This is a genomic window from Streptomyces sp. NPDC048361, from assembly GCF_040651795.1.
Lineage (GTDB): Bacteria > Actinomycetota > Actinomycetes > Streptomycetales > Streptomycetaceae > Streptomyces.
This window is the reverse complement of record NZ_JBEZKW010000009.1, coordinates 57672-158365: the sequence shown is the minus strand read 5'-3', so window position 1 is coordinate 158365 and position 100694 is coordinate 57672. Positions and strand designations below refer to the sequence as shown.

General features: G+C 71.0%; 80 protein-coding genes, 4 tRNA genes and 1 pseudogene (1 of these 85 only partly in view). 22 read left to right on the top strand and 63 right to left on the bottom strand.

Annotated elements, in window-relative coordinates; translation table 11 throughout:
- On the top strand, positions 1 to 342 hold a 342-nt coding region (locus AB0D31_RS07885), incomplete at its 5' end, for a carboxyl transferase domain-containing protein (RefSeq protein WP_362718533.1).
- A 21-nt stretch (positions 343 to 363) separates the two neighbouring features.
- Positions 364 to 549, top strand: coding sequence for an acyl-CoA carboxylase subunit epsilon (locus tag AB0D31_RS07880; protein WP_362718530.1), 186 nt, complete (start codon positions 364 to 366; stop codon positions 547 to 549).
- 904 nt (positions 550 to 1453) lie between these two features.
- On the opposite strand, the gene holA is transcribed toward AB0D31_RS07880, so the two are convergent.
- The gene (gene holA, locus AB0D31_RS07875) at positions 1454 to 2440 is read right to left on the bottom strand and encodes a DNA polymerase III subunit delta (RefSeq protein WP_362718527.1); all 987 of its coding nucleotides are present in this window, start codon (positions 2438 to 2440) and stop codon (positions 1454 to 1456) included.
- A 332-nt stretch (positions 2441 to 2772) separates the two neighbouring features.
- Here holA and AB0D31_RS07870 point away from each other — a divergent pair, with 332 nt between their 5' ends.
- A complete protein-coding gene (locus AB0D31_RS07870; RefSeq protein WP_362718525.1) occupies positions 2773 to 3021 on the top strand; it encodes a hypothetical protein in 249 nt (82 codons plus the stop codon).
- Positions 3022 to 3135: 114 nt separating this feature from the next.
- On the opposite strand, the gene AB0D31_RS07865 is transcribed toward AB0D31_RS07870, so the two are convergent.
- The 6 genes from AB0D31_RS07865 to leuS all read right to left on the bottom strand — a co-directional run bounded on the left by AB0D31_RS07865 (position 3136) and on the right by leuS (position 12924).
- Positions 3136 to 4023, bottom strand: coding sequence for a YceI family protein (locus AB0D31_RS07865; protein ID WP_362718523.1), 888 nt, complete (start codon positions 4021 to 4023; stop codon positions 3136 to 3138).
- A 262-nt stretch (positions 4024 to 4285) separates the two neighbouring features.
- Positions 4286 to 6811: a ComEC/Rec2 family competence protein gene (locus tag AB0D31_RS07860; RefSeq protein ID WP_362718520.1), complete on the bottom strand. Its 2526-nt coding sequence runs from the start codon at positions 6809 to 6811 to the stop codon at positions 4286 to 4288.
- Entirely contained in the window at positions 6808 to 7665 is an 858-nt protein-coding gene (locus tag AB0D31_RS07855; RefSeq protein WP_362718517.1) for a helix-hairpin-helix domain-containing protein, read from the bottom strand. Before AB0D31_RS07855 ends, AB0D31_RS07860 begins: the two co-directional genes overlap by 4 nt.
- A gap of 551 nt (positions 7666 to 8216) precedes the next feature.
- Entirely contained in the window at positions 8217 to 9062 is an 846-nt protein-coding gene (locus tag AB0D31_RS07850; RefSeq protein ID WP_362718514.1) for a DegV family protein, read from the bottom strand.
- Positions 9063 to 9184: 122 nt separating this feature from the next.
- Positions 9185 to 9934, bottom strand: a complete 750-nt coding sequence (locus AB0D31_RS07845) for a hypothetical protein (RefSeq protein ID WP_362718512.1) — start codon at positions 9932 to 9934, stop codon at positions 9185 to 9187.
- A 116-nt stretch (positions 9935 to 10050) separates the two neighbouring features.
- Positions 10051 to 12924: a leucine--tRNA ligase gene (leuS, locus tag AB0D31_RS07840; protein WP_362718509.1), complete on the bottom strand. Its 2874-nt coding sequence runs from the start codon at positions 12922 to 12924 to the stop codon at positions 10051 to 10053.
- A 440-nt stretch (positions 12925 to 13364) separates the two neighbouring features.
- Between leuS and AB0D31_RS07835 the strand changes: the two genes are divergently transcribed.
- Together AB0D31_RS07835 and AB0D31_RS07830 are read left to right on the top strand one after the other, a co-directional pair.
- Positions 13365 to 14522, top strand: coding sequence for a hypothetical protein (locus AB0D31_RS07835; RefSeq protein WP_362718507.1), 1158 nt, complete (start codon positions 13365 to 13367; stop codon positions 14520 to 14522).
- 28 nt (positions 14523 to 14550) lie between these two features.
- The gene (locus AB0D31_RS07830; protein ID WP_362718505.1) at positions 14551 to 16113 is read left to right on the top strand and encodes an NADH-ubiquinone oxidoreductase-F iron-sulfur binding region domain-containing protein; all 1563 of its coding nucleotides are present in this window, start codon (positions 14551 to 14553) and stop codon (positions 16111 to 16113) included.
- Between the two features lie 129 nt (positions 16114 to 16242).
- On the opposite strand, the gene AB0D31_RS07825 is transcribed toward AB0D31_RS07830, so the two are convergent.
- Positions 16243 to 16315, bottom strand: a tRNA-Ala gene (locus AB0D31_RS07825).
- A gap of 122 nt (positions 16316 to 16437) precedes the next feature.
- On the opposite strand from AB0D31_RS07825, the pseudogene AB0D31_RS07820 reads away from it, so the two are divergent.
- Positions 16438 to 17607: pseudogene (locus AB0D31_RS07820) on the top strand (glycosyltransferase 87 family protein); the annotation flags it as partial.
- A 4-nt stretch (positions 17608 to 17611) separates the two neighbouring features.
- Here AB0D31_RS07820 and AB0D31_RS07815 read toward each other — a convergent pair.
- The 9 genes from AB0D31_RS07815 to AB0D31_RS07775 all read right to left on the bottom strand — a co-directional run bounded on the left by AB0D31_RS07815 (position 17612) and on the right by AB0D31_RS07775 (position 22402).
- A complete protein-coding gene (locus tag AB0D31_RS07815) occupies positions 17612 to 17845 on the bottom strand; it encodes a hypothetical protein (protein ID WP_053726163.1) in 234 nt (77 codons plus the stop codon).
- Positions 17846 to 17847: 2 nt separating this feature from the next.
- Positions 17848 to 18018, bottom strand: a complete 171-nt coding sequence (locus AB0D31_RS07810; RefSeq protein WP_362718502.1) for a hypothetical protein — start codon at positions 18016 to 18018, stop codon at positions 17848 to 17850.
- A gap of 200 nt (positions 18019 to 18218) precedes the next feature.
- Positions 18219 to 18291 (bottom strand) — tRNA-Ala (locus AB0D31_RS07805).
- Positions 18292 to 18403: 112 nt separating this feature from the next.
- Positions 18404 to 19060: a histidine phosphatase family protein gene (locus tag AB0D31_RS07800; RefSeq protein WP_362718565.1), complete on the bottom strand. Its 657-nt coding sequence runs from the start codon at positions 19058 to 19060 to the stop codon at positions 18404 to 18406.
- Positions 19057 to 19494: a ribosome silencing factor gene (gene rsfS / locus AB0D31_RS07795; protein WP_362718499.1), complete on the bottom strand. Its 438-nt coding sequence runs from the start codon at positions 19492 to 19494 to the stop codon at positions 19057 to 19059. Before rsfS ends, AB0D31_RS07800 begins: the two co-directional genes overlap by 4 nt.
- A 92-nt stretch (positions 19495 to 19586) precedes the next feature.
- On the bottom strand, positions 19587 to 21275 hold the full coding sequence (locus tag AB0D31_RS07790; protein WP_362718496.1) for an LCP family protein: 1689 nt from the start codon (positions 21273 to 21275) through the stop codon (positions 19587 to 19589).
- Between the two features lie 46 nt (positions 21276 to 21321).
- The gene (gene nadD / locus AB0D31_RS07785; RefSeq protein ID WP_362718493.1) at positions 21322 to 21939 is read right to left on the bottom strand and encodes a nicotinate-nucleotide adenylyltransferase; all 618 of its coding nucleotides are present in this window, start codon (positions 21937 to 21939) and stop codon (positions 21322 to 21324) included.
- Positions 21940 to 21976: 37 nt separating this feature from the next.
- Entirely contained in the window at positions 21977 to 22138 is a 162-nt protein-coding gene (locus AB0D31_RS07780; RefSeq protein WP_328312858.1) for a hypothetical protein, read from the bottom strand.
- Between the two features lie 81 nt (positions 22139 to 22219).
- Complete coding sequence (locus AB0D31_RS07775) at positions 22220 to 22402, bottom strand: hypothetical protein (protein ID WP_362718568.1); 183 nt, start codon at positions 22400 to 22402, stop codon at positions 22220 to 22222.
- A 109-nt stretch (positions 22403 to 22511) separates the two neighbouring features.
- Between AB0D31_RS07775 and AB0D31_RS07770 the strand changes: the two genes are divergently transcribed.
- On the top strand, positions 22512 to 23678 hold the full coding sequence (locus tag AB0D31_RS07770) for a M48 family metallopeptidase (RefSeq protein ID WP_362718490.1): 1167 nt from the start codon (positions 22512 to 22514) through the stop codon (positions 23676 to 23678).
- A gap of 184 nt (positions 23679 to 23862) precedes the next feature.
- Here AB0D31_RS07770 and AB0D31_RS07765 read toward each other — a convergent pair whose 3' ends face one another.
- The 5 genes from AB0D31_RS07765 to proB all read right to left on the bottom strand — a co-directional run bounded on the left by AB0D31_RS07765 (position 23863) and on the right by proB (position 29228).
- On the bottom strand, positions 23863 to 24945 hold the full coding sequence (locus AB0D31_RS07765) for a hypothetical protein (RefSeq protein ID WP_362718487.1): 1083 nt from the start codon (positions 24943 to 24945) through the stop codon (positions 23863 to 23865).
- 89 nt (positions 24946 to 25034) lie between these two features.
- Complete coding sequence (locus AB0D31_RS07760; protein WP_362718484.1) at positions 25035 to 25721, bottom strand: hypothetical protein; 687 nt, start codon at positions 25719 to 25721, stop codon at positions 25035 to 25037.
- Between the two features lie 79 nt (positions 25722 to 25800).
- Positions 25801 to 27102, bottom strand: a complete 1302-nt coding sequence (locus AB0D31_RS07755; protein WP_362718481.1) for a glutamate-5-semialdehyde dehydrogenase — start codon at positions 27100 to 27102, stop codon at positions 25801 to 25803.
- Positions 27103 to 27488: 386 nt separating this feature from the next.
- Positions 27489 to 27947: a hypothetical protein gene (locus AB0D31_RS07750; RefSeq protein WP_362718478.1), complete on the bottom strand. Its 459-nt coding sequence runs from the start codon at positions 27945 to 27947 to the stop codon at positions 27489 to 27491.
- A 153-nt stretch (positions 27948 to 28100) separates the two neighbouring features.
- Positions 28101 to 29228, bottom strand: a complete 1128-nt coding sequence (gene proB / locus AB0D31_RS07745; protein WP_362718475.1) for a glutamate 5-kinase — start codon at positions 29226 to 29228, stop codon at positions 28101 to 28103.
- Between the two features lie 306 nt (positions 29229 to 29534).
- Here proB and AB0D31_RS07740 point away from each other — a divergent pair, with 306 nt between their 5' ends.
- On the top strand, positions 29535 to 31742 hold the full coding sequence (locus AB0D31_RS07740) for a PIG-L family deacetylase (RefSeq protein WP_362718472.1): 2208 nt from the start codon (positions 29535 to 29537) through the stop codon (positions 31740 to 31742).
- Between the two features lie 149 nt (positions 31743 to 31891).
- On the opposite strand, the gene AB0D31_RS07735 is transcribed toward AB0D31_RS07740, so the two are convergent.
- Genes AB0D31_RS07735 through AB0D31_RS07725 form a run of 3 tightly spaced genes read right to left on the bottom strand, consistent with a single transcriptional unit; the run spans position 31892 to position 35897 of the window.
- Positions 31892 to 32320, bottom strand: coding sequence for a GtrA family protein (locus tag AB0D31_RS07735; protein ID WP_362718469.1), 429 nt, complete (start codon positions 32318 to 32320; stop codon positions 31892 to 31894).
- Positions 32320 to 33309, bottom strand: coding sequence for a glycosyltransferase family 2 protein (locus tag AB0D31_RS07730; protein ID WP_362718562.1), 990 nt, complete (start codon positions 33307 to 33309; stop codon positions 32320 to 32322). Before AB0D31_RS07730 ends, AB0D31_RS07735 begins: the two co-directional genes overlap by 1 nt.
- Positions 33310 to 33311: 2 nt before the next feature.
- Positions 33312 to 35897: a YfhO family protein gene (locus AB0D31_RS07725; protein ID WP_362718467.1), complete on the bottom strand. Its 2586-nt coding sequence runs from the start codon at positions 35895 to 35897 to the stop codon at positions 33312 to 33314.
- 313 nt (positions 35898 to 36210) lie between these two features.
- Here AB0D31_RS07725 and AB0D31_RS07720 point away from each other — a divergent pair, with 313 nt between their 5' ends.
- On the top strand, positions 36211 to 39075 hold the full coding sequence (locus tag AB0D31_RS07720; protein WP_362718464.1) for a CDP-glycerol glycerophosphotransferase family protein: 2865 nt from the start codon (positions 36211 to 36213) through the stop codon (positions 39073 to 39075).
- The gene (locus AB0D31_RS07715) at positions 39072 to 40238 is read left to right on the top strand and encodes a glycosyltransferase (RefSeq protein WP_362718461.1); all 1167 of its coding nucleotides are present in this window, start codon (positions 39072 to 39074) and stop codon (positions 40236 to 40238) included. Before AB0D31_RS07720 ends, AB0D31_RS07715 begins: the two co-directional genes overlap by 4 nt.
- A gap of 78 nt (positions 40239 to 40316) precedes the next feature.
- Here the strand turns inward: AB0D31_RS07715 and galE are convergent, their stop codons facing one another.
- The 18 genes from galE to AB0D31_RS07625 all read right to left on the bottom strand — a co-directional run bounded on the left by galE (position 40317) and on the right by AB0D31_RS07625 (position 65556).
- Entirely contained in the window at positions 40317 to 41297 is a 981-nt protein-coding gene (gene galE / locus AB0D31_RS07710) for a UDP-glucose 4-epimerase GalE (RefSeq protein ID WP_362718458.1), read from the bottom strand.
- Positions 41298 to 41313: 16 nt separating this feature from the next.
- Positions 41314 to 42948, bottom strand: a complete 1635-nt coding sequence (locus AB0D31_RS07705) for a glycosyltransferase family 2 protein (RefSeq protein WP_362718455.1) — start codon at positions 42946 to 42948, stop codon at positions 41314 to 41316.
- Positions 42949 to 43212: 264 nt separating this feature from the next.
- The gene (gene obgE, locus AB0D31_RS07700) at positions 43213 to 44652 is read right to left on the bottom strand and encodes a GTPase ObgE (RefSeq protein WP_362718452.1); all 1440 of its coding nucleotides are present in this window, start codon (positions 44650 to 44652) and stop codon (positions 43213 to 43215) included.
- Positions 44653 to 44798: 146 nt separating this feature from the next.
- Positions 44799 to 45053, bottom strand: coding sequence for a 50S ribosomal protein L27 (gene rpmA / locus AB0D31_RS07695; protein ID WP_267053230.1), 255 nt, complete (start codon positions 45051 to 45053; stop codon positions 44799 to 44801).
- Between the two features lie 14 nt (positions 45054 to 45067).
- Entirely contained in the window at positions 45068 to 45388 is a 321-nt protein-coding gene (gene rplU / locus AB0D31_RS07690; RefSeq protein WP_018846647.1) for a 50S ribosomal protein L21, read from the bottom strand.
- A gap of 527 nt (positions 45389 to 45915) precedes the next feature.
- On the bottom strand, positions 45916 to 50082 hold the full coding sequence (locus AB0D31_RS07685) for an Rne/Rng family ribonuclease (protein ID WP_362718449.1): 4167 nt from the start codon (positions 50080 to 50082) through the stop codon (positions 45916 to 45918).
- Between the two features lie 237 nt (positions 50083 to 50319).
- Positions 50320 to 51099, bottom strand: a complete 780-nt coding sequence (locus AB0D31_RS07680) for a TIGR03936 family radical SAM-associated protein (protein ID WP_362718447.1) — start codon at positions 51097 to 51099, stop codon at positions 50320 to 50322.
- Between the two features lie 132 nt (positions 51100 to 51231).
- A complete protein-coding gene (locus AB0D31_RS07675; protein ID WP_362718444.1) occupies positions 51232 to 52308 on the bottom strand; it encodes a hypothetical protein in 1077 nt (358 codons plus the stop codon).
- Between the two features lie 339 nt (positions 52309 to 52647).
- Positions 52648 to 54573: a TIGR03960 family B12-binding radical SAM protein gene (locus AB0D31_RS07670; RefSeq protein WP_362718441.1), complete on the bottom strand. Its 1926-nt coding sequence runs from the start codon at positions 54571 to 54573 to the stop codon at positions 52648 to 52650.
- Positions 54574 to 54742: 169 nt separating this feature from the next.
- On the bottom strand, positions 54743 to 56311 hold the full coding sequence (locus tag AB0D31_RS07665) for a CYTH and CHAD domain-containing protein (RefSeq protein ID WP_362718438.1): 1569 nt from the start codon (positions 56309 to 56311) through the stop codon (positions 54743 to 54745).
- 162 nt (positions 56312 to 56473) lie between these two features.
- Positions 56474 to 57667, bottom strand: coding sequence for a rod shape-determining protein RodA (gene rodA, locus AB0D31_RS07660; protein WP_362718436.1), 1194 nt, complete (start codon positions 57665 to 57667; stop codon positions 56474 to 56476).
- A 4-nt stretch (positions 57668 to 57671) separates the two neighbouring features.
- Positions 57672 to 59924: a penicillin-binding protein 2 gene (gene mrdA, locus AB0D31_RS07655; protein WP_362718433.1), complete on the bottom strand. Its 2253-nt coding sequence runs from the start codon at positions 59922 to 59924 to the stop codon at positions 57672 to 57674.
- Positions 59925 to 59943: 19 nt separating this feature from the next.
- Entirely contained in the window at positions 59944 to 60618 is a 675-nt protein-coding gene (mreD, locus tag AB0D31_RS07650) for a rod shape-determining protein MreD (RefSeq protein WP_362718431.1), read from the bottom strand.
- Positions 60619 to 60630: 12 nt separating this feature from the next.
- Complete coding sequence (mreC, locus tag AB0D31_RS07645; RefSeq protein WP_362718428.1) at positions 60631 to 61740, bottom strand: rod shape-determining protein MreC; 1110 nt, start codon at positions 61738 to 61740, stop codon at positions 60631 to 60633.
- A 122-nt stretch (positions 61741 to 61862) separates the two neighbouring features.
- Positions 61863 to 62882 (bottom strand): rod shape-determining protein, encoded by a 1020-nt coding sequence (locus tag AB0D31_RS07640; RefSeq protein WP_053727412.1) that lies wholly within the window; start codon positions 62880 to 62882, stop codon positions 61863 to 61865.
- A gap of 267 nt (positions 62883 to 63149) precedes the next feature.
- The gene (gene ndk, locus AB0D31_RS07635) at positions 63150 to 63563 is read right to left on the bottom strand and encodes a nucleoside-diphosphate kinase (protein WP_362718425.1); all 414 of its coding nucleotides are present in this window, start codon (positions 63561 to 63563) and stop codon (positions 63150 to 63152) included.
- A 132-nt stretch (positions 63564 to 63695) separates the two neighbouring features.
- Entirely contained in the window at positions 63696 to 64046 is a 351-nt protein-coding gene (locus AB0D31_RS07630) for a DUF4233 domain-containing protein (protein WP_362718422.1), read from the bottom strand.
- A 4-nt stretch (positions 64047 to 64050) separates the two neighbouring features.
- Complete coding sequence (locus AB0D31_RS07625; protein ID WP_362718419.1) at positions 64051 to 65556, bottom strand: Mur ligase family protein; 1506 nt, start codon at positions 65554 to 65556, stop codon at positions 64051 to 64053.
- A gap of 101 nt (positions 65557 to 65657) precedes the next feature.
- Here AB0D31_RS07625 and AB0D31_RS07620 point away from each other — a divergent pair, with 101 nt between their 5' ends.
- Positions 65658 to 66665 carry a rod shape-determining protein gene (locus tag AB0D31_RS07620; protein WP_362718416.1) on the top strand — a complete coding sequence of 336 codons (1008 nt, stop codon included), beginning with the start codon at positions 65658 to 65660 and terminating at the stop codon, positions 66663 to 66665.
- 90 nt (positions 66666 to 66755) lie between these two features.
- Here the strand turns inward: AB0D31_RS07620 and AB0D31_RS07615 are convergent, their stop codons facing one another.
- Entirely contained in the window at positions 66756 to 67916 is a 1161-nt protein-coding gene (locus AB0D31_RS07615) for an ATP-binding protein (RefSeq protein ID WP_362718413.1), read from the bottom strand.
- 130 nt (positions 67917 to 68046) lie between these two features.
- On the opposite strand from AB0D31_RS07615, the gene AB0D31_RS07610 reads away from it, so the two are divergent.
- Positions 68047 to 68616, top strand: coding sequence for a vitamin K epoxide reductase family protein (locus AB0D31_RS07610; protein WP_362718410.1), 570 nt, complete (start codon positions 68047 to 68049; stop codon positions 68614 to 68616).
- Between the two features lie 178 nt (positions 68617 to 68794).
- On the opposite strand, the gene AB0D31_RS07605 is transcribed toward AB0D31_RS07610, so the two are convergent.
- Positions 68795 to 71419 (bottom strand): valine--tRNA ligase, encoded by a 2625-nt coding sequence (locus AB0D31_RS07605; protein WP_362718407.1) that lies wholly within the window; start codon positions 71417 to 71419, stop codon positions 68795 to 68797.
- A gap of 137 nt (positions 71420 to 71556) precedes the next feature.
- Between AB0D31_RS07605 and AB0D31_RS07600 the strand changes: the two genes are divergently transcribed.
- Positions 71557 to 72579 carry a hypothetical protein gene (locus AB0D31_RS07600; RefSeq protein WP_362718404.1) on the top strand — a complete coding sequence of 341 codons (1023 nt, stop codon included), beginning with the start codon at positions 71557 to 71559 and terminating at the stop codon, positions 72577 to 72579.
- A 134-nt stretch (positions 72580 to 72713) separates the two neighbouring features.
- Here AB0D31_RS07600 and clpX read toward each other — a convergent pair whose 3' ends face one another.
- The 5 genes from clpX to AB0D31_RS07575 all read right to left on the bottom strand — a co-directional run bounded on the left by clpX (position 72714) and on the right by AB0D31_RS07575 (position 77470).
- Positions 72714 to 74006 carry an ATP-dependent Clp protease ATP-binding subunit ClpX gene (clpX, locus tag AB0D31_RS07595; RefSeq protein ID WP_362718402.1) on the bottom strand — a complete coding sequence of 431 codons (1293 nt, stop codon included), beginning with the start codon at positions 74004 to 74006 and terminating at the stop codon, positions 72714 to 72716.
- Between the two features lie 177 nt (positions 74007 to 74183).
- Entirely contained in the window at positions 74184 to 74867 is a 684-nt protein-coding gene (locus tag AB0D31_RS07590; RefSeq protein ID WP_362718559.1) for an ATP-dependent Clp protease proteolytic subunit, read from the bottom strand.
- 47 nt (positions 74868 to 74914) lie between these two features.
- The gene (locus AB0D31_RS07585; RefSeq protein WP_362718556.1) at positions 74915 to 75523 is read right to left on the bottom strand and encodes an ATP-dependent Clp protease proteolytic subunit; all 609 of its coding nucleotides are present in this window, start codon (positions 75521 to 75523) and stop codon (positions 74915 to 74917) included.
- Positions 75524 to 75809: 286 nt separating this feature from the next.
- A complete protein-coding gene (tig, locus tag AB0D31_RS07580; protein WP_362718399.1) occupies positions 75810 to 77204 on the bottom strand; it encodes a trigger factor in 1395 nt (464 codons plus the stop codon).
- Positions 77205 to 77393: 189 nt separating this feature from the next.
- Positions 77394 to 77470: transfer RNA gene (locus AB0D31_RS07575), tRNA-Pro, on the bottom strand.
- 217 nt (positions 77471 to 77687) lie between these two features.
- Here AB0D31_RS07575 and AB0D31_RS07570 point away from each other — a divergent pair.
- Positions 77688 to 77761, top strand: a tRNA-Gly gene (locus tag AB0D31_RS07570).
- 121 nt (positions 77762 to 77882) lie between these two features.
- Here AB0D31_RS07570 and AB0D31_RS07565 read toward each other — a convergent pair.
- Both AB0D31_RS07565 and AB0D31_RS07560 read right to left on the bottom strand, forming a co-directional pair.
- Complete coding sequence (locus AB0D31_RS07565) at positions 77883 to 78077, bottom strand: hypothetical protein (protein ID WP_267053209.1); 195 nt, start codon at positions 78075 to 78077, stop codon at positions 77883 to 77885.
- A gap of 249 nt (positions 78078 to 78326) precedes the next feature.
- Positions 78327 to 79472 carry a PP2C family protein-serine/threonine phosphatase gene (locus AB0D31_RS07560; protein ID WP_362718396.1) on the bottom strand — a complete coding sequence of 382 codons (1146 nt, stop codon included), beginning with the start codon at positions 79470 to 79472 and terminating at the stop codon, positions 78327 to 78329.
- A gap of 119 nt (positions 79473 to 79591) precedes the next feature.
- Here AB0D31_RS07560 and AB0D31_RS07555 point away from each other — a divergent pair, with 119 nt between their 5' ends.
- Positions 79592 to 80821, top strand: coding sequence for a GNAT family N-acetyltransferase (locus AB0D31_RS07555; protein ID WP_362718393.1), 1230 nt, complete (start codon positions 79592 to 79594; stop codon positions 80819 to 80821).
- Here AB0D31_RS07555 and AB0D31_RS07550 read toward each other — a convergent pair.
- Together AB0D31_RS07550 and AB0D31_RS07545 are read right to left on the bottom strand one after the other, a co-directional pair.
- Positions 80809 to 81618 (bottom strand): DNA-formamidopyrimidine glycosylase family protein, encoded by an 810-nt coding sequence (locus tag AB0D31_RS07550; RefSeq protein ID WP_362718390.1) that lies wholly within the window; start codon positions 81616 to 81618, stop codon positions 80809 to 80811. The two genes, AB0D31_RS07555 and AB0D31_RS07550, sit on opposite strands and share 13 nt — an antisense overlap.
- A gap of 9 nt (positions 81619 to 81627) precedes the next feature.
- Entirely contained in the window at positions 81628 to 82116 is a 489-nt protein-coding gene (locus AB0D31_RS07545) for a ribose-5-phosphate isomerase (RefSeq protein ID WP_362718387.1), read from the bottom strand.
- Between the two features lie 181 nt (positions 82117 to 82297).
- Here AB0D31_RS07545 and AB0D31_RS07540 point away from each other — a divergent pair, with 181 nt between their 5' ends.
- The gene (locus AB0D31_RS07540; protein WP_362718384.1) at positions 82298 to 83767 is read left to right on the top strand and encodes an amino acid permease; all 1470 of its coding nucleotides are present in this window, start codon (positions 82298 to 82300) and stop codon (positions 83765 to 83767) included.
- Between the two features lie 516 nt (positions 83768 to 84283).
- Here AB0D31_RS07540 and AB0D31_RS07535 read toward each other — a convergent pair.
- The 3 genes from AB0D31_RS07535 to AB0D31_RS07525 form a co-directional block, all read right to left on the bottom strand.
- Positions 84284 to 85243: a threonine/serine dehydratase gene (locus AB0D31_RS07535; protein WP_362718553.1), complete on the bottom strand. Its 960-nt coding sequence runs from the start codon at positions 85241 to 85243 to the stop codon at positions 84284 to 84286.
- 130 nt (positions 85244 to 85373) lie between these two features.
- On the bottom strand, positions 85374 to 85985 hold the full coding sequence (locus AB0D31_RS07530; RefSeq protein ID WP_362718381.1) for a Uma2 family endonuclease: 612 nt from the start codon (positions 85983 to 85985) through the stop codon (positions 85374 to 85376).
- A 207-nt stretch (positions 85986 to 86192) separates the two neighbouring features.
- Positions 86193 to 86780: a biotin transporter BioY gene (locus tag AB0D31_RS07525; RefSeq protein WP_362718378.1), complete on the bottom strand. Its 588-nt coding sequence runs from the start codon at positions 86778 to 86780 to the stop codon at positions 86193 to 86195.
- A gap of 270 nt (positions 86781 to 87050) precedes the next feature.
- On the opposite strand from AB0D31_RS07525, the gene AB0D31_RS07520 reads away from it, so the two are divergent.
- From AB0D31_RS07520 to AB0D31_RS07510, 3 genes are all read left to right on the top strand, one after another.
- A complete protein-coding gene (locus AB0D31_RS07520) occupies positions 87051 to 88418 on the top strand; it encodes an amino acid permease (RefSeq protein WP_362718376.1) in 1368 nt (455 codons plus the stop codon).
- 150 nt (positions 88419 to 88568) lie between these two features.
- The gene (locus tag AB0D31_RS07515; RefSeq protein ID WP_362718373.1) at positions 88569 to 89978 is read left to right on the top strand and encodes an amino acid permease; all 1410 of its coding nucleotides are present in this window, start codon (positions 88569 to 88571) and stop codon (positions 89976 to 89978) included.
- Between the two features lie 205 nt (positions 89979 to 90183).
- Entirely contained in the window at positions 90184 to 90825 is a 642-nt protein-coding gene (locus AB0D31_RS07510) for a superoxide dismutase (RefSeq protein ID WP_267053197.1), read from the top strand.
- A gap of 360 nt (positions 90826 to 91185) precedes the next feature.
- Here the strand turns inward: AB0D31_RS07510 and AB0D31_RS07505 are convergent, their stop codons facing one another.
- Positions 91186 to 91836, bottom strand: a complete 651-nt coding sequence (locus tag AB0D31_RS07505; protein WP_362718370.1) for a DsbA family protein — start codon at positions 91834 to 91836, stop codon at positions 91186 to 91188.
- A 185-nt stretch (positions 91837 to 92021) separates the two neighbouring features.
- On the opposite strand from AB0D31_RS07505, the gene pepN reads away from it, so the two are divergent.
- Positions 92022 to 94601: an aminopeptidase N gene (pepN, locus tag AB0D31_RS07500; RefSeq protein ID WP_362718367.1), complete on the top strand. Its 2580-nt coding sequence runs from the start codon at positions 92022 to 92024 to the stop codon at positions 94599 to 94601.
- Between the two features lie 60 nt (positions 94602 to 94661).
- On the opposite strand, the gene AB0D31_RS07495 is transcribed toward pepN, so the two are convergent.
- The 4 genes from AB0D31_RS07495 to AB0D31_RS07480 form a co-directional block, all read right to left on the bottom strand.
- A complete protein-coding gene (locus tag AB0D31_RS07495; protein WP_362718365.1) occupies positions 94662 to 95780 on the bottom strand; it encodes a transglycosylase family protein in 1119 nt (372 codons plus the stop codon).
- A gap of 134 nt (positions 95781 to 95914) precedes the next feature.
- Complete coding sequence (locus AB0D31_RS07490; RefSeq protein WP_362718362.1) at positions 95915 to 97408, bottom strand: FG-GAP-like repeat-containing protein; 1494 nt, start codon at positions 97406 to 97408, stop codon at positions 95915 to 95917.
- 91 nt (positions 97409 to 97499) lie between these two features.
- Entirely contained in the window at positions 97500 to 97775 is a 276-nt protein-coding gene (locus tag AB0D31_RS07485) for a hypothetical protein (RefSeq protein WP_362718360.1), read from the bottom strand.
- Positions 97776 to 97786: 11 nt separating this feature from the next.
- Complete coding sequence (locus AB0D31_RS07480) at positions 97787 to 97984, bottom strand: hypothetical protein (protein ID WP_362718358.1); 198 nt, start codon at positions 97982 to 97984, stop codon at positions 97787 to 97789.
- A 291-nt stretch (positions 97985 to 98275) separates the two neighbouring features.
- Here AB0D31_RS07480 and AB0D31_RS07475 point away from each other — a divergent pair, with 291 nt between their 5' ends.
- Both AB0D31_RS07475 and AB0D31_RS07470 read left to right on the top strand, forming a co-directional pair.
- Complete coding sequence (locus AB0D31_RS07475) at positions 98276 to 99271, top strand: LuxR C-terminal-related transcriptional regulator (RefSeq protein WP_362718355.1); 996 nt, start codon at positions 98276 to 98278, stop codon at positions 99269 to 99271.
- A gap of 126 nt (positions 99272 to 99397) precedes the next feature.
- Positions 99398 to 100450, top strand: a complete 1053-nt coding sequence (locus AB0D31_RS07470) for a hypothetical protein (RefSeq protein WP_362718352.1) — start codon at positions 99398 to 99400, stop codon at positions 100448 to 100450.
- A 99-nt stretch (positions 100451 to 100549) separates the two neighbouring features.
- On the opposite strand, the gene AB0D31_RS07465 is transcribed toward AB0D31_RS07470, so the two are convergent.
- Positions 100550 to 100694, bottom strand: partial view of an NUDIX hydrolase gene (locus tag AB0D31_RS07465; RefSeq protein WP_362718350.1) — the end only. Its footprint extends 329 nt past the window's final position; 145 of the gene's 474 nt are visible here — the last part of the coding sequence; its start codon lies off the right edge, out of view; the stop codon is at positions 100550 to 100552.

Sequence of the window (100694 nt, the reverse complement as noted above, 5' to 3'; positions counted from 1 at the left end):
TACGGCGGCGCGTACATCGTCATGGACTCGCAGTCCATCGGAGCCGACCTGACATACGCGTGGCCCACCAACGAGATCGCGGTGATGGGTGCGGAGGGCGCCGCCAACGTCATCTTCCGCCGGGAGATAGCCAGTTCGGACAACCCCGAGGCGGTACGCGCGGAGAAGATCGCGGCGTACAAGTCTGAGCTGATGCACCCGTACTACGCCGCCGAGCGCGGCCTCGTGGACGACGTGATCGATCCGGCCGAGACGAGGGCGGTGCTGTCCTCGGCGCTGGCGATGCTCCGCACGAAACACGCCGACCTGCCGTCCCGCAAGCATGGCAACCCCCCGCAGTAGTGAGGAGCGAGAGTGCCGAACGTGTCGTCTGAACCGCTGTTCCGCGTAGTGCGGGGCGCCCCGACCGAGGCGGAACTGGCCGCCCTGGCCGTGGTCCTCCTCTCCTTGACCGGGGAGGCTCCCGCGGCCCTGGCCCCCGTCATCCCCCTGGCGGCCTGGCGCCGCCACCCGTACCAGCCCCCAGTGAGCTGGCGCAAAGCGGCGTAGCCCCGCCGCGGGCCCCCGGGCGTATCGGCTCCACACCGGCTTCCTGGGGCTCCACCCCGGCCCAGTGGGCCCGCCCCGGCTCTTCGGGGTTGGTTGGCCCGAGCTCCCTGGGGCTCCGCCCCAGACCCCGTTCGCGCCCGAAGGGCGATCGTCCTCGAACTCCCCCAAGGCCTCAAGGGCCAGGGAGGACCCCCATGACGGGCTGAAGATGTGCGTGCCGGCCGGCACCAAGTAGTCAGGGGCGCGGGGAACTGCGCGGGAGGGGGGCACGGCCCGCAGCCGAAGACGCACAGGGAGCTGGGCGCAGCCCAGGCCTGAAGGGGCGCGGGGAACTGCGCGGGAGGCGGGCACGGCCCGCACCCGAAGAACAGCAGGTGGGGGGCCGGGGGGCTGGGCGAAGCCCAGGGTTACAGGGGGGCGGGGAACTTCGCGAGAAGCGGGCACGGCCCGCACCCGAAGACACACAGGGAACTGGGCGCAGCCCAGGCCTGAAGGGGCGCGGGGAACTGCGCGACCAGCCACCCATGGCCCGCACCCGAAAACGGCGGACGGCTGGGCGAAGCCCAGGCTCGAAGGGGCGCGGGGCTCGAAGGGGCGCGGGGCTCGAAGGGGCGCGGGGAACTGCGCGACCAGCCACCCATGGCCCGCACCCGAAAACGGCGGACGGCTGGGCGAAGCCCAGGCTCGAACGGGCGCGGGGCTCGAAGGGGCGCGGGGAACTGCGCGAGCGAGCCCCACCGGCTCCCACCCGGAGGGCGGGCCAGGGGGCGAGCCCCCAGGGAAGGGCGGCGGGGCGGAGCCCCGGCGTGGTTGGGGTGGCGGGGCGGGCCCGCCACCACCTCCGGGTGGCGGGGCGGAGCCCCGGCGTGGTCAGCGGAGCCCCGGCGTGGTCAGGGGAGCGGGGCTACCGCCCGGCGCGAGCCGCCCGCGCAATGGCGACAACCGCCTTCTCAAGGGCGTACTCGGGATCATCCCCCCCGCCCTTCACCCCCGCATCCGCCTCAGCCACGGCCCGCAGGGCCAAGGAAACCCCCTCCGGCGTCCACCCACGCATCTGCTGCCGCACCCGGTCGATCTTCCAGGGCGGCATCCCCAACTCCCGCGCCAGATCGGCCGGCCGGCCCCCCCGCGCGGAGGACAACTTCCCGATCGCCCGCACCCCCTGCGCGAGCGCACTGGTGATCAGCACCGGCGCGACCCCCGTCGAAAGCGACCACCGCAGCGCCTCCAGCGCCTCCGCGGCCCGCCCCTCCACCGCCCGGTCGGCGACGTTGAAGCTGGAAGCCTCCGCCCGGCCCGTGTAGTAGCGCCCGACGACCTCCTCGTCGATCGTCCCCTCCACGTCCGCGCACAGCTGCGACACCGCGGAAGCCAGCTCGCGCAGATCGCTGCCGATGGAGTCGACCAGCGCCTGACACGCCTCCGGCGTGGCCGAACGCCCCAGCGCCCGGAACTCCTGCCGTACGAAGGTGAGCCGCTCGGCCGGTTTCGTCGTCTTGGGGCACGCCACTTCCCGCGCCCCCACCTTGCGGGCCGCGTCGAGCAGCCCCTTGCCCTTGGCGCCGCCCGCGTGCAGGAGCACCAAGGTGATCTCTTCTGCGGGCGAGTCGAGGTACGCCTTCACGTCCTTGATCGTGTCCGCTGACAGATCGTGCGCGTTGCGTACGACCACGACCTTGCGCTCGGCGAAAAGCGACGGGCTGGTCAGCTCGGCAAGCGTGCCGGGCTGTACCTGGTCCGAGGTCAGGTCCCGCACATCGGTGTCGGAGTCGGCGGCCCGGGCGGCCACCACCACCTGCTGTACGGCACGGTCGAGCAGCAGGTCCTCCTGGCCCACGGCGAGCGTGACGGGGGCGAGCGGATCGTCGGTGGAATTCTTCCTGGTGGCCATCGCCGTCCAGCATCCCACGCCCCACTGACAGTCACGGGACGCACCGGGGACGGGGCGGTCTGGCGGGCCGGGGGCGGACTGGGGACGGACTGGGGACGGGCCAGCGAAGGGCGAGGGGACGGACCGGCCAATGACGGGGGACGGAGTGGGGGACGGGCCAGCGAAGGGCGAGGGGACCAGGATCGGCCCGGGGACGGTCCGGGGGGCGGGCCGGGGTGAGCCGGGGCAGGCCGAGCACAGGACCGGGGCAGGCCCGTGATGAGCCCGGAGCGGACCGGGGTGAGCCGGGGGCAGGCCCGGGGCGGGCCCGATTCGTACAGCAGAATGGCCAGGTGAACGATGTGACCCGACACGTACTGGTGCTCCCCGACCGCGACGCCGCCGAGGACGTGGCCACCGAGCTGACCGACCTGTTCGGCCTCGCCGAGGAGCCCCAGCTCGTACGCGACGCCCTGGCCGGCGAGGACGACGCCGAGGACGCCCAGTGGCTCGTCGTCGTGGAGGACCCGGACGCCCGCCTGGACCCGAAGGCCCTGGACACCCTGGTCGCGGACCACGACGGCTGGCTGGAATCCCCCTGACCCCAGCCGCCCCTCTCTCGGGCCGGACCGGGCCGGGCCGGGCCAGGTCAGTGGGCTGGTCGGCCCTGGCCCCGGCCCCCGCTCTCGGGCCGGCCGGGTAGGGCAGGCCGGGGGTCAGCCCTCCTTCGGCACGACCTGGATGTCGAGGTCGATCGAGATCGACGACCCGATCGCCGCGATCCCCCGGGCCAGCATGGTCTGCCAGGTGAGCGTGAAGTCCTCGCGATGCAGCTCGGTGGTGGCCCGGCAGGCGCCCCTGGTCTCACCGCCGAGCCCGGTCCCCAGCCCCAGGTACTGCGTGTCGAGCGTCACCGTGCGGCTTACACCGTGCAGCGTCAGCCCGCCGATGATCGCCCAACGGCTGCCGCCCCGGTGCACGAAGCGGTCGCTGTAGAACTCCATCGTCGGATAGCTCCCCACGTCCAGGAAGTCGCCCGACCGCAGGTGGTCGTCGCGCATCTGGACGCCCGTGTCGATGGAAGCGGTGTCGATGATGACGTGCATCGCCGACCCCTCCATGCGCTCCCCGATCCGGATCGCCCCGGCGAACGTGTTGAACCGCCCGTGGATCCTCGCCAGTCCGATGTGGCTCGCGGTGAATCCGATCTGGGAGTGCGTCGGGTCGAGCTCCCACTCGCCGGGCTCCGGCAGCGCCACCGGGGCGGCGACCTGGAGCATGATGTCGCCGAGCGCGGCGAGCCCGCTCGCGGTGACGGTGGCGTTGCCGTGGAAGGGCGTGTATCCGTCGGCCGTGACGGCCAGCCGGTACTCGCCCGCCGGCACCGTGGTGACCACCGTGCCGAACGGGTCCGTCTCCCCGCCGACGACCCGGCGCCCCGAGGCGTCGCTGACCACGAACTCGGCCCGCTGTACGGGCTCGTTGACCGGATCGAGCACCCGGCAGCTGAGCACGCCCGCGGTCGACGGGACGGACAGGCCTGCCAGCGGCCCGGTACGAAGCGGAGAACTGGCCGAGCCCTTGCCGAACCAGCGGCTGAACACTGTGCACGCACCCCCGTGCGAAGAAGTATCTGCCGGGCCGCGCCGGGCCAGGCATCCTCGTCCGCCCTCGCCGCAGCAGGTCCCCGGCCCCTTGACGAAGACGCATTCGATCACTGTTGTGCCGTTCGAGGCAAACGCGACGCCTGGCCACAGTTGAGGCACCTGTCACCAGAGGCCCGAATTGACCATTCCGCTTATCCGGCTCCGACGCCGGTTCCGGCGCCGATGCCGGCGCCGCTGACGCCCTTCCTCCTATCCGGTCTCATGGATCGCGGCCGCGGCGCACCGCTGCACCCTCCGTCGCGTCATGTCCCCGGGGCACGGCCCGCAGTTCGTCGCCCTCCCCGGTGACCGCGATCGCCCCGTCCGTGTCGGTGCGCAGGACCGCCGCGCCCCAAGCCCGCAGCACGGCGATCGTGCCGGGCGCGGGGTGCCCGTACCGGTTGCCGAGTCCGACTGAGATGAGCGCCAGCCTCGGACGCACCACTCGCAGCAGGTCCAGGTCTTGATGTGCCGAACCATGGTGGGCGACCTTCAGGACATCCACACGTCCCAGGGTCGCGTTCTGCCGCAACAGCCCTCGCTGGGAAGGAGGTTCGAGGTCGCCGGGCAGCAGCAGGCTCAGCCCGGTGGCGGTGTGCACGAGCAGGGTGACGCTTGCGTCGTTCGGCCCGTCCGGCACCGGCCCCGGCTCCGGCGGCGGCCACAGCACCTCCCACGAAAGGGCGCCCAGCGCACGCCGTTCCCCGTACGCGGCGGTGGTCACGGCCACCCCGTGCTCCGCCGCCGTACGCCGCACGAACGCCGCTTGGTCGGGCGGCTCCGCGAAGCCCGTCGTCTCGATGGCCGCGACCGACCGCCCCCGCAACACTCCGGCGAGACCCCCCACGTGGTCCGCGTGAAAGTGAGTGAGCAGGAGCAAGGGGATCCGGGTGACGCCGAGTTCGTGCAGGCACCGGTCGATGGGCAGGGCTTCGGGCCCGGTGTCGATCACCACGGCGGACCCGGTCCCGGTCGCCAGCACCGTGGCATCGCCCTGCCCGACGTCACACATCGCGTACGCCCATCCCGGCGGCGGCCAGCCGGTGACGATCCTGGTGAGCGGGGCGGGCCGCACCACCGCGAGCAGCAGTACGAGGGCGAGTGCGGCGGACACCCAGGGGTACCGGGGGAGCCTCCGCGCCACGAGCACGAGCGCCGCGGTGAGGAGCGCCAGCAGCGCACCCCCGAGCCAGCCGTCCGGCCACCCCCACTCGGCCCCCGGTAAGGCCGCTCCGGTCCGGGCCACCGACGCGATCCATCTGGTGGGCCAACTCGCGCTCCAGGCACAGAACTCGGCGACCGGCATCGCGACCGGCGCGGCCGCCAGTGCGGCGAATCCCGCCACCGTCGCCAGCGCCACCGCCGGCTCGGCGAGCAGGTTGCAGGGCACCGCGACCAGGCTGATCCGTGCCGCGAAGACAGCCACCACCGGCGCGCACACGGCCTGCGCCGCCGCTGCCGCGGCCAGCACCTCGGCGAGCCGGGCGGGCACCCCGCGCCGGCGCAACGCCAGGCTCCACCCCGGCGCGATGGTGAGCAGTGCCCCGGTGGCGAGGACCGAGAGCAGGAACCCGTAACTGCGGGCCAGTTCGGGCGCGTACAACGCCAGGAGCAGGACGACGGCGGCAAGCGCCGGGATCAGCGATCGGCGCCGGCCCGTGCCGATGGCCAGCAGGGCGACCAGGCCGCACGCGGCGGCACGCAGCACACTCGGCTCCGGTCGGCACACCACGACGAAGGCGAGCGTGAGAGCCCCGCCCAGCACGGCGGTCATCCGCAGGGAGAGTCCGAACCATGGCGCCAGGCCGCCCCGCTCGGCCAGCAGTGCCCTCCCCGGTGGTCCGATCAACAGGGCAAGGATGATCATCAAGTTGCTGCCCGACACCGCCATGAGATGGGTGAGGTCGGTCGCCCGGAAGGCGGTGCGCAGCTCGGGCGTGACCCCGGACGTGTCGCCGACGACCAGGCCGGGCAGTAGCGCCCGCGCGTCCGGCGCGAGCCCCTTGGCCGCCGCGCGCAGACCCAAGCGCAGCTCACCGGCCAGTCGCTGCACGGCAGTTGGTGCACCCGTGACGTGCGGTGGCCCGTTCGGCGCCTTGAGTACGGCGGCGATCTTGCCGTCGCCGGGCGCGAGCCGCGCGGTCACCCGCACCCGGGTGGAAGGCAACAGCCCCCGCCAGCCGGCGGGTGCCAGAACGAGGACCGGTGTACGGACGCGCCGCACTCCCCCGTCCGCCCCGAAGACGCGCTCGACTTCCGCGTCCACCGCTACCGAGGCATCGCCCCAGCCGACGGCCCGGGTCGGTCTCGGGTCGGTGCTGACCACCAACTCCACGGTGGCCTGCCGGAACTCTCGTGCCAGGCCGGGCAAGGGCCCCCTGCGCGCCTCCTCGGCATGCAGCCCACCAACCATGATCCCAACCGCGGCGCAGGTCAGCACCCCCGCGACCGTCCCCCGATACCTCCAGCCCCTCTCACCCCGCTCGACTTCGTCTACCTCCTCTTCCGCAGTCCGTCGTCGCCGCAGCCGACGTCGAACGGATGGCCCGACCAGTGCCCCTGCTACAGCGAGGCACAGCACGACCCCCCAACCCGCCCCGGTCGCCGAGGCGTTCACGGCGGCGGCCGTACCACCCCAGGCACCGAGGGCCGGGCCCACCAGGCGGAGGTCAGCCGGTCCTTCCCGGTACGGGTTGGCCACACCCAGCCGGTGGCCCGACTCGGCGTGCACCTGGAGGCGGTTCACAGCCGCACCAGGGCTTGCAGATCATTGAACTTCCCCTCGCCGATCCCCTTCACCTCACGCAGTTCGTCGACCGAGCGGAACCCGCCGTGCTGAGCCCGGTAGTCGACGATGTGCCGGGCGAGCACGGGCCCAACTCCGGGCAGGGTGTCCAACTGTTCCACCGAGGCGGAGTTGAGGCTGACCGGACCACTGGCACCTCCCGGACCACTCGCACCTCCCAGTCCGCTCGGTCCGCTCCCCGCGCCGCCGCTCGAATTTCCTCCCCCGCCCGGCACGGCAGGAGCCCCGCCCGCCACACCGGCCAGCACCTGTTCACCGTCCATGAGCAGCCTCGCGCGATTGAGCCCGGTCAGATCCGTCCCGTTGCGCACGCCTCCCGCGGCGGTCAACGCGTCGGCGACCCTCGATCCGGCGGGCAGCCGGTAGACCCCGGGCCGCTGCACCTTTCCACCGACGTCCACCACCAGCACACCGGCCGGCGAGGGCGTCGCATTCGCCACCGGTCGGGGCGCCGCCGCAGTGCCCGTCCTGGTGTCGGCCCCTCCTCCCGCCCCGCGTTCCGAGCCGCTGCCCGCGCTTCTCATCCCGGGCACGGGCGACGGCGGACCGTCGACCCGGTTCGGGGCGCGTACGGACTGGGGGCGCCCGGCCCAGAAGTGCTGCACCGCGAAGCCGGCCGTGACGAAGAGGACCACGCACAGCGCGGCCAGACTGCGCGGCGCGAGGCCGAGCCTGGACTGCGCCCACACCGGCAGCCGCTCACGCACCCCGGCCCAGGCGCGTTCCCACACCCCCGAGGCGGCCACCGGCGGGGGCGGCGTGGACCGCCCCAAGGTGTGGGCGATCGGGACCACCGGGTCATACGGCGGGGCCGCCGCGCCCGAGGGTGAGGGTGATGGGTCATGCGGCAGGACAGCCGCGCCCGCGGGCGATGGGTCGTGCGCCTGGGCCACCATGCCCGGAGGTGGCGGGTCATGCGGCGCCGCCGCCGTGTCCGCGGGCGACGGGTCATGCGACTGAGCCACCACGCCCGGAGGCGGTGGGGCATGCGGTGCGGCCGCCGTGTCTGGAGGTGGCGGGTCGTGCGGCGGCGCCGCCGTGCCCGGAGGTGGTGGCCGGAAGAGCGCGTCCGCGCGCTTGCGTGCGGTCAGTGCCGCGACCGGGGCTGTGGTGGCGCGGCCGCGGCGGCCGTGACTCGGTCGGCTTCGGCCGTCGGAGCCGGGGGCCCGGCCGGGTCCGCTCGTGGCGGTGCGTGGTGATCGGATTGCCATGCCACGAAACGTTAGACACCCCGGCACGAACCCGCTGAGCACGTCCAATTCCGGTGGACAACCCACCAGTTGTGGATAACTCGGTCACTCGCCCGAGGGAGCCGAGGGAAGCCGCAGCCCCACGTCGAACCGGCTCAGCGCGGTGACACGATGGCGCCGAGCAGCCCCGGCCCCGTGTGCGCGCCGATTACCGCTCCGACCTCGCTTGTGTACAGGTCGACGAGGCCGGGCACGCGCGCCCGCAACCGGTCGGCGAGGGCGGCCGCGCGGTCGGGCGCGGCGAGATGGTGCACCGCGATGTCGACCGGACTGCTTCCCGCGCGGTCGGCGACGATCTCCTCCAGCCGTGCGATGGCCTTGGAGGCGGTGCGTACCTTCTCCAGCATCTCGATCCGGCCGTCGTCGAGCTGGAGCAGCGGCTTGACGGCCAGGGCCGAGCCGAGCAGGGCCTGCGCGGCGCCGATGCGGCCGCCGCGCCGCAGATAGTCGAGGGTGTCGACGTAGAAGAACGCGGAGGTCGCGCCGGCCCGCTTCTCGGCCGCGGCCACCGCGTCGTCCAGGGTGCCGCCCGCTTCGACGACCTGGGCCGCGGCCAGCGCACAGAAGCCGAGGGCCATCGCGACCATGCCGGTGTCGACCACGCGTACCGGCACGGGGGCATCCTTGGCGGCGAGCACGGCGGCGTCGTAGGTGCCCGAGAACTCGGCCGAGAGGTGCAGCGAGACGATTCCGGCCGCACCCGCTTCCGCGATCTTGCCGTAGGTGTCGGCGAACATCGCGGGGCTGGGCCGGGATGTGGTGACGGGGCGTCGTTTCTGCAGGGCGAGCGCGAGCGAGCGGGCCGAGATCTCCGTGCCCTCTTCCAGCGCCTGGTCCCCCAGGACGACGGTCAGCGGCACGGCGGTGATGCTGTGCCGCTCCATCGTCTGTGGCGGCAGGTAGGCCGTTGAATCGGTGACGATCGCGACATGGCGGGACATGAGCGGGAGGTTACCCGCCGAGGGCGTCGCGTGGCAGTCCGGCCTGGTGGAATGATCAGTTCGGGTCGGTGGTGACGGCCCAGTTTCCCTGGCCCGGGGCGGCTCGGGCCAGTGGCGCCGGCTCAGCTCGTGGCTTCGGGGCGGGGTGCCTTCTGCCATGGATACGTCACCTGCGGCTGGGCTGCGCCTATCGCGTGCGGTGTAGCGGCCGGGGGTTCCTCACGGGTCCGCGCGCCGTGTCGCGTATCGGCGGGCGCGCTGTCCTGGGCGGGAGCGTGGTTGGCCGAAAGGTCGCCCCAGGACGCGGATCCGTCGGCCGTGGGCGCCTTGACCGACCAGTCCCGCAAGGCCCCCGACTCCATTTCGATCTGTTCGCTGAGCGAGGCGAGCTCGTCGTCGGCGAACTGACGGGCCCGGTCGCGGGCGGCCCAGCGCAGCGAGTCGGCGGAGCGTGTGATGCGCTCGGTGCGCTCGCGGAGCTCCGGCATGCGGTCGGCGATCCTGCGCTTGTCCGGCTCCCGCTCAAGGCGCCTGAGCTCGTCGTCCAGTTCGTGGCCGAGTCCGCTGAGCCGCTCGAACAGGGCGAGGGACTCCTTCAGGGACGCGTCCTCGGCCAGGCCCGCCTGCAAGGCCTCCTGGGTGGAGCGCATCGAGGTGCGCAGCGAGAGCCGCAACTGGGCGAGCTGGCCCGCGACCCCGGGCTGCCCCACGCTCTTGGCGCGCAGGGTGGTGTCCTCGACGGTCCTGCGGGCCTGCGTGACCGTGCGCTCCACGCCTCGCTTGGCGGCGCCGGCCACCTTGACCGTCACGTACACGCCGAGCCCCACGAAGGCGACGAACAGCAGTGCCAGGATCAGGATCGCGGCTTCCATGAACGTCCCCTCGGTCGGTGTCGTCCCCTCCACCGTAAACGGAACGGGCAGGCCGCGGGTTCCCGCGGAACCCCCAACCTGCCCGTAGGGGGAAGCCCCCAGTGCCGTTTCGGACCTTACGCGGGCACGATGTTCACCAGCTTCGGCGCCCGCACGATGACCTTGCGGATGCCCGCTCCGGCCAGCGCCGCGACGACGGCTTCGTCGGCCAGGGCCAGCTTCTCCAGCTCGTCGTCGGAGATGGTCGGCGCCACCTCCAGGCGCGCCTTGACCTTGCCCTTGATCTGCACGACGCAGGTCACGGCCTCGTCCACGACGTAGGCGGGGTCGGCGACGGGGAAGTCGCGGTGCACCACGGAGCCGGTGTGGCCCAGCTTGCGCCACAGCTCCTCGGCGATGTGCGGGGCCAGCGGTGCGATGAGCAGGACCAGCCGTTCGGCGACGGAGCGGGACAGCGGGCCGCCCGTCTTGGTCAGGTGGTTGTTCAGCTCGGTGATCTTGGCGATCGCGGTGTTGAAGCGCAGCCCCGTCAGGTCGCCGCCGGCGCCGTCGATCGCCTTGTGCAGGGCGCGCAGGGTCGCCTCGTCGGGCTCGGTGTCGGTGACGGTGACCTCGCCGGTCGCCTCGTCGACGATGTTGCGCCACAGGCGCTGCAGCAGCCGGTACTGGCCGACCACCGCGCGGGTGTCCCAGGGACGCGAGACGTCCAGGGGGCCCATCGCCATCTCGTACAGGCGCAGGGTGTCGGCGCCGTACTCGGTGCAGATCTCGTCCGGAGTGACGGCATTCTTCAGGGACTTGCCCATCTTGCCGAGCTCGCGCTTGACGGGCTCGCCCTCGAAGAAGAACTTGCCCTCGCGCTCCTCGACCTCGGTGGCCGGCACCGGGAAGCCGCGGCTGTCCCGGTAGACGTACGCCTGGATCATGCCCTGGTTGTACAGCTTGTGGAACGGCTCGGCCGAGGAGATGTGACCCAGATCGAACAGGACCTTGGACCAGAAGCGGGCGTACAGCAGGTGCAGTACGGCGTGCTCGGCGCCGCCGACGTACAGGTCGACGCCGCCGGTCGGCATCCCCTCGCGGGGGCCCATCCAGTACTGCTCGATGGCCGGGTCGACCAGCTTGTCGCTGTTGTGCGGGTCCAGGTAGCGCAGCTCGTACCAGCAGGAACCGGCCCAGTTTGGCATGGTGTTGGTCTCGCGGCGGTACTTCTTGACGCCGTCGCCCAGGTCGAGTTCGACGTTGACCCAGTCCTCGTTGCGGGACAGCGGGGTCTCCGGCGAGGTGTCGGCGTCGTCGGGCTCGAAGGTGCGCGGCGAGTAGTCGTCGACCTCCGGCAGTTCCAGCGGCAGCATCGACTCGGGCAGCGCGTGGGCGACGCCGTCCTCGTCGTAGACGATCGGGAAGGGCTCCCCCCAGTAGCGCTGGCGGCTGAACAGCCAGTCGCGCAGCCGGAAGTTGACGGTGCCCTCGCCGATGCCGCGCTCGGTCAGCCAGTCGGTCATCCTCGCCTTGGCCTCGACGACGCCCAGGCCGTCCACCGAGATCTCGTCGTTGGCGGAGTTGACCAGCTTGGCCTCATAGGAGGCGAACGCCTCGTCCCACGTCGAGGCGTCGGTGCCGCGGTCGTCGTCGGGCTGCACGACGCAGCGCATGGGCAGCTCGAAGGCGCGCGCGAAGGCGAAGTCACGGGTGTCGTGCGCCGGTACGGCCATGATCGCGCCGGTGCCGTAGCCCATCAGTACGTAGTCGGCGATGAAGACGGGAACCTTTTCGCCGCTGACGGGGTTGGTGGCGAACGCGCCGGTGAAGACGCCGGTCTTCTCCTTGGCGTCGGCCTGGCGCTCGACGTCCGACTTGGCGGCGGCGAACGCGCGGTACTTGGCGACGGCCTCGGCCGGGGTGGCGTGCCCGCCGGTCCACACGTCGTGGGTGGACTCGGGCCAGGCGGCCGGGACGATGGTGTCGACCAGCTCGTGCTCGGGCGCCAGCACCATGTAGGTGGCGCCGAACAGGGTGTCCTGGCGGGTGGTGAAGACGGTGATGGCTTCGGTGTCGGTGACCTTGAAGTCGACGCGGGCGCCTTCGGAGCGGCCGATCCAGTTGCGCTGCTGCAGCTTGATCGCATCGGGCCAGTCCAGGCCGTCCAGGTCGTCCAGGAGGCGGTCGGCGTAGGCGGTGATGCGCATGTTCCACTGGCGCAGCTTGGCCTTGAAGACGGGGAAGTTGCCGCGCTCGGAGCGCCCGTCGGCAGTGACCTCCTCGTTGGCCAGGACGGTGCCGAGGCCCGGACACCAGTTGACGGGGGCGTCGGAGGCGTACGCCAGGCGGTACTGGCCCAGGATCTCGGCGCGCTCGACGGCGCTCAGCGCCGCCCACGCACGGCCGCCGGGCACCTCACGGCTGCCGTCCTCGAACGCGGCGACCAGCTCGGCGATCGGGCGGGCCTTCTTCGCGTCGGTGTCGTACCAGGAGTTGAAGATCTGCAGGAAGATCCACTGGGTCCACTTGTAGTACTCGGGGTCGATCGTCGCGAAGGAGCGGCGCTTGTCGTGCCCCAGGCCCAGCCGGCGCAGCTGCGCCTTCATGTTCTCCATGTTGGACTCGGTGGAGATCCGCGGGTGCGTGCCGGTCTGCACGGCGTACTGCTCGGCGGGCAGGCCGAAGGCGTCGAAGCCCAGCGTGTGCAGCACGTTGTGGCCGGTCATGCGCTGGTGGCGGGCGTAGACGTCGGTGGCGATGTAGCCCAGCGGGTGGCCGACGTGCAGGCCCGCGCCCGAGGGGTAGGGGAACATGTCCATGATGAACTTCTTGGGACGAGCGGCGACCTCGGGGTCACCGGCGAGGTCGCCCGTCGGGTTCGGCGCCGCGTAGGTGCCGTCGGCGTCCCAGAAGTCCTGCCAGCGTGCCTCGATGTCGGCGGCCATGGCCGCCGTGTAGCGGTGCGGCGCGGCCGTCTCTGCGGCGGCAGCGGTGTTCGTCTCGCTCATGTCCTCAAAGCTCCATCGATCGTCTCTGCCGGCGGTTACGAGCGTTCGCTCATCGATCCGTCATCGAATCGCCAAACGAAAAAACCCCTCGCACAGGAGGGGGCGCCGCGCCGAGTCCGACCGAATCTGTTCATCGGTCGGGAGTGTTCAGCGCGGCTCGCTAAGCAGAAGGCGTACGGCACGCATGGCGTCAGGGTACCGCAGCGCTCACAGGCGTCGCACGGAGTACCCGTGGGGGGTGTGGGGGGCGGCGCCCTGGGGGGCGCGTGAGGCGTACCCGCGGGGGGTGTCGGGGGCGCGTCCACAAGGGGCCGAGGCGAGGTTACTCCGCGTACCCCCCTCTTCTGGGGCAACCGCCCAAACCCCGTACCGGCCGGTATGGGGCGACCTAGCATGCCGCCACGGGACCGCTTTGCCGAACCATTCGGAGTCGCCCCACCATGAAACCTCGCCATCCGCTCACCCCGCACCGTCTTCGTCAGAACCCCGCACGGGACCGTCCGGCCCGCAAGGGCGGGCTCTCGGCAGCCGCACTCGGCGTCGTCGCCCTGCTCATACCGCCTCTGGCGCTTCTCTCGTCCGACGGCCTGCGGGCCGCTCTGGACTTCACCGCCGGTGTCCTCTCGCTGGTCTCGCTGACCGCCTCCGTAGCCTGGGGCCTACTCGCCACCGACCGATTGCTCCTCACCCCGCGTGACCGCCTCATGGCGCAGGCCGTCCACCGCGCCACCGCGATCGCCTCGATCGGCTTTCTCCTTCTGCACGTCACCGTCAAGATCGCGCTCGGCCATGTCGGACTCCTGGGCGCCGTGGTCCCGTTCGGGCTCGGCGTCAGCGGTGCGTCCGGGCTGATCGGTTTCGGGTCGCTCGCCGCGGTCCTGATGGTCCTGACCGCCGTCACGGGCGCGATGCGCAGCGCCTTCGCCACACCGAGCCGCACCGCGGGACGCTGGCGCGCGGTCCATATGCTCGCCTATCCCACCTGGTGCTTCGCGTTGGTGCACGGCCTGTACGCGGGGCGCCCTCCGGCCACCTGGGTGGTCACCATGTACGGCCTGAGCCTGGTCGGCGTGGCCGGCGCGCTGGCCGTACGCGCGCTGCCCCGCCCGGTGAAGCGCCGCATCTCCGCCCGGTTCGCCCCGCTGCGCCAGAGCCGGGAGAACGAGCCCGCCGAACCGGCCGCTGGGATCATCCCTCCGCGGCCCGTAACGCCGCCCTCTTATGAGGCGGAGCCCACGCAGTCCTTGCGCGTGGGCCCCCACCCTCACGAAGCCCTCGCCGGGGCGCGGCAGTTCGAGGAGACGTACGCCTTCTACGAGCCCCCGCACGAGGCGCCGCCCCGCTACCGCCCCACCACCCGGCCGCCCCGCCTCGATGCGGGCCCCGGCATCTCGGCCGCCTACCGCGCGGTCTCGCTCGCGTCCCCGCCCGTCCCGTCGGCTCCCCCGGCCGCACCGCCCACCGCGCGCTGGCCCGCGCCCTCGCCGCGCCCTCCCGAGCCGCTGCACGCCCCCGCGCCGGCCACGCCCTACCAGCCGCCGGCCGCCGGCGAGCCCTGGCACTCCCCGCCGGGCTCCGTCGCCGGAGAACGCCCGTGACGGAGCCCGCGACAGCAGGAGTACGACCATGAACAGCCCCCTCCCCGATGTTCCCGAGGTCCGCGTCGTGGGCCTGCCCCATCTGACCGCAGGGTTCGATCTCGTCGAGCGCCTCGCGCTGCCGATGCACCTCAAGGTGCACGGTGCGCTGGAGCCGATCAACGGCGAGCGTCTGGCCCAACTCGCCGACGACGTCGCCCTCAACGGACGCGGCGGCGCGGGCTTCCCCTTCGGCCGCAAACTGCGCGCGGTCGCCTCCGCCGCGATCCGGCGCGGGATACGCCCGGTCGTCGTCGTCAACGCGAGCGAGGGCGAGCCCGCCTGCCGCAAGGACACGGTCCTGGTGTGCCGGGCCCCCCATCTCGTCCTGGACGGTGCCCTGCTGGCCGCCGAGGCGCTCGGCGCCCGCACGCTGGTGGTGGCGGTCACCCGCGACTCCACCGAGGCGTCCGTGCGCGCCGCCCTCGACGAGCGCGGCCTCACCGACAAGCGGAGCTCCCCGCTGCGCGCCCGCGTCGTGCGCACCCCCGAGCGCATGGTGTCCGGCGAGGCGTCCGCGGTGATCCGGGCGGTGGACGGCGGGCCCGCCCTGCCGCCGGGCCGGCGCGAGCGGGCCGCCGAGTCCGGTGTCGGCGGCGCCCCGACGCTGCTCTCCAACGCCGAGACGTTCGCCCAGCTCGCGGTGGCCGCGCGGCTCGGCCCGCGCCGCTTCGGCAACACCGGTGATTCCAATGAGCCCGGCACGGTCCTGCTGACGCTGTCCGGCGCGGTCGCCCGCCCGATGGTGGTCGAGGCCCCCACCGGGGTGCCGCTGCGGTACGTCCTGCAGCTGGCCGGGGCGCCGTCGCTGCCGCAGGGCGTCCTGACCGGCGGCTACCACGGCAGCTGGCTGAACGCGGTGGCCGCCCATGACGCGGCCCTCTCGCGCGCCTCCCTGTCGGCGCTCGGCGGCGCCCTGGGCGCGGGGGCCATCCTGCCGATCGGAGCGGGAACTTGTGCGCTGGGTGAGGCATTGAGGGTCGCCAGATGGCTTGCCGCCGAAACGGCCGGACAGTGCGGGCCGTGCCGGCTCGGGCTGCCCGCCGCCGCGGCCGGGCTCGCCGATGTCATGGGTGGCGGCGGCCCGGCCGCCCTTGAGGCGCTGCGCGAGGTGACGGGGGCGGTGAAGGGCCGCGGGGCCTGCAAGCATCCGGACGGCTCGGCCCGGTTCCTCGCCTCGACCCTGGCGGCGTTCACGGACGATCTCGCGGCCCACGTCCTGGGCGGGGGCTGTGGGCGTCCGACCATGGGCGTGCTACCGCTGCCCGCGCCCGGCTACCAGGACGAGGGCGTGCCGAGCGGCGAGAAGGTCGTCGTGGACTGGACCCTGTGCGAGGGCCACGGGCTCTGCGCGGACATCGTGCCGGAGCTGATCCGGCTGGGCCCCGACGGCTACCCCCTGGTCGCGGACGCCGCCGTGCCGGCCCATCTGCGGGGGAGCGCACAGCGGGCCGTACGCCGTTGTCCCGCGCTCGCGCTACGGATCGAGCGGACGGCTCCGGCCGCGCTCCCCCAGGTCGGCCGCAAGGCCCTGGGCAGCGGCCGGAGTTGACCGTTTGTGATCGTTACGGGGTCCTGGAGGGACGTGTTCGTTCCAGGACCCCTCGGGGCACCCACCACACGGAAACGAGCACAACAAGAAGACGGGCCATCCGATTCGGATGGCCCGTCTTCTTCACTGTGGAGCTAAGGAGAATTGAACTCCTGACCTCCTGCATGCCATGCAGGCGCTCTACCAACTGAGCTATAGCCCCTTGTTCTGGCGTCGCCCGGTTTCCCCCGGCGACATCGAGAACATTACACGGTCACCCCGGTGCTTCACCAAATCGGTTTCCGTTCTGTACGAAGAAGGGCGGTAACGTCCACCTTCGTGACCGTGAAGGTACTCGCGCACACCGCCGCCCGCTTCCCCTCCGCCCGCCGCCTCCCGCTCCTCGCCACCGCTGTCTGCCTACTCTCCTTCGCGGCTTTCTGGGCCGCCCAGCGGACCGCCGGTGTCTCGATGATCGACTTGCTGGTCTACCGGGCCGAGGGCCAGACCGTACGGGCCGGCGGTGACCTGTACGCGATGCGGGCGACCCCCGCGCGGCTGCCCACCACCTACCCGCCGTTCGCGGCGCTGCTGTTCACCCCGCTCACCCTGGCCGGCGTCGCTCAGCTGCGGGCCCTCGCCACCGTCGTCAACCTGGGGCTGCTGCTCGCCCTCGTCCATCTGTCGCTGCGGCTCGCGTCCCCCGCGGGGCCGAGGCGACCGCCCGGAGCCGCCCTGTGGATCGCCGCGCTCGCCGTGTGGTGCGAGCCGGTGTGGACGACGCTGCGCTACGGCCAGATCAACCTGCTGCTCGCCGTGGCGGTGCTCTGGGACCTCACCCGCCCGCCGGGCCACCGCTGGGCGGGCACCGGCATCGGCCTCGCGGCGGCGCTGAAGCTCACGCCCGCCCTGTTCGGCCTGCACCTGCTGCTCACCGCCGTCACCCGAACGAGGAGCGGCGCGGGGAACTTTCCGCTTGCCGTCGCCCTCAGGGCAGCCGCCGTGTTCTGCGCCGCCACGGCGACGGCCGCCGTGGTGCTGCCGCACGACTCGCTGCGTTTCTGGACCTCCATGGTGTTCGAGGCGGGTCGCGTCGGTCACGCCGAGGACACCGCCAACCAGTCGCTGCGCGGGGTGCTCGCCCGGCTGCTGCACACCGGCGACCCGGGGCCGTGGTGGACAGTGTCCGCGGCCGTCACGGTCGCCCTGGGCCTCTCGGTCGCGGTCCGCGCCGAGCTGCGCGGTGAGCGGGCGTGGGCCGCGACGTCCTGCGCCGTCACGGGGCTGCTCGTGAGCCCGGTCTCCTGGTCGCACCACTGGGTGTGGTGCGTCCCGGTGGTGGTGCTGCTGGCCGCCGGGCGATCGCGCTGGGCGCTGGTGGGGGCCGTGTTCTGTTCGTACGCGCTGTGGTGGGTCCCGCACGGCACGAGCCGGCCCGAACTCGCCCAGGGCGGCGGGCAGATGGCGCTCTCGGCGCTCTATCCGCTGGCGGGGGCGGGCTTTCTGGTCCTTGCGGCGCTCAGGCCGTGGCGAAGGAGTAGAAGCGTTTCAATGTGCAGTGCGCCTCAAGGAGCCGGCCATAGATCGGCTCCCCTTCGAGTTCCCGATACGTCTCGATCGGGTCGCCCTTTATGATCAGCGCCCGCGCGCACTCCTCACACCAGTACTGATAGTCGGTGTTGACCGGATCCATGTCCCTGACGATGGGCGTACCGCTGCCGCACCAGTCGCATTTCCGCCTGTGTGCACCCATGTTCAGCTCCAGCTGTGGCCGCAGGCCGTGCACACGTAGGACACTCCGCCGTTGTCGCCGAGCATCTGGGCGACATGGGAGGAGCCGCAGGAGGGGCAGTTCAGGCGGGCGCCGGGCGCCGACGCGGTCGGGCCGCCGGGCGGTTCCGGGAATTCTTCGCGACTCGCGGGCATCGCGCACTCCCTCCCGTTCGGTCCGTCGTCCCCCTCCGGCCGTCCCGATTCTGCCATGTCCTCGCAAGAGGGTCAGTGCTGTCGGGATACGAGACCGGCCAGGCCGCCACGGCCGGTCCGTGCCGGCACGAAGTCCTCACCATCCAGGCACACCGGGACAACAAGAAGATCCCGCCCCACGAGGGGACGGGATCCGATTGTGGAGCTAAGGAGAATTGAACTCCTGACCTCCTGCATGCCATGCAGGCGCTCTACCAACTGAGCTATAGCCCCGCTGTTCGCTTTGTTTCCGCCTCTTCGGCGGTCCCGCGCTGCGAACAAGAAGAACTCTAGCCTGTGATCTGCCGGAAAGTGAAATCCGGCCCTCACCGCCCCTGAGCAGCGGTTAGTCGTCGTCTCCGAGGACCGGCTCGGGCAACGTGCCGGCGTTGTGCTCCAGTAGGCGCCAGCCGCGCGCGCCCTCCCCGAGAACGGACCAGCAGCAGTTGGTGAGCCCGCCAAGGCCCTCCCAGTGGTGCGCCTCAAGACCGAGCAGACGGCCGATGGTGGTGCGGATGGTGCCGCCGTGGCTGACGATGACGAGGGTGCCGCCGTCGGGCAGCTTGTCGGCATGGCGCAGCACGACCGGGGCGGCGCGGTCGGCGACCTCGGTCTCCAGCTCGCCACCGCCCCGGCGCACCGGCTCGCCGCGCTTCCACGCCGCGTACTGCTCGCCGTACCGGGCGACGATCTCCTCGTGTGTGAGGCCCTGCCAGGCGCCCGCGTACGTCTCCCGCAGGGCCGTGTCGTGCTCGACGGGCAGCCCGGTGACGGCCGCGAGCTCGGCGGCGGTGGCGGCGGCCCGCTGCAGGTCGGAGGCGACGATCGCGTCCGGCTTCAGGGCGGCCAGCAGGCGCGCGGCCCGGTGCGCCTGGCCGACCCCGGTCTCGGTCAGCTCGATGTCCGTGGAGCCCTGGAAGCGGCGCTCCAGGTTCCACGCCGTCTGGCCGTGCCGCCACAGGACCAGCTTGCGGCCGCGGCCGTTCGTGGTGGTGCCGTTCAGCTCAGCTCACCGTCCGTTTCGTCGGCGCCGGTCAGCTCGGCGTGCTCGGCCGCCTTGCCCCGGGTCTTCATGGCGTCGTCCGGGAGGGGCAGCTCGGGGCAGTCCTTCCAGAGGCGCTCGAGGGCGTAGAAGACACGCTCCTCGCTGTGCTGGACGTGTACGACGATGTCGACGTAGTCGAGCAGGATCCAGCGGGCGTCGCGGTCGCCCTCGCGGCGCACCGGCTTGGCGCCGAGCTCCTTGTTGAGCCGCTCTTCGATCTCGTCGACGATCGACTTGACCTGGCGGTCGTTGGGCGCGGAGGCGAGCAGGAAGGCGTCGGTGATCGACAGCACATCACTGACGTCGTAGGCGATGATGTCGTGCGCGAGCCGGTCGGCGGCCGCCTGAGCGGCGGCGGTGATGAGCTCGATGGAACGGTCCGTGGCGGTCACAAGCAGGCTTTCGTCGGCGGTCAGATCCGATCAGATCGAAATCCAGGATCTCACGGACCGCCGACAGCCCCGAAAGGATGACCTCCGGATCCTCACTTCGGCACCTTGTAGTCCTTGCCGATGACGACCGACACATCGGCGTTGGCGGCGGCGTCGCCCTGCTTGACCGCGCTGTCCGGCAGGCCCAGCGTCTTGGCGACCTCGACGGCGTTCTCCCTCTTCGCCGCGTCGCCGTACAGGACCTGCGAGGCGGCCTGGGTCCCGGTGTTTCCGGCGTCGACGAAGGCATAGCCCCCGTTGACGAGAGTGATCTGCGCGGATTGGGCCGCCTTGGCGTTGCCACTGGCGTTCTTGACACCGACCCGTACGGCGGAACCCTGGTCGGAGCCCCCTCCGAGCTTGCCGCCGAGGACGTCCTTGACCACGCTGTCGGTGGCCTGCTGACTCAGCGTGCCGTCGGGCTGCACCGGGAGCACCGCCGTCTTGTACGCGCCGACCTTGGCGTGCTCGGCGAGCTTGGCGAGGGAGGCGCCGAGGTCGCTCTCGGGCAGCGAGGGGTCCAGGATCTGGGCGAGCGTCTGGACGGTGACGGTGGCCGCCTTCGGATCGTCGGAGATCTTGCGGAGCACGCCGTACATGACCGCGCCGAACCGCTGGAGCTGCTTGGCCTCCGCCTCGCCGGGACCGCGGTAGGTGGCGTAGGCGACGGCCAAGGGGCCGGTGAGCGTCTGGTCCTCGCCTTTCTTCACCACCGGGTCGCCGCCCTTCTTGGCGGCGGGAACGTCCGTGTCCGTGGTGAGGTCGATGTTGCCGACGAGGTCGACGAGGTTCTCCAGGTACGGGGTGTCCAGGCGCCAGGTACCCGTGATCTTGGCGCCCAGGAGGTTGGAGAGCGACTCGCGGGTGCCCTGCGAGCCGTCCGCGTCGACCGACTTGCCCAGGGTGGTGCGGTTGCCGTCGTCGTCGGTGACGGCGAGCGAGTTGGGCAGCAGCACGGTGGTGCCCTGCTTGGTCGTCGCGTTGTTGACGAGAAGCGCCGTGGAGGTGCCGCCCGCCTTGGTGTTGTGCAGATGGACCACGATCACGTCGCGCTTCTGGGCGCCGGCCGTGGTGGCGCCCGCCTTGGCGTCCGTGGAGGACGACAGGCCCGGCAGCTTGCCGGCGAACCAGAGGTAGCCGACACCGCCGGCCACCACGAGGGCGAGCGCCACGACGAGCGCGACGACGCGGTTGCGGCCGCGGCGTTTGGCCTCCTCCCGGCGCTCACTGCGGCTCTCGGTGAACTTCAGCCAGTCGATGACGTCTTCGGAGTCCTCGTCGGGCTCCTCGATGAAGGAGAACTGCTCGGTGCGGTAGTCGCGTTCGCCCTTCTCGGCGCCTTCGTCCCGTCGCTGCTGGGGCACGACGGGCGCGGGGTGCGGCTCGGGCGCGGGCCCCGATGCGGTCGGCTCCTGCGGGGCGGAGGGCTGGTGCGCGGTGCCGTAGTCCTGGCCGTAGCCGTCGCCGGTCGCGTACCCCTGCTGCGGGAACTGCTGGGCCGCTCCGGGGAACTCCTGTGGCTGCTGCGGCTGTTGCTGCGCGTAGGGGTCGTACGTCGACTGCTGCGGAACGTATGCCTGGTCATAGCCGTACCCCTGTTGCTGCTGGGGCTCCTGGGGTTCGGCGTAGGGGTCGTACGCCTGCTGCTGCGGCTGGACCTGCTGGTACACCGGCCGGCCGTACTCGTCGTACCCGACCAACTGCACCTGGGGCGCCTGCGGGTCGTACTGGCGGTCGTTCACCGGTGGCCTTCTCTCACTCGCCGACGTACAGGCGCTACAGCTGGTCTCACTCGCCGCGGTACAGCTGGCGCTTGTCGATGTAGCGGACCACACCGTCCGGAACCAGATACCAGACCGGTTCGCCCTGCGCGACCCTTCCGCGGCACCCCGTCGAGGAAATCGCCAGGGCCGGTACCTCGATCAGCGAGACCCCGCCCTCGGGCAGCCCGTCGTCCGTCAGCACATGGCCGGGTCGGGTCACGCCGATGAAGTGGGCGAGCGAGAACAGTTCCTCGGCGTCGCGCCACGTGAGGATCTGGGCCAGCGCGTCGGCGCCGGTGATGAAGAACAGGTCCGCGTCGGTGTTGGCCTCGCGCAGGTCCCGCAGGGTGTCGATGGTGTACGTCGCCCCGCCGCGGTCGATGTCGATGCGGCTGACCGAGAACTGCGGATTGGAGGCGGTGGCGATGACCGTCATCAGATAGCGGTCCTCGGCCGGGGACACCAGCTTGTGGCTCTTCTGCCAGGGCTGCCCCGTCGGCACGAAGACGACCTCGTCCAGATGGAACTGCGAGGCCACCTCACTGGCGGCCACGAGGTGTCCGTGGTGGATCGGATCGAACGTTCCGCCCATCACACCGATGCGTCGCTTCACCGGACCGGTAGGCACTTCCTGCTCTCCCATGCGTGCAGAGCCTACTGGCCCGGCTTACGGCCCCGGATCAGCGGTCGCGGTTGAAGCGGGTGGTGATCCAGAGCAGCAGGAGCAGGGCGAACAGCGCACCGCCGCCCGTCAACCAGGGCTGCAGGCTGTTGTGGTTGCCACCGTGCTCGGCGCCTTCGGCGAGCGAGACCAGGTTGGCGGCGGTGCTGTGGAGGCTCATCTTCGGCAGGACCTATCCGGGAGTCGGGGCGGAGACTTCGCCCACATCGTATGCGGGCGGTCCGGGCACGCTCACGCCGACTCAGTCGTTGTTGTCTTTGGTGTCGTCGGAGTCGCCGTCCGAGCGGTATCCGCGCAGCAGGAACCAGGCCAGCAGGGCCGCTCCGACCATGGAGGAGAGCAGCAGGATCCGCAGCAGGGCACCGGGGCCCTGGCCGGACGCGGCGGCGAGAGCGGTGACGACGTCCGGCATGGCGTCGGGCATGACAGGTCTCCTCGAAGTTATCCACAGGCCCCCGGGCCACGGTATCGCCACCGCCTAGTGTGGATGTCGTCAGGGGGGCGAGCAGACACTCGAACGACAGGGGGCACCCATGAGCAAGGACATCAACGACAACGTGCCGAGCAGGCAGCGGCGCAGGTTCCCCGGGATCTCCTCCCGGGCCTATGAGCATCCCGCGGACCGCTCGGCGCTGGTCGCGCTGCGCAAGCTGTCCGGCTTCGACACCGTTTTCAAGGCGCTGAGCGGTCTGCTGCCCGAACGGAGCCTGAGACTGCTGTTCCTCTCGGACTCGGTGCGGGTGAGCGACGCCCAGTTCGCGCACCTCAACTCCATGCTGCGGGACGCCTGTTACATCCTGGACCTGGAGAAGGTCCCCCCGATGTACGTCACGCAGAACCCGCAGCCCAACGCGATGTGTATCGGTCTCGACGAGCCCATCATCGTGGTGACGACGGGCCTGGTGGAGCTGCTCGACGAGGAGGAGATGCGCGCGGTCGTCGGGCACGAGGTCGGCCACGCCCTCTCCGGCCACGCCGTCTACCGCACGGTTCTGCTCTTCCTCACCAGCCTCGCCCTGAAGGTCGCCTGGATCCCGCTGGGCAACGTCGCGATCATGGCGATCGTGACTGCGCTGCGCGAGTGGTTCCGCAAGTCGGAGCTGTCCGCGGACCGGGCCGGCCTGCTGGTGGGCCAGGATCTGCGGGCCTCGATGCGGGGGCTGATGAAGATAGCGGGCGGCAACCACCTGCACGAGATGAACGTGGACGCGTTCCTGGAGCAGGCCGAGGAGTACGAGTCCGAGGGCGATCTGCGCGACTCCGTGCTGAAGATCCTCAATGTGCTGCCCCGCTCCCACCCCTTCACCACGGTGCGCGCCGCCGAGCTCAAGAAGTGGGCGGAGACCCGGGAACACCAGCGGATCATGGACGGCCATTACCCGCGCCGTGACGAGGACAAGGACACCTCGGTGGGCGACTCGTTCCGCGAGTCCGCGGCCTTCTACGCCGACTCGGTCAAGAGCAGCAAGGACCCGCTGATGAAGCTGGTCGGAGACATCGCGGGCGGCACGGCCGACCTGGGCGGCAAGCTGCGCGACAGGTTCACGGGCGGGGGTGCGCGCCCCTCGGACAAGGCGTCCGGCCCGGGCGCGGCTGGCTCGGACACGGCAGGTCCGGACACGGCAGGCCCAGGCGCGGCGGGGCCCGGCACGGCGGGGCCGGACGACAAGCCGGGGCAGAACGGTCCCGGGGAGGGCTGAACACAGGGAGCTGTACGGGCGGTTGGACGGGGGTGAGGGTGACGGGTAGGGCGGGAAGCCGAGCGGGGCGCCGGAGGCAGCCGTCGAGCCGGAGGCAGCCGCCGAAGCGGAGGCAGCCGTCGAGCCGGAGGCAGCCGCCGAAGCGGAGTCAGCCGTCGAGCCGGAGGCAGCCGTCGAGGCGGAGTCAGCCGGCCGGTGATGAGGGCTGGGCTCCGGTGGCCAGGGTGGCGCAGAGGCCCTCGGGGGCGGGGCCGGTCGCGTAGGGGTCGGTGGCCACCGGGCCCTGTGCGCTCGCCCGCTCCCCCGCGAGGAGCGGCCGCAGCTGCCCGGCCACATCGGCCGAGCACGCCTGCGGCCCGGCCTCCACGACGCTGGCCTGCACCTCCGCGCGGTCCAGTCGCAGATCCTCGCTGTCGAGCCGGAAGTGGACCTCGCGGCGGACCATGAACAGGGAGGCGTCCTTCGCGTGCGGCCCGTCGCCGGCCGGGCGCAGGGCGTACACGAAGACGTAGTCGGTGCTGACGTCGAGCGCGTCGGAGCCGACCTCCGAGTACGTCATCGCGCCCTGGACGCGGATGTGGGGGTCGGCCAGGGCCACCTTGGCGGGGTCGAAGCGCACCAGCCAGCCGGTCGCCGCGTGCCTGCCGTCGTCGGCCGGGGCGGCCATGCTCTGGTCGAACTGGCCCATCAGATCGGGGTCGAGCAGTACCCGGATCTGGCGGACCGTGCCGCCGGCCAGGACGGCGGGGTCGAGGGAGGACTTGATCAAGTAGTCCTTGGCGATGGCGAGGGCGTCCATGACCTGCGCCTCGGAGAAGTGGGCGGTCTTGGTGGCCGGGGGAAGGCTGATTCCGGCGCCGCCGGTGGTGTAGGCGGCGGCCGGGCTGTGGGCGAAGAGCTGCTCGGCGTCGCCCCCGGGCACCGGGCCCTGCGGCGCGAGCGGCACCACGGTCAGCCGTGTCGCGTCGGGATGGCTGGTGGCGGGGGGCACGTAGGGGTGGCGTACGCCCATGTAGATGGCGGTGCTGAAGGCGATCAGGAGTAGCAGCACCAGGGCGATGGCGGGTTTGGAGGATGCTCTGAGCGACCAGCCGGGCCGGGAGCGTACGGCCTGCGCGTGATCGCGCATGCGCTCCTGGGCGGAGAGTTCCTGGAGGCGGGCAGCACGGACGAACGATTCGTCGAAGACGACGGACCGATACTCGTCGTCACCTCCGCCGGGGAGGCCCTCAGGTATCCCCTCGGGTGGCACTCCACGCCCTGCCATACCTTCAGGGTAGGTCTGCCGGGGGGAAGGTAAACGCGCTGGTGCGCGACAAGTTCCGACGAGTTCAGGCGCGATGGTTCAGATGCTGCTCAGGGGGCGGGCGGTGCGCCGGAAGCCGCCGGGGCCGGGGCGGCGGCCGAGGCGGGCGCGGCGGCCGCGGGCGGCAGGGGCAGACCGCCGGCGCCGGGGACGGGGGCGCTGCCGGGGAGCGGCGTCGCGGAGGTGCCCGGGGCCACGGCGGTGCCGGGTCCCGCTGCGTTGGTGGGGTTGTCCACGTTGCTGGTGGCCGGCGGCGGGGCCTTGTCCTCATGGTCGGAGGAAGCGCCACGGTAGACGGCGGAGAAGGCGAGGGCGACCATGCCGATCCCCATGATCACGGCCATCAGCCAGGCGATGGGCCGGTGCCAGCGGGCGCTGCCGCGGTACGGGCGCAGGACGCCGCCGAAACGGCCGTAGGGGCCAGCTTCGGCGCCGCCGGAAAGGCCGGGGCCGCCGAGGTCGTCCGCGTCACGGCCGGGGCGGTAGGCGCCGTAGCCGTCGTCGTAGGGATCGTCGTCGGGGGCTCCGCCGCCGGCCCGGGCGCGGGCCGCCTCCGCGTCGGCGCGGGCCTGCGCCGCGGCGAGCAGACGCTCGACGGCCGTGGGTTCGTGGATGGCGGCGGCGCGCACGAAGTCCTCGTCGAACACCACGGAGGCGAACTCATCGTCCGCGCCCCCGCGGTCGTCGTCGGGCTCCCAGCCGTCCGGGAACGGCCCGCCCCCTGCGTCGTCCGGCACCCGTTCAGGGTAGCCCCGCCCGGTCGCTTTGGGCAGACGGTGGCCGAACTCGGCCGTCACAGGGGCGAGTTGCCGTCACCTACCGGACATGGCCGTCGCCCGTCACGATGTACTTCGTCGAGGTCAGCTCGGGCAGCCCCATGGGACCGCGGGCGTGCAGCTTCTGCGTCGAGATGCCGATCTCGGCGCCGAATCCGAACTGGCCGCCGTCGGTGAAGCGGGTCGAGGCGTTGACGGCGACCGTCGTGGAGTCCACCAGCTGGGTGAAGCGCCGGGCCGCGGCCTGCGAGGTGGTGACGATGGCCTCGGTGTGGCCCGAGGTCCACTGCCGGATGTGGGCGACGGCCGCATCGAGGGAGTCGACGACGGCGGCGGCGATGTCGTACGAGAGGTACTCGGTCTCCCAGTCCTCGGCCGTGGCCGCCACGACGGTGGCCTTGGAGCCGTCCGCGTAGGCCTGTACGCGCTCGTCGGCGTGGACGGTGACGCCGGCGTCGGCGAGCGCGTCGAGGGCGCGCGGCAGGAAGGCATCCGCGATGTCCCGGTGGACGAGGAGGGTCTCGGCGGAGTTGCAGACCGAGGGGCGCTGGGCCTTGGAGTTGATCAGGATCTCGACGGCCATGTCGAGGTCGGCCGCCGCGTCGACGTAGACGTGGCAGTTGCCGGTGCCGGTCTCGATGACGGGGACGGTGGACTGCTCGACCACGGTGCGGATCAGGGAGGCGCCGCCGCGCGGGATGAGGACGTCGACCAGGCCCCGGGCGCGCATCAACTCCGTTACGGAGTCGCGGGATTCGCCGGGCACGAGCTGGACCGCGTCGGCGGGCAGGCCCGCGCCGTCGACGGCGTCGCGCACGACGTCGACGAGCGCGGTGTTGGAGGCGTACGCGGAGGACGAGCCGCGCAGCAGGACCGCGTTGCCGGACTTGAGGCAGAGGGCCGCGGCGTCCACGGTCACGTTGGGCCGGGCCTCGTAGATGATGCCGACGACGCCGAGCGGGACCCGGACCTGGCGCAGGTCGATGCCGTTGGGCAGGGTCGAGCCGCGGACGACCTCGCCGATGGGATCGGGCAGGGCCGCCACGTCGCGTACGTCACCGGCGATGGCGGCGATCCGCTCGGGCGTCAGGGTGAGCCGGTCGATGACGGTCTCGCTGGTGCCGGCCTCGCGGGCCTTGGCGACGTCGGCCGCGTTGGCCTCGACGATCTCGGCGGTCCGCGCTTCGAGGGCGTCCGCGATGGCGAGCAGCGCCTCGTCCTTGACCGCGCGCGGAAGTGGCGCGATCTCGGCGGCCGCGGTGCGCGCCCGGCGGGCGGTCCGCGTGACCGGGGACGTGGTGTCGGACGAGGAGGCCGGGGAGGGCGAGGTGTGCGAAGCCATGTCCGCAGGGTAATGCGCGCCGGCCGGGCGTTTCGCCCCGGTTCCACTTCCCGAGACGGGGAGGGGGTGCCGGCGGCGCGGATGCCGGGCGGGGCAGATGCCGGGCAGGGCGGCGGCCAGGCCGGGCGGATGCCAGGCAGGGCGGCGGTCGGCCTAGGCGGGCGGACAGCAGCCGGGCCGGGCCACGAGGGCTGGGCCAAGGGGGCCGGGCGGCGCGCATGCCGGGCGGGGCGGCGGCCGGGCCGGGCCGGGCCGCTAGAGCCGCGCCGGACCCGGGCGGCGCGGCAACCGGGCCCGGCACTGTCCCTGTCCCTGTCCCTGTCCCCGTCCCTGTCCAGAACCAGGGCAATGCGAAGGACCGGGTCACGTGCAGCGTGGAAGCCGGGTCAGAAGGGGTGGACGCCGACCGGGGCGGCCGGTGGGGGGCCGTAGCCCTCGGCAAGCCGCTGGTGGTAGGTGCCGCGGTCGATGACCTCCAGGCCGACGATCTCCCAGGCCGGGAGCCTCGCGGTGGAGCGGTGCTCGCCCCACAGGCGCAGGGCGACGGCGGCCGCGTCGTGCAGGTCGCGGGCCTCTTCCCAGTAGCGGATCTCGGCGTGGTCGCCCGCGTAACGGCTGGTCAGCAGGAACGGGTGGTCGTGCGCGAGCTGTTCGAGGCCGCGGCGGACCTCCGTCAGCGGCGCCTCGGCTCCCGAGACGCTGAGCGTGATGTGCCACAGCCTGGGGGTGTCCCCGGGCTCGTCGGGCACTGTTCCGCGTTCGGCGTCGGCCCCCGTCCCCACGCTGGTCAGGGTCCGCTCAGCCGTCGTCCCTCGGGGCGCCGCCCCCGGGCGCGCTCGTCTCACCGGCGGCCTCCTGTGCTGCTGTGTGCGATGCGGTGCGGTACTGCGCGGATCGCCGGTCCGTGCGTACCGCCGCTTCAAAGTTGACCAGCCCGAGGCCGGGCGCGGGGCGGTTTTCCTGAAGGTGTCTGTCCTGAGGCTGGACTTTCAGCCGTTTCAGGGGTGCAGGACAACCAGATCGTCCCTGTGTACGACTTCGCGCTCGTAGCCGGGGCCGAGCTCGCGCGCGAGGTCGTGGGTGGAACGGCCGAGCAGTTGGGGGATCTCCTTGGCGTCGAAGGTGACGAGGCCACGGGCGACGGCCCGGCCCGTGAGGTCGCGCAGTTCGACGGGGTCGCCGGCGGCGAACTCGCCCTCGACGGCGGCGATTCCGGCGGGGAGCAGCGATTTGTGGCCCTCGACGACGGCCCGTACGGCTCCGTCGTCGAGGACGAGGGCGCCCTGCGGGGTGGAGGCGTGGGCCAGCCACAGGAGCCGGTCGGCCGAGCGGCGTCCGGTGTGGTGGAAGAGGGTGCCGGTGGCGCGCCCGGCCAGCGCGTCGGCTGCCTGGCTCGCGGAGGTGAGGACGACGGGGATGCCCGCGGCGGCGGCGATACGGGCGGCCTCGACCTTGGTGACCATGCCGCCGGTGCCGACACCCGCCTTGCCCGCGCTGCCGATCTGGACGTGGGCGATGTCCTCGGGTCCGTGCACTTCGTCTATGCGCGAGGTGCCGGGCTTCGACGGGTCGCCGTCGTAGAGGCCGTCGACGTCGGAGAGGAGGACGAGCAGGTCGGCGCGGACCAGATGGGCGACGAGGGCGGCGAGGCGGTCGTTGTCGCCGAAGCGGATCTCGTCGGTGGCGACCGTGTCGTTCTCGTTGACGACGGGGAGCGCGCCCATGGCCAGGAGCTGGTCGAGGGTGCGGTAGGCGTTGCGGTAGTGCGCGCGGCGGCTGGTGTCGTCGGTGGTGAGTAGGACCTGCCCGACGCGTACGCCGTAGCGGGCGAAGGAGGCCGTGTAACGGGCGACGAGGAGGCCCTGGCCGACGCTGGCGGCGGCCTGTTGGCGGGCGAGGTCCTTGGGGCGGCGGCGCAGGCCGAGTGGGGCGAGGCCGGCCGCGATGGCGCCGGACGAGACGAGGACGATGTCCTTCTCGCCGCCGCCGCGCGCCTTGGCGAGCACGTCGACGAGGGCGTCGACCCGGTCCGCGTCGAGCCCGCCGGACGCGGTGGTGAGTGAGGACGACCCGATCTTGACTACGATGCGGCGGGCCTGTGCCACCTGCTGCCTTGCCACTGTCACACGGTGAAATCTATGCCAGGACGACGGGGCGGCGCTTGGAAGTCCCAACCGGCGGACAGCCTCAACGGGACCGGACGGAGAGTCATTAAGATCGAAAAAGTGTGAAAAGTGGGGAATCTGTGGACCGGTGGGGTGGCGAAGCCCACACGGCCCTACCGTGCGGCTTTGCGCCGATGAGGCAAATTTCGGGTCGGAAGTGAAACCTCCGGCGCCGCTACCCCCTCCCTTCTGATGACTGATCGAACAACTCCATGGCGGGCTCCCGGGGGATGTCGGGGCGCATGGATGCAACAAGGAGCGTGCCCGATGCCGTCGTCACCACCTCGCCGACGTCTGCTGCAGGTCGCCGGGGGCGGCCTCGTGGCGGCGCCTCTCGCGTACGGCGGATGGCAGTGGCTCGCGCCACGCGGCAGCTCCGGGGACTCGGCCTCCTCCACCGGCACCACGACCGGGAAGCCCGCGTCCGACTCGGCCGATCAGGCGTATCTGCATGTGATCGCCCACGCCGACGACAGCATCTACTTCATGAACCCGGATCTGGAGCAGTCGATACGCAGTGGCTCCCTTTCGGTGACGGTGTGCATGACCAGCGGCGAGTCGGACGGACGCAACGCGCCCGGCAAGTCCCCGCAGTTCAAGACGATGCGCACCGACCGGCCGGGGTTCGCGCGGGCCAGGATAAACGGACTGCGCGCCGCCAACGCCCTGATGGCGACGGGTGACGACAACAGCCCGTGGACGGTGGAGCCGGTGGAGCTGATCCCCGGGTTCCGCTCCGAGCTGCACTACCTCCAGGCCGCGCCGCATGTGCAGCTGATCTACATGGGGCTGTGCGAGGCGCGCTATGTGAGCGTGCCGCGTCCGGTCAGCCTGCGGGGTCTGTGGCTGGGCGCCATCAAGGAGTTGCCCACGCTGCCGGGCACGGGCAGCACGGTGCGGATGCCGCGCGCCTACACACGCGACCAGATCATCGACGCCCTGGCGGCGACGATCGCGCGGGTCAATCCGACGGTGATACGGACCCTGGACCCGACGCCGATGCACGCGCCGCGCGAGACGGTAGCCATGATGAGCGCGCCGACGATACTGCGCGGTTTGAGCTATCTGGACCATCAGGACCACACGTCGTCGGCCCAGTTCATGCAGGCGGCCATGGAGCGTTACTGGGGCGGCGGCAAGGGCCGCGCCGCCTCCGTCTCCAACTACGTCGGCTACCCCACCAACTACACGCCGCCGTCCCTGGACGCGGCGACCACCCGGCGCAACTCCCAGCTCCTCAACGCCTACGGCTGGGCCGACCACCGCGACTGCGGCGACCCGGCGGGCTGCGGCGACCTCAAGGTGGGGCCCAACGGCCTCAAGGGTGGCGGCGCCGGCTGGGCGCGCGGCACCCGCACCCGCGCCCCGGGCACCTCGCGCTGGGTCGCGCCGCTGAAGGACGGCAGGCTCGCGGCGTTCACGGTGCTCAACGGCGCGGTGCGCTGCTGGGTCGAGCAGGCGGCGGGCAAGGGCCCCTGGGTGGGGCCGTTCGACGCGGTGGGCAGCGCGGGCGGGCCGCTCGATCCCCAGGTGGAGGTCGCACGCCATCCGGACGGAACGCTTCAGCTGTTCGCGGTGCGTACGGTGCTGCCCTTCCACGGGCAGAAGCACCACAAGGAGCTGGTCTGCGTCGCGCAGAGCGGTGTCGGCGCCGACGGGGTGCCCACGTTCGGCGCGTGGAGCTCGCTCGGTGCCCCGGACACGGCCGCCGAGAAGACGCTGGAGACGGGCTTCCCGGCGACCGCCGTCGGCCCGGACGGCACGGTGCACGTCGTGGCGCGGAACTGGGCGGGCGATGTCGCGCTGCGCAGCGGCCGCGGCGGCAAGGCGTGGAGCCCGTGGCGGCTCCTGGACCATCCGGAGGGCAAGCCGCCGCTGCACCCGCTGGTGGTGGAGGGGATCGACGCGCTGGTGGACCGTTCGGGCCGCCTCCATGTGGCGGCTCCCATCGCCAAAACGGTGCTGCACTGGATGTCCCCGGCCCCCGGTGATGTGCCCGTGCTGACGGAGCCGACGGGTCTGACGCCGTCGGGCAGCGCGGTGAGTCTGGCCGCGGACGGCAAGGACGGGGTCTGCGCGGTCTACCGCCAGGCCGGCACCGCGCAGGTGGCCGTCGCCTCCCTGGCCGGTCCGGACGGGCCGTGGAAGGTGGGGCGGCGGGCACCGGTGGGCGGCTACGGGCGGGTCGCGGTCACCCGGCTCACCGGGACCGGCACCCCCATGGTCCTGGCGGCCAGGGACGACCAGGGGCGGGTGGTCCCCTCCTCGCACGATTCGGCGAAGCCGGACGGCTGGGAGGCCCCGGGCATGCAGTTCGTGGGGATACCGGGCGTGACGCAGGACGCGGCGGGCCGGGGTGTGCTCGTGGTGCTCGGCACGGACGGCCAGCTGTACGCCGCCCGCCAGAGCAGGCCGGGCGCCGGGTTCGGCGAGTGGAGCGCGGCGGTGCGGGAGAGCGCGGGCAGCCGCGTATAGACCGGGCATCGCGTCAGGGCCCCCACACCGCGTGCAGGGCACCGCGTTACGGGCCACGCACCGCGTACGGGCCACGCACGCGCGGAAAGGGAAAGGGGCGGACACCACCGGTGTCCGCCCCTCCTCGTATGTCTGATGCCGTACGCCCGCTACTTCACCGGGATCTTCGGTTCCGCCGCCGCGGCCTCGTCGCTCTCCGGGTCGCGGGGCACCAGAATCCGACGGGACAGCACATAAGTGAACGGGATCGCGACGACCGCGGCGACCAGCGGGGCGATCGTCTTGTTCATGCCCACCCAGTGCACCAGCGCGAAGAGCCCGGCGCTCTGCACCACGAAGTTGGTGACGTTGGTGAGCGGGAAGAGCAGGAACTTCTTCCAGCTCGGCTTGGTGCGGTAGGTGAAGTACGTGTTCAGGAAGAACGAACCGACCATGCTCAGCAGGAAGGCGATGGTGTACGCGACGAAGTACGGCAGGTGCGCCAGGTGGAGCAGCGGCCAGTAAAAGGCGTAGAAGGTACAGGTGTTGACGCCGCCGACGAAGCCGAAGCGGATCAGCTGACCGAGCTGACTGGGCATCAGACCACCTTGTGCGTCTGCTCGTCGCGCAGCGGGGCGCGGTGCTGGACGCCCTCGGGCTTGCCCGGGAAGCCGTGCGCCTCCTTGACCAGGAAGTGCGGCCGGCGCTTGGTCTCGTAGTAGATGCGGCCGATGTACTCGCCGATCAGGCCCAGCATCATCATCTGCACGCCGCCGAGGCCCACGATGATCGCGACGAGGGTGACGTAACCCGGGGTGCTCACGCCGTAGGCGATGGCGGCGACGGTGATCCACAGGGCGTAGGCCGCGCCGACGCCGGCGAGGAGGACGCCCAGCCAGATCGCGAGGCGCAGCGGCCGGTTGTTGAAGGAGATCAGGCCGTCCATGCCGTAGTTCAGCAGCGAGCCGAACTTCCACTTGGTCTCGCCGGCCTCGCGCTGGGCGTTCTGGTAGTCGAAGGTGACGGTGTCGAAGCCGATCCAGGAGAACAGGCCCTTGGAGAAGCGGTTGTACTCGCCCAGCGAGAGCAGCGCGTCCACGGCGGGACGCGACAGCATGCGGAAGTCACCCACGCCGTCGGTGAGTTCGACGTCGACCCACCTGTTGACCGCGCGGTAGTAGATGCTGCTCAGCGCGGAGCGGACCTTCTTGTCGCCCTCGCGGGTGCGGCGGGCGATGATCTGGTCGTGGCCGAGCTGGTAGAGGTCGATCATCCGCCCGATCAGCTCCGGCGGGTGCTGGAGGTCGGCGTCCATGATGACCACGGCGTCGCCGGTGGCCTCGCGCAGGCCGGCGAGCATGCCGGCCTCCTTGCCGAAGTTGCGGCTGAAGGAGACGTAACGGGTGGCGTCGGGGTGCTTTTCGGCCAGGTCCCGCAGGTGGAGGAGCGTCTTGTCGCGGCTGCCGTCGTCGACGTAGCAGATCTCATACTCCACCCCGAGGGTGTCGAGCACGCTGCGGGTCTTGGCGTCGAACTGGTCAATGACCGCGTCTTCGTTGTAGCAGGGGACAACGACCGACAGCTTCATCATCAGCGCTTTCCGTGGGAAGAAGAGAGCAGGGAGGTACGGGACGACCGGGTGCGGATGACGCCGCCGACCCCCACGGCGAGCAGCACCAGCAGAGCAAGGCCGCTCGCCAGGAGTCCGGGCTTGAGCCCGGGGGTCTGGAACGAACACGAGACGTGGGAGCCGCCGGTGCCGAGATTCACGGCCATCAGCCCGCCCAGCGTACCGGGGGCCCGTGCGGCGCCGCCGTCGACCGAGCACTGCCAACCGGTGACGGCGGGCGTGGCGATGACGGCGGTGCCGGTGGTGCCCTTGCGGAAGGTGGCGGCGATCGAGTGTCCGCCCGCCGTCACCTTCACGGGGGCCGTGGCCTTGAGCTCCTGGACGGCGGCCTTGAGCTTCGCAGGGTTCAGGCACCCGACGGGGAACATCGGGATGTCCTGCGCCTTGTGCGTGCCCAGCGCGAGGGTGAACTTGCCCGAGGCCGGGACGGTGCCGAGCGGGAGCATGGTGTTGCTGGTCATGGTGGCGCGGCCGTGCTGGCCCTGGGTCACGCCGAACGCCTGGACGCTGCCCGCGTACCAGGGCGCGTACCAGTAGGCCTGACTGCCCGGAGTGCAACTGACGTTGAAAGACGTCCACTTGCCGCCCGTGAGGTTACCGGGCAGATGCAGCTCGCCGCCGGGGCGGGCGGTGGCCACCGGGCCGCCGGTGGGAACGAGGGCGGGCACGTCGTAGACGGTGGCCCCGAGCACCCGCTCCTGGCGGGCGAAGACGGAGGTGTCGTGGGCGCCGGCGTCGGTTGCGCCGCCCGGCCGCAGGGTGACCACGGGCGGCGCGGCCACGGAGCGCTGGACGAACCCGTCGGGGTTCTTGGCCCAGTCCAGATAGCTGCCGATGCCCATGATCGCGCGGCCGACGGGGTCGGTGAAGCTCAGCGTGTGCCGGCCCTGGATGTACCAGCCGGCGCCGAGGGACTGCAACGCCTCGGCGGTCTTCGCCGGGACGTAACTGCTGTAGTACGAGCCGCCCTCGCCGCCGAGCAGCATCGGGTCGTTGTTGGCGAACTCGTGCGGGCCGGGGTCGCTGCGCGTGGCGGGCCAGTCGTCGTGGGCCCCGACCGCGGCGCGGGCGGCGAGCGCGTGGGCGTCCAGGGTCCGCTTCGGCGCCCACCAGGCGCTGCTGTCGCGGATCGCGGTGACCGAGAAGACGGTGTAAGCGGTGGACAGGAACACGGTGCAGGCGAGGACGCCGGTCAGGGCGATGCGGGTCCTGCGGTCGCCGCGGTGGCGGTACAGGAGCACGAGCAGCGCCAGGACGAGCACCCCGCCGCCGATGGTGAGCAGCCAGGCCGCGCGCACCATGTAGATGCTGCGGGCGCCGAGCGCCACCACGACCGCGGTGACCAGGGCTCCGTACAGGAGCTCCTTGGGGCGCGGGCGGCGGGCCAGCGCCATCCAGGCGACGATCACGAGCATCGCGGTCAGCGCGATGGAGGCGCGGTAGGGGCTGCCGTTCGGCATGGCGAGGCCGTGCCAGAGCAGGATCGTCGGCGTCCAGATGTAGGAGAGCGCGACCAGGACGAGCAGGACGCACCAGGCGATCCGCTCCTTGCCCGGCACCCTGCGTACGAAGGGAAGGGTGAAGACGAGCAGCAGCGGCAGGATGCCGACGGAGACCTGCGGGGCGGGGGCGTGCAGGCCGCCGGGCAGCAGGTGCGCCAGATAGTCGGCGTATCCGGGCGGCCCCTCATAGGTGGCGTCGGGCGCGGGCTGCGAGAGCTTGCTGGCCTTGAGGCCGACGGTGAGGACGGGGGCGGCGAGGAGGATGCCGGTCGCGGTCATCGCGCCGGCGCGCAGCAGGGCGTACAGACGCTGTCGTGCGGGCGCGTCGTCGAGGAGCAGACGGACGGCGAAGACCAGGCCCATGCCGATGGTGGCCATGGCCGCGATGTAGAAGTTGCCGGCCCAGGAGGCGAAGACGAGGAGGGTGCCGAGGATCCAGTGGCGGCCGCGCAGACACCAGTCGGATGCGATGCCGAGGAGCGGGAAGGCGGCCATCCCCCACATCCACATGGGGTCGGAGAAGCCGTCGGAGATCATCCACGCGCTGACGGCGTAGCCGACCGAGAGCAGTCCGCGCAGCCAGGGCGAGCCCGGGCGCAGGCGGCCCAGCAGGATGGTCATGAGGAACGCGGCGAGGCCGGCGCTGAGCAGGGTGACCAGGAAGACCGGTATCTCGACCTGGTCGCGCGGGAAGAGGGCCACGAGCCAGGAGAAGGGGTTCATCAGATAGGTGAAGAAGTCCCCGAGGAAGGGGACGCCGAAGCCGCTGCTCCAGTTGAAGAACAGGTCTCCGGAGGTGTCCCCGCGCAGGAGGTCCCACAGGTGCGCGTGGAAGGGCACGAACTGGTTGCCCAGGTCGTTGACGGCGCGTGAGCGCGACCCGAAGGGGTAAGTGCCGTGGACGGCCATCGCCAGGCAGTAGGCGCCCATGGAGATCACGGCCGACAGGGTCGCGGCAGCCGTCTGCGCTCCGGGGAGCCTCGGGCGGGGCCGACTGGTCCGTTCGGTCGTCGCGGCCTGGTCCACGGGGGAGGTCTTCAGCACCGTGCCTTCTCGTTCACTCGTTCTGTGTCCGCTTCGCCCGCGATGACCGGCTTGATGGCCATGGACAGGGTCCAGGGAGAAGTATGACGTTCTCGACGGGCGTGCGCTGCTGCCACCACCAGTTCGGGAGATGGCTCATGGACCCCGTTGGTTGCCCGTTCTTCTTTCACGGTTGAGTAACGAAGCGTCGGGGCGACCGATGCGTCCGTCCCGGCCACGGGTCGGGCCCGCCCCGGGCGGGCTGCCGGGAGGGGGGATGGATACCGGGTAGCGTTGAACCGCATGCCATTAGCACAAAAAGGTTGAGGTGCCAATGCCTGACGTCTCCGTGATCGTCATCGTCTACAACGATGCCGATCGACTGCCGACGGCCGTCCAGTCTGCCCTGGACCAGACGTACAAGAGCGTCGAAGTCCTGATCGTCGACGACCGCAGCAAGGACCGCTCCTACGAGGTCGCCCAGGAGCTCCAGGCCGCCAACCCGGGGCGGGTGCGAGCGTTCCAGCTGCCGGAGAACAGCGGCGGCTGCGGCGCGCCCCGCAACTACGGCATCTCCCAGGCTCTTGGCACGTACGTCATATTCCTCGACAGCGACGACGTCCTGGAGGAGAACGCCTGCCGCAACATGGTCGGCGCGGCGGAGCGCACCGGCGCGGACCTCGTCTCGGGCCTGTGCGTGCGGGTCTTCGTGGACAGCCGGCACGGCAAGACCGTCGATTGGTACCCGTGGCTGTACGCGACGAGCCGCACTCTGGAGTCGATCACCGAGCTGCCCGACCTGCTGGTCTTCGACACCCTCTCCACCAACAAGTGCTACCGGCGCGAGTTCCTGCTCGAACAGAACCTGTCGTTCGCTGTGGGCATTCACTACGAGGACCTGCTGTTCTCCGCGCAGGCCTATGTCGCGGCCCGGCGGATCGCCCTGATCCCCAACCGCGTGTACTCGTGGAACGTCGTGGAGAACTCGACGGAGAAGTCGATCAGCAACCGGCGCCACGAGATCGCCAACTTCGTGCACCGCATGGAGATCCACCGGCGTATCGACGAGCTGCTGGAGGAGAAGGGCTACGAGGACCTCAAGTTCCGCAAGGACGTCAAGTTCCTCAAGCACGACCTCGTACTCCATCTGCGCGATCTTCCGCTCCTGGACACCCAGTACCGGCACGAGTTCGCCGAGCTGGCCAACAGCTATCTCGCGACGATCTCCCCGCTCGCGTCGGCGGAGGTCCAGCCCATCCAGGCGATCTGCGCCTACCTCCTGGGCAAGGAGGACTGGAAGAACCTGCTGCCGGCGGCCGACGCCCTCATCACGCCGGGGAAGCTGACCGTGCCCCTGGTGGAGCGGGACGGCCGCGTCTACTGGTGCGCCGAACACCTGGACGACCCGGACGGCGCGCGCATCCTCGACGTCACCGACGCGGGCCACCACATCCGTCCGCTGAACAAGCTCTCCCTCGGCAACCGCCTCTCCTCCTACACCGACGACGGCCGCGACAAGGTGTGGCTCAGCGGCTCGGTGGTCAACCCGCTGGGCCGCATCAAGCCCGGCGCGAGGCTGCGGGGCACCCTGGAGTTCCGGGCCCGCCGCACCAGCCTGCAGTCGTTCCGCTTCCCGGTGACGAAGCTGACCCACGCGGGCAGCACGCTGGAGTGGGAGGCGGAGGCCGACCTCGGCCGCAAGCTGCGCCCGCTCGGCATCATCGACGTCGTGTGGGACGTCCGGATGAACCTGGAGATCGACGGCGAGACGATCTCCACCCGGGTCTCGGCCGGCGGGATCGACGTCAACGCCGGTCACGCGCTGCGCGTCCGGCCCCGGCTGACCCGTCTGGTCTCCGACCGCATCGAGCCGGCGATCTCCAAGAAGGGCAATCTGTCCTACGTCCTGACCGCCTCGGGTGCCGCGACCGTGCGCACCCAGCGCCTGATCGAGGGGGCCGTGCGGAGCAGGGCCGCCGGGGTCGCCAAGAAGAGCCTGCGCACGGCCCGCCGGGTGAAGAAGGACCTCGGCTCGGGCGAGACCAAGGTCCGCGTCTACCACGAGGTGTTCGCCAAGCTGCCGATCCGCAAGGGTCTGGTGGTCTTCGAGAGCCACATGGGCAAGCAGTTCAGCGACAGCCCGAAGGCGATCTACGACGAGATGCGCCGCCAGGGCGTCGACTTCGAGGCCGTGTGGGCCTACGAGGGCGCGAAGCCCGCCGGCTTCCCCAAGGACGCCACCTTGGTCAGACGCTGGAGCTACCCCTATCTGCGGGCGCTGGCCCAGGCCGAGTTCTGGATCGACAACCAGGGTTTCCCCAAGACGCTCACCAAGCGGTCCGGCACGACGTACATCCAGACCTGGCACGGCAGCGCCCTGAAGCGGATGGGCTTCGACCTGCCGCAGATGAAGGTGCTCGCCCGTCCCGACCGTGAGCGCCTTCAGCAGGCCCTGGACCGCTTCGACCACTTCCTGGTCCGCTCCGAGCACGATGTGCGCACCCTGGCCCGGGCCTTCCGGCTGCGAGACGAGCGGCTGCTGCGCGTCGGCTACCCGCGCAACGACGCCCTCGTCAAGGCGCGCGAGCAGGAGCGCGAGAGCGGTGCGCGCGAGCGCGGCCCGCTCGCCGCCGAGTTGAGGATCGACCCGGCCAAAAGGGTCCTTCTGTACGCGCCGACGTTCCGCACCACGCCGAAGGGCGCCGTGCGCCGCTTCGAGCTGCCCTTCGACGTCGAGGCGTTCGCGGAGCGCTTCGGCCACGAGTACACGCTGCTGATCCGCTCGCACTACCTCAACCAGGTCGTGCTGCCGCCGTCGGTGCGCGACCGGGTCATCGACGTCTCCAGCGGGTACGACATCTCACCGCTGCTCGTCCTGTCCGACGCGCTGATCACCGACTACTCGTCGCTGATGTTCGACTACACGCTCCTCGACCGCCCGATGATCTTCTTCACGTACGACTACGAGGAGTACGCGGGCGAAGCCCGGGGCACCTACTTCGACCTGCGCGAAAAGGCGCCGGGGCCGATGGTGGACACCGAGGCCGCGCTGTTCGCGGCCGTGGAGGAGCTCAAGTCGGCGGACACCGACCACACCGGGACACGGGAGCGTTTCGCCGCCGAGTTCGGCGAGTACGACCGGGGCACCGCCGCCGAGACAATCGTCGCCAAGTTCTTCACCTCCGGGAGCGGCAAGTGACCGAGCAGACCGCCAAGGACGGCGGCCGTGACATCTTCTTCGTCTCCAACGCGGTCAACGAGCTCGGTGGCGTGGCGACCTGGTCGCACCAGATGGCCCGGCTGTTCGCGGCCCGCGGCCACCTGGTGCACATGGTCGGCATCACCCCGCCGAGCCACCCCGTCGAGCCGGCCGCGGACCTGCCGTACGGCACGACCACGCTGTACGACGCCCATCCGCCGTCGGTGCCCGGCCCGCGCGGCATCAAGGGCAGGCTGAACCTGGCCGACCGCCGCCGTCGCGCGGCCCGCACCGCCGGCATGCACGAGCAGGCCGCCAAGCTCACCCGGATGTTCCGCACGGCGCGGCCCGGCGCGGTCGTCATCGTCACGCAGGTGTGGGCGATGGAGTGGGTGGCACTCGCCGACACCTCCTCGGTCACCGTCATCGGCATGACGCACGAGTCGTTCGAGACGTGCCGCAGGTCCTCCCGGTTCGGGCGCGTCAAGCGCTTCTACAAGGACGTCGACCGGCTGCTCGCGCTGACCCGCGAGGACGCCGATCTATGGGCCCAACAGCGGCTCGACAACGTCGACTTCATGCCCAACCCGCTGCCGTTCTTCCCCGAGACGCCGTCGCCCCGCACCTCCAAGCACGTGGTGAGCATCGGCCGGCTGCACGAGGAGAAGGGCACCGACCTGCTCCTGGACGCCTGGTCGGGCGTGGCCCCGCTGAACCCGGGCTGGACGCTGCGGATCTACGGTTCGGGCTCCGACGAGGAGGCACTGCGCCGCCAGTGCACCGAGCTGGGTCTGGACGGCTCGGTGGAGTGGATGGGCCGTACCGACGACCCGGAGGGCGCCTTGAAGGACGGCGCGGTCTTCACGCTCGCCTCGCGCGGTGAGGGCTTCCCGCTCTCCCTCCTGGAGGCCATGGCGACCGGCCTGCCCTGTGTGGCCTTCGACGTCGCCCCCGGCATCCGCGAGATCATCCGGGACGGCGAGGACGGACTGCTCGCACCGCCCGGCGACACCCTGCTCTTCGCCCGCCGCCTGGAGTCCCTCCTCGCCGACCAGGAGCTGCGCGACCGGTTCGGCGACGCGGCCCGCGCGAACATCCAGCGCTACCGGACCGACGAGATCGTCCGGCGCTGGGAGGGCCTCTTCGCGTTCCTGGACCGCTGACCCCGAAGCGTCCGGTACGCAGCATGCGAAAGGCCCCGCCGGTCCGGCGGGGCCTTTCGCATACGGAGCGGGCCGGCCTCAGCCGTCGCGGTGGTGGCGCCAGCCGTCCCACGCCGAGGAGATCATCGCGCGCACGTCGTGGTGCGCCTTCCAGCCGAGTTCGGCGGCGATGCGGTCGGCGGACGCGACGACGCGCGCCGGGTCGCCGGCGCGGCGCGGGTGGACCTCGGGGGCGATGCCACGGCCGCTGATCTCGTTGATCAGGTCGACCATCTCGCGCACCGACACACCTTCGCCGCGGCCGATGTTGACGGTCAGGTCGCCGTACGCGCCGCCTTCCGCGGACTCGGCGAGCTTGCGGGCGGCGGCCAGGTGGGCGTCGGCGAGGTCCTCGACGTGGATGTAGTCGCGCACACAGGTGCCGTCGGGGGTCGCGTAGTCGTCACCGAAGATGCGCGGCGGCTGCCCGTCCTCCAGCTTCTCGAACACCATGGGTACGAGGTTGAAGATGCCGGTGTCGGCGAGCTCGGGGGTGGCGGCGCCGGCCACGTTGAAGTAGCGCAGGCAGCCCGTGGAGATGCCGTGCGCCTTTCCCGCGGCGCGCACCAGCCACTCGCCGGCCAGCTTGGTCTCGCCGTACGAGCTCATCGGCAGGCACGGGGTGTCCTCGGTGACGAGGTCGACGTCCGGCATCCCGTACACGGAGGCGGAGGAGGAGAACAGGAAGGTGCGCACGCCCGCGGCGGCGACCGCTTCGAGGAGGACGGTCAGCCCGAACACGTTCTCGCGGTAGTAGTGCAGCGGGATCTCGACGGACTCGGCGACCTGCTTCTTGCCCGCGAGGTGCACCACGCCGGTGATCGCGTGCTCGGCGAAGGTGCGGTCGAGCAGCTCGCGGTCCAGGACGGAGCCGACCACCAGCGGCACGTCCTGCGGCACCCGGGCCTTGTCACCGGTGGAGAGGTCGTCGAGGACGACCACGTTCTCCCCCGCCGACGTCATGGCCCTCACGACATGGGAACCGATGTATCCGGCGCCGCCGGTGATCAGAAAAGTCATACGCGAGTCCACGTCCTCATCGTCGCTTCGATCGAGCCGTACGGGCCAGTCTGCGCAGCTTCCCGCCGACCACCCCGAAGGCCCCCTGCACTCCGGGAGCGAGCCGCACCGCGAGCGATCCGCTCGACGTCCGGTACGGCTGCACCAGCAGAACACCGTACCGGCTGCCGGGGACGGCCGTGCGCCGCAGACCGGACGCCTGGGCCCGCGGGGCGATGCGGCCGCCGGGTCCCGCCGCGCTGTGCAGGCGGATCCGCAGGTCCCAGATCTGGGTGCCGCGTCCGCCCGCCGCGGCGAGCCCGGCCAGCGGCACGGAGACCTGGCCGCTCCAGCCGCCGTCGGTGGGCCGCAGCGGCGCCGTGACGGTCAGGGCGCTCTCTCCGCCGTCCCTCGGCACGAACTCCACGTCGGCGCCGGTGGGCTCCCCTGCGGCGCCGAGCCGGCCGTACAGCTCGTGCACGCGCAGCTTGAGGACGCCGCGCCGGCCGGCGAGCAGCGTCGCGTCGACGGTGACCGGGAGCCGTTCGGCGGGCAGTCCGTCGAGCCCGTCGAGCACCACCTCCGTGAGGTCGTCGGCCCATACGGGGCCGGCGTCCGCGCCGGCGTACGGCGGGACGAGGCGGGCCGGGTCGGCGGCGAGCTGGGAGAGCCGGTCCAGGTCGCGGGGCTCGTCGGCGGCGAGCACCACCCGGGCGAGCCAGCGGGCGGGTGCGGCGGCCGCGGCCAGTTCGGCGGGGTGGAATCCGGCGAGGTGGTCGCGGGTCAGGCGCCACCAGTCGGCCCGGTAGGCGGCGTCGCGCACGCGCAGCTCGCGCAGGTACAGACACAGGTCGTAGTCGACGAACTTGGTGCGGCAGGCCGCCGCGAGCTCTTTGCGGCCGGCGGCCGTGAACGCCTCGACGGCCTCGTTGTGGGCGGCGATACGGGCCCGCCAGTTGGCGACGTCCGTACGGGCCAGCGAGATCGACACCTGAGCGGCGGCGCGGCGCACGTGCCAGACGTAGACGAGTTCGGGGACGACCGCGACGCGGGGGGCCTCGGCATACACCCGGGCCGTGAAGACGAAGTCCTCGTAGGTGAACTTACCGTCCGGGAACCGTAGTTGACGGCCCATCAGGAAGTCGCGGCGGTAGAGCTTGTTGACGCAGAGGGTGTCGTGGAGCAGCTGCGGCTCGTCCTCGGGCGACGCGTACACGGCCGCCTCCCGGTACAGACCGGGCTGCCAGCGCACATCGCGGCCGGCAGGCAGCTCACGGCGCACGGCCCGGCCTACGGTGACCTCGGTGCCGTGCTCCTCGGCGGCGGCCAGCAGCGCGGGGACGGCGCCGTCGGGCAGCACGTCGTCGCTGTCGAGGAACATCACGTACGGGGCGGTGGCGGCGGCGATCCCGTCGTTGCGGGGGGTGCCGCAGCCACCGCTGTTCTCGGTACGGCGCACCACGCGCAGCCGGGGCTCGGTGGTGGCCAGCTGGTCGAGGACGGCGGCCGTGCCGTCGCTGGAGCAGTCGTCGACGGCCACGACCTCGCTGACGGCCGGGCCCTGCGCGAGTGCCGAGCGCACGGCGGCGCCCACCAGCTCGGCGTCGTTGTAGGCGATGACGACGACGCCCACACCCTGCGGGGCGTTCGGGGAGGTAGCGCTCTGACTCACCCCGGAATCCTACGGGACCCCCACTCCACCGGGCCTCCACCCGGCCCCCGGCCAACCTCCGGGGCTCCGCCCCGGACCCGGGCCACCCCTGGGGCTCCGCCCCAGACCCCGGTTCGCGCCTTGAGGACGCTCGTCCTCAAATGCCGGACGGGCTGAGGATGCCGCCACTGGACACCCTGCCAAGGTCAACCCACCTAGGGGCGCGGGGAGCTGCGCGACAACCCGCCCGCACCGCGGCAGGCGGGGTCGCGCGGCCGGCCGGGGCTAGAAGGGGCCGAAGTCCTTGAACTCCTGGTCCGCTTCGTCGCGCTCCGCCTCCCGGTCACGGCGCCGCTGGGCCGCAGGCCGAGGCGCCTCCATGCGGTGGTCCTCGCCACGACGGCCCAGCATCTCCGCACCGGCCATCATCGTCGGCTCCCAGTCGAAGACGACCGCGTTCTCCTCGGGCCCGATGGCCACGCCGTCGCCGGAGCGCGCACCGACCTTCATCAGCGCGTCCTCGACGCCGAGCCGGTTGAGACGGTCCGCGAGGTAACCCACGGCCTCGTCGTTGTTGAAGTCGGTCTGGCGGATCCAGCGCTCCGGCTTCTCGCCGCGCACCCGGTAGACCTCGTTCGCCTCGTCGTAGGTGACGGTGAAGCCCGCGTCGTCGACCGCCTTGGGACGGATGACGACCCGCGTCGCCTCCTCCTTCGGCTTCGCGGCGCGCGACTCCGCGACGATCCCGGCGAGCGCGAAGGACAGCTCCTTCAGACCCGTACGGGCGACGGCGGAGGCCTCGAAGACCTGATAGCCGCGCTCTTCGAGCTCCGGCCGGATCATGGCCGCGAGGTCCTGGCCGTCCGGGATGTCGATCTTGTTGAGGACGACGATGCGCGGCCGGTCTTCGAGCCCGCCGTACTGCTTGAGCTCCTCCTCGATGATGTCGAGGTCGGAGACCGGGTCGCGGTCGGATTCGAGCGTCGCGGTGTCCAGGACGTGCACGAGCACCGAGCAGCGCTCGACGTGCCGCAGGAATTCGAGACCCAGGCCCTTGCCCTGGCTGGCGCCGGGGATGAGACCGGGAACGTCGGCGATGGTGTAGACGGTCGAACCGGCCGTCACCACACCGAGGTTGGGGACGAGCGTCGTGAACGGGTAGTCCGCGATCTTCGGCTTGGCCGCCGAGAGGACGGAGATCAGCGAGGACTTGCCGGCGCTCGGGTAGCCCACGAGCGCCACGTCGGCGACGGTCTTGAGCTCCAGGACAATGTCCGCGGACCCGCCGGGCACACCGAGCAGCGCGAAGCCGGGGGCCTTGCGGCGGGCGGAGGCGAGCGCCGCGTTGCCGAGGCCGCCGCGGCCGCCCTGGCCCGCGACGTACGTGGTGCCCTCGCCGACGAGGTCGGCCAGTACGTTGCCCTGCTTGTCGAGGACGACGGTGCCGTCGGGCACGGGCAGGACCAGGTCCTGGCCGTCCTTGCCGGAGCGGTTGTCACCGGCACCGGGCTGGCCGTTGGTGGCCTTGCGGTGCGGCGAGTGGTGGTATTCGAGGAGCGTCGTCACGGACTGGTCGACGACCAGCGTGACATCGCCGCCACGGCCGCCGTTGCCGCCGTCCGGGCCGCCGAGCGGCTTGAACTTCTCACGGTGGACGGAGGCACAGCCGTGGCCTCCGTTACCCGCGGCGACGTGCAGCTCGACGCGGTCCACGAAGGTGGTCATGGGATGTGCCTCCTGAGGCCCCCGAGCCGGAGGCCTGGGGGAAGATACGGGGATGTCTATTCTGTAACACGCGAAAGGCGGACCCGCTTCCCGAAAGGGAAGTGAGGTCCGCCTCCGCTGAAATCGCTCTACAGATGCCTAAGTGATCAGGCAGCCGGAACGATGTTCACGACCTTGCGGCCACGGTGGGTGCCGAACTGCACCGCACCGGCCTGCAGCGCGAACAGGGTGTCGTCGCCACCGCGACCGACGCCCGCACCCGGGTGGAAGTGGGTGCCGCGCTGGCGGACCAGGATCTCACCGGCGTTGACGGTCTGGCCGCCGAAGCGCTTGACGCCGAGCCGCTGAGCGTTGGAGTCGCGACCGTTCCGAGTGGACGATGCGCCCTTCTTGTGTGCCATGTCTCCTCAGTCCCTTACTTCGCAGCCGTGGGGATGCCGGTGACCTTGATCGCCGTGTACTGCTGGCGGTGGCCCTGGCGACGGCGGTAACCGGTCTTGTTCTTGTACCGAAGGATGTCGATCTTGGCACCCTTGTGGTGGTCCACGACCTCGGCGGTGACCTTGATGCCGTCAAGGACCCACGGGTCGCTCGTCACGGCGTCGCCGTCGACAACGAGCAGGGTCGAGAGCTCGACCGTGTCGCCAACCTTGGCAGTGGAAATCTTGTCAACCTCAACGATGTCGCCGACAGCAACCTTGTGCTGGCGACCACCGCTGCGCACGATGGCGTACACGCGGATCTCTCTCTCGCTCGATACGGAACCCTTGAAGCCAGCCATCCCGCAGAAATGCAGAGGGCCTCCCCCGGCGAACCGGGAGGTGAGGTGCTCAGGGGCGGGCGCGTATATAAACACGCCGAGGGTCAAGGCTACGGGGCCGGGCGTGGTGGGTCAAACCAGCGTCATTACCCGCACTCCTCGGCGACGAAACCACGCAGCCACGAAGGGAACTCCGGGCGGAGATCCGCCCGCTCGCCGGCCGGGCGGACCCGCACGACGTCGTCCTCTCCGGTCGCCGCCACGGCCGCGCAGCCGTACAGGTGGATCGCTCGGGCGCCACCTCCATCAGCGGACTCTCCTTCGTACGACGAAGCCCGCCCCCGGGGTTCCGGGGGCGGGCTCCTGGGCCTGGCATCGGTCAACTACCGCTCGGTGTACGCCCGCTGAGCGGAGGCTGTCCGTCAGCTGTCGGATGCCGTGGGCTCACGGCGTCCGACACCCGTGCGGCGGGCGGCCGCGCCGTCAGTCCTCCGTCGACGCCGTCAGTCCTCCGTGGAGGACGACACCGACGACTGCTGCTGCTCGGCCGCCGCCGTCTTCTTGGTGGCGGCCTTCTTGGCGGTCGTCTTCTTCGCCGCGGTCTTCTTGGCCGCCGTCTTCTTGGTGGCGGCCTTCTTCGCGGTGGCCTTCTTCGCCGTCTTGCGGGCCGCCTTCTTGGCCGGAGCGGACTCCTCGGCGGCTTCCGCGGGCTCGGCCACGGCGGACTCCTCGGCGGCCGGGGTGGCGACCACCACGACGACCGCGGCGTCCTCGGCACCCGACGGCGAACCGGCGGGGGCCGTGGCCTTGCGGGTCGCCCGGCGGCGCGCCTTCGGCGGGGCGGCGACGGGCGCCTCCTCGACGACGGGCTCGGCGACGGACGCGGCGGCCTCGGGCTCCCGCGCCGTCGCCTCCTCGGCCTTGTGCTCGGGCTCCGTGACGACCACGACCGGCTCCGCGGCGGCCGAAGCCGGCGCGCCCGCCGGGGCGGTCGCCTTACGGGTGGCACGGCGACGGGTCCGGCCGCGCGGCGCGTCGTCCTCGATGAACGAGGCGACCGTCACCGCCGCCGGAGCCTGCACGGCCGCCGGCTCCTCGACCGCGGGGGCCTGAGCCGCCGAGGACTCGACGGACGCGGTACGCGGCGCACCGGCCGGAGCCGAGGCCTTGCGGGTGGCGCGCCGGCGGGACCTGCCGCCACGGGCCGCGGACTCCGCCTCGGCGACGCTGCTGTACAGCTCCTCGTCGGGCACGAACTCCGGCTCGGCGAGCGCGACCGGCGCCGCCACCTCGGCGGCGACCTCGGCCTCGGACTCGACGGTCTCGATGTCGTCGATGTCGTCGGCGTCGTCGGCGTCCAGGGTGCGGACGGTGTCCGGCACCTCGTGGGCCTCGTGCTCGTGGATGTGCTGGTCGTGCTCGGCGCCGCCGCGGCCGCGCTTCTTGGCGCGCTTGCCCGCACCGCCACCGGCGGCCGGCTGCTCCATGTGCACGATCACACCGCGCCCGTTGCAGTGGACGCAGGTCTCCGAGAACGACTCCAACAGGCCCTGGCCGACGCGCTTACGGGTCATCTGGACCAGGCCGAGCGAGGTGACCTCGGCCACCTGGTGCTTGGTGCGGTCGCGGCCCAGGCATTCGAGCAGGCGGCGCAGGACCAGGTCGCGGTTGGACTCAAGGACCATGTCGATGAAGTCGATGACGACGATGCCGCCCAGGTCACGCAGGCGCAGCTGGCGCACGATCTCCTCGGCCGCTTCGAGGTTGTTCCTCGTCACGGTCTCTTCGAGGTTGCCGCCCTGGCCGGTGAACTTGCCGGTGTTGACGTCGACGACGATCATCGCCTCGGTCTTGTCGATCACCAGCGAGCCGCCGGAGGGCAGCCAGACCTTGCGGTCGAGCGCCTTGGCGAGCTGCTCGTCGATCCGGTACGTCGCGAAGACATCGACCTCGCTGGTCCAGCGCGACAGGCGCTCGGTGAGGTCGGGGGCGACGTGGGCGACGTAGCCGTGGATGGTCTCCCACGCCTCGTCACCGCTGACGATGACCTTGGTGAAGTCCTCGTTGAAGATGTCGCGGACGACCCGGACGGTCATGTCCGGCTCGCCGTAGAGCAGCGACGGCGACGACGTCGAGATCTGGCCGGCCTTCTTCTGGATGTCGGTCCACTGCGCCTGGAGACGCTCGACGTCACGGCGCAGCTCGTCCTCGCTCGCGCCCTCTGCGGCGGTGCGCACGATGACGCCCGCGTCCTCGGGGACGATCTTCTTGAGGATGGTCTTCAGGCGCGCGCGCTCGGTGTCGGGCAGCTTGCGGCTGATGCCGGTCATCGAGCCCTCGGGCACGTACACCAGGTAGCGGCCGGGCAGCGAGACCTGGCTGGTCAGGCGGGCGCCCTTGTGGCCGATGGGGTCCTTGGTGACCTGGACGAGCACCGACTGGCCGGACTTGAGGGCGGCTTCGATGCGGCGCGGGCCGTTGCCCATGCCGAGCGACTCGAAGTTGACCTCACCGGCGTACAGGACGGCGTTGCGGCCCTTGCCGATGTCGACGAACGCGGCCTCCATGGACGGCAGCACGTTCTGGACCTTGCCCAGGTAGACGTTGCCGACGTACGAGGTGGCCTGCTCCTTGTTGACGTAGTGCTCGACGAGCACGTCGTCTTCCAGGACGCCGATCTGGGTGCGCTCGCCGCTCTGGCGTACGACCATGACGCGCTCGACGGCCTCGCGGCGGGCCAGGAACTCGGCCTCGGTGATGATCGGGACGCGGCGGCGGCCCTGCTCGCGGCCCTCACGGCGGCGCTGCTTCTTCGCCTCCAGACGCGTCGAGCCCTTGATGGACTGGACCTCGTCGGAGGATGTGGAGGTGGACGGGCCGGACGCGGCGCGCTCGCGGGCCGGGCGCGGCTCGCGCACCTTGACCACCGTGCGCTCCGGGTCGTCGGCGCCCTGCTCCGACTCGGGGCCCGCGTCGCCCGTGCGACGACGGCGGCGGCGACGGCGACGGCTGCTGCTGGTGCCGGCGGCGGACGGCGTGCCGTCCGTCTCGTCGTCCTCGTGCTCGTCGTCCGCGTCCTCGGACTCCTCGGACTCGGCGTCCTCGGCCTGCTCGGCGGGCTCGTACGCCTGCTCCTCCGCGGCGTCGTCCGCCTCGGGGGCCTCGCCGCGGCGACGGCGACGGCCGCCCCGGCGACGGCGGCGCGAGGGACGGTCGTCGTCGCCGTCGTCGGAGTCCACGTCGGCCTCGGCCTCGGCCTCGGCGGCCTCCTCCGTCTGCTCCTCGACGGGCTCCTCGACGGCCTTGTCCTGAACCGGCTCGGCGCTCTCGCCACGGCGGCGGCGACGGCGCGAGCGGCCCTGCGGCTCGGCGGCGGGTTCGGCGGCGGCCTCGACGACCGTCTCCTCCTCCTCGGCGGGCTCCTCCACGCGGGAGGCGGCAGCGGCGGCCGCGGCAGTCTCCGGCGTCTGGAACATGGGCTCGGTGAAGACCGGGGCCTGGAACACGGCAACGGAGGGGCGCGTGGCGCGGCGGCGCGAGCGCCCGGTGGGCTCCTCGGCCTTCTGCTCGGCCTTGGCCGGGGCCTTCGGCTCCGGCTCGACCGGAGTGAACTGCGGGGTCGACACGGGCCGCGCGGCCCGGCGGCGGGTACGGCCGCCACGCGGCGCCTCGTCCTCGGCGGCGGGGGTCTGCGCGACGGAGGTCTGCGCGGCGTGAGTCTCGGCGACCGGGGTCTCGGCGACGGCCGGTGCCTCGGTCCTTGCGGGCTCATCGGCGGCGGCCTGCGGCGCGCCGGCGGGGGCGGTCGCCTGGCGGGTGGCGCGGCGGCGGGTACGGCCGCGCGGCGCCTCGTCGGCGGGGGTTTCGACGGCGGGCGGCTCGGCGGTGACCTCGTCGGTCTCCTCCTCGGCGGCCTCGTCGGGCTCTTCCGCTGCGACGATCTCGGCGACGGCCGGGGCCGCGACAGTGGTCTGCGGCGCGGTCGCCTTACGGGTGGCGCGACGACGGGTACGCGGAGCGGGCTCCTCGGCGGGCTCCTCCGCGACGCTCTCGGGCGTGGCGGCGGCGACCGGGGCCTCGACGACCTCGATCTCCTCGGCGGCCTGCGGCGCGCCGGCGGGGGCCGTCGCCTTACGGGTGGCACGGCGGCGAGCGCGCGGCGCGGGCTCCTCGGCGGCGGCCTCGGCAACCTCGGCTGCGACCGGCGCGGGCGCGGCCTCGACGATCTCCTCGGCGGCCTGCGGCGCGCCCACGGGGGCGGTGGCCTTGCGGGTGGCACGGCGGCGAGTGCGCGGCGCGGGCGCCTCGGGGCTCGCGTCGGCGACCGGGGTCTCCGCGGCGGCCGGTGCCGGGGCCTCGGCCTGCTGCTCGGCGGCCTGCGCCGTGGCCGGCGCGGTCGCGGTGCGGGTAGCACGGCGACGGGTGCGCGGCGCCGGAGCGGCGGCCTCGTCGGCGGCCGGTGCGGCCTGCGCGGTGGTCTGCTGTGGGGTCTGCTGGGCGTTCTGCTCCGCGGCGGACGCCGCGGACTCGGTGCCCTGTGCGCCGACCGGGGGGCCGGCGGGCCGCGACGCCGCGCGGCGCCTGCGGCGCGGCGGCAGCGTGTCGCTGGGGCTGTTCTGGTCGTTGGTGTGGTTGTCCCCGGCCGTACCGGGTTCGTTCTGCTCAAGCATGCGGGCGTAGCTCCCGTCACGCTCCCGGGCGCCGCGCCTGTTCCGATCCGGCGGCACGTACCGCGTGATGTGCGCGGGTGCCGCCGTCCGGGGCGCGGGCGCCGCACGGGAGCTGATATGTCTGGCTCGCCGGTTCCCTGCGCGATGTACGCACGGCCTGGCGAAAGTCTTTTAGGTCAGTGCGCGGCCCGACCCAGGTGGCTCCCGAGTGCCAGGGCTGCGCTTCGACGACCGCCCTTACGCGGCGGGACCTTCCGGCGCCGTCGCAGAGACGGTCCCGGCGGCCGTTTGTGGAGCGGCCGGGGCTGCCTCGCGGTCGGGCGCGAGCGGGTCGGTCACCGTGCCGGACTCCTCGTCGAAGAGCCCCTGCGCCAGCCGGGTCACCGCTGCGGGGACTGGCGGCGCCAGGTCGGCCACAGCTCGGAGACCGGACAGGACGTCGTCGGGTCGTACGGCAGGTGTCAGGTGCCGTACTACCAGCCGCAGTATCGCACAGGCCTCGTCGAGAGGCCTATCGGCCTGCGGAGAAAGCGCCTGGAGCTCGGCGACCGCGCCCCGGGTGTCGAAGGTGCGCATGCCGTTCTTGGTCTTGCGCTGCACCTCGACGCTCTCGGCGGCGAGGAACGTCTCGACCGCCTTGGCGGCCGCGTCCACGGTCACGCCGTCGAGCCGAAGCTCCCAGATGGAAGCGGTCAGCCGGTCGGCGAGACCGGAGGTGCGGGCCTCGACCGCGTCGATGATGTCGAGCCCGGTGGGCAGCGACTCGTCGAGCAGGGCGCGCAGTTTCTCGGGGTCGCGCTGCGCGGTGAGCGCGATCTCCAGGTACTCGGCCTCGGATCCGACGCCGGTGGGTGCGGCGTTGGCGTACGACACCTTGGGGTGCGGGGTGAAGCCCGCCGAGTACGCCATGGGCACCTCGGCGCGGCGCAGGGCCCGCTCGAAGGCGCGCTGGAAGTCACGGTGGCTGGTGAACCGGAGGCGGCCGCGCTTGGTGTAGCGCAGGCGGATGCGCTGCACCGCGGGTGCGGGCGGCGGGCCTTCGGGCTGTCGCTTGCCCAGTGGTTCTTCTCCTCGTGCGGGGCGGGCGCGGTGAGCGCCGCCCACCGTCCTGTGGGGGCCCCTCCGGTCACGGCCCGTGCGCCGCCCGGCTCATCCCTCCGCTGTGCTGAGGGAGATCTCGGGGGCGGGCACCGCGCCGGAGGCAGTAGTTGTACTACCCAGAGTACGCGCCCGGTGCTCCGGTAGTTCCCGCGGCGGCCCGCCGGTTACCGCCCGCCAGGCGTCACGCCGGGCGGCGCGCACGGTCGCGCGGGCCGATGCGATCGCCTGGCGCGCGGCCAGGCCCGCCTCGCGCAGCGCCCGCCGGGCCGGCCGCAGCACGGCGCCCCGCACCCAGTGCCCGACGGGCGTGAGCAGGGTTGTGTACACCCAGCGCACGGCGCCCCGCACCCAGTGCCCGACGGGCGTGAGCAGGCTGGCGTACACCCGGCGCAGCGGCCGCCCGACGAGGTTCCGGACGAGCCACGCGATCCCCCGCCCCACGGCCCGTGAGACGAACCCGGCGGCCCGCCAGGCGAACCCGATCCCCGCGGCGAGTTCGCGCAGGACGCCGAGGACCGCCCGCCCGAGCGGCGTCAGGACCGCGCGGTACAGCCACTTGGCGGGCACCACGACCACCAGCACCCCGAACGCGACGACCCCGCGCCCGACGGCAGCGAGCCCGGCCCCGGCCAGCCCCGCGAGCCGGGCGGCCCCGTGCCCTAAGGGAGTGAGCAGGTACCGGTACAGCAACCCCGCCGGCACGACCAGCCCGTACCGCAGCAACGGCGCGAGGCCCCAGCGCCAGAGCGCGGACCAGGGCCACACGAACAGGGCGAACCCCGCCCACCGAAGCCCGGCCCCGACCCCCCTGCCCAACCGGGCGAGCCCGGCCCCGATCCCCCGTGCTGCCCACGTCAACCCGGCCCAGACCCCGCCCAACACCCATCCGACCGCCCCGCCGACCGGCGCCAGAACTGCCCGGTACAACCACCCGAAGGGGATCACGACCAGCGCCCGCCACAGCGGCGCCAGCACCACCCGCCGCACCGCCTTCGCACCGACCACGAGCAGGTCCCATGCCATCCGCACCGGGACGACAAGCACGAAGACGACGATCCTCAGGGGTACGCGGATCGCTACGGCGAGGCAGCCTTCGGGGGGCTGCGGGGACGGGCGGTTCTCCATGTCGTCCAGGACGCGCGCAGCGGTCCGAACGTTGCGCGCCCGGCCTCTTGACCTGCCGTCAGGGGTGGAGCGCGAGCAGAGTCAGGCAGGCGCAGCAGCGCGGCGACGGCGAGCACCGCGGTAAGGACGTACCACCACCCGCGCGGCCGGGCGTACCTGACGCACAGCCATGTCAGCGCGGGCCGTCGCCGCCGAGAGGACCAGGGCAAGACCTGCGGCGAAACCGGAATGGTTCGACGGTCTCACTGTCCCAAGGGCGGTCCCGGCGGGCCGGGCGCGGTGCTGCCGTGTGCCCGCTGCGGGCGGTCGTTCACGGCAGCATCCCGTACGTGCGTGGCGCTACTTGACCACAGTCAACGGCAGCAGCTTCTTGCCCGTCGGCCCGATCTGGATGCTCGTGTCCATCTGCGGGCACACCCCGCAGTCGAAGCACGGCGTCCAACGGCAGTCCTCGACCTCGGTCTCGTCGAGTGAGTCCTGCCAGTCCTCCCAGAGCCAGTCCTTGTCGAGGCCCGAGTCGAGGTGGTCCCAGGGCAGGACCTCCTCGTAGGTGCGCTCGCGGGTGGTGTACCAGTCGACGTCCACGCCGAAGGCGGGCAGCGTCTTGTCGGCGCACGCCATCCAGCGGTCGTAGCTGAAGTGTTCGCGCCAGCCGTCGAAGCGGCCGCCGTCCTCGTAGACGGCGCGGATGACGGCGCCCACGCGGCGGTCGCCGCGCGAGAGCAGACCCTCGACGATGCCGGGCTTGCCGTCGTGGTAGCGGAAGCCGATGGAGCGGCCGTACTTCTTGTCGCCGCGGATCTTGTCGCGCAGCTTGGTCAGGCGGGCGTCGGTTTCCTCGGCGCTCAGCTGCGGGGCCCACTGGAAGGGGGTGTGCGGCTTCGGGACGAATCCGCCGATGGAGACCGTGCAGCGGATGTCGTTCTGGCCGGAGACCTCGCGGCCCTTGGCGATGACGTTGACCGCCATGTCGCCGATCTGCAGGACGTCGTCGTCGGTCTCGGTGGGCAGGCCGCACATGAAGTACAGCTTCACCTGGCGCCAGCCGTTGCCGTAGGCGGTCGCGACGGTGCGGATGAGGTCCTCTTCCGAGACCATCTTGTTGATGACCTTGCGCATGCGCTCGGAGCCGCCCTCGGGGGCGAAGGTGAGGCCCGAGCGGCGGCCGTTGCGGGTCAGCTCGTTGGCGAGGTCGACGTTGAAGGCGTCCACGCGGGTCGAGGGCAGCGACAGGCCGATCTTGTCGTCCGTGTAGCGGTCCGCGAGGCCCTTGGCGATGTCACCGATCTCGGTGTGGTCGGCCGAGGAGAGCGAGAGCAGGCCCACCTCTTCGAAGCCGGTCGCCTTGAGGCCCTTCTCCACCATCTCGCCGATGCCGGTGATGCTTCGCTCCCGCACGGGGCGCGTGATCATGCCGGCCTGGCAGAAGCGGCAGCCTCGGGTGCAGCCGCGGAAGATCTCCACGGACATGCGCTCGTGGACGGTCTCGGCGAGCGGGACCAGGGGCTGCTTGGGGTAGGGCCACTCGTCGAGGTCCATGACGGTGTGCTTGGAGACCCGCCACGGCACGCCCGACCTGTTCGGTACGACACGGGCGATGCGACCGTCCGGCAGGTACTCGACGTCGTAGAAGGCGGGCACGTACACGCTGCCGGTGCGCGACAGGCGGAACAGGACCTCTTCGCGGCCGCCGGGGCAGCCCTCGGCCTTCCAGGCGCGCACGATCTGCGTCATGTCGAGGACGGCCTGCTCGCCGTCGCCGATGATCGCGCAGTCGATGAAGTCCGCGATCGGCTCGGGGTTGAAGGCCGCGTGGCCGCCCGCGAGGACGATCGGGTCGTCGATGGTGCGGTCCTTGGACTCCAGCGGGATGCCCGCGAGGTCCAGGGCCGTGAGCATGTTGGTGTAGCCCAGCTCGGTGGAGAAGCTGAGGCCGAAGACGTCGAACGCCCTCAGCGGGCGGTGCGAGTCCACGGTGAACTGCGGCACGTTGTGCTCGCGCATCAGCTCTTCCATGTCCGGCCACACGCTGTACGTGCGCTCGGCGAGGACTCCCTCGCGCTCGTTCAGTACCTCGTAGAGGATCATGACGCCCTGGTTGGGCAGCCCGACCTCGTACGCGTCCGGGTACATGAGCGCCCAGCGGACGTCACACTCGTCCCAGGTCTTGACGGTGGAGTTGAGCTCACCGCCGACGTACTGGATCGGCTTCTGCACATGCGGGAGCAGCGCTTCGAGCTGTGGGAAGACGGACTCGGCAGACATCTCGACCTTCGTGGGCTGGCAGGGGGCGACTCTCTAGCGTAACGCGACCCGGGTCGCCCCCTCGCACGACGATGTCGACCCCTCGCACGACGATCGCACGACGACGCCGTCCCGTCGCCCGACGATCACCCCGACGATGTCGTCCCCTCGCCGGACGATCCTTCGACGATCAGGAGCCGGTGGCCCGCAGGCGCCTGCGGAGCTTCGCCTTCGCCGCGCGGGCCCACACCTCGGGCAGCTCCCGCTCGCCCCACGCGGCCGCCGCCTCCTCACGCCCGTACAGCAGTCCCCAGGTGAACGCGGACTCCCCGGCGGCGTGGGCCTGGGCGGCCAGGAGCCGCAGGGTCTCGCGGGCGACGACGCTGTCCTGGTGGTCACCGAGCAGGCTCTGGACGGCCTTGACGCGCTTGGCGAACTTCTTGGCCGGTTTGCCGAGCGCGGGGGTCGCGGCCTCGGCGGCGTACCGCGCGCGCTTGGCGGCCTTGCGGGCCCCGTGCAGGGCGAGGTCGCGTTCGTGGCCGGGGGCGAGGGCCAGCGCGGTGTCGGTGCGGCCCGCGAGGCGCCGGTACTCCTTGAGTACGGCCTTGGGCAGAACCTCTGCCGCGGGCCTGGCGGCCGCAGCGCGCAGCGGCGGGTCGGCGAGCAGCGCGTCGAGGGCGGTGAGCAGGGCGAGGTAGCGCCCGCCGTCGAGGACGTCGACGGTCCGGCGCCGGGTGCCGGCGGACCGGGCCGCGCTCCAGACGCGGAGCCGGGCGCGGACCGGGCCGAGCAGCAGGGTGCGGGGCACGGCCTTGAGATGGGAACGAAGGCGTTGGTCGAGGACTTCGCGGTCGCGGTCGACACCCAGTTCGGCCGCCAGCCATTTCAGTTCGTCGCCGACGGGGTCGGTGACGGCCCGGTCGACGACCTTGCCGTACGACTTGAAGGCGCTGCGCAGTCGGCGGGTGGCGACCCGCATCTGGTGGACGGCGTCGGGCAGGTCGCGCCGCACGGCCGGGTCGTGGGCGAGGAGGGCATCGCGCTGGCGGCGCAGGTAGCCAAGGACTTCGGCGCCGGCGGTGCCGGGGGCGGGCTCGGTGGTCCGGGCGGTCTCGCTGTCCTCGCCCGGCCGTGCCGGTGCCGTCTCGCGCAGGGCGCGGGCGACCTTGGAGGCGCTCGTCGCGGGCCTGATGCCCGCCTTGCGCAACTGCCGTTCCACGCCGTCCAGGATGCTCTCGTCGTGGACACCGTCGGCGAGTTCGACCTCGATCTCGGTCCAGGCGGTGCCCGCGGCGCCCTCGAGGAGCCCCTGGGCGCGGACGGTGTCGATGCTGAGCTCGGCGAGGACGGTGTCGTCGTCGGCCAGGAGGTGGCGTACCTCGCGGGAGGAGAGCAGGCGTACGACGGGGACGAGCCGGCTGTCGCGGACCCGGGAGCGCAGCAGGGCGGTCAGTTCCGCCGGCGGCTCGTCGGAGAGCGGGGCGCGCACCTCGTCGCGGACGTCCTTGGCGACGGGGATCTTCAGATGCCAGCCGGCGTCGGCGCCACCTGTTCTGCGGCGCAGGGTGAGGGAGCCGGCGTCCAGGCGCAGATCAGGGGTGTCGTAGTAGACGGCGTCAAGGTCGACTACGCCCTGGTCGGCGACGCCTGCGATGCCGGGGACCGCGGTCAGGTCGGGGAGCCGGGGTTGGTCCCCGTTGGACGCGGGGAGCTCCGGGAACTCGAATTTACGCTCGATCTCGCGCTTCGTGTCCGCCATAAAAAGACCCTAGACGCGTTTCGCGCCGAACGGCAGGGCGCCGGACCCGCCCTCAGCACCCGGCGCCGGCTCCCGAGGGGCGCGACGCGCAACGCAGGGGCGCGGGACCCGTCATGACCGGTCCCGCGCCCCTGCCCCCTACCGTTGCCGGCCGCCCGAGGCCTACGCCGTTATCGGCCGCTGCACCCGGATCGACTGGAGGAGCCCTATGGCCACCCACACCGCGAACATCGAGGACCCTCCGTAGGAGACGAAGGGCAGCGGGATGCCGGCCACCGGCATGATGCCGAGCGTCATCCCGATGTTCTCGAACGACTGGAAGGCGAACCAGGCGATGATGCCGGCCGCGACGATCGTGCCGTACAGCTCGGTCGTCTCGCGGGCGATGCGGCAGGCGCGCCAGAGGATGACGCCGATCAGAACGATGATCAACCCCGCGCCGACGAAGCCGAGTTCCTCGCCGGCGACAGTGAAGACGAAGTCGGTCTGCTGCTCGGGCACGAACTGGCCGGTGGTCTGCGAGCCCTTGAAGAGCCCGGTGCCGGTGAGGCCGCCGGAGCCGATCGCGATCCTCGCCTGGCCGGTGTTGTAACCGACGCCCGCCGGGTCGAGGTTGGGGTTGGCGAACGCGGCGAAGCGGTTGATCTGGTACTTGTCCAGTATTCCGAGCGCGGCGACGGAGATCGCGCCGATCACGCCGGCGCCGAGGAGCCCGAAGATCCACCGGTTGGACGCCCCGGAGGCCAGCAGCACGCCGAGGATGATCACCACGATGACCATGGTGGAGCCGAGGTCGGGCATGAGCATGATGCAGCCGATCGGCACCATCGCGAGCCCGAGCGCCTTGACCACCGTGCGGTGATCGGGGTGCACCTGGTCGCCCGCGTCGACCCGGGCGGCGAGCAGCATCGCCATGCACAGGATGATCGCGATCTTCGCGAACTCGGAGGGCTGGAGGGAGAATCCGCCGCCGAGCACGATCCAGGAGTGCGCGCCGTTGACGGTGGCGCCGAGCGGCGAGAGCACCGCGAGCAGCAGCAGGATGGAGAGGCCGTACAGGATGGGTACGGCGCCGCGCAGGGTGCGGTGGCCGAGCCAGATGGTGCCGACCATCAGGCAGAGCCCGATGCCGGCGTTCACGATGTGCCGGATCAGGAAGAAGTACGGGTCGCCCTGGTTGATGCTGGTGCGGTTGCGGGTCGCGGACCACACCAGGAGCGAGCCGATGAGGCAGAGCGCGACGGCCGACAGGAGCAGGGGCCAGTCGAGCCTGCGCACCACCGAGTCGCGGGCGGTCAGCTTGGCGAGGGCGCCGCGCTCCTTGGGGGCGTAGCGCGGGACGGAGAAGCCTGCCATGGCGCTAGTCCCTTCGCGGGTTGCGGTTGTCGGCGGTGTCCGCCGGGGGGTTGGCGGGCTGCTGCGGCTGGCCGTCGGGCTGCTTGGTGCCGTTGGTCTTGTCGGCCGCGTTGGCCTGATTCGCCTTGTCCTTGGTCTTGCCGGCGTTCGGGTCGTACGCGGCGATGTCCGGCGCGTCGATGGAACCGTCGGGCTGGATCTTGGGCAGGGCCTGCTCGGGCTGCGGGAGCAGGGCGCGCTTGAGGTCCTGGTTGCCCGCGTCGTCGATGCCGTACATCGCCTCGTAGATCTTGCGGACGGCCTCACCGGACGCGCCGGAACCCGTACCGGCCTGGGCGATCGTCATGACGACCGTGTAGTCCTTGGAGTAGGTGGCGAGCCAGGAGGTGGTCTGCTTGCCGTAGACCTCGGCGGTGCCGGTCTTGGCGTGGAGTTCGACCTTGTCCTGCGGCCAGCCCTGGAACTTCCAGGCGGCCGTACCGCTGGTGACGACGCCCGCGAGGGCCTTGTTGAAGCCGTCGATGGTGGCCTGGGTGACGGGGAGCTTGCCGTTGACCCTCGGCTTGATCTCCTGGACCGACTTGCCGTCGGCGCTGATGATCGCCTTGCCGATGGTCGGCGCGTGCATGGTGCCGCCGTTGGCGATCGCCCCGTAGATCATGGCCTCCTGGATCGGCGTGACGAGGGTGTCGCCCTGGCCGATGGAGTAGTTGATCGAGTCGCCCTCGCGCATCTTGTTGCCTTCGAGGCAGTTCTCGTACGCGATCTTCTCGACGTAACTGCCGTCCTTCTTACCGGTCTTGCACCAGCTGTCCTTGTTGGCCGTCCAGTAGCTCTCCTTCCACTGGCGGTCCGGGACGCGGCCGGTTACCTCGTTGGGGAGGTCCACGCCGGTGGGCTTGCCGAGGCCGAACTGGTGGGCGGCCTTGTAGAAGTAGTCCTTGGGCTGGCCCTTCTTGGGGTTGATCCCGCCGTCCTTCTTCCACTCGTTGTCGGCGAGCCCGTAGAAGACGGTGTCGCAGGAGACCTCAAGGGCGCGGCCGAGCGAGATGGGGCCGAAGTTCTCGCCCTCGAAGTTCTTGAAGACCTGCCCGCCCACGGAGTACGAGCTGGTGCAGGGGTAGCCACCGTCCCACTTGTAGCCGGCCTCGACGGCGGCGGCCGTGGAGACCACCTTGAACGTCGAACCGGGCGCGGCCTGACCCTGTATGGCCCGGTTCAGCAGCGGGTAGTCGCCGTCCTTGCCGGTGAGCGTCTGGTAGTCCTTGCCGGAGATCCCGCCGACCCACACGTTCGGGTCGTAGGTGGGCGCCGAGGCCATGGCGACGATGCGGCCGGTCTTGGCCTCCATGACGACGACCGCGCCGGAGTCCGCCTTGTAGTTCTCGTTGGTGATCTTGTCGTACTGCTGGCGGGCCTCGACCATCGCGTTGTTCAGCTCGTACTCGGCGACCGCCTGCACGCGTGCGTCTATCGACGTGACGACGTTCGCGCCGGGCTGCGCCTTGTCGCTCTCGGCCTGGCCGATGACCCGGCCGAGGTTGTCCACCTCGTACCGGGTGACGCCGGCCTTGCCGCGCAACTGCTTGTCGTAGGTGCGCTCAAGGCCCGAGCGGCCGACCTGGTCGGAGCGCAGATAGGGCGAGTCGGTGTCCTTGGCCTTGGTGATCTCGTCGTCGGTGACGGGCGAGAGGTAGCCGAGGACCTGCGCGGTGTTGGACTTGCCGGGCGCGGGGTAGCGGCGCACGGCGGTCGGGTCGGCGGTGATGCCGGGGAAGTCCTCGGAGCGCTCGCGGATCTGGAGGGCCTGCTGGGTGGTGGCCTTGTCGGTGACCGGGATCGGCTGGTACGGGGAGCCGTTCCAGCACGGCTTGGGCGTCTTGGCGTCACAGAGCCGGACCTTGTCCATGACGTCCTGCGGCTTCATGCCGAGCACCCCGGCGAGCCGGGTCAGGACGGCCTTGCCCCGGTCGTGCATCTTGGAGAGGTCGGTGCGCGAGGCGGAGACCACGAGCCGGGTCTCGTTGTCGGCGAGCGGCACACCGCGGGCGTCGAGGATCGAGCCGCGCACGGCGGGCTGGACGACCTGCTGGACGTGGTTGTTCTTCGCCTCGTCCTGATACTCCTGGCCGTTGCGGATCTGGAGGTACCACAGGCGCCCGCCCAGCGTGAGCAGGAGCGAGAAGACCAGGACCTGGATGATGATGAGCCGGATCTGCACCCGGGGGGTGCGGCCCGTCTCGGGGATGTTGCTCATGTGCTGCAGGCCCCCTGGTTCACAGTCGCTTGACGCCCTTGATGCGGCCGGCCCGGGCCGCTCTGTTCCTGGCGGCCTTCAGGCGCAGGCCGCCGCGCTGGTTTCCGATCCGCAGACCGGTGCCGCCGGAGAGCCAGCCGGAGGCGATGTTGTTCTTGGGGCTGCCGTTGGCGGTGGTGTCCGCGAGCGGGTCGTTCTCGGCGCGCCGGGCGATCGCCATGATCAGCGGCACGGTGAACGGCGCGAGCAGCAGGTCGTAGAGCGTCGCCGTGAACAGCAGGCTGGGCAGGCCGACATGGCGGGCCGCGGTGTCCCCCACCAGGGCGCCGACCGTGGCGTAGAGCAGCGTCGAGCCGATGGCCGCGCCGACCACCACCATCATCGGGCCGGCCGCGCTGCGCAGCCGCCCGTGGTCGGGCTTGGTGAGGCCCGCGAGGTAGCCGATCACGCACAGCACGAGGGCGTACCGCCCGGCGGCGTGGTCGGCGGGCGGCGCGAGGTCGGCGAGCAGTCCCGCTCCGAACCCGACGAAGGCGCCGCCGAGGTGACCGTAGACCAGGGCGAGCCCGAGCACGGTCAGCAGCATCAAGTCCGGTACGGCGCCGGGGAGTTGGAGGCGGGCGAGGACGCTCACCTGGAGGACGAGGGCGACGACGATCAGGGCGGAGGAGAGGATGACCCTGTTGACACGCATCTGGATCAGCTCCTACTGCTCGCCGTCGGCGTTTGCTTGGCCGTTCGGGTCGCCGTTGGGATTGGGCGGATTCGGATTGGCGTTGCCGTTCGCTGCGGCCGGCGGGTTGGCGTTGCCCTGCGGGTTGGGCTTCGCGTTGGGGTCGGCGTTGGGGTCGGCGATCGCGTTCTGGTTGGCGATGTCGGTGTTGCCCTGGCCGTTGGGGGTCGGGTTGCCGGACGGGGTGGCCGTGACGGTGACCGTGGGCGTCGGGGTGGGCTTGGGCTTGGCGGGCAGCACCTGGTCGCGCGGGTCGGTGCGCGGGGCCTGGACGACGACGCCGACGATGTCGAGCTTGGTGAAGCCGACATAGGGGCGTACGTAGATGGTGCGCGTGAGGTCGCCGCCCGAGGGGTCGACCTTGACGACCTCGCCGACCGGGACGCCGGGCACGAACGGCTTGTCGGCCTGCGAGCCGAAGGTCACCAGACGGTCGCCGGGGCTGACCTTGGCCTTGCCGTTGAGCAGCTGCACCGAGAGCGGCCGGTCGCCGTGGCCGGTGGCGAAGCCGAGCTCGTCGCTCTTCTCCATCCGGGTGCCTACGGTGAAGTCGGGGTCGTTGGCGAGCAGCACGGTCGAGGTGGAGGGCCCGACGGTGGTGACCCGCCCGACGAGCCCCTCACCGTTGAGCACCGTCATGTCGCGCTGGATGCCGTCGTTGGAGCCGGCATCGATGGTGACCGTCCAGGAGAAGCCCTGGGCCGCTCCTATGGCGACGACCTGCGCGGCCTTGATGCCGTACTGGCCCTCACCTGCGGTCTTCAGCATCGAGTCGAGCTGGTTCAGACGGCTGCGGTTGCGGGCGTCGCTGCCGAGCTTCTGCTTGAGCGCCTCGTTCTCGGCCTGAAGCGCGGAGATCCTGTCGTGGCGCTTGCCGGAGTCGCGTACCGCGCCGATCGCGTTGCCGACCGGGTCGACGGCGCCCGCGACCCCGTTCTCCACCGGTCCGAAGACCGCGGCGGCGGCCTGCCGGGCGCCGTCCACCGGTGAATTCGTCCCGCCTCTGATGTCGACCGTGATCAGCGCGAACGCTACGGCGATCAGCAGCACCAGGAGCAGCCGGCTCTCTCGTGTGTCCCTCACGTGCGGCGGCCGTGCCTTCCTCATAGGAATGTGGGTGATCTACAAGATCTCTTCGATCTGTATATCAACGATCCGCCGTACGGGTTGGCAGTGACCCATACGGCGGACGGCAGAGTCCGGAGCTACCTGCGGGGCTGTGCGTCGAGCACCTGCTGGAGCGCCTCGAACTCCTCCACGCACTTGCCCGAGCCGAGGGCGACGGAGTCCAGCGGGTCCTCGGCGATGTGGATCGGCATGCCCGTCTCGCGGCGCAGCCGCTCGTCGAGGCCGCGCAGCAGGGCGCCGCCACCGGTCAGCACGATGCCGCGGTCCATGATGTCGCCGGAGAGCTCCGGCGGGCACTTGTCGAGGGTCGTCTTGACGGCATCGACGATCGCGTTGACGGGTTCCTCGATCGCCTTGCGCACCTCGGCCGCGGAGATCACCACGGTCTTGGGGAGCCCGGAGACGAGGTCACGGCCGCGGATCTCGGTGTGCTCGTCCTTGTCGAGGTCGTACGCCGAACCGATCGTGATCTTGATCTGTTCCGCGGTGCGCTCGCCGAGAAGGAGGGAGTACTCCTTCTTGATGTGCTGGATGATCGCGTTGTCCAGCTCGTCGCCGGCGACGCGGATCGACTGCGCCGTGACGATTCCGCCGAGCGAGATCACGGCGACCTCGGTGGTTCCGCCGCCGATGTCCACCACCATGTTGCCGGTGGCCTCGTGGACCGGCAGACCCGAACCGATGGCCGCGGCCATGGGCTCCTCGATGATGTGCACCTGGCGGGCACCCGCCTGGGTGGAGGCCTCGATGACGGCGCGGCGCTCGACCCCTGTGATGCCCGAGGGCACACAGACCACGACGCGCGGGCGGGCCAGATACCGGCGCTTGTGGATCTTCAGAATGAAGTAGCGGAGCATCCGCTCGGTGATCTCGAAGTCGGCGATCACGCCGTCCTTCAGTGGCCGCACGGCAACGATGTTGCCCGGCGTACGGCCGATCATCTTCTTGGCTTCCGCGCCGACCGCGAGGATGCCGCCGGTGTTGGTGTTGATGGCGACGACGGACGGCTCGTTCAGGACGATTCCGCGGCCCCTGACGTACACCAGCGTGTTGGCGGTCCCGAGGTCGACAGCCATGTCACGGCCGATGAACGACATTTTGTTGCTCCCCATGAGGATGCGTCCGGCCTTCCCTATTCGAGCGTTGACGGCTTCTCAGGTCGGCGAGGTGGGTGCGTAGAGCGTGAGGCCCCATCGTAGTCCGGCCTGCGCGGACACGGCGCGGTGGTCCACCTCAGTATGGGTGACGTCGTGTCGGGGCGATGCGTTCCCGAAGTCGGCCCGCATATGCCCAAGGGCGACCGAAATTCCATCGGTCGCCCCAGGTCATGAGCGCTATATGGCTGACATCGCGTCAGTATGCGATCAGCTGCGGCCCGGGAAGAAAATCTTCAGCTCCCGCTCCGCGGACTCTTCGGAATCCGAGGCGTGAATGAGGTTTTCCCGGACGATGGTGCCGAAATCACCGCGGATCGAACCGGGGGCCGCCGCGATCGGGTCGGTGGGACCCGCCATTTGGCGTACGCCCTCGATCACGCGCTCACCTTCGACCACCAGAGCGACGACCGGGCCCGAGGCCATGAACGCGACCAGCGGCTCGTAGAACGGCTTGCCCTTGTGCTCGCCGTAGTGCTGCTCCAGGGTGTCCTGGTCCAGCGTGCGCAGCTCCAGGGCGGTGATCTGCCAGCCGGCCTTGCGCTCGATGCGGCCGATGATCTCCCCGACCAGCGAGCGGCGGACGGCGTCCGGCTTGAGGAGGACGAGGGTGCGCTGCGTCATGGTGTACGGCTCCTTGGCAAACGTGTGCGGTCCGCCGAGATTACCGGGTGTAGCCGAGGCCCCGTCACCCGGTCCCGCCACCGTCCCCTCAGGCTCCCGGCACCGTCCCCTCAGGCTCCCGCCGCCGTCCCCTCAGGTTCCCGGCTGTGCCTCGGCCTGGGCCGCGAACCGTGCCTTCGCCTCGTCGATCTTGCGGCCGTAGTGCACCGAGGCCCACCACAGGGCGCCGAACAGGACGCCCATGAAGAACATCAGCGGCACGGCGAACCCGCTCGCGATCAGGGCGATCTGCAGCGCCCAGCCGAGCTCGACGCCGCCGCGCCGGCCGAGCATTCCGCAGAGCAGCACCGAGAGGACCATGCCGATCCCGCACACCGTCCACACGGTGGTGGTGGCCAGGTCGGGGTCCTTCATCGCGACCAGGCCCGCGAAGGCGATCACGAAGAATTCACCGATCAGGGTGGACGCACAGAGCGTACGCATCGGGTCAGCCCCTCTTCAGCATGAGCCGGGCGTCGCCGACCGTGAACACGGAGCCGGTGATGAGGACGCCCGCTCCCGCGTACTCGTCCTCCTCCTCGGCCAGGGTGATGGCCGCCTCGATCGCGTCGTCCAGACGCGGCTCGACCACCACGCGCTCGTCGCCGAACACCTCGACGGCGATCGCCGCGAGCTCGTCCACGTCCATGGTGCGCTGCGAGGTGTTGGCGGTGACGACGATCTCCGCGAAGACCGGCTCGAACGCTTCGAGCAGCCCCTTGACGTCCTTGTCGGCGCTGGCGGCGACCACACCGATCAGGCGCGAGAAGCCGAACGCCTCGGTCAGGCCGTCGGCGGTGGCGCGGGCGCCCGCCGGGTTGTGCGCGGCGTCCAGGACGACGGTGGGCGAGCGGCGTACGACTTCGAGCCGGCCCGGCGACACGACGGAGGCGAACGCCTTGCGCACGGTGTCGATGTCGAGCGGGCCGGGCTGCTGCGAGCCGACCCCGAAGAACGCCTCGACCGCGGCGAGCGCCACCACCGCGTTGTGCGCCTGGTGGGCTCCGTACAGCGGCAGGAAGATCTCCTCGTACTCGCCGCCCAGGCCCCGCAGTGTCAGGAGCTGGCCGCCGACGGCGACTTCCCGCCCGACGATGCCGAACTCCATGCCCTCGCGGGCCACCGTCGCGTCCGCCTCGACGGCCTTCTTCAGCATGACCTGCGCCGCGTCGACGGGCTGCTGCGCCAGGACCACCGTGGCGCCCTGCTTGATGATGCCGGACTTCTCGGTGGCGATCTCGGCGGTGGTGTTGCCGAGGCGGTCGGTGTGGTCGAGGTCGATGGGGGTGACGACGGCGACGCCCGCCTCGATCACGTTCGTCGCGTCCCAGGTGCCGCCCATGCCGACCTCGACGACCGCCACGTCGACCGGCGCGTCCGCGAAGGCCGCGTACGCCATACCGGTGACGACCTCGAAGAAGGAGAGCCGGAACTCCTCGCGCGCGTCGACCATCTCGACGTACGGCTTGATGTCGTCGTACGTCTCGACGAAACGCTCGGCGGAGATCGGCAGGCCGTCCAGGCTGATGCGCTCGGTGATCGACTGGACGTGCGGCGAGGTGTAGCGCCCCGTGCGCAGCTCGAAGGCGCCGAGCAGGGCCTCGATCATCCGGGCGGTGGAGGTCTTGCCGTTGGTGCCGGTGATGTGGATCGTCGGGTAGGCGCGCTGCGGCTCGCCCAGGACGTCCATCAGCGCGGCGATCCGGGTGACCGACGGCTCCAGCTTGGTCTCGCCCCAGCGGCCCGCAAGCTCGGTCTCGACCGCGCGAAGCGCCGCGTCGACCTCGGGGTCGGCCGGGCGGCCGGGGACGGCGTCCCCCTGGGGCGCTCCGCCGTGGGTGCGCAGGGTGCGGCTGCCGGCCTCGATCACCGCCAGGTCGGGGTCTCTGGTGGTCTCGGCCTCGACGATCTCGTCGAAGTCGTCGGCTTCACTGGGGTCGGGCTGCTCGGTCACGGGACCAGTCTACGGAGGGGTACCGACAGGACCTTGGACCCGCCCCTTTCGGGACGTTCGACCCCCGGGTCACACAGGCTCACCGGGCAAACTTGGCGATCATGGACATAGGGATCGACCTCGGCACGGCCAACACGCTTCTCTACGCCCGTGGGCAGGGCATCGTGCTCAACGAACCGTCCGTGGTGGCGATGAAGGAGGGCGGCCGGGCCGCGCTCGCCGTCGGCACGGAGGCCAAGGAGACCATCGGCCGCACGCCAGGATCGATCACCGCCATCAGGCCGCTGCGCGACGGTGTGATCAGCGACTACGAGGCGGCCGAGGAAATGATCCGCCACTTCGTGAAGAAGGCCGTGCCGGGGCGCCGCCCGCGTACGCGCATGGTGGTGTGCGTGCCGGGCGGGGTGACCCCGGTGGAGCGGCGCGCCATCGTGCACGCATCGCGGCGGGCCGGCGCGAAGGCCGTGCACATCATCGAGGAGCCGATGGCGGCGGCGATGGGGGCGGGCCTTCCGGTCGCGGACCCGCGCGGCTCCATGGTGGTCGACATCGGCGGCGGCACCACCGAGGTCGCCGTGATCTCGCTCGGCGGCATCGTGACCTCGCAGTCCCTGCGGGTGGGCGGCGACCGGCTGGACACCGCGATCACCGACTACGTACGCAAGGAGCACTCGCTGCTCATAGGCGAGCGCACCGCCGAGGACGTCAAGTGCGCGATCGGGTCGGCGTGGCCGGTGCCGGGCCAGGACGAGCTGGAGGAGCGGACGTTCACCGTCCGGGGCCGGGAGAAGGTGCGCGGGCTCCCCAAGACGCTCTCGCTCGGCGCGCGCGAGGTGCGGGCCGCACTCGACGAGCCCGTCGAGGCGATCATCGCGGCGGTACGGGTCACCCTGGAGGAATGCCCGCCGGAGCTGGCCGGCGACGTGATGGAGCACGGCATCGTACTGACCGGCGGCGGCGCACTGCTGCCCGGCCTCGACCTGCGCATCGCCTCCGCGACCGGCATCCCGGTGTTCGTGGCGGACGCCCCGCTCGACTGTGTGGTGCTGGGCGCGGGCCGGTGCGTGGAGGACTTCGACCAGCTGCAGAAGCTGCTCGTGGGCACGTAGGGCCCACCCCGGGCCCTGCGCGGTCCGTCGCGGTGTTGCGCGTCCGGCACAGTCCGGCCGACGGTTCTGGCGCGGTCCTGCGCGAACCGTTCAGCCGACCGCCCCGGCCGGAAGCGTCGCCCGCACCTCGTACGTGGTGTCGGTCCGGGTCGTCGCCAGCGAGCCGCCCATGCTCTCCACCCGCTCCCGCATCGAGAACGTGCCCGTCCCCGTGGAGACCGGCGCCTTCACCGGCGCCAGGCGGGGCAGCGGGTTCTGCACGGTGACCACGAGGTCTCCCGCGGCCAGCCGGATCGTCACCGCGACCGGCTCGCCCTGGGCGTGCTTGACCGAGTTGGTCAGGCACTCCTGGACCACCCGGTACACCGCCGCCTGCCGCAGCGGGGAGAGCCGGTGCGCGGCCGGCTCGATGTCGAGACCCACCGGCGTGCCCGCGAGGCGGCTCTCCTCGGCGAGCGCCGGCAGGCCGTCGAGACCCGGCGTGGCGGTCCGCTCGTCGGCGCGCCGCACGATGATCTCGTTCAGCATGAGGTGGGCCCGGCGGGCGCTGTCGGCGAGCTCCTCGAAGTCCTTGTGGTGCGGCTCGTTCCTGGCCCGCACCGCGAGCACCTCGGAGCGCACCGCGAGCATCGTCAGCTCGCGGCCCACCATGTCGTGCACGTCCCTGGCCACCGAGACCCGCTCGGCCTGTACGGCGTGCAGCGCCGCGCTCTCGGCGCGCTGCACCTCCAGCTCGTGGACGAGGTCGTGCCGGTAGGCCGAGATGCCGACGCCGGACGCGAGCACCCCCACCGGCACCACGATCGCCAGGAACGAACTGAGTGTCTCGCCCCGGATGTCGGGCCAGCCCGGCAGGTTGAACAGGACGTACGCCACCGCGATGTACCCGCAGGTCGCGAGGATGCCCGCGCGGCGCCCCCGGAAGCGGCCCAGCGAGTACAGCGCGAACTGCACCAGGTTCAGCTGGTGCAGCCACCCCAGATAGCCGAGCGCCACCAGGTACGGCAGCCACGGCCACCGGCGCCGCAGCAGCAGCGTGGCCGCGCCGAGCGCCAGGACGGGGGGTGCCGTGTAGCTGTTGAGGGAGTTGTCACCCCGGGCCAGACCCGGCACGTCGAGGATCATCAGGCCGAAGCAACTCAGCGCGATCAGCACGTCCATCGCCCGGTCCTCGCCCACCCAGCGCGCGCTCGCGGCACGCGCAGCCGCGGCCGCGCGCCGGGGCGCGGAAGAGGAGGGCGGGGTGAGCATGCCCTCCATCATCCAAGGTCTTTGGGCCCGGGCGCCTAAGCCGAACGGCCTAAATTTAGTGATATGTCGCACGCGCCTCCCGTTCTTTCGGCCCTCCCCCGACGGCCCTGCGGCTCCCTAGCGTGGCCCTATGCCCGCCCCCTCCTCCTCCCGCCGCCCGGCGCGCGGCACCGCCCTGCTCCTGCTGATCGGCGGGCTGCTCGGCACCCTCGCATCGGGCGTCTTGACCGCGGACCGCATCCGCACCCTGGAGAACCCGGCCTTCTCCCCCGGCTGCACCATCAACGCGGTCCTCAGCTGCGGCGACGTGATGAACACCTGGCAGGGCAATCTGCTCGGTTTCCCCACCATGCTGCTCGGCGTCGGCGCGTTCGCCGCCCTCGCGGCGCTGGGGCTCGCCCTGGTCGCGGAAGCCGCGTTCCCGCGATGGCTGTGGCTCGGCATCTGGGCGGGCGTCACGGCGGGCTTCGCCTTCACGGTGTGGCTGATCGGCCAGTGCCTGTACGTCATCGGGGCGCTGTGCCCGTGGTGCCTGCTGGTGTGGGCGGTGATGATCCCGCTGTTCTGGTACGTCACCCGTCAGGTCGCCCGGCCCGGTGCCTGGGTGCGCCGGGTGGTGCCGCACTGGCTGGTGCCGCTCACGATGTACGCGGTGGTGGCGGCGCTGGTGTGGGCGGAACTCGGCGACCGGCTGTTCTGACCGACCCGCGCACTGATTGGTACGCACATCCCCACGCGCACCTGCCGCGTACGCATTTGCCCCGTAGGCACCCGCCGCGCACGCACTTGCCCCGCACGCACTGCCCCGTACGCACTGCCCCGTACGCACGCGAAAGGGCCCCCAGGAGCTCGGTGCTCCGGAGGCCCTTCACCCGACCTCAGGCCTGCGGCAGACCGGCGATCTGGTTGCTGATGCGCGCGATGTCGGCCTCGGCCTTGGCGAGCCGCGTGCGGATCTTGTCGACCACGTTGTCCGGGGCCTTCGCGAGAAACGCCTCGTTGCCGAGCTTCTTGTTGGCGTCCGCCTTCTCCTTCTCGGCCGCCCCGAGGTCCTTGGTCAGGCGCTTGCGCTCGGCCTCGACGTCGATCGTGCCGGACAGGTCGAGCGCGACCGTGGCGCCCGCGACGGGCAGCGAGGCGGTGGCGTGGAAACCCTCGCCGGCCGGCTGGAGCCGCAGCAGCTGACGGATGGCCGCCTCGTGCGGGGCGAGCGCGGTGCCGGTGAGGGTGAGCTCGGCCGGGACCTTCTGACCGGGCTGGAGCCCCTGGTCGGAACGGAAGCGGCGGACCTCGGTGACGACCTGCTGGACCAGCTCGATCTCCCGCTCGGCGGCCTCGTCGCGGAAGCCGCTGTCCTTCGGCCAGTCGGCGATGACGAGGGACTCGCCCCCGGTCAGCGTCGTCCACAGCGTGTCCGTGACGAAGGGGACGACCGGGTGCAGGACCCGCAGCATCACGTCGAGGACCTCACCGAGGACCCGGCCGGAGACCTTCGCCTGCTCGCCGCCCGCGAAGAACGTCGTCTTCGACAGCTCGACGTACCAGTCGAAGACCTCGTCCCACGCGAAGTGGTAGAGCGCCTCGCTGAGCTTCGCGAACTGGTAGTCCTCGTAGTACGCGTCGACCTCGGCCACGGTCTTGTTGAGCCGCGACAGGATCCAGCGGTCGGTCGCCGACAGCTGCTCCACGGGCGGGAGTTCACCCTCGACGGTCGCACCGTTCATCAGCGCGAAGCGCGTCGCGTTCCAGATCTTGTTGGCGAAGTTCCGGGACGCCTGGACCCAGTCCTCGCCGATCGGGACGTCCGCGCCCGGGTTGGCGCCCTTGGCCAGGGTGAAACGGACGGCGTCCGAGCCGTAGTTGTCCATCCAGTCCAGCGGGTCGACCGCGTTCGGGTTGGACTTCGACATCTTCTTGCCGAACTCGTCACGGACCAGACCGGTCAACGCGACCGTTTTGAACGGGACTTCGCCGTCCATGGCGTACAGGCCGAACATCATCATCCGGGCGACCCAGAAGAAGATGATGTCGTGGCCGGTGAGCAGGACGTCGGTCGAGTAGAACTTCTCCAGGTCGGCGGTCTTCTCCGGCCAGCCCAGCGTGGAGAACGGCCACAGGCCGGAGGAGAACCAGGTGTCCAGGACGTCGGGGTCCTGGTGCCAGCCGTCGCCCGTCGGGATCTCGTCGTCGGGTCCGACGCAGACGACCTGGCCCTCGGGGCCGTACCAGATCGGGATGCGGTGGCCCCACCACAGCTGGCGCGAGATGCACCAGTCGTGCATGTTGTCGACCCAGTCGAAGTACCGCTTCGACATGTCCTCGGGGTGGATCTTGACCCGGCCGTCACGGACCGCGTCACCGGCGGCCTGCGCGAGCGGGCCGACCTTGACCCACCACTGCATGGACAGGCGCGGCTCGACCGTGGTCTTGCAGCGCGAGCAGTGGCCCACCGAGTGCATGTAGGGGCGCTTCTCGGCGACGATGCGGCCCTGCTCCTTGAGCGCACCGACGATCGCCGAACGCGCCTCGTAGCGGTCGAGCCCCTGGAACGGGCCCGGGACCGTGATGATGCCGCGCTCGTCCATGACGGTGATCGAGTCGAGGTTGTGCCGCTGCCCGATGGCGAAGTCGTTCGGGTCGTGCGCCGGGGTCACCTTGACGCAGCCGGTGCCGAACTCGGGGTCGACATGCGCGTCCGCGACGACCGGGATGGAGCGGTCGGTCAGCGGCAGCTTGATGAGCGTGCCCACCAAATGCTGGTACCGCTCGTCGTCGGGGTGGACGGCGATCGCGGTGTCGCCCAGCATCGTCTCGGCGCGCGTCGTGGCGACGACCAGGGTGGCGTCCCCCTCGCCGTACTTCAGCGAGACGAGCTCACCCGGGTCCTCCTGGTACTCCACCTCGATGTCCGAGATGGCGGTCAGACAGCGCGGGCACCAGTTGATGATGCGCTCGGCCCGGTAGATCAGCTCGTCGTCGTACAGGTTCTTGAAGATGGTCTGGACGGCCTTGGACAGGCCCTCGTCCATGGTGAACCGCTCACGCGACCAGTCCAGGCCCGCGCCGAGCCGCTTGAGCTGGCCGAGGATGCGGCCGCCGTACTCGCCCTTCCACTGCCAGACCCGCTCGGTGAACGCCTCACGGCCGAGATCCTGGCGGGACTTGCCCTCCTCGGCGAGCTGCTGCTCGACCTTGTTCTGCGTGGCGATGCCCGCGTGGTCCATGCCGGGCAGCCACAGCGTCTCGTACCCCTGCATCCGCTTGCGGCGGGTGAGGGCGTCCATGAGCGTGACCTGGAAGGCATGGCCCAGGTGCAGCGCGCCCGTGACGTTCGGCGGCGGAATGACGATGGTGTACGGGGCCTTGTCGGACCCGGAGTCGGCGGTGAAGTACCCGCGCTCTACCCAGCGCTCGTACAGCTTCCCCTCTACCTCGGCCGGCGCGTACTGGGTCGGCAGTTCGGTGATGGGCGCTGGATTCTGCTGCTGAGTGTTCTCGGTCACCGGGCCAGTTTAGAGGTGTCACGGGCCCGTACTGAAACGGGAAGTTTTCGTAACGGTGGGCCCCCCGATGCGGTGTGTCGGCGCCGCTTCGGTCAGGATGTCCGGATCGGATAAGCATTCCTAGGGGGAACCCAGCAATGAGTCACAACCAGCCGGGCCCGTACGGCGGCCAGCCCCAGCAGCCCGGCCCGTACGGCCAGCAGCCTCCGCAGCAGCCCTACGGGCAGCCCGGCCAGCCGCAGCCCGGCTACGGCTACCCTCAGCAGGCCCCCCAGGGCGTGCCGCCGCAACAGCCGGGCCCCTATGGCCAGCAGCCCCCGCAGCAGCCCTACGGCTACCCGCAGCAGCAGCCCGGCCCGTACGGCCAGCAGCCCCAGCAGGGTCCGTACGGCCAGCCCCAGCAGCCCCCGTACGGTCAGCAGCCTCCGTACGGCGGCCCGATGCAGCCCGTGCCGCCGGCGCCGAAGAAGAAGACCGGCCTGATCATTACGGCGGCCGTCGTGGCGGTCGCGGTCATCGGTGGCGGCGTGTGGTTCCTCACGAAGGACGGCGGCGCGAGCAACAGCGACGTGTCGGCGAGCACGAAGGGCTACAAGATCGTTCCGCCGGCGGCGGTCGATGAGTACAAGAAGTCCGCCAAGGGCGACACGACGACGCCCATGACCGCGGACCAGAAGTCGAAGGCCGAGGCTCTCGGCGTCAAGAACCCGCAGCAGACCGGCGCGCAGTACCAGTCGGGCGACGGCTCGAACCCGCTGGCCGCCAAGGTGCTCAGCTTCCAGGGTGTCTGGGGCGACATCACCGACCCCGCCAAGGTGATCGACGCGTCGTTCGTGAACGCCAAGGACAACACCAATAAGCAGCCGGACGTCAAGGTCGAGCTCGTAGGCGAGGCCAAGGCCGTGAAGCCGGCCGGGTTCTCGGGCGCGCTGATGAAGTGCCAGAACATGAAGATGACCAACTCGGGCGACGACGGGTCGGCCGCGAAGGGGCCGAAGGAACTCCTGATCCCGATCTGCGTCTGGGCCGACTACAGCACGTACGGCGTCGTGGACGAGGTGGACCTGGCCAAGGCCGCCACGGGGGGCGGCCCCAGCCAGGACGATGTCGCCAAGCTGACGGCCTCGCTCTACAACTCGGCCCGCCAGAAGGCCCAGTAAGAGCCCAGTCGCTCGCGGAACACGCCAAAGGGGCGCCCGGTCAAGGAAGTTGACCGGGCGCCCCTTTGCCGTGCCTGCCGTGCCTGCGCTGCTCTGCTCGCCGTACCTGCTTTACCGCTGAGCCCGGCGCAGCGCTACGCGCTCTTCTCGTGCCGTCCGTCGTTCTTCACGATGCGCGGCTCGCGCGGGACCAGCGTCGGGTTGACGTTGTTGCGGACCACGTCGGCGGTGATGACGACACGGGCGACGTCCTTGCGGGACGGGACCTCGTACATCACCGACTGGAGGACCTCCTCCATGATGGCGCGCAGGCCGCGCGCGCCGGTGCCGCGCAGGATGGCCTGGTCGGCGATGGCCTCCAGGGCCGGGCGGTCGAAGTCCAGCTCCACGCCGTCGAGTTCGAACAGGCGCTGGTACTGCTTGACCAGCGCGTTGCGCGGCTCGACCAGGATCTGCAGGAGGGCCTCGCGGTCGAGGTTGTGGACCGAGGTCAGGACGGGGAGCCGGCCGATGAACTCGGGGATCATCCCGAACTTCACCAGGTCCTCCGGCATGACCTCCTGGAACTGGTCGCTCGCCTCGATCTCCCGCTTGGAGCGGATCGTGGCGCCGAAGCCGATGCCCTTGGCGCCGGCCCGCGACTCGATGATCTTCTCAAGTCCCGCGAAGGCGCCGCCCACGATGAACAGCACGTTCGTCGTGTCGATCTGGATGAACTCCTGGTGCGGGTGCTTGCGTCCGCCCTGCGGCGGTACGGAGGCGGTGGTGCCCTCCAGGATCTTCAGCAGGGCCTGCTGGACGCCCTCGCCGCTGACGTCGCGCGTGATCGACGGGTTCTCGCTCTTGCGGGCGACCTTGTCGATCTCGTCGATGTAGATGATCCCGGTCTCGGCCTTCTTGACGTCGTAGTCGGCGGCCTGGATCAGCTTGAGCAGGATGTTCTCGACGTCCTCGCCGACGTAGCCCGCCTCGGTGAGCGCGGTGGCGTCGGCGATGGCGAACGGCACGTTGAGCATGCGCGCCAGGGTCTGCGCGAGCAGCGTCTTGCCGGAGCCGGTGGGGCCGAGGAGCAGGATGTTGGACTTGGCGAGCTCGATCGCGTCGTCGCGGCTCGTGCCGCCGCCGTTCTCGCCGGCCTGGACCCGCTTGTAGTGGTTGTAGACCGCCACCGAGAGGGCCTTCTTCGCGGGCTCCTGCCCGACGACGTACCCCTCAAGGAACTCGTAGATCTCGCGCGGCTTGGGGAGTTCCTCCCACCGCACCTCGGAGGACTCGGCGAGTTCCTCCTCGATGATCTCGTTGCAGAGGTCGATGCACTCGTCGCAGATGTACACACCGGGGCCTGCGATGAGCTTCTTCACCTGCTTCTGGCTCTTTCCGCAGAACGAGCACTTGAGCAGGTCGCCGCCGTCACCGATGCGTGCCACGAGGTGCTTCCCCTTCGCCTGGGAGGCGCCATGTGCGCCGCCTCCTGGTGCTTACTGCGTTGTCCGGGGGGACGCCCCCGGGCCCCCCTACCGACGGTACCTTGCCGGGCCCCTCGTTCGGGCCCCCCTTGGCGCGGTTCACTTGTGCGTGGACCGCGCCGGGGTCACCGAAGCGGGTCAGGCGGCCGAGGAGGCCGCCGTCTTGCGGGTCGACACGATCTGGTCGACCAGGCCATAGGACAGCGCGTCCTCGGCCGTGAGGATCTTGTCGCGCTCGATGTCGTCGCGGATCTTCTCGATCGGCGTCGTCGAGTGCTTGGCCAGCATGTCCTCGAGCTGCGTACGCATCCGGAGGATTTCGTTGGCCGCGATCTCCAGGTCGGAGAGCTGCTCGCGGCCGGTGCCGCCCGACGGCTGGTGGATCAGGACACGCGCGTTGGGCAGCGCCATGCGCTTGCCCGGCGTGCCGGCGGCGAGCAGGACGGCGGCGGCGGAGGCCGCCTGGCCCATGCAGACCGTCTGGATGTCGGGCTTCACGAACTGCATGGTGTCGTAGATCGCCGTGAGGGCGGTGAACGAACCGCCCGGGCTGTTGATGTAGATGGAGATGTCGCGGTCCGGGTCCATCGACTCCAGGCACAGGAGCTGCGCCATCACGTCGTTGGCGGACGCGTCGTCGATCTGCACGCCGAGGAAGATCACGCGCTCTTCGAAGAGCTTCGCGTACGGGTCGTACTCACGGACGCCCTGCGAGGTGCGCTCGACGAAGCGCGGGACGATGTAGCGGTTGTCGACCTGCGGGCCGGTGTAAAGGCCGCTGGCGTTGGCCGAGTTGACGTTGCTCATGGGGGTGTTCACCATCCTGGTGGCGTTCAAGTGGGCAAGGGTAGCGGTGCGGGTCCGGGGGCTCAGGCCCCGGTGCCGCCGCCGCCCGGAACGCCCGAGGCGGCGGAGATGATCTCGTCGATGAGGCCGTACGCCTTGGCCTCCTCCGCCGTGTACCAGCGGTCGCGGTCGCCGTCGCGGATGATCGTCTCGACGGTCTGGCCGGAGTGCGCGGCAGTGATCTCCGCCATGCGCCTCTTCGTACGGATCAGGTACTCGGCCTGGATCTTGATGTCGGAGGCGGTGCCACCGATGCCGGCGGAGCCCTGGTGCATCAGGATGTCGGTGTTGGGGAGCGCGAAGCGCTTGCCCGCGGCGCCGCCGGTCAGCAGGAACTGGCCCATCGATGCGGCCATGCCCATGCCGATGGTGACGACGTCGTTCTGGATGTACTGCATGGTGTCGTAGACCGCCATGCCGGCGGTCACCGAGCCACCGGGGCTGTTGATGTAGAGGTAGATGTCCTTGTCCTGGTCGGCGGCGGCCAGGAGGAGCATCTGGGCGGTGATCTTGTTGGCGATCTCGTCGTCGACCTGCTGGCCGAGGAAGATGATGCGGTCGTTGAGCAGTCGGCTGTAGACCTGGTCACCGAGGCCACCACCGAGGGACGGCTCACCGGCGGCGTAAGGCATCAGATTCGTCACGTATCCACCTGCTCGTCTCTGACGGCTCCGGCCGTCTCAGCGTCTTCGTTCCGGGGGCGCGGACTCCGGCTCGCCAGACTCCACCACCCTCGTATTCATGGACCCTAACGCGCAGGTGGGACAACGCCATCCCGGTTCCCGAACTGTTCGCTCGGAGCGCAAGGTGGTTGAAGGGGAATGCAGGCGGATGGAGGGGCGTCGCGACGGACCATCAGCTACGGACGAGGGCCCGTACGCCACTGCGTACGGGCCCTCGCGCGGGTCATGGTGAGGCTCAGGCCTCGGTCTTCTCCGCGGCCTCGGCCTCGGCGGGCTCGGCGTCGGAGGCGGCCTCGACCGTCTCGGTGGCCTCGTCCTCGTCGTCCTCCAGGTCGACGACCTCACCGTTGGTGTCGGTGACCTTGGCGGCCTCGACGACGACGGCGAGCGCCTTGCCGCGGGCGACCTCGCCGACGAGCATCGGCACCTGGCCACCCTCGACGACGGCCTGGGCGAACTGGTCGGGGGTCATGCCGGAGGTCTGCGCGCGCCGCATGAGGTGCTCGGTGAGCTCCTCCTGGTTGACGTTCAGCTTCTCCTTGTTGACCAGCTCGTCGAGGATGAACTGCGTCTTGATGCCCTTGACCGCCTGCTCCTCGGTCTCGGCGGTGAACTCTTCCTCCGTCTTGCCCTGGATCTCCAGGTACTTGGCGAGGTCGATGCCCATCTGGCCGAGCTGGTGGTGCTCGAGGTTGTGCTTGCGGGTCTGGATCTCGTCCGCGAGGAGCTTCTCGGGGATCGGGACCTCGGCCAGCTTCAGGAGCTCGTCGAGGACGCGCTCCTGGGCCTGGGTGGCCTGGTCGTACTGCTTCATGTTCTCAAGGCGCTTGCGGCTGTCGGCCTTGAGCTCGTCCAGGGTGTCGAACTCCGACGCGAGCTGCGCGAAGTCGTCGTCCAGGGCGGGCAGTTCACGGGCGGCGACCTGGGTGACCTTGACGGTGACCTCGGCCTCCTTGCCCTCGGCCGAGCCGCCCTTGAGCTCGGAGGAGAAGGTGGCCTCGCCACCGGCCTCCAGGCCCTTCACGGCCTCGTCGATGCCGTCGAGGAGCTCGCCGGAACCGATGGTGTACGAGACACCCTCGGCCACGCCGTCCTCCAGGACCTCGCCGTCGACCTTGGCCTGCAGGTCGATCGTGACGACGTCGCCGTCCTCGGCGGCACGCTCGACGGGGGAGGTCGAGGCGAAGCGCTCGCGGAGCTGCTCCACGGACTTCTCGACGTCCTCGTCGCTGACCTCGACGGCGTCAACGGTGACCTCGATGCCGGAGTAGTCCGGGATCTCGATGGTCGGGCGGATGTCGACCTCCGCGGTGAAGTTCAGCGTCTCGCCGTCCTTCAGCTCGGTGATGTCGACCTCGGGCTGACCCAGCGGGTTGAGCTCCGCCTCGTTGATCGCCTCGGTGTAGAACTTCGGAAGCGCGTCATTGACGGCCTCTTCGAGCACGGCGCCACGACCGAACCGCTGGTCGATCACTCGGGCCGGGATCTTGCCCTTACGGAAGCCCTTGACCGTGACCTGCTGGTTGATCTTCTTGTACGCCGCGTCGAGGCTGTCCTTGAGCTCCTCGAAGGGCACCTCGACAGTGAGCCGAACCCGAGTCGGGTTCAGGGTCTCCACGGCGCTCTTCACGGTTCGGTCTCCTTGTGGCTGACTTCTGTGGGGTTCTGCCGCAGACCGACGGTCTGGAGCGGATGGGGCCCGGTACATCGGATTCATCAGACACACGGGCACGCAGCTTGCATAGTAACCGCAAGCGGGATGCCTCCCACAATGTGATCTTGATACGCGGAGGCCACGGCGATCGGACGCCGGTGATGCTGGTCGGGGTGGCGGGATTTGAACCCACGGCCTTCCGCTCCCAAAGCGGACGCGCTACCAAGCTGCGCCACACCCCGTCGGTGCGAGACGTAGGGTACATGCCCGCGGCGAGCGCGTCGGCCGCTTTGTCCGGCGCCACCGCCGGACGCGGGCTCGCGGCGCTCCTGGGGTGCGCGCCCGCGGGGTGCGCGGCGACGCCCGGGGAGTTCGTCGGGGCGCGGTGTGCGCGGCCGGGGGGTGACCCGCTACGATGCTCTACGTGCCGCGGTCGCCATGACCTGCGGCGCGATGCTTGCGGGCGTAGCTCAATGGTAGAGCCCTAGTCTTCCAAACTAGCTACGCGGGTTCGATTCCCGTCGCCCGCTCCATGCAGTGAACAAGCAGGTCGGAGCCGGTAGCCGCGTCACGCGGAGACCGGCTCTTCCTGTTGGGCACGCTTTTCCGGTACGGGGGCGGCGGCGCGCGAAGGCCGGGCCGGCCGGGCCTTCGCTAGAACTTGATCTGGTTGATCGACTGAGCTATCGAGTCGAGGAAATGCTGGATCGAGGGCGCCATGCCCGTCGAGGCCAGGAAGAAGCCGAAGAGTATTGCCACGATGGCCGGGCCGGCCTTCATGGAGCCGCCGCGGATGAGCACCACGAGGACGACCGCCAACAACAGCACCACTGACAGTGAGATGGCCACAACTGATCACACACCCTTGGTCGGTCCGCCTTGCCGGCCCGGGAGCATGCCGCCCACACCCCCACGGTGACTATCGTGCCACCAACACCCCTGTGGTTGTTCCCCGGTGACGCATCGCCAACGCCAACGATCAGGTGAATCAGGCCAATCGGGCCGCGCCCCTACGGGTTTCGGCGAGCCCGAGCAGGCGGCGTACCTCGGTGAACTCGGCCGTCGGGCGCGCCCATCAGCAGGCGGGCCGTCGCATCGTCAGGCGTTCCGCCGGATCAGCAGCAGCGCCCGGTCGTCGTTGACGTCCTTGGCCACCGCCTCGATCAGATGCCAGGCCGCGCCGCCGAAGCCCGTCGAGACATAGCGGTCGGCCTCGCCGGTGAGCCGGTCGATGCCTTCGCTGATGTCACGTTCGGAGGTTTCCACCAGGCCGTCGGTGAAGAGCATCAGGACGTCGCCGGGGGCGAGGGAACCCTTGGCGGGGTGGAATTCCGCGCCGTCGTACACGCCGAGGAGGGGCCCTTCGGCGGCCTGTTCCTGCCAGCGGCCGGAACCCGCGTGGAGCTGGAGCGCCGGAGGGTGGCCGGCGGAGAGGAGTTCGTAGTCGCCGGAGTCGAGGTCGAGTACGAGGTGGATGGCGGTGGCGAAGCCCTCGTCCCAGTCCTGGCGGAGCAGATAGCCGTTGGCGGCGGGCAGGAAGGCGTGCGGGGGCAGCGAGCCGAGCAGCCCGCCGAAGGCGCCGGAGAGCAGCAGGGCGCGCGAACCGGCGTCCATGCCCTTGCCGGACACGTCGGTGAGGACGATCTCCAGGGTGCGGCCGCCGCTGGTGCGCGCGGCGACGACGAAGTCGCCGGAGAAGGACTGGCCGCCCGCGGGCCGCAGCGCCATCTCGCGGTGCCAGCCCTTGGGGAGCTGCGGCAGCGCGCTCTGCACCCGGATGCGTTCGCGCAGGTCGAAGAGCATGGTGCCGCCGCGCCGCCAGGGCACCCCGACCCGGGCCCTGAACTGGGCGATGAGGAGCCCGAAGAGGCCGCACGCCGCCACCACGAGGACGATTCCCGGGGTGACCCGCGAGGGCCCCGCGGTGTACGGGCCGAGCCGTACCGACTCCACGATCAGGGCGGCCGCGGCGGCCGCGTACAGGCCGAGCAGGTTCGCGGGGCGCAGCAGCAGCCCGCCCGCCACGATCGGCAGGACCAGTGCGGAAGGCGCGCACCAGACGGGGGCGAGGAGGGTGGCGCAAGTGATGGCGGGCACGGTGAGGAGCAGCGCGCCCAGGGCGATCCAGTCGGAGCCGTCGCCGCGGAAGTAGTCGACGCCGGATCTGCGCACCGCGGTGCGGACCCGGTGCAGCGCCTTGCGCCACCGGGCGGTGAACGAGTCCGCTCTCATCGCACGTGCCATTGCCCAGGACCCTATCCAGCCGGTGGCGCCGCGCGCAGGCGCCCCCTGACGCCCGACCCGGACGGGGGGTGCGGGAAATCCGGTCGCCCGGGAGGCGTGCGCCCTGCTAGGCATGGCATATGACGATCGAACTGCGCGTTCTTGATCCGGCCGAGTGGGACGAGTGGTACGGCGCCCTCGTGGTCGCCTTCGGCGGGATACCGGACGCTCCCGAGGACGCGGAGATGTGGCACGAGGTCATCGACCCCGGGCGGTCGATCGCGGTGTGGGACGGCGCGCAGTGTGTGGGCGCCACCAGCACGTACGCGTTCCGGCTGAGCGTGCCCGGCGGCGCCGTGGTGCCGGCCGCGGGCGTGACCGCCGTCGGTGTGATCGGCACCCACCGCCGCCGCGGCATCCTCACGTCGATGATGCGCCGCCAGCTCGACGACCTGCGCGAGCGCGGCGAGGCGCTCGCCGTCCTGACGGCGTCCGAGCCCGCCATCTACGGGCGGTTCGGGTACGGCGTCGCCACGATGGCGCTGTCCGCAGAGATCGACACGGCGCGGGTGCGGCTGGACGTGCCGCCGGGCACCGATGACGTACGGCTGCGCTATGTGAAGGTGAAGGACTCGCTCGCGGCGTGCGAGGAGCTGTACGCGCGTCTGGTGCCGCGCCGCCCGGGCATGCTGGCCCGGCAGCCCGGCTGGGACCGGTTCACCACGATCGACCCGGAGTCCTACCGGGATGGCGCCTCACCGCTGCAGTGCGTGCTCGCCGAGCGGGACGGGGAGCTCGTCGGATACGCGCGCTACCGGGTCTCCGTGAAGTCGGAGGCGACGGGCGTGGACGGCAGGGTGGTGCTGAGCGATCTGGAGGCCGTGGACCCGGCGGTGGCCGCGGCGCTGTGGCGCTATCTGTTCGGTGTCGACCTGACCAATGCCGTGGAGGTGAAGGACCGGCCGGTGGACGACGCGTTCCAGCATCTCGTCTCCGACGTGCGCCGGTGCGGGCTGCGGCTGCGGGACCGCATGCACGTACGCCTGGTGGATGTGGGCGCGGCGCTCGAGGCGCGGACGTACGCGACGCCCGTCGACGTGGTCTTCGAGGTCGAGGACGCCCTCTGTCCGTGGAACGCGGGCCGCTGGCGGCTGACCGGCGACGCGAAGGGCGCGTCCTGTGTACGCACCGAGGACCCGGCCGAACTGGCATTGTCCGTACGGGAGTTGGGCGCGGCCTATCTCGGCGGTGTCCCGCTCGCCTCACTGGCCGGCGCGGGCCGGGTGCGGGAGCTGCGCGCCGGGGCGCTGACCGAGGCCTCGACGGCGTTCGGCAGCGTGCTCGCGCCGTGGCTGCCTCACGGCTTCTGACAGCCGGGGCACCAGAACAGGTTGCGGGCGGCGAGGCCCGCGGTGCGGATCTCGTCGCCGCAGATGTGGCAGGGCATGGCCGCCCGGCGGTAGACGTACACCTCGCCGCCGTGGTCGTCCACGCGCGGCGGGCGGCCCATCGCCTCGGGCGTGTGCTCGGGGCGGACGGTGTCGATCCGGTTGAGCCGGACACCTTCGCGCATCAGCTCCACCAGGTCGGCCCAGATGGCGTCCCACTCGGCGCGGGCGAGGTCCTTGCCGAGCCGGTAGGGGTCGATGCGGTGCCGGAAGAGGACCTCGGCGCGGTAGACGTTGCCGACGCCCGCGACGACCTTCTGGTCCATGAGCAGGGCGGCGATGGTGGTGCGGCTCTTCGAGATCCGCTGCCAGGCCTTCTCGCCGGTGTCGTCGGCCCGCAGCGGGTCGGGGCCGAGCCGGTCGTGTATCGCCTGCTTCTCGCCGTCGGTGATCAGCGCGCAGGTCGTCGGCCCGCGCAGATCGGCGTACGCGGTGTCGTTCAGGAGGCGCAGCCGCACGGTGTCGGTGGGCGGCGGCGCCGGGGTGTCACCGAAGCCGTACTTGCCGAAGAGGCCGAGGTGGATGTGGACCCAGCCCGTGGGCCCGAAGCCGAGAAAGAGGTGCTTGCCGTGGGCTTCGGCGCCCTCCATGACCTGGCCGTCGACCAGGGCCGCGCCGTCCGAGAACTTGCCCTGGGGGCTGGACGCGCGCAGCGGCCGGCCGCCGAACCTCAGATCGTGGTCGGCGGCCAGGCGGTGGATGGTGTGACCCTCGGGCATGGGCCGTGATCAGCCCTGCTGGGGGTGGTGGGCCGGGATCTCGGGGAGCTTGCCGGTGGTCTCGTACGCGGTGAGCATCTCGATGCGGCGGGTGTGGCGCTCCTCGCCCGAGTACGGCGTGGCGAGGAAGATCTCGACGAACTTGGTCGCCTCCTCCTCGGTGTGCATCCGGCCGCCGATGGAGATCACGTTGGCGTTGTTGTGCTCACGGCCGAGGGCCGCGGTCTGCTCGCTCCAGGCCAGTGCGGCGCGGACGCCCCTGACCTTGTTGGCGGCGATCTGCTCGCCGTTGCCGGAGCCGCCGATCACGATGCCGAGCGCCTGAGGGTCGGCGGCCGTCTTCTCGGCGGCCCGCAGACAGAACGGCGGGTAGTCGTCCTGGGCGTCGTAGATGTGCGGACCGCAGTCCACGGGCTCGTGCCCGTGGGCGGTGAGCCACTCGACGAGGTGGTTCTTGAGTTCGAAGCCGGCATGGTCGGAGCCGAGGTACACGCGCATGTACCGAGTGTGACATGCGCGGCGCTGGGCAGGGCTGAGCGGGGTGGAGTCCAAGGTCCCGGTCGGTCAGGACTTCGGTCCCCGTCTAACGATCCGGATTCAGGCCTTCCGTCCCGAAGCCGACCAGGTTTGAATACCCGGGCTCGTGACCCGAGTGCTCCGAAGACGTAAGGAAGCGTTCATGACCTCGCAGCCGTCCCTTGCGAAGGAAGACCGCGTGCCCGGTGAACCCGGTGATGCGCAGGTGCCCGACAGCGGCCTCAAGGCCGGACTCAAGAACCGCCATCTGTCCATGATCGCCATCGGCGGTGTGATCGGCGCCGGCCTGTTCGTGGGCTCCGGATCCGGCATCGCCGCGGCCGGCCCCGCCATTCTGCTGTCGTACGCCCTCGTCGGCGTGATGGTGGTGTTCGTGATGCGGATGCTGGGCGAGATGGCCGCCGCGCGCCCCTCGTCGGGCTCGTTCTCCGCGTACGCGGACCGTGCGCTCGGCCGCTGGGCCGGGTTCTCGATCGGCTGGCTCTACTGGTTCTTCTGGGTCGTGGTGCTCGCGGTCGAGGGCACGGCCGGCGCGAAGATCCTGCACGAGTGGGTGCCGGGGGTCCCGCAGTGGGGCTGGGCGCTCATAGTGATGCTGGTCCTGACCGCGAGCAATCTGGCCTCGGTCTCCTCGTACGGCGAGTTCGAGTTCTGGTTCGCCGGGATCAAGGTCGTCGCGATCGGCGCCTTCGTGATCGTCGGGCTGCTGGCCGTCTTCGGTGTGCTGCCGGGCTCGGACAACCCCGGCGCGGGCTTCGCCCACCTCACGGACTCGGGCGGATTCTTCCCCAAGGGGTACGGCGCGATCCTCACCGGCGTCCTGATGGTCGTGTTCTCCTTCATGGGCTCCGAGATCGTCACCCTGGCGGCCGGCGAGTCCGAGGACCCGCGCCGCGCCGTGACCAAGGCGACCAACAGCGTGATCTGGCGGATCGCGGTCTTCTACCTCGGTTCGATCTTCGTGGTGCTGACTCTCCTGAAGTGGAGCGACCCCTCGATCGTCGCGGACGGCTCCTATGTGGCGGCCCTGAAGACGATCGGCATCCCGCACGCCGACCAGATCATGAACGTGATCGTCCTGACGGCGGTCCTGTCCTGCCTCAACTCCGGCCTCTACACGGCTTCCCGCATGGCGTTCTCGCTCGGCGAGCGCGGCGACGCGCCGAAGGCCTTCGCCCGCACCAACAAGCGGGGCGTGCCGCAGATCGCGATCCTGTCCTCGGTCGTCTTCGGCTTCGTGGCGGTCTTCTTCAACTACAAGTGGCCCGACACCGTCTTCGCGTTCCTCCTGAACTCCTCGGGCGCGGTAGCCCTGTTCGTGTGGCTGGTCATCTGCTGCACCCAGCTGCGGATGCGCGGGATCATCCTGCGCGAGCAGCCGGAGAAGCTGACGGTGAAGATGTGGGGCTTCCCCTATCTCACCTGGCTGACGATCGGGATGATCTCCTTCGTCCTCGTCTACATGCTGTTCGACAAGTCGGGCCGCGAGCAGGTGCTCCTCTCCCTGCTCGTCGCGGCGATCGTCATCGTCATCGCGGTGGTGAAGCAGAAGGTCCTCGCGGGTCGCGCGGCGGCGGTCCCGGCCGTGAAGGACGACGCCACGACGGCGTAGCGGCCCGGCCCGGCCCGGCCATGAATCTCGGTGCCGGGCGGGGCCCCACACATCCTTAGCCCGTCCTGCGTTTGAGGACGAGCGCCCTCAAGGCGCGAACGGGGTCGGGCCGAGCCCCAGGGCGTTTGGACCCCAGCCATCTGGGGCGGAGCCCCGGGTCTTGACCTCAGCCCTCGGGGGCGGAGCGCAGGGGCTTGGCCTCAGCCCCTCCTCGCCCTTGGAGGGCATGGCCCCCAGCCCCCTTCCTGCCCCCGGAGGGTTTCGGGAAGGGGCGGGGTGGGGTCTCCCGAAATCTGGGGCGGAGCCCCAGCAACCCCGATTTCGTCTGCGGACCGTGCCCGCGTCTCGCGCAGTTCCCCGCGCCCCCAGCGGAACTGGTGCCGGCCGGCATGCCAAGCAGACCCCCCGCCCCGGCGAAGCCCGTACGGCACCCGGGGCCGAGCGGTCGCGCCCACCACGGCGGAGCAAGTAGGGCACCCGGGGCCGGCGACTCCTGCGGACCCGCGGCCGGCCCGCTCAGCGCAGGCCGAAGCGCTCGGCCCAGGTGTGGACATCGGCGGGTGTCGCGTTGCCCCCGCAGACGACCAGGCCCAGCCGCGCGTCCTCGCCGACGCGCTCCAGCACCCGGCGCGCCGCGGGCAGCAGGCACCCGGCGGCGGGCTCGGCCCAGACCTTCGCGTGGTCGGCCAGGTCCAGGGTGCCCTGCACGGCCTCGGCGTCGGTCACCGTGAGGACCTCGGTGACCAGCTCCGACACATGCTCGTACGTGAGCGGTGAGGCGCTGGGAGCGCTCAACGTCGAGACCACCGAGGTCAGTTGAACCGGTACCGGCCCGCCGGCGGCCAGGGCCTGCGACATGGCGCGCGCCCCTTCGGTCTCCACACCCCAGATCCGTACGCCCGGGCGGCGCGCGTGCAGCGCGGTGGCGACGCCCGCGATCAGTCCCCCGCCGCCGATGCTGACCAGTACGTCCGTGAGTTCCCCGGCGTCCTCCGCGAACTCCAGCCCGACCGTGCCCTGGGCGGCGATGACGACGGGGTCGTCGAAGGGGTGGACCAGGGTGAGTCCCTTGGTCGTGAACTCGTCGACGAGGGCGAACGCGCCGTCCATGGTGTCGGCGAGGACGACACTCGCCCCGGCGGCCTCGGCGACGACCACCGCACGGCTCGGGGCGGACCGCGGCATGACGACGGTCGCCTCGATGCCCAGCGCGCCGGCCATGACCGCCACCGCGATGCCGTGGTTTCCTCCGCTCACCGCCACGACCCCGGCGGCCCGTTCGACCGGGCCGAGCGCGAGCAGTTTCGCCGTGGCGCCGCGCGCCTTGAACGAGCCGGTGCGCTGCAGGAGTTCCAGCTTCGCCGTGACAGGCACGCCAAGGAGTGCGGAGAGCCCGGGACTCGGCACCGTGGGGGTCCGGACGACATGTCCGGCGATCCGCTCGGCTGCGGCTTCGACGTCCGCGACAGTGATCAGCACATTCGCCTCCGTTGCAGGATCCGGTCCGCGATGACCGGACCCGTATCATCCCCCGGCACGGCGGCGCGCGGCCCGGGGATTCTTTCGGGAGGGGCGGAGCGCGTGACACCCGCCTACAGGCACCCGCCTACAGGAGCGAGGTGTCCAGGGCGGGGTACGGCTGCGGCAGCAGGAAGGTGCCGCCGACCTCGGTGACCGTCGTCGTCCGGTAGTGGCTCCTGGTGGGCTGCTTCTTGTCCGGTACCGGCTCGGAGTGGACGTACACCTTGCGCTCGTAACGGTGCACGATCACGTAGAGCGGAACGCCCGCGGCGGCGTAACTGCGGTACTTCGGCCCGGTGTCCGTCTCGTGGTTGGTCGAGGTCACCTCACCCGCCAGGTGCAGCAGCTCGATCGGATACCAGCCGCGGTTCGTCCTGCGGTACGCCTCGTCCAGGTCGCTCGGTTCCCGCCGCATGACGTAGAAGTCCGGAACGAGCAGGCTCAGGGTCTTCTCGGCGGTCACGCCGGTGCGGTAGCCGTTACCGATGCCGACGTGATCGACTCCGCCCGTACGGAGCTGGAAGTACAACTCCGTGGCCGCATGGTTGTGGTTGTGGTCGGGCTGAGGCGGCACAATCACCATTCCCTCGACGTACTCGGCCCGAATCGGCTCCTTGGAAGCCTTCTCGAACTCGATCAACAGGTCGATGGGGTCCTGTGCCTCGTTCACCGGCTCGGTGATGGGGTCGGCGCTCATGCTGGCGTTCCTCCCTCGTCGCTGGTGTCAGGCTACGCCCGGCGGGCGGCCCCGGGCAGGAGCGTGCTGGACGAGCGGGCACCTTCGCCGCGGGTTCCGGGACGCGTTCACTCGTTCGGGGAACGCAGGATCCTTCCTGCTGGGAGGGTGCGCCAAAGGAGGGCCCGGCGGATGCCGGGCCCTCCTCGTCGTGCGCGTGCCGGGGGTTCAGCCCTTGCGGCCGACCAGCTTCCATGCGGACGGCAGCAGGCCCATCGCCAGGGCGGCCTTCAGGGCGTCGCCGAGGAGGAACGGGGTGAGGCCCGCCGCGACCGCCGCGGTCAGGGACATGCCGGTCGAGGCTGCGAGGTAGGGGACGCCCACCGCGTAGATGATTGCGGAGCCGAGCACCATCGTGCCCGCGGTGCGCAGGACCGAGCGGTCGGCGCCGCGGCGGGCGAGCGCGCCGACGACGGTGGAGGCGAGCAGCATGCCGAGGACGTAACCGAACGAGGCGCCGCCCGCGCCGGAGGTGGCGTCCGCGAACCACGGCATGCCGGCCATGCCGACCAGGGCGTACAGGGCGAGCGAGAGGAAGCCTCGGCCGGCGCCGAGGCCCGCGCCGACGAGCAGCGCGGCGAAGGTCTGGCCGGTGACCGGGACGGGCGAGCCGGGGATCGGCACGGCGATCTGGGCGGCGAGCCCGGTCAGCGCGGCGCCGCCGACGACGAGCGCGATGTCCTTGGTGCGGGAGGACGGCAGCAGGTCGGCGAGGACCGATCCGGTACGGGGGGCGGCGGCGGACGCAGTGCTCATCGGGACTCCGGCAATGGTGGTGGGGCAGCGGGTCGTGCTGGGGACACCGTGACGTTAGCCCACGGATTATCGCTGGATCACCAGCAGCCGCCCACAAAGCGGGTGTTGGGGTCTTGGTGGGGACTGAACAAAGGATCGCAGGCACACCCAGACCGGCGTGACCCTCGTCACTACGGCGATGCGCTCGACTGCCCCTTTTGCGCCCGGGGTCGCGGCTGGGCGAGACTGTAGGTTCCCCATAAACCGAATGAGACGAACGATACGAGCGCCATGCACGAGCCCTTGCCCGCCGAACCCCTCTCGCACGGGCTGAAGCAGCGCCATCTGACCATGCTCGGCCTCGGCGGGGTGATCGGTGCGGGGCTCTTCGTGGGGTCGGGTGCCGGGATCGCGGTGGCGGGGCCCGGCATCGTCGTGTCGTATCTGATCGCGGGCGCGATCGCGATGCTGGTGATGCGGATGCTGGGCGAGATGTCGGCGGCGATGCCGGCGTCGGGCTCGTTCTCGGTCCACGCCGAGCGGGCCCTCGGCCGGTGGGCCGGGTTCAGTGTGGGCTGGCTGTACTGGTTCCTGCTGGTCGTCGTGCTCGCCGTGGAGGCGACCGGCGCCGCGAAGATCGCCAACGGCTGGGCGCCGGGGGTGCCGCAGTGGGCCTGGGTGCTGATCTTCATGGTGGTGTTCACCGCCGCCAACCTGGCCTCGGTGGCGAACTTCGGTGAGTTCGAGTTCTGGTTCGCCGCTCTGAAGATCTTCGCGATCCTCGCGTTCCTGGTGCTGGGCCTGCTCGCGATCTTCGGGGTGCTGCCCGACACCTCGGCGGTGGGCCTGTCCAACCTGACCGGGCAGGGCGGCTTCCTGCCCGCCGGGGCGAGCGGGGTGGTCTCCGGGGTGCTCGCGGTGATCTTCGCGTTCGGCGGCCTTGAGGTCGTCACGATCGCGGCCGCCGAGTCCGACGACCCGGTGCGGGCGGTGGGCCGCGCGGTGCGCAGCGCGGTGTGGCGCATCCTCTTCTTCTATGTCGGCTCGATGCTGGTCATCGTGACGCTGCTGCCGTGGACGTCGATGAAGCCGGGCCAGAGCCCGTATGTCGCGGTCCTCGACTCGATCGGCATCCCGTCGGCCGGGCAGATCATGAACATCGTGGTGTTCGTGGCGCTGCTCTCCGCGCTCAACGCCAATCTGTACGGCTCTTCGCGCATGATCTTCTCGCTGGCCGAGCGGGGCGAGGCGCCGAAGGGCCTGCTGAAAGTGGCGGGCGCCGGGGTGCCGCGCCGGGCGGTGCTCGCCTCGGTGGCCTTCGGGTTCGTCTCGGTCCTGCTGAACCTGAAGTGGCCGGACTCGGTGTTCCTCTACATGCTCAACGCGGTGGGCGCGGTGCTCCTGTTCGTGTGGGCGCTGATCGCGCTGTCGCAGCTGCGCCTGCGCCGCCGCATCGAGCGCGAGGCCCCCGAGACGCTGACCTTGAGGATGTGGGCGTTCCCCTATCTCACCTGGGCGGCGCTCGCCGCGATGGCCGCGATTCTCGTCCTGATGCTGTTCGACTCCTCGGCCCGGCCGCAGGTGCTGTGGTCGGCGGGGGCGACCGCGATGGTGCTCGCGGTGGCAGGGGTACGGGAGTTGCGCACGCGCCGCGTGTGAAAGTCCCGTAAACAAAACGCACGGGACTCTTCACCCTGTGTGAGTCGAGTGTCCGCATACCGGTCGGGTGTTCCCTCTGAGCGGGGCCGCCCTAAGACTGTGGGCCCGTGCCGCCGCCCCGGTGGATCAGCTACTGAACAGGGCATGCCCATGTCTCGGACAACCGCGCCCGTGCAGGACGACGACCGGCAGAAGACCGACTCGCCGCTCACGCACGGCCTCAAGCAGCGCCACCTGTCGATGATCGCCCTCGGCGGCGTCATCGGCGCGGGCCTGTTCGTCGGATCGGGCACGGCGATCGCCGCGGCCGGACCCTCGATCATCCTCGCCTACGCGATATCCGGCGCCCTGGTCATGCTCGTCATGCGCATGCTGGGCGAGATGTCGGCCGCCAACCCCGCGTCCGGCTCCTTCTCGGTCCACGCCGAGCGCGCGATGGGGCCGTGGGCCGGGTTCACCGCGGGCTGGGCCTTCTGGTTCCTGCTCTGCGTGGCCGTCGGCCTCGAAGGGATCGGCGCCGCCGGCATCGTGCACGGCTGGCTGCCGGGTGTCCCGGAGTGGGCGCTGGTCGCCGTGTTCATGCTGGTGTTCTGCGGCACCAACCTGGCGGCCGTGAAGAACTTCGGCGAGTTCGAGTTCTGGTTCGCCGCGCTGAAGATCGGCGCGATCGTGCTGTTCCTGGCCATCGGCGTCCTCGCGATCGTGGGTGTGCTGCCGGACACCCACGCGCCGGGTCTGACCAACCTCACTGGCCACGGCGGCTTCATGCCCAACGGCAGCGAGGGCCTCATCGTCGGGCTGCTCGCCTCCGTCTTCGCGTACGGCGGCCTGGAGACGGTCACCATCGCCGCGGCCGAGTCCGAACACCCCGTCCAGGGCGTCGCGAAGGCCGTGCGCACCGCGATGTGGCGGATCGCGATCTTCTACGTCGGCTCGATGGCGGTCGTCGTGACGCTGCTGCCGTGGACCGGCAAGGACATCGTCGCCAAGGGCCCCTACGTCGCGACCCTCGACTACCTCGGCATCCCGGCCGCGAGCCACATCATGAACATCGTCATCCTGGTCGCCCTGCTCTCGGCGATGAACGCCAACATCTACGGCGCCTCGCGCATGGCCGGCTCGCTCGTCTCGCGCGGCCAGGGCCCCAAGGTGCTCGGCAAGGTATCCGGCGGGGTGCCGCGCGTCGCGGTCCTCACCTCCTCCGCCTTCGGCTTCGTGTGCGTGCTGCTCAGCTACTGGCGCCCCGACGACATCTTCCAGTGGCTCCTGAACACCATCGGCGCGATCATCCTGGTCGTCTGGTTCTTCATCGCCGCCTCGCAGTTGCTGCTGCGCCGCCGCACCGAGCGCGAGGCCCCGGAGAAGCTCGTCGTGAAGATGTGGCTGTACCCGTGGCTCACCTGGGTCGCACTGCTCGGCATGGCCGTCGTCTTCGTCCTGATGGCCCGCGAGGACGGCACGCGCGTCCAGCTGTACTACACGGGCGGCCTCACGCTGGTGCTCGCGCTCGTGGGCTACATCCGCCAGCGCACGTCGACGCGGACGCCGCTCGACGCCTGACGGGGCGCCCCGCGCCGCTTCCCTCACCTGTCCTGCGTCCCCGGGCCCTGCGCCCCGGGACGCAGGACTTTTTGCTGAGGTCGCCCGAGGCCCCCCGAGACCGCCTGAGGCCACCCTTACCTGCGAAGCCGCATTGCTGCTGGTAGCGTGCACTTGCACATCAATTGCAATAAGCATTTGCAGTGAGCAGTCGGAGGGCTCGGACATGGCCATTTACACGCTTCCTGAACTCCCGTACGACTACGCGGCGCTCGAACCCGTCATCAGCCCGGAGATCATCGAGCTGCACCACGACAAGCACCACGCGGCGTACGTGAAGGGCGCGAACGACACCCTTGAGCAGCTCGCGGAGGCGCGCGACAAGGACGCCTGGGGCTCGATCAACGGCCTGGAGAAGAACCTCGCGTTCCACCTCTCCGGCCACATCCTGCACTCGATCTACTGGCACAACATGACGGGTGACGGCGGTGGCGAGCCCCTGGAGAAGGACGGCACCGGCGAGCTGGCCGACGCCATCGCCGAGTCCTTCGGCTCCTTCGCCAAGTTCAAGGCCCAGCTGACCAAGGCCGCGGCGACGACGCAGGGTTCGGGCTGGGGTGTCCTCGCCTACGAGCCGATCAGCGGCCGCCTCGTGGTGGAGCAGATCTACGACCACCAGGGCAACGTGGGCCAGGGCTCGACCCCGGTCCTGGTCTTCGACGCGTGGGAGCACGCCTTCTACCTCCAGTACAAGAACCAGAAGGTCGACTTCATCGAGGCCATGTGGCGGGTCGTCAACTGGCAGGACGTGGCGCGGCGTTACGTCGCCGCGAAGCAGGCCGGCAACAACCTGATCCTGGCCCCGTAGGACCCCGCGCCACCCCGGCGCGCCCCCGTCGTCCTGCTCGTGATCGTCTTCTCACCCTTCACGTGCGGGCGGATGAAACGAACGGCTCCCGCGAGGACGTGACTTGCGGGGGCCGTTCGCGTAGCCCTCCGCGCCCCCAGCGAGATCGGCCCCAGCCCGTCCGGCTGCCCGACCCCGGGCCATCCAGGCCACCTCAGCCTGTCCGGCGTTGGAGGACGAGCGCCCTTCAGGCGCGAACGGGGTCTGGGGCGGAGCCCCAGGACACCCCGCTTTCGTCCGCGGACCGTGCCCGCTTCTCGCGCAGTTCCCCGCGCCCCTCAGCTACTCGGCGCCGCCCGGCATGCACGTCCTCAGCCCGTCTCAGAGGTTGCTGAAGTCCGGGCCCACCGTGCGGCTGCGCTTGAGCTCGTAGAAGCCGGGCGTCGCGGCGACCAACAGCGTGCCGTCCCACAGCTTGGCCGCGGCCTCGCCCTGGGGGGCGGGGGTGACGACCGGGCCGAAGAAGGCGATCTGCTCGCCGTCGGCGCCCGGCACCGCGATGACCGGGGTGCCGACGTCCTGGCCGACCATCTCGATGCCCTTCTTGTGCGAGGCACGCAGCTGGCTGTCGTTGGTGTCCCGGTCGATGTAGTCGATCAGGTCGGCGGGTAGGTCCACGTCGGCCAGCGCCGCGGCGATCGCCTCGCGGGTCACGCCGGCGCCCTCGTTGTGGATGCGGGTGCCGAGCGCGGTGTAGAGCTTGCCGACGACCTCGTCGCCGTGCAGCTCGCGCGCCGCGACGACGACGCGCACGGGCCCCCACGCCTTGCCACCCGGCCGCATGTTCTCGGCGTACTCGGCGGGCAGGTCGTCGAGGCGGTCCTCGTTGAGGACGGCGAGGCTCATCACGTGCCAGTGCACCTCGACGTCGCGGACCTTCTCGACCTCCAGCATCCAGCGCGAGGTCATCCAGGCCCAGGGGCACAGCGGGTCGAACCAGAAGTCGACGGGCGTCTTGGCATTCTCGGACATGTCTCTCCTCGGGCAACTTCGGGCAGGGCAGAGCGGGGCCAACGGACCTCTCTACGGGCGAACACCGGCACCGGCCGAAAGCATTCCACCCCCTCACCCAGGCGGCCGCTCTCCTTGCCGCTCGGCCGCCGCCCACCCGGCATGGGAGGATCGAAGCCGTTCGAACGAGACACAAAGGAGTGCCCGTGCCCGGTGAGAATCTGTCCCGCGACGAGGCCCGCGAGCGGGCCGAGCTGCTGTCCGTCGAGGGCTACGACGTCTCTCTCGACCTGCGGTCCGCGGTCGGGGACGCCCCGGACGGGCCCCGCACCTTCCGGTCGCTGACCACGATCCGCTTCCGCTCGGCCCGCCCCGGCGCCTCGACCTTCGCCGACCTCATCGCCCCGTCGGTGACCTCGGTGACGCTCAACGGCCGCGCGCTGGACGTGGCCGCGGTGTTCGACGGCAACCGGATCGCCCTGGACGACCTGGCCGACGAGAACGTCCTGGTGGTCGACGCGCAGTGCGCCTACAGCCGGACCGGCGAGGGCATGCACCGCTTCGTCGACCCGGAGGACGGCGAGGTCTACCTCTACACCCAGTACGAACCGGCCGACTCGCGCCGGGTGTTCGCCACCTTCGAGCAGCCCGACCTCAAGGCGCCCTTCGTGTTCGAGGCGCTGGCCCCCGAGGGCTGGACGGTGTGGTCCAACGGAGTCGGCGGGCAGGAGAGCGACGGGGTGTGGCGCTTCGCGCCGACCGAGCCGATCTCCACCTACATCACCTGCGTGGTCGCGGGCCCGTACCACTACGTCACCGACTCCTACACCCGGAGCTTCGACGACGGCCGCACCCTGGAGATCCCGCTCGGCGCGATGTGCCGCAAGGGCCTCGCCAAGCACTTCGACGCGGACGACGTCTTCCTCGTCACCAAGCAGGGCCTGGACTTCTTCCACGACAACTTCGACTTCCCGTACCCGTTCGGGAAGTACGACCAGGCGTTCGTGCCCGAGTACAACCTGGGCGCGATGGAGAACCCGGGTCTGGTGACCTTCCGCGAGGAGTACATCTACCGCGGCAAGGTGACCCGGGCCTCCTACGAGCGCCGGGCCAACGTCATCCTGCACGAGATGGCCCACATGTGGTTCGGCGACCTGGTCACCATGGTGTGGTGGGACGATCTGTGGCTGAAGGAGTCCTTCGCCGACTTCATGGGCTCGTTCTCGCTGGCCGAGGCGACGCGCTTCACCAACAGCTGGGTGACGTTCGCCAACGGCCGCAAGTCGTGGGCCTACCGGGCCGACCAGCTGCCGTCCACGCACCCGATCACGGCCGACATCCGTGACCTGGAGGACGCCAAGCTCAACTTCGACGGCATCACGTACGCCAAGGGCGCCTCGGTGCTCAAGCAGCTCGTGGCGTACGTCGGCCGGGAGGACTTCCTGGAGGGCGCCCGGCGCTACTTCAAGCGGCACGCCTACGGCAACACCCGCCTCGGCGATCTGCTCTCCGTCCTCGAAGAGGTCTCCGGGCGCGACATGGCCGCGTGGTCGCGGTCCTGGCTCCAGACGGCGGGCGTCAACTCCCTTACCCCGGTGGCTACTTATGACGCGGGTGACCGCGTCACCGAGCTCGCCGTGGTCCAGGAGGCCGCATCGTCGCACCCGGAACTGCGTCCGCACCGGGTCGCGGTGGGCCTCTACCGCAACGAGTCGGGCGCCCTCGTGCGGTACGCCCGCGCCGAGGTCGACGTCGACGGCCCGCGCACCGTGATCGCCGAGCTGGCCGGGGCCGAGCGGCCCGACCTGATCCTGGTCAACGACGACGACCTGACCTACTGCAAGATCCGCTTCGACGAGGGCTCGCTGACCACGCTCCGCGCCCACCTCGGCGACATCACCGACCCACTGGCGCGCGCCCTGTGCTGGTCGGCGCTGTGGAACCTGACGCGGGACGGGCTCATGCCGGCCCGTGACTTCATCGCGCTGGTCCTCGCGCACGCGGGCCGCGAGTCGGACATCGGCGTGCTTCAGATGCTGCACGCCTGGGCCCGGTCGGCGCTCACGCACTACGCGGCGCCGGCCTGGCGCGCCGAGGGCGGGCCGCTGCTCTCCGCGGGCGCCCTGCGCGAGCTGCGCCTCGCGGAGCCGGGCAGCGAGCACCAGCTCACCTGGGCCCGCTTCTTCGCGTCGACCGCGTCCTCCGGGACCGATTTCCAGCTCCTCCAGGGGCTGCTCGCAGGCTCGGCGAAGATCGACGGTCTGGACGTGGACCAGGAGCTGCGCTGGGCGCTCGTCGAGCCGCTGGCCGCGCACGGCGTCGTCGACGAGAGCGTCATCGACGCGGAACTGGCCCGCGACGACACCGCGTCCGGCAAGCGCCACCAGGTGCGCTGTCTCGCGGCGCGCCCCTCGGCGGTGGTCAAGGCGCAGGCGTGGGCGCAGGTCGTGGAGTCGGACCAGCTCTCCAACGCGCTGGTGGAGGCGACGATTTCGGGGTTCGACCAGCCCTCGCAGCGCGAGCTGACCGCGCCGTACGCCGCGAAGTACTTCGCCGCGATCGAGCGGGTCTGGGCCGAGCGTTCGATCCAGATCGGGATGGACGTCGTGAAGGGCCTCTTCCCGGGGCTCCAGGACGACGAGGAGACGCTGAAGGCGACCGACGCATGGCTCGCCGCGCACGAGGGCGCTGCTCCGGCCCTGCGCCGGCTCGTCCTCGAAGCCCGCGACGACCTGGCGCGCGCCCTGCGCGGCCAGGCCTGCGACGCGGCGGCCGGCGCCCGCTAGTACGGCTCGGCTCGGCCGGGACGGGAGCCCTCCCGTCCCGGCCTGTCGCCCGCCGCTCGATCAGCCGACAATGCTGAGGCGGCCGTCGTACCCGCCGAAGCCGGTCGTGATCTGGTGGTAGTCGGTGAAACCGTCACCAAAGCCGCGGCCCATCGTGATGGTGCCGTCCTTCTCGTACGCCACGAGGTCGGCCTTGCCGTCACCCGTCACGTCACCGAACATCAGCCGGCCGTCGTAGCCACCGAATCCGGTCGTGATCTGGTGGTAGTCCGTGAACCCGTCGCCGAAGCTGCGGCCCAGGGTGATCGAACCGTCCTTCTCGTACACCACCAGGTCGGCCTTGCCATCGCCCGTCACGTCCGCGAAGGACAGCCGGCCGTCGTAACCGCCGAAGCCCGAGGCGATCTTGTGGTAGTCGGTGAAGCCGTCACCGAAACCACGGCCCATCGTGATCGAACCGTCCTTCTCATACACCAGCAGGTCGGCCTTGCCGTCACCGGTGACGTCCGCGAACTTCAGCCGGCCGTCGTAACCGCCGAAGCCCGAGGCGATCTTGTGGTAGTCGGTGAAGCCGTCACCGAAACCACGGCCCATCGTGATGGTGCCGTCCTTCTCGTACACCAGTAGGTCGGCTATGCCGTCACCGGTCGCGTCGGCGAACTGGAGCCGGCCGTCGTACCCGCCGAAACCGGTCGTGATCCGGTGGTAGCCCGTGAAGCCGTCACCGAAACCGCGGCCCATCGTGATGGTGCCGTCCTTCTCGTAGACCGCGAGGTCCGCCATCCCGTCACCGGTCAGGTCACGGGTGACGGTAGCCGGGTACGGCACGGCCTTGTCCGTGGCGAGGCCGGTTCCGGGGCTGCAGGTCCAGGCGCCCGCGCCCTGGTCCTTGAGGATCAGCTCGGCTATGAGGATCTGCTGCTTCTTGGTGGCGTGGTGGGGGTAGTCGGCGTATGCCTGCCCCCCGTAGTGGATCCAGTTCTCCTGGGAGATCTGGAGACCGCCGTAGTGACCGTTGGGGTTGACGGCCTGCCAGTTGTCGGAGGACTCACAATGGGCGACCTTGTCCCAGGTCTCCACCGATGCGGCGGCGGCCGGACCGGCCGTGCCGAGTGCTGCGATCACGGCGGCGGCCGCGGTCAGGGCGAGGGCGAGGGGTTTCCTACGGGTGAACCGCATCGGGTGCTCCAAGTGGGCATGGAAAAAGGTGAGTTCGACAGAAGGGAGCGGCTCGGGGGCCGGGAAGGGCGGAGCCGAAAGGGCGGGGCGCCCGAGCCGGTGTTGGCGCTCGGACGCCCCGAGGGGTGCTGGGGTCAGCCGACGATGCTGAGGCGGCCGTCGTAGCCACCGAAGCCGGTGGTGATCTGGTGGTAGTCGGTGAAACCGTCACCGAAGCCGCGGCCGAGGGTGAGGGTGCCGTCCTTCTCGTATGCGATCAGGTCGGCCTTGCCGTCACCCGTCACGTCACCGAACATCAGCCGGCCGTCGTAGCCACCGAAGCCGGTGGTGATCTGGTGGTAGTCGGTGAAACCGTCACCGAAGCCGCGGCCCATCGTGATCGTGCCGTCCTTCTCGTATGCGATCAGGTCGGCCTTGCCGTCACCCGTCACATCCGCAAAGGACAGCCGGCCGTCGTACCCACCGAAGCCGGTGGTGATCTGGTGGTAGTCGGTGAAACCGTCACCGAAGCTGCGGCCGAGCTTGATGGTGCCGTCCTTCTCGTAGATCACGAGGTCGGCCTTGCCGTCGCCGGTGACATCCGCGAACTTCAGCCGGCCGTCGTAGCCACCGAAGCCGGACGCGATCTTGTGGTAATCCGTGAAGCCGTTACCGAAGCCGCGGCCCATCGTGATGGTGCCGTCCTTCTCGTAGGCCAGTAGGTCGGCTATGCCGTCGCCGGTCACGTCGGCGAACTGGAGCCGGCCGTCGTACCCGCCGTAGCCGGTGGTGATCTGGTGGTAGTCGGTGAAGCCGTCACCGAAGCCCCGGCCCATCGTGATGGTGCCGTCCTTCTCGTACACCGCGAGGTCCGCCATGCCGTCACCGTTCAGGTCACGGCTGCCGCCGGCGTCGCTGATGTTGTTATAACGGCGCGGCGAGTAACCGGACTTGCCGAAGTAGGGGTAGCTGGTGACCGTGCGGTGGACCGCGCCCGTGCCGTGGCCCGCCTCTTCGAAGGCGTCGTAGGCAGTGTGGGCGTCGTTGGCCCATCCGTTGAAGATGACGACGTGACCGGCGTCACCCGCGGCCGGGTTGAGCAGGACGTCGCCCGGCTTGAGGTCGTCCTTGCCTATGGCGGAGGTGAAGTTCATCAGAGTGCCGGTGGTCTCGCCCCAGTTGTTGCCCGAGGAGGTGGCGAGGTTCCAGGCCATGGAGACGAAGCCGGAGCAGTCCGTGCGGTACTTGTTGCCGTACGACGTGAGGTACGACGTCTGGCTGTAGGGGACGTTGACGTCCGACCAGGTCTTGGCTCTGGTGAGAACCTCGGCCCGGCTGATCGAACCGCCCACACCGGAAGCGGCGGCGAGGGAGCGGGCCTGCGGCGCGGAGAGCGCCAGGCCCTTCTGCTTGGCCGCCGCGTCCAGCTGGGCCTTAGTGGCGGTGGTCGGGTTCGGCACGGTCGGGGTGAACGGTGTGATGGTGCCGAGCAGCGATCCGGCGGGCTGGACTGCGGAAGTCTTCGCGTTGTGGGTCGGAACGCTGTCCGCGGCGTGGGCCGGGGCGGACATGGCCAGCGCGACGGAGGCCACGGAGGCGGCGAACAGGGCGGTACGCGCGATGAAGCCGCTACGCGGTGAACGGGACATGAGTGTCTTTTCTCCGGTGTCGAGTCGTTTTCGGGCAGGCCGAGGTGGCCGCCGAAGAAGTGCGGAAGAAGCGGAAGTTCGGCAGGGCTCGCTAGTCGGACGCCGCGGGCGCCGCGTAACCCTGGGTGGTGATGGCGCCGCCGGCCCGGATCAGCAGGTCGCGTACCTGCGCCAGGGCTCGGGGCTCGTCAGGGGCGTCGATGAACAGGTAGACGTCCAGGCCCCCTTGGGTGGGCCGGGCCCGGATGTGCTCCAGGCCGATGGCGGGGACCGCGTGGGCCCACAGCAGATCCTCGATCGGTACGGCGACTCCGCCGCTGTCTCGCGGACCGCCGCCACGGATGAGCCGGGCGCGGATGACGTGCACGGTCGGTTGTTTCAGCCGAGTGCGCGGGTGGCACCGCCGGCCGGCACGGCGTCCCAGCCGATCGCCGCATCCGGCGCCGCAACCGGCACGGCGTCCCAGCCGATCGCGTTCCTGCCGTCCGCCGGGGCGGCCAGGGCGCACGCGGTGGTTCCCGCGGTGAGAAGGGCGGCGAGCCCCGCGACGGCGGCGAGACGGACGACGACGGACATGGATCCTCCGGGAGTGCAGGACGAGCGGGGTGACGGAAGGCGAGGGACCGGTGAACTGCCCTGACAAAACCCACAGTTGGGGCCCTGTCCCGGCTGAATCGCCGTGGCGTTCCGTTCGGTGATTCACATCCTGCTGACCGGCGGGGAGCGGCGGAAGGTCCTTCCGGTGGCACCAAGCGGTCTGGCACGTTCGCGCCACCCGGGGCACCCCTCGGAGCCGACGGGCCGTCACCCCTAAGATGACCTTCACCAGTGCTTCACGAAAAAGTCGCTACCCGGGGGGGTTGACGCATGCTGGAGACGTTGGGATTGAACCGGCTTACGGAATCGGTCTATCGGGAATTACTGTCCGGTGCGCCGAGGGGGGTGGCCGAGCTGGGGGCCCGGCTCGGGCTCACCGAGAGCCAGGTCAGATCGAGCCTGAACACCTTGGTCGACCTCGACCTCGCGCGGTCGTCCCGCGACGAGCCGGGGGCGCTGCGCGCGGTCAGTCCCGAGGTGGGTCTTGAGGTGATCCTGCGCCGCCAGGAGCATGAACTGCGCTGCAGGCAAGAGGAGTTGGCCCGGAGCAAGGCCGCCGTCGCGGTCGCCCTGGCCGAATACGCCGACCTGCGCCCCAACACCGAGGTCGCGGGCGCCGAGCGGATGGTGGGGCTCGACGCCATCCAGTCCCGACTCGAAACCCTGGCCAGGGACCTCAGCGAGGAGTGTCTGGCGATCATGCCGGGTGGTGCCCAGTCGCGCGCCAGCCTGGACGCTTCGCGCCCGCTGGACGAGGCGGCCCTGCGGCGCGGTGTGCAGATCCTGAGTCTCTATCAGGACAGCGCCGCGAACGACGCGGCCACGCATGCCTACGCCCAGTGGATGACCGAGCTCGGCGGCCAGGTGCGCACGTCCCCGATTCTGCCGCCGCGGCTGATCGTCTTCGACCGGACCGTCGCGGTCGTCCCCATCGACCCCGACAACTCACGGCTGGGCGCCCTGTGCACGAGGACGCCGGGCATCGTGAGCTCGCTGGTCTCCCTGTTCGACCAGACGTGGCAGACCGCGGTGCCCTTTGGCGCCGACCGTTCGGCCCACGCGCAGACGGACGAACGCGGCGTCACGCCCGTCGAACGCGAACTGCTCAAGCTCCTCGCGTCGGGCATGACCGACGAGGCGGCCGGAAAGCGCCTCGGGATCTCTCTGCGGACCGTGCGCCGGCAGATGGCCGCGCTGATGGAGCGCCTCAAGGCATCCAGCCGGTTCGAGGCGGGGCTGAAGGCGGCCCAGCGGGGCTGGCTCTGAGCGCCCCGCGACCGGGCCCCCTGATCGGCACTCGAACGCCCGTACTTTAGGACGGGGTTGTCCGGGTTTGTCGACGGGCTTGTAACAGCGGTTAGCGGGCGGCCCGGATGCGGAAAGCCCCCCGGCATGAACCACAACACCCCGCTCTCCCCCCGCCCCCTGAGCCACCTCACCGACGTACAGCGGCGCGTCCTGTCTGCCAACCAACTGCGCGCCCATGGGGTTTCGACCGCGCGCACCGCCGCCCAGTGCCGGCCCGGCGGCCCCTGGCAGCAGCTCCTGCCGGGCGTGTACGTCCTGCACCCGGGGCCGGCCACCAGCGAGGAGCGGCTGCACGCGGCGCTGCTGTACGCGGGGTGGCCGGCCGCCGGCCGCGCCAAGTCCATCCCGGCACAGGGCCAGGCCCACACCGAACCGCCCGCCGCCGTCGTGACCGGGCTCGCGGCGCTGGCGCTGCACCGGTTCTCCTCCGCTCCCCCGCTGCTCTCGCTCGACCGGATCGACATCCTGGTGCCGCGCACCCGGCGGCTGCGCTCCACGGGCTGCGTCCAGCTGGTGCGGGCCCAGGTGATGCCGGGCGCGGAGATGATCGCGGGGGTGCCGGTGGCGCCGGTGGAGCGGGCGCTCGCCGACGCCGTCGCGGTCCTGGACGACGCCGAGGCCGTACGCCGGCTGCTCACCGAGGCGGTTCGCTGCGGACACACCGAACCGGCCGCCGTTGTGAGGGAGTTGACGCAGGCGCGGCTGCTGACTCGGGCCCATGTGGTGGACGCGGTGGACGCGCTGCTCGCCGAGGGGCGCTCCATCGCCGAGGACCGCCTGTACGCCATGGTGAGCGGGTTCGGTCTGCCCGACCCGCTGTGGAACGTGGATCTGCGGCTGCCGGGCGGCCCGCATCTGGGGGGCGTCGACGCGTACTGGCCCGAGCAGGGTGTGGCGCTGGAGCTGGACACCCGGGCGCCGCGGCAGGGCGGCTCGGAAGGGGAGGAGGAGGCCGCGCTGTGGTCGGAGTGCAGCCGCAAGCGCGAGGCGCTGGAGCGGCTCGGGATCACCGTCGTGCACATCACGCCGAAGAAGCTCCGCGACTGTCTCGACCAGCAGGCCACCGTGGTGCGCACCGCGCTGATGGCGTCCGCCGAGCGGGAGCCCGCCGCCTATGTGGTGGTCCTCCCGCGCTGACGCCGGCCGCGGGCGGCGGGCCCTTCGGAGGGGAAGGGCCCGCCGTCCGCGACCGGAGCGCGCCGCTCAGTCCCGCCGCCCGCGACCGGAGCGCGCCGCTCAGTCCGCAACGCTCCGGTGCGCCTTGCCCGTGGCGGGCCTGGTGCGCCACAACTCAAGCCCCACGTCGACGAGTTCGACCCGCTCCAGGTCCGTGACGCGCTCCAGGGGATGCCAGGCGGCCAGGTCGGTGGAGCCGCCCGTC

Coding starts and splice junctions, on each gene's coding strand:
- holA (WP_362718527.1), bottom strand. CDS start 2,440: ATGGCCACCAGGAAGAATTCCACCGACGATCCGCTCGCCCCCGTCACG.
- AB0D31_RS07850 (WP_362718514.1), bottom strand. CDS start 9,062: ATGTCCCGCCATGTCGCGATCGTCACCGATTCAACGGCCTACCTGCCG.
- AB0D31_RS07845 (WP_362718512.1), bottom strand. CDS start 9,934: ATGGAAGCCGCGATCCTGATCCTGGCACTGCTGTTCGTCGCCTTCGTG.
- leuS (WP_362718509.1), bottom strand. CDS start 12,924: ATGAGCGAGACGAACACCGCTGCCGCCGCAGAGACGGCCGCGCCGCAC.
- AB0D31_RS07835 (WP_362718507.1), top strand. CDS start 13,365: ATGAAACCTCGCCATCCGCTCACCCCGCACCGTCTTCGTCAGAACCCC.
- AB0D31_RS07830 (WP_362718505.1), top strand. CDS start 14,551: ATGAACAGCCCCCTCCCCGATGTTCCCGAGGTCCGCGTCGTGGGCCTG.
- AB0D31_RS07815 (WP_053726163.1), bottom strand. CDS start 17,845: ATGGGTGCACACAGGCGGAAATGCGACTGGTGCGGCAGCGGTACGCCC.
- AB0D31_RS07810 (WP_362718502.1), bottom strand. CDS start 18,018: ATGCCCGCGAGTCGCGAAGAATTCCCGGAACCGCCCGGCGGCCCGACC.
- nadD (WP_362718493.1), bottom strand. CDS start 21,939: ATGGGAGAGCAGGAAGTGCCTACCGGTCCGGTGAAGCGACGCATCGGT.
- AB0D31_RS07780 (WP_328312858.1), bottom strand. CDS start 22,138: ATGAGCCTCCACAGCACCGCCGCCAACCTGGTCTCGCTCGCCGAAGGC.
- AB0D31_RS07775 (WP_362718568.1), bottom strand. CDS start 22,402: ATGCCCGACGCCATGCCGGACGTCGTCACCGCTCTCGCCGCCGCGTCC.
- AB0D31_RS07770 (WP_362718490.1), top strand. CDS start 22,512: ATGAGCAAGGACATCAACGACAACGTGCCGAGCAGGCAGCGGCGCAGG.
- AB0D31_RS07765 (WP_362718487.1), bottom strand. CDS start 24,945: ATGGCAGGGCGTGGAGTGCCACCCGAGGGGATACCTGAGGGCCTCCCC.
- AB0D31_RS07755 (WP_362718481.1), bottom strand. CDS start 27,102: ATGGCTTCGCACACCTCGCCCTCCCCGGCCTCCTCGTCCGACACCACG.
- AB0D31_RS07740 (WP_362718472.1), top strand. CDS start 29,535: ATGCCGTCGTCACCACCTCGCCGACGTCTGCTGCAGGTCGCCGGGGGC.
- AB0D31_RS07735 (WP_362718469.1), bottom strand. CDS start 32,320: ATGCCCAGTCAGCTCGGTCAGCTGATCCGCTTCGGCTTCGTCGGCGGC.
- AB0D31_RS07730 (WP_362718562.1), bottom strand. CDS start 33,309: ATGAAGCTGTCGGTCGTTGTCCCCTGCTACAACGAAGACGCGGTCATT.
- AB0D31_RS07720 (WP_362718464.1), top strand. CDS start 36,211: ATGCCTGACGTCTCCGTGATCGTCATCGTCTACAACGATGCCGATCGA.
- galE (WP_362718458.1), bottom strand. CDS start 41,297: ATGACTTTTCTGATCACCGGCGGCGCCGGATACATCGGTTCCCATGTC.
- obgE (WP_362718452.1), bottom strand. CDS start 44,652: ATGACCACCTTCGTGGACCGCGTCGAGCTGCACGTCGCCGCGGGTAAC.
- rpmA (WP_267053230.1), bottom strand. CDS start 45,053: ATGGCACACAAGAAGGGCGCATCGTCCACTCGGAACGGTCGCGACTCC.
- AB0D31_RS07685 (WP_362718449.1), bottom strand. CDS start 50,082: ATGCTTGAGCAGAACGAACCCGGTACGGCCGGGGACAACCACACCAAC.
- AB0D31_RS07675 (WP_362718444.1), bottom strand. CDS start 52,308: ATGGAGAACCGCCCGTCCCCGCAGCCCCCCGAAGGCTGCCTCGCCGTA.
- AB0D31_RS07670 (WP_362718441.1), bottom strand. CDS start 54,573: ATGTCTGCCGAGTCCGTCTTCCCACAGCTCGAAGCGCTGCTCCCGCAT.
- AB0D31_RS07665 (WP_362718438.1), bottom strand. CDS start 56,311: ATGGCGGACACGAAGCGCGAGATCGAGCGTAAATTCGAGTTCCCGGAG.
- rodA (WP_362718436.1), bottom strand. CDS start 57,667: ATGGCAGGCTTCTCCGTCCCGCGCTACGCCCCCAAGGAGCGCGGCGCC.
- mrdA (WP_362718433.1), bottom strand. CDS start 59,924: ATGAGCAACATCCCCGAGACGGGCCGCACCCCCCGGGTGCAGATCCGG.
- mreD (WP_362718431.1), bottom strand. CDS start 60,618: ATGCGTGTCAACAGGGTCATCCTCTCCTCCGCCCTGATCGTCGTCGCC.
- AB0D31_RS07640 (WP_053727412.1), bottom strand. CDS start 62,882: ATGTCGTTCATCGGCCGTGACATGGCTGTCGACCTCGGGACCGCCAAC.
- ndk (WP_362718425.1), bottom strand. CDS start 63,563: ATGACGCAGCGCACCCTCGTCCTCCTCAAGCCGGACGCCGTCCGCCGC.
- AB0D31_RS07630 (WP_362718422.1), bottom strand. CDS start 64,046: ATGCGTACGCTCTGTGCGTCCACCCTGATCGGTGAATTCTTCGTGATC.
- AB0D31_RS07620 (WP_362718416.1), top strand. CDS start 65,658: ATGGACATAGGGATCGACCTCGGCACGGCCAACACGCTTCTCTACGCC.
- AB0D31_RS07615 (WP_362718413.1), bottom strand. CDS start 67,916: ATGCTCACCCCGCCCTCCTCTTCCGCGCCCCGGCGCGCGGCCGCGGCT.
- AB0D31_RS07610 (WP_362718410.1), top strand. CDS start 68,047: ATGCCCGCCCCCTCCTCCTCCCGCCGCCCGGCGCGCGGCACCGCCCTG.
- AB0D31_RS07600 (WP_362718404.1), top strand. CDS start 71,557: ATGAGTCACAACCAGCCGGGCCCGTACGGCGGCCAGCCCCAGCAGCCC.
- AB0D31_RS07590 (WP_362718559.1), bottom strand. CDS start 74,867: ATGGTGAACACCCCCATGAGCAACGTCAACTCGGCCAACGCCAGCGGC.
- AB0D31_RS07585 (WP_362718556.1), bottom strand. CDS start 75,523: ATGCCTTACGCCGCCGGTGAGCCGTCCCTCGGTGGTGGCCTCGGTGAC.
- AB0D31_RS07560 (WP_362718396.1), bottom strand. CDS start 79,472: ATGGCACGTGCGATGAGAGCGGACTCGTTCACCGCCCGGTGGCGCAAG.
- AB0D31_RS07555 (WP_362718393.1), top strand. CDS start 79,592: ATGACGATCGAACTGCGCGTTCTTGATCCGGCCGAGTGGGACGAGTGG.
- AB0D31_RS07550 (WP_362718390.1), bottom strand. CDS start 81,618: ATGCCCGAGGGTCACACCATCCACCGCCTGGCCGCCGACCACGATCTG.
- AB0D31_RS07545 (WP_362718387.1), bottom strand. CDS start 82,116: ATGCGCGTGTACCTCGGCTCCGACCATGCCGGCTTCGAACTCAAGAAC.
- AB0D31_RS07540 (WP_362718384.1), top strand. CDS start 82,298: ATGACCTCGCAGCCGTCCCTTGCGAAGGAAGACCGCGTGCCCGGTGAA.
- AB0D31_RS07530 (WP_362718381.1), bottom strand. CDS start 85,985: ATGAGCGCCGACCCCATCACCGAGCCGGTGAACGAGGCACAGGACCCC.
- AB0D31_RS07525 (WP_362718378.1), bottom strand. CDS start 86,780: ATGAGCACTGCGTCCGCCGCCGCCCCCCGTACCGGATCGGTCCTCGCC.
- AB0D31_RS07520 (WP_362718376.1), top strand. CDS start 87,051: ATGCACGAGCCCTTGCCCGCCGAACCCCTCTCGCACGGGCTGAAGCAG.
- AB0D31_RS07515 (WP_362718373.1), top strand. CDS start 88,569: ATGTCTCGGACAACCGCGCCCGTGCAGGACGACGACCGGCAGAAGACC.
- AB0D31_RS07510 (WP_267053197.1), top strand. CDS start 90,184: ATGGCCATTTACACGCTTCCTGAACTCCCGTACGACTACGCGGCGCTC.
- AB0D31_RS07505 (WP_362718370.1), bottom strand. CDS start 91,836: ATGTCCGAGAATGCCAAGACGCCCGTCGACTTCTGGTTCGACCCGCTG.
- AB0D31_RS07495 (WP_362718365.1), bottom strand. CDS start 95,780: ATGCGGTTCACCCGTAGGAAACCCCTCGCCCTCGCCCTGACCGCGGCC.
- AB0D31_RS07490 (WP_362718362.1), bottom strand. CDS start 97,408: ATGTCCCGTTCACCGCGTAGCGGCTTCATCGCGCGTACCGCCCTGTTC.
- AB0D31_RS07480 (WP_362718358.1), bottom strand. CDS start 97,984: ATGTCCGTCGTCGTCCGTCTCGCCGCCGTCGCGGGGCTCGCCGCCCTT.
- AB0D31_RS07475 (WP_362718355.1), top strand. CDS start 98,276: ATGCTGGAGACGTTGGGATTGAACCGGCTTACGGAATCGGTCTATCGG.
- AB0D31_RS07470 (WP_362718352.1), top strand. CDS start 99,398: ATGAACCACAACACCCCGCTCTCCCCCCGCCCCCTGAGCCACCTCACC.